We start from the raw sequence: 115,343 nt of genomic DNA on the forward strand, positions 1-115,343 counted from the left end.
CAGCTTCAACCTTATCGCCCACCTTCACCAGAACTTCGGTGACTTCAACTTCATCGGCGCCGATATCAGGCACTTCAACGTCTTTCACCGCGCTGGCCGCAGCCGCAGCAGGGGCCGCCGCCGCAGGTTTTTCTTCTTGGGCCGGAGCCGCTTGCGCGGCGCCTTCGGCTTCAAAGACCATGATCAGCGAACCGGTTTCCACTTTATCGCCAACGGCGATTTTGATCTCTTTAACCACACCGGCCTGCGGGGAAGGCACTTCCATTGAGGCTTTATCGCCTTCAACGGTAATCAGCGACTGTTCGGCTTCAACCTTATCGCCCACCTTCACCAGGATCTCGGTGACTTCAACTTCATCCGCACCGATATCCGGTACCTTAATTTCAATTGCCATTGTCCTGTACCTCTTATGCCAGACGCGGGTTAACTTTCTCAGGATTGATGTCGAATTTCTTAATGGCTTCAGCCACTACGGAAGCTTCAACTTCGCCGCGTTTGGCCAGTTCACCGAGCGCAGCCACAACCACATAGGAAGCATCGACTTCGAAGTGGTGACGCAGATTTTCGCGGCTGTCGGAGCGACCGAAACCATCGGTGCCCAGTACGCGATAATCGCTGGCCGGCACATAAGTGCGAACCTGTTCTGCGAACAGTTTCATATAGTCGGTAGATGCCACCGCCGGTGCGTCGTTCATCACCTGAGCGATGTAAGGCACGCGCGGCGCTTCGGTTGGGTGCAGCATGTTCCAACGTTCGCAATCCTGGCCGTCACGCGCCAGTTCAGTGAAGGAGGTCACGCTGTAAACATCGGAACCCACGCCGTATTCTTCAGCCAGGATCTTGGCCGCTTCACGCACGTGACGCAGGATGGAGCCGGAGCCCAACAGCTGTACCTTGCCTTTGCTGCCCGCCAGGGTATCGAGCTTATAGATACCTTTACGGATGCCTTCTTCCGCACCCTGCGGCATGGCCGGCATGTGGTAGTTTTCGTTCAGCGTGGTGATGTAGTAGTAAACGTTCTCTTGTTTCTCACCGTACATGCGCTCCAGGCCATCGTGCATGATGACAGCCACTTCGTAGGCATAGGCCGGATCGTAAGAGATGCAGTTCGGGATGGTCAGCGACTGAATGTGGCTGTGGCCATCTTCGTGCTGCAGACCTTCGCCGTTCAGCGTGGTGCGCCCGGAGGTGCCGCCGATCAGGAAGCCGCGCGCCTGTTGGTCGCCCGCCGCCCAGCACAGATCGCCGATACGCTGGAACCCGAACATCGAATAGTAGATGTAGAACGGGATCATCGGCAGATCGTTGGTGCTGTAAGAGGTCGCCGCCGCCAGCCAGGAAGAAGCCGCACCCAGTTCGTTGATGCCTTCCTGCAAGATCTGGCCTTTCTCGTCTTCTTTATAGTAAGCAACCTGCTCACGGTCCTGCGGGGTGTACTGCTGGCCGTTCGGGCTGTAGATACCAATCTGACGGAACAGACCTTCCATACCGAAGGTACGCGCTTCATCAGCGATGATCGGCACCAGACGATCCTTGATCGACTTGCTCTTGAGCATTACGTTCAGGGCGCGCACGAAAGCGATGGTAGTGGAAATTTCTTTGTTCTGCTCTTCCAGCAGCGCAGAGAAGTCTTCCAGCGCCGGGATTTCCAGCTTCTCGCTGAAGTGGGTCAGGCGGCTTGGCAGGTAGCCTTGCAGCGCCTGGCGGCGTTCATGCAGGTATTTGTACTCGTCAGAGTCTTTATCAAAGGTGATGTACGGCAGTTTTTCGATGTCTGCATCGGCAACCGGCACGTTGAAACGATCGCGGAAGTGGCGCACCCCTTCCATGTTCATTTTCTTCACCTGGTGAGCGATGTTTTTCCCTTCCGCGGTTTCACCCATGCCATAGCCTTTGATGGTATGAGCCAGGATGACGGTCGGTTTGCCCTTGGTGTCTTGCGCTTTTTTCAGTGCCGCGAACACTTTCTTCGGATCGTGACCACCGCGGTTCAACGCCCAGATTTCGTCGTCGGTCATGTCTTTGACCAGCGCAGCGGTTTCCGGGTATTTGCCGAAGAAGTGCTCACGCACGTAGGCGCCGTCTTTGGATTTAAAGGTCTGGTAGTCGCCGTCCAGGGTTTCGTTCATCAGCTGCACCAGCTTGCCGCTGGTATCTTTACGCAGCAGCTCGTCCCAACGCGCGCCCCAGATCACTTTGATCACCTGCCAACCAGCACCGCCGAAGATGCCTTCCAGCTCGTTGATGATCTTGCCGTTGCCGGTAACCGGGCCGTCCAGGCGCTGCAGGTTACAGTTGATCACGAACACCAGGTTATCCAGTTTTTCACGGGTGGCGATGGTGATCGCACCTTTGGATTCCGGCTCGTCCATTTCGCCATCACCCAGGAAGGCATAAACCGTCTGGCCGGCGGTATCTTTCAGGCCGCGGTGCTCCAGGTATTTCAGGAACTTGGCCTGATAGATGGCGCTGATTGGGCCCAGGCCCATGGAAACGGTTGGGAACTGCCAGAATTCCGGCATCAGTTTTGGATGCGGATAGGAAGACAGGCCATTGCCGTGAACTTCCTGACGGAAGTTGTTCATTTGTTCTTCGGTCAGGCGGCCTTCAAGGAAGGCTCGCGCATAAACGCCCGGAGAGATATGGCCCTGGAAATACACCAGATCGCCGCCGTCTTTCTCGTTGCGTGCGCGGAAGAAATGGTTAAAGCAGACTTCATAGAAAGTCGCGGAAGACTGGAAGGATGCCATGTGGCCACCCAGCTCCAGGTCTTTCTTGGATGCATGCAGAACGGTCATGATAGCGTTCCAGCGGATAGCTGAACGAATACGGCGCTCCAGATCCAGGTTGCCTGGGTATTCAGGTTCATCTTCCACTGCGATGGTGTTGACGTAGTTGTTCGCTGCAGCACCGGCTGCAACGCTAACGCCGCCTTTGCGCGCTTCTCCCAATACCTGATCAATCAGAAACTGAGCTCGCTCAACACCCTCTTCACGGATGACCGATTCGATCGCCTGCAGCCAGTCGCGGGTTTCGATCGGATCCACGTCATTGTTTAAACGTTCTGACATGGTGGTATTCCTTATCTGTCTAATGGTTTGTATGGAGCCTGTCTTCCTGTACTCCAAAGCCGAAATACACGAAGACAGGCTCGTCAGTTTAGTTGCCGCAAAAGTACTTAATCAGACGGTAGGCCAGCGCCAGTGCTCACGCACCGCGCTGGCCTACGGCCCCAGCACCCCGAGCTCCCATTCCCCCCAGGCTGGTGTGCCCTGAAGGGAACAACGCTCAATCCCTGCGTTGCTGGAGACGCCGCAGCGATCTCTCACGCCGGGTGTGTTCCCGGCTGAGATCCAGCAAGATTTCCTCGATAAACGCCAGATGGCGGTGCGAGGCTTCGCGCGCCTTCTCCGGCTCGCGTGCCACAATCGCCTCAAAAATACCGGCGCGGTGGCTGCTCACTGTTGCCAGCATTTCCCGGCGCGAGTAGAGCAATTCAAAATTTTGGCGGACATTCTGCTCCAGCATCGGCCCCATACAGCGCAGCAGATGCAGCAAAACGACGTTATGGGCCGCCTCGGTGACGGCAATCTGATACTGCATAACCGCATCGGCTTCAGCGGCCAGATCGCCGCTGTCCTGCGCCTGCTGAATCACCTGGTGGCAATCACGGATGCGCGCTAAATCTTCATCCGTGCCCCGCAGCGCCGCATAGTAGGCCGCGATGCCTTCCAGCGCATGGCGGGTTTCCAGCAGATCGAATTGTGATTCAGGGTGATTGGCCAGCAGTTCAGCCAGAGGATCGCTAACGCTTTGCCACAGATTTGCCTGCACAAAGGTGCCGCCGCCCTGGCGGCGCAACAGCAGGCCTTTGGCTTCCAGACGTTGGATAGCCTCTCTCAGAGAAGGACGGGAAACATCAAATTGCTTCGCCAGTTCACGCTCGGGCGGCAGTTTTTCGCCTGGGCGCAGTGTCCCTTCAAGGATCAGATATTCGAGCTGCTGCTCAATAACGTCTGACAGCTTGGGCTGACGGATTTTGGTGTAGGCCATGGGTGATTTCTTCTCTGCGAAATGGCGCGGAGTCAATTGGTAATACCAATTTAAAAAACGTGACCGTAAAGTAACAAAGTATTCACCTCGTGTCCATATTGGGCTTGATCGAAATCATGATTTGCCGCACATTTTAACACCTCACCTCATGGCCGGCTGCAATACGATAACGCGGTGCTAGTCATACTCTTTACCCACCCATCACCCGATTTAACCTTTGCGAAACCTCCGTCCGGCAGGCCAAGCTACGATAGCGCCATGACGATTTTATGAACGGCGGACGCAGTGCCACCATCGTGCCGGGCAGCCAGCGGCCAGGTATCAATAACCCGGAAATAGCGCAAGGTTTTGCAAAAAAACGCGGGCGTTGCTTGTTTCATGCACCACACAGCCAATAAAGACACATAACCCGCACTTTATTGGCAAAAGTGCTGCAATATTAATCACTCCGATGATAAAGCAGGTGCAAACCGCCGCGCTTAACATTATTCTGAGCTGAACGGTAGCGGTGCCGTGGAATAAATAGCAATAACACCGTAAAAAATAAGATACACACACCGTAATCACCGCTTTACAAGCGGGGGGTTATTCTGCAACGACAGAGGGTAAATGGATGGATGGGAAAACGCAGGGCGATCAGTTGAAACGTGGCCTGAAAAACCGCCATATTCAGTTGATTGCCTTAGGTGGCGCAATTGGTACCGGGCTTTTCCTCGGTATCGCACAAACAATAAAGATGGCCGGCCCTTCAGTGATCCTGGGCTATGCGATCGGTGGCTTTATCGCCTTCCTGATCATGCGCCAACTGGGCGAAATGGTGGTGGAAGAACCGGTCGCCGGCTCCTTCAGCCACTTTGCCTATAAATACTGGGGCAATTTCGCCGGCTTTGCCTCCGGCTGGAACTACTGGGTGCTGTATGTCCTGGTGGCGATGGCGGAACTGACCGCCGTGGGGATTTACGTCCAGTACTGGTGGCCGGGGATCCCGACCTGGGTATCCGCCGCCGTGTTCTTCCTGCTGATCAATGCCATCAACCTGGCGAACGTCAAAGTTTACGGCGAGATGGAGTTCTGGTTCGCGATCATCAAAGTGGTGGCAATTATCGGCATGATCGTATTCGGCGCCTATCTGCTGTTCAGCGGTATGGGCGGCCCGGAGGCGACGGTCACCAATCTGTGGGCGCAGGGCGGGTTCTTCCCTAACGGCATTCTGGGGCTGGTTATGGCGATGGCGGTGATCATGTTCTCGTTCGGCGGGCTGGAGCTTGTCGGCATCACCGCGGCGGAAGCCGACAACCCGGAGAAAAGCATCCCGCAGGCCACCAACCAGGTCATTTACCGTATCCTGATTTTCTATATCGGTTCCCTGACCATCCTGCTGTCGCTGTATCCGTGGGGGAAAGTGGTTGAAGGCGGTAGCCCGTTCGTGTTGATCTTCCATGCGCTGAACAGCGATGTGGTGGCAACGGTGCTGAATATCGTCGTACTCACCGCCGCGCTGTCGGTTTACAACAGTTGCGTATACTGCAACAGCCGCATGCTGTACGGCTTGGCCAAACAGGGCAACGGCCCGAAAAGCCTGCTGACCGTGGACGGCCGCGGCGTGCCGGTGGTGGCGATTGGCCTCTCCGCTCTGGCAACCGCATTCTGCGTGCTGATCAACTATCTGATCCCAGGCCGCGCGTTTGAACTGCTGATGGCACTGGTGGTTTCCGCGTTGGTGATCAACTGGGCAATGATCAGCCTGGCTCACCTGAAGTTCCGTGCCGCCAAGCGCCGCGAAGGCATTGAGCCGAAGTTCAAAGCCTTCTGGTACCCACTGAGCAACTACCTGTGCCTGCTGTTCCTGGCCGGGATATTGGTGATCATGTACCTGACGCCGGGCATCCGCATTTCCGTATTGCTGATCCCGGTTTGGATCGCAGTTCTGGCGCTGGGCTACATCATTAAGCAACGTAGCCAGAAAGCGGCCGCTGCCGCCAATCGCTAACCGAAACCACATGCCTCTCAGGCAAAACGCCGCCCGGTAATCCACCGGGCGGCGTTTTTTATATCCCTCAGCCTGGGACGACGGTGGCTATTTCACGCAGTGCGTGCACTGCGCCGCCTGTATTTTCTGGAAGAAATCATTGCCCTTGTCATCCACCAGGATAAAGGCCGGGAAATCCTCAACCTCGATTTTCCAGATCGCCTCCATCCCTAACTCAGGGTAGGCCACACATTCCAGGCTCTTGATGCTCTGCTGCGCCAGCACCGCCGCCGGGCCGCCGATGCTGCCCAGGTAGAAGCCACCGTGTTTGTGGCAGGCGTCGGTCACCTGCTGGCTGCGGTTGCCTTTCGCCAGCATGATCATGCTGCCGCCGTTGGCCTGCAACAGGTCAACGTAGGAATCCATGCGCCCCGCCGTGGTTGGCCCCAGGGAACCGGAAGCATAACCCTCCGGCGTTTTGGCCGGGCCGGCGTAGTAGATCGGGTGATCTTTCACATACTGCGGTAAGCCCTCACCCCGTTCCAGGCCCTCTTTGAGTTTAGCGTGCGCAATGTCGCGCCCCACGATGATGGTGCCGCTCAGTGACAAACGAGTGGAAACCGGGTATTGCGAAAGCTGCTTGAGGATTTCGCTCATCGGGCGGTTCAGATCCACCTTGATGGCATCCCCTTCGCCCGCCTGGCGCAGCTCGGCCGGAATGAATTTCCCCGGATTGTGCTCCAGTTTTTCCAGCCAGATGCCGTCGCGGTTAATCTTGCCTTTGATGTTACGGTCAGCCGAACAGGAAACGCCCATGCCGAGCGGGCAAGAAGCGCCGTGGCGCGGCAGGCGGATCACGCGGATATCATGGGCAAAATATTTGCCGCCGAACTGCGCGCCCAGCCCCAGGTTCTGCGCCTCTTCCAGCAGTTCCTGCTCCAGTTGCACGTCGCGGAACGCCTGGCCGTGTTCATTACCTTCGGTGGGCAATTGATCATAATAATGGGTGGAAGCCAGCTTGACGGTTTTCAGCGTCGCTTCTGCCGAGGTGCCGCCGATAACAAACGCCACATGGTACGGCGGGCAGGCCGCGGTACCCAGCGTGCGCATTTTATCCACCAGATAGTTTTTCAGTTTGCCCGGCGAAAGCAGCGCTTTGGTTTCCTGGTACAGGTAGGTTTTGTTGGCGGAACCGCCGCCTTTGGCGATGCAGAGGAATTTATATTCATCGCCGTCCACACTGTAGAGATCGATCTGTGCCGGCAGGTTAGTGCCGGTATTGACCTCTTGATACATATCCAGCGCCGCGTTTTGCGAGTAGCGCAGGTTATCTTCAATAAAGGTGTTGTATACCCCGCGCGACAGCGCTTCTTCATCGCCGCCGCCGGTCCATACCCGTTGCCCCTTTTTCCCGACGATAATCGCGGTGCCGGTGTCCTGGCAGGTGGGCAAGATGCCCTTGGCGGCGATTTCAGAGTTGCGCAGGAATTGCAGCGCCACGTATTTGTCGTTTTCGCTGGCCTCGGGATCATCGAGAATGGCGGCGACCTGCTGCTGGTGCGCCGGGCGTAGCATAAAAGAAGCATCATGAAACGCGTGCTGGGCCAGCAGAGTGAGTGCTTTAGGATCGACCTTCAAAATCTCCTGCCCTTCAAACTGGGTGACGGAGACATAATCACGGCTTAACAGATAATATTCCGTGTGGTCTTTCGCTAGCGGAAAGGGCTCTTGATAGTGGAACGGTTTATTCGACATTGATCTCTCACTTGCAACATCAGTTGCGCAAAAATTCATACGTCAGCGCACGGCATCGGCGCGCTGTATCAAAACCAACCTTTACCTTACGTATTTTTGTTCACGCTATTATTGCGCCAAATCGCAAATACCCATTCAATTTATAATGATAATGGTTGCGTTGGCGCCGCCGTGCGGTAAAAGCCGTGAAGCCGTATCCAAAGACACGATTCATTATCTATTAATTAACACACTCATTACAATCCATTACCTTCAATCCGGGTATAAAACGGTTGGCATATTGCCAGCCGCTGCGCCCCCGTCTATGCTAGCGGCAATGAACAAAGTAAGAATCCCCATTGCGCTGCAGCAGGCGGTAATGCGTTGCCTGCGGGAAAAACTCCAGTTGGCGCGTACGCATTTTGCGATCGATTTCCCCGAGCCAAAGCTGGTTTACCAGCAACGCGGCACCAGTGCGGGAACGGCCTGGCTGCAAGCCTGGGAGATCCGCCTCAACCCAGTGCTGCTGCTCGAAAACCAACAGCCATTTATTGACGAAGTGGTGCCGCATGAGCTTGCACACCTGCTGGTGTTCCGCCAGTTCGGCCGTGTGCCGCCGCACGGGCGTGAATGGAAATGGATGATGGAAACGGTGCTGTCAGTGCCGGCCAGCCGCACGCACCGCTTTGAAATCAGCTCGGTGCAGAGCAAAACCTTCCCTTACCGCTGCGCTTGCCAGATGCACCAGCTCACCCTACGCCGCCATAACCGCGTCATGCGCGGCGAGAGTGAATACCGCTGCCGCCGCTGCGGCGAAAAGTTAAAATTTACCGCTACAGAAACGCCTAAATGAAACGCTTTATGCGTTAAAACTAGGAATTCCCACCCTTTGCTACGCCATGCAACTTCCGTTACCCTGCCTGCTTTTCCAATTTCGAGTTGTTTTGGAATATGCTTCGCAAAATTTTGTTCGCAACACTACTGACGATCGGCACCGTACAGGCGCACGGCATCAATAACTTTAGCCAGGCCAAAGCGGCGGCGGCGGCCATCAACCGCGATGCGCCCGGCAGCTTTTACTGCGGTTGCCAAATACACTGGCAGGGTAAAAAAGGCGTGCCGGATCTCGCCAGCTGTGGCTACCAGGTGCGTAAAAATGCGCAGCGCGCCAACCGGATCGAATGGGAACACGTGGTGCCCGCCTGGCAGTTCGGCCACCAGTTGCAATGTTGGCAAAACGGCGGGCGCAAAAACTGCAATAAAGATCCGCTCTACCGCCAAATAGAAACCGATCTGCACAACCTGCAGCCGGCCATTGGCGAGGTGAATGGCGATCGCAATAACTTTATGTACAGCCAGTGGCGCGGCGGTGAAGGCCAATACGGCCAGTGCCCGATGAAAGTGGATTTCAAAAACAAACAGGCCGAACCGCCGGCACGGGCCCGCGGCGCCATCGCCCGCACCTATTTTTATATGCGCGATCGATACCACCTGCGGCTATCGCGCCAGCAAACCCAGCTGTTTGAGGTTTGGAACCGCCAATACCCCGTCAGCCAGTGGGAATGCACCCGTGACGCACGTATCGCTAAAGTACAGGGCCAGCACAACCCCTATATTCAACGGGCTTGCCAGCGGTAAAAAGGCTAACCTACTATAGTGGCTATCTATTTCTTTTCGCCGCGCCGCCGGATGCGGCGCGCTTTCATCAGGATCAAACAACCATTATGCGTATACCCCGCATTTATCACCCGCAACCGCTGGCCGCCAATACCGACATCGCGCTGAGCGACGATGCCGCCAACCACGTAGGGCGCGTACTGCGCATGGGCGTTGGCCAGGCGCTGCAACTGTTCGATGGCAGCAATCGCGTGTTCGATGCCGCCATCAGCCATGTGGATAAAAAAAGTGTGCGGGTGCAGGTGGGCGCGGGCCAGCCAGAAGACCGCGAGTCGCCGCTGAACCTGCATCTTGGCCAGGTGATCTCGCGCGGTGAAAAGATGGAGTTCACCATTCAGAAATCGATCGAACTCGGCGTCAATGTCATTACCCCACTGTTTTCCGAACGTTGCGGCGTAAAACTGGACGGCGAGCGGCTGGCGAAAAAGACGCAACAGTGGCAAAAAATCGCCATTGCCGCCTGCGAACAGTGCGGCCGCAACCGCATTCCGGAAATCCGCGCGGCGATGCAACTGGAAGCCTGGTGCGCCGAGCAGGACGGTAGCCTGAAACTGAATTTGCACCCACGCGCCAACCACAGTATCAACACGCTGCCCTTGCCGGTGGATCATGTCCGCCTGCTGATTGGGCCGGAGGGCGGTTTATCCGCTGACGAAATTGCGATGACCACAGGTTACGGATTTACTGATATCCTGCTGGGGCCACGTATTCTGCGTACAGAAACCACAGCGCTCACCGCAATTACCGCTCTGCAGGTGCGTTTCGGCGATCTGGGTTAAAGGAGAAGAGAAAGAATGATCAAGCTCGGCATCGTGATGGATCCGATTTCATCCATCAACATTAAAAAAGACACCAGCTTCGCCATGCTGCTTGAAGCACAGCGCCGCGGCTGGGAGCTGCACTACATTGAGATGAACGATCTTTACCTGCATCAGGGTGAAGGCCGCGCGCGCACCCGCCTGTTGAGCGTCAAAGAAGACAAGGCCGATTGGTACAGTTTCGGCGCCGAGCAGGATCTGGCACTGCACGAGCTGGATGTGATTTTGCAGCGCAAAGACCCGCCGTTTGATACCGAATATATCTATGCCACCTATATTCTGGAGCGTGCGGAAGCCAAAGGCACGCTGGTGGTCAACAAGCCGCAAAGCCTGCGTGACTGCAACGAGAAACTGTTCACCGCCTGGTTCCCAGAGCTGACGCCGGACACACTGGTCAGCCGCAGCGCACAGCATATCCGCCAATTCCACCAGCAGCACGGCGATATCATTCTCAAACCGCTGGACGGCATGGGCGGCGCATCGATTTTCCGCGTGAAACAAGACGATCCTAATCTGTCGGTGATTATCGAAACCCTGACCGAGCACGGCAGCCGCTTCTGCATGGCGCAGAACTTCCTGCCGGCCATCAAAGACGGCGACAAACGCATCCTGATGGTGGACGGCGAGCCCGTGCCGTATTGCCTGGCGCGTATCCCTGCGCAGGGCGAAACCCGCGGCAACCTGGCGGCCGGCGGCCGCGGCGAAGCGCGCCCGCTGAGCGAAAGCGATTGGGCGATCGCCCGCGCCGTTGCGCCGACGCTGAAAGAAAAGGGCCTGATCTTCGTTGGCCTGGACGTGATCGGCGATCGCCTGACCGAAATCAACGTCACCAGCCCAACCTGTGTGCGCGAGATTGAGGCCGCGTTCCCGGTTTCGATTACCGGCATGCTCATGGACGCCATCGAAAAACGTTTGGCCGCCAGGTAAAACCAACGCCAGCACGGGCGCCAACCCCGCCCGTGCTGTGCATACTGTAGGCCGCATGACTTACGGCTGCTCACTTTCAACCGGATGAGCCTTATATAACACGATGAATTTACAACACCATTTCCTGATTGCCATGCCAACCATGCAGGATCCCCGTTTCAAGCATTCGGTGATCTACCTGTGCGAGCACAACGACGATGGCGCCATGGGGTTGGTGATCAATAAACCGGTGGAGCAATTTACGGTGGAAAGCGTGTTGCATAAGTTGAAGATCGCCCCTTCCCCGCGCGATCCGGGCATAAGCCTGGACAAACCGGTGTTTGCCGGCGGGCCGCTGGCGGACGATCGCGGTTTTATTCTGCACACCCCCCGTGAAGGCTTTGCCTCTAGCATCATGATCTCTGCCGATACCATGATCACCACCTCAAAAGACGTGCTGGAAACCCTCGGCACGGCGGAGCAACCGGCCGACGTGCTGGTGGCGCTGGGCTATGCCGGTTGGGAAAAAGGCCAACTGGAACAGGAAGTGCTGGAAAATGCCTGGCTGACCATCGAAGCCGATGCCGATATCCTGTTCCACACGCCGATCGCCAGCCGCTGGCGTGAAGCGGCAAACCGCCTGGGAATAGATATCCGCAGCATCGCCAACCATGCGGGGCACGCCTGATGAGCAACCGTACTCTTATCGCCTTTGATTTCGGCACCAAAAGCATCGGCGCGGCCATCGGCCAGGAAATCACCGGCACCGCGCGAGCACTGGCAGCATTCAAAGCGCAGGACGGCACCCCGGACTGGCAGAAGATCGAGCGCCTGCTGAAAGAGTGGCAGCCGGATTTGGTGATCGTCGGCCTGCCGTTAAACATGGACGGCACCGAACAGCCGCTGACCGCGCGCGCCCGTAAGTTTGCCAACCGCCTGCATGGCCGCTTCGGCTGCGAAGTTACGCTGCATGACGAACGCCTGAGCACCGTTGAAGCACGCGCGCACCTGTTCGATCGCGGCGGCTTCCGCGCGCTGGACAAAGGCAGCGTGGATTCGGCCTCTGCGGTGGTCATTCTGGAAAGCTGGTTTGAGCAGCATCTGGGCTAGCCTCTGCCCCCAGCAGGCCGGCCTGGATCCGCTGCCGCAGGCCCTGTTCAAAGGTTTGCATGCCCGCCTGCGCACCCGTTTGCAGCAGGCTGGCGAGCTGATGCGTTTTGCCTTCGCGGATCATACTGCTGACCGCCGCCGTGGCGGTCAGGATTTCAAATACCGCCACCCGGCCAGCGCGGTGTTGGCATAATAACCGCTGGGCGATCACCGCCTGCAGGCTGTTCGCCAGTTGGGCGCGCACGTAGGGTTTCTCATCCGCCGGGAATACGTCCACCAGCCGCTCCACCGCCTGTGCCGCACCGCGGGTATGCAACGTAGCCAACACCAGATGGCCGGTTTCCGCGGCGGTCAATGCCAGCCGAATGGTGGCGGTATCCCGCAGTTCCCCCAGCAAAATCACATCCGGATCTTCACGCAGGGCGGCGCGCAGTGCGCCGTCAAAATCCGGCGTATCCCGCCCCAGCTCACGCTGCTGAATCAGCGCGCGGCGGCTGTGGTGAATAAACTCGATGGGATCTTCCAGCGTCAGGATGTGGCGCGGCTGGTGTTGGTTGATGTGATCGATCATCGCCGCCAGCGTCGTCGATTTGCCGCTGCCGGTGGCGCCCGTCACCAGGATCAAACCGTCTTCCCGCTGCGCCAGCGCGGCCATTATCGGCGGCGCCCGCAGTTGTTCCAGCGTGGGGCAACGCTCGGCAATACGCCGTAGGGCGATGGACACCCCCAGATGCTGCAAAAAAACGTTGGCCCGCAACCGGCTGCCGCCGGGCAACGCCACGGCTTTGTCGAGCTGGCCTTCCTGCCGCAGGCGCCGTTGTTCGGTGGGCGTTAACAGTTGTGAACACAACGCCGCCATGGCCGTGGCGGTTAATCGCAGCGCGCCGGGCAGCGGCTGTAGCCGGCCGTCAATACGCAACATCGGCAGATGGCCGGTACAAAGGTGCAGATCAGAGGCATTATGCTTTACACTAAGGGCCACAAATTCATTGATGTCCATCTCAATCTCCTGGGTCAATAATGAGCACTATTCAACAGAATCTGCAGGATGTCAGGAGCCGTATTGCGGCCGCTGCACAAAGCTGCGCGCGCAATCCAGCAGAAGTGATATTGCTTGCGGTAAGCAAAACTAAACCTGTGGCGGCGATCGCAGAAGCGATTTCCGCCGGCCAGCGCGCCTTTGGCGAGAACTATGTGCAGGAAGGCGTGGATAAAATTCAGCACTTTAGTCAGTTGCCGCAGGGCGCGGAGCTGGAGTGGCACTTTATCGGCCCGCTGCAATCCAATAAAAGCCGACTGGTGGCGGAGAACTTCGCCTGGTGCCACACCATCGATCGTCTGCGCATCGCCCAACGCCTGAGCGCACAGCGCCCGGCGGGCATGGCGCCGCTAAACGTGCTGATTCAAATAAATATCAGCGATGAATCAAGCAAATCTGGCATTGTATTGGCTGAGCTGCCGGCACTGGCGCAGGCCGTCACCGCCCTGCCCCATCTTCGGCTGCGCGGCCTAATGGCGATCCCGGCGGTAGAAACGGACTATCAGCGCCAGTTGGCGGTTTTCCAGCAGATGAACGATGCGTTCCTGCAGTTGAAACAGCACTACCCGCAGGTGGATACGCTGTCTATGGGCATGACGGATGATATGGCGGCGGCCATTGCCGCAGGCAGTACCCTGGTGCGTATTGGCACCGCAATTTTTGGCGCCCGTGATTACTCACAGGCCTGACAGAAAAGACGAGGGATTTGATGCAGCATCGCAAGATTACCTTTATCGGCGCAGGCAATATGGCCCGTGCGATTATCGCCGGCCTGGTTGCCGGCGGCTACCCGGCTAACGCCATCAGCGTCTGCGCCCCATCGGCGAAAAATCGGGATGCGTTGGCGGCGGAATACGGCATCAACAGCAGCGGCGACAACGCCGCCTGCGCGCGCGAAGCGCAGGTGATCGTGCTGGCGGTGAAGCCGCAGATGATGGCCGATGTCTGCAAGCCACTGCAGGAACAGGTGGATTTCAGCGGCAAGCTGGTGCTTTCCATCGCGGCCGGGGTGCAGGTCAGCCGCTTTTACCAGTTGCTGGGCGATAAGCTGAGCATCGTGCGTATCATGCCCAACACCCCGTCGTTGGTGGGCAAAGGCATGAGCGGCCTGTACGCGCCGCCGCAGGTCAGCCAGGCCGATCGGGATTACACCAGCGCGCTGATGAGCGCGGTGGGGAAAGTGAGCTGGGTGGATGAAGAACAGGGCATCAATGGCGTGATAGCCGCTGCCGGCAGCGCCCCGGCCTACTTCTTCCTGTTTATGGAAGCCATGCAACAAGAAGCCGAACGCATGGGCTTTAGCAGCCAGGCGGCACGTGAGCTGGTGCAGCAGGCCGCCGCCGGCGCCGCCGCGCTGGTTGAGGCCAACCCGGATACGCCGCTTTCCACGCTGCGTGAACAGGTGACGTCGAAAGGTGGCACCACCGCCGAAGCGCTGCGGGTGTTCAATGAACAGCAACTGCCGGCAACCGTCGCCAAAGCGATGCAGGCTGCGGTCAACCGAGCGCAGGAAATGGAAAAGCTGTTTTAACCGATAAAACCACCAACACAGCCTATCCCGCCGAGCACAAGCAAAATAGCCTACCGGGATAGGCGCTAAGGAGAAAGGCCACTACATGCTGACACTGACTTTTCTGGTCAAAACCGTTATCGATCTTTACGTGATGGTGCTCCTGCTGCGGATCTGGATGCAGTGGGCGCGCACCGACTTCTACAACCCGTTTTCACAGTTCGTGGTTAAGATCACCCAGCCTTTGGTGGGCCCGCTGCGCCGCATCATCCCGCCGCTGGGGCCGATCGACAGCGCGTCGCTGCTGCTGGCGTTCTTGTTGATGACCATCAAGTATCCGCTGTTGCTGCTAATACAGGGCGGCGCCATTGCGCTCAGCCCGTATAACCTGCTGTTTGGCCTGATCTCGCTGGTGAAGTCGGCCGGTTACCTGATCTTCTGGGTGATGATCATCCGCGCGCTGATGAGCTGGATAAGCCAGGGGCGCAACCCGCTTGATTATGTGATGTATCAACTTACCGAGCCGTTGATGGCGCCGATCCGCCGCGTGCTCCCGGCGATGGGCGGCATTGATTTTTCCGCCATGGTGGTGATCCTGATCCTCTATCTGATCAACTACCTGGGGATGGATCTGTTCGGCGAAATCTGGTTCCTGCTGTGAGTGCGGTAACCCCTCTACTGGACGGGCTGGCGCTCAGGCTATATATTCAGCCGAAAGCCAGCCGCGACCAGATTGTTGGCCTGCATGGCGACGAATTAAAAGTCGCCATCACGGCTCCGCCGGTGGACGGCCAGGCCAATGCCCATCTGATCAAGTTCATCGCCAAGCAGTTCAAAGTGGCGAAAAGCAACGTCATCATCGAGAAAGGCGATCTGGGGCGGCACAAACAGCTGCGCATCATGAACCCGCAACAGATCCCCGCCGTGGTCGCTGCACTCATCGAATAATTTTCAAGGTAGTCTCATCATGCAAAAAGTGGTTCTTGCCACCGGCAATCCCGGTAAGGTACGCGAGCTTGCCAGCCTGCTGGCCGATTTCGGCCTGGATGTGGTCGCCCAGACCGATCTGGGGGTGGAATCCGCCGAGGAAACCGGCCTGACGTTTATTGAAAACGCGATCCTGAAGGCGCGCCATGCCGCTCAGGTTACCGGCCTGCCGGCCATTGCCGACGATTCCGGCCTGGCTGTGGATGCCCTGGGCGGCGCGCCGGGCATCTATTCCGCACGCTACGCCGGCGAGGACGCCAGCGATCAACAAAACCTGGAAAAACTGCTGGCGGCGCTGAAAGACGTGCCGCCGGGCAGCCGCGGCGCGCAGTTCCACTGCGTGCTGGTTTATCTGCGCCACGCGCAAGATCCAACGCCGCTGGTGTTCCACGGCAGCTGGGCCGGTGAGATTACCGCCGAACCGGCCGGCCAGGGCGGCTTTGGCTACGATCCTATTTTCTACGTGCCGGAACTGGGGCGCACCGCCGCCGAGCTGACCCGCGAAGAGAAAAGCGCCGTGTCGCACCGTGGCAAGGCGTTAACCCTGATGCTGGAAGCCCTGCGTAATGCCAAGTAATGCCCTGCGCCTGCCGCCGCTCAGCCTGTATATCCATATTCCCTGGTGCGTGCAAAAATGCCCGTACTGCGATTTCAACTCGCACGCCCTGAAAGGCGAGGTGCCGCACCGGGAATATGTCGATCATCTGCTGGCGGATCTGAGCGCCGATCTGCCGCTAACCAGCGGCCGCGGCGTCAGCACCATTTTTATCGGCGGCGGCACGCCAAGCCTGCTGTCGGCCGATGCGATGCAGGCATTGCTGGATGGCGTGCGTGCGCGCATCCCGGTGGCGGCCGATGCCGAGATCACCATGGAGGCCAACCCCGGCACCGTCGAAGCCGATCGCTTCAGCGGCTACCAACAGGCCGGGGTGAACCGCATTTCGATTGGGGTGCAGAGCTTCAGCGCAGAGAAATTAACGCGCCTGGGGCGCATTCACGGCCCGGAAGAGGCCCGGCGCGCAGCCCGGTTAGCCACTGGGCTGGGGCTGCGCAGCTTTAACCTTGATCTGATGCACGGCCTGCCGGACCAATCGCTGGAAGAAGCGCTGGACGATCTGCGCCAGGCCATTGCCCTCAACCCGCCGCACTTGTCCTGGTATCAGTTGACCATCGAACCCAACACGCTGTTCAGCTCGCGCCCGCCGGTGCTGCCGGATGACGACGCGCTGTGGGATATCTTCCAGCAGGGGCATGCGCTGCTGAGCGCCGCCGGCTATCAGCAATATGAAACCTCGGCCTATGCCAAGCCGGGCTATCAGTGCCAGCACAACCTCAACTATTGGCGCTTTGGCGACTACCTGGGGATTGGCTGCGGCGCCCACGGCAAACTGACCTTCAGCGATGGGCGCATTCTGCGCACTATCAAGACCAAGCATCCACGCGGCTTTATGCGCGGGGACTATATGGCCCGGCAGTATGACGTTTGCGCCGAGGAACGGCCGTTTGAATTCTTCATGAATCGTTTTCGGCTGCTGGAAGCGGCGCCGCGCGCCGATTTTTGCCATTACACCGGGTTAGCGGAAAGCGTGATCCGCCCGCAGTTGGATGAAGCGCTGGCCAAGGGCTATCTGATTGAAACGCCAGAGCACTGGCAAATTACCGAGAAAGGCAAACTGTTCCTCAATTCACTGTTGGAACTGTTTTTGGCGGATGAATAACGTCGGCAGGGGGTGCCCCCTGCCCGTTAACCACAATGCAGTTATTTCAAGACGTTGAGTAAATCTTTACGCTGGTTTTCCAGGGCGATGACGCGGTTGCACACATCGCGGCCAAAATTCTGAAAATCCTGTTCCTGATTGTTCCACTCGTTTTGAATGGCCTGCTGCAGCCCGCCCAGGTTGCCCATAATGGCCTGCAGCGGGTTGCCGTTGCTATTGGCCACCTGCTTCACCCCCATCTCATTCAGGCTGTCTTGCAACACGCCGCCCATGCTTTGCTGCACGATATTGCGGCCGTCCTGTTCCACCTGATCGATCGCCTTGTGATGAAAGGCCAGGCCATCGCTACGGTGTTCGATAATGCGCCCCATCTGCTGTTTAAGCTGATCGTTAAGGGTGCTCAGGCGATTGCGCACGTTGCTGCCGCTACCCAACTGTTCGACAATCACGCGATCCAGCGCCACGCGCGCCTTTTCCAGATGCTGGGCGGCGCCGCGATCGATCCACGGCAGATCTTTGCGCAGTGCGCTTTGGTAGCTGAACGCCTTTTGGCGCTGGGTGTCGTCCAGGCTGAGCGTTTTGCCATTGCGGATCACATCACCGTCCGGTGAGATTTGCAGATCGCCGCCGGCGCCGACCACCTGGACGTTATGCGGACTGATAATCACATCATCCTGGGGCTTTACGCTGCACTGATAAGCGGCATGCGCCTGCCCGACCACCAGCAGCAATAAGGCTAACCCGGTTTTCTTTAACATATCGTCTTCTGACTCCCTTCCGAGGTGGCACTAAAAAATTGAACGGTTGATTCGTTCAGACAACAACTCCAGCGCTGCAGTTCCCGCCAGCGAGTTACCGGAAGGATCCAGCTCCGGCGACCATACCGCAATCGCCATCTCCTCCGGCACGATGGCGATAATGCCGCCGCCCACGCCAGACTTGCCCGGCATCCCGACGCGGTAGGCGAATTCGCCGGCGCCGTCGTACATGCCGCTGGTCATCATCAGGGCGTTAATCTGGCGCGATTGCAGCGGGCTAATCACCGCCTTGCCCTGCAAATCGCGGCCGTGGTTAGCCAGATAGATAAAGCAGCGCGCCAGTTCGACGCAGTTCATGCGCAGTGCGCAGTAATGAAAATAGGTGCGTAAAACGGTGAGCACATCGTTTTCAAAGTTGCCGAACGACTTCATCAGATAGGCAATCGCGGCATTGCGATCGGAATGTTCAAACTCCGAACGCGCCACGCGCGCGTCGTAGGCCAGATCGTCTTCACAGGCGAGCTGACGCACCACCTCCAGCATCCGCTGTTTCGGCGCGCTGAGCCGGGTTTGCAGCATGTCGCAGACCACCAGCGCCCCCGGGTTGATAAACGGGTTACGCGGCTTGCCCTGCTCCATCTCCAGTTGCAACAGCGAATTGAACGGCAGGCCGGAAGGCTCTTTCCCCACCCGCTGCCAGATCTCGCTTTCCTGGTAGCGCGTCAGCGCCAGCGTCAGGCTAAGCACCTTGGAAATCGACTGAATTGAAAAGCGCTCGCCGGCGTCGCCGGCTTGAAACATGTCGCCGTTAACGGTACACACGGCGATGCCCAGCCGATCGGCCGGGACTTCGGCCAGCGCCGGGATATAGCCCGCCACCTTGCCTTTGCCAATCAACGGGCGAACCTGTTGCAGGATCTCATCCAGCAACGCGTTGTTTAATGCTGTAACCACCCCGCCACTCCACACATCGCAAACAGGCACCTGGCCATCCTATCAAAAACAGGCTGGGCGCCCAGTCTGCCGCACCGGCGCTATATCGGGGCGCTTTGCGCCCCGCGCCAGGCAATATCAATCCCACCAAATATCGAACAAATCGCTGACTTTAACCTCAACCAGGCCACGCGCTTCCAGCCAGTTTTTCACCAGTTCGCGATGCTGCTCGGTGCAATGGCCGATTTGCTGCAGGCAGATCAGCCCTTCCCAGCGCAGGTAACCGCTGCCGTCAAAGGCCAGGCTATTGGGTTCGATCACGTCGTCAATAAACGCGTCCAGCGTACTGTCGATATCCTCAACGCTGGTGCCGGGCGCAAAGCTCCAGGCAACAGAGAAACCCAGCTCCTGAAACTCATCAATGTGTAACTTCTTGCGTAAACGACGACTGCGGTTCTTAGCCATTATGCTCTCCTCTCAAACATCAAATCCCAAACGCCATGCCCCAGACGTTGGCCACGTAATTCAAATTTGGTTAACGGCCGTGAATCCGGCCGCGGTACGTAATCATTATCGGCCGAAAGGTTACGGTACGCCGCGACGCCGCGCATAACCTCCAGCATATGTTCTGCGTAGGGCTGCCAATCGGTCGCCATATGGAATACGCCGCCGACTTTCAGCTTGCGCAGCACCAATTCCACAAACGGCGTCTGCACGATACGGCGCTTGTTGTGGCGCGCTTTATGCCAGGGATCCGGGAAAAACAGCTGCACCATATCCAGCGAGCCGTCCGGGATCATGTTTTCCAGCACTTCCACCGCGTCATGGCACATCACGCGCAGGTTGCCGAGGCCCGCTTCATGGGCGTCGGCCAGGCAGGCGCCCACGCCAGGGGAATGGACTTCAATCCCCAGGAAATTCTGCTGCGGGTTATTGCTCGCCATCGTGACCAGCGAAGCCCCCATGCCAAAGCCGATTTCCAGCACCACCGGCGCTTCGCGCCCGAACAGCGCCGCCAGATCGACCGGTTCAGTCTGATATTCCACGCCCATCACCGGCCAATAGTTATCCAGCGCGTGCTGCTGGCCTTTGGTTAACCGCCCCTGGCGGCGGACAAAACTGCGGATACGGCGCATTGGGCGGCCGTTCTCATCAAATTCCGGGGATATGACGTCATTAATCATCGTGTTTTCTGTCTGTTTGGCTGCCAATGAAGGAAACGCGCATTATGCAAAGATACAAAAACAATACAACCTACTTATTGGTTAACGGCATGGTTGCGCCGATAAAGTTGCCGCTTGCGGCAGCCGGACTGCCAGCGTAGGAAAGTTCCGGTTTACAGCCCACTGACTCTATGCTGCAATCGCGCTTTAATTTAATTTGTCTGCCGAACACGAAACCCACTTATGATGCAAGCACAGCAGTTCTCGCACCTGGTGCTTGAATGGTATCAACGCTGCGGCCGTAAAACGCTGCCGTGGCAACTGGATAAAACGCCTTATCAGGTGTGGCTCTCTGAGGTGATGCTGCAACAAACCCAGGTGGCCACCGTTATTCCCTATTTCCAGCGTTTTATGGCCCACTTCCCCAACGTGCGCGCCTTGGCTGAAGCGCCGCTGGACGAAGTGCTGCACCTGTGGACCGGGCTTGGCTACTACGCGCGGGCCAGAAATTTGCATAAGGCAGCGCAAACTATTGTGGCACAGCACGGCGGCGAATTCCCGACCACCTTTGAAGAAATTGCCGCGCTGCCCGGCATCGGCCGCTCAACGGCCGGCGCCATCCTGTCTTTATCGCTTGGGCAGCATTATCCGATCCTCGACGGCAACGTAAAACGCGTGCTGGCGCGCTGCTACGCGGTGGAAGGCTGGCCAGGAAAAAAAGAGGTGGAAAACCGCCTATGGCAAATCAGCACCGACGTCACCCCGGCGCAGGGCGTTGGCCAGTTCAACCAGGCGATGATGGATCTGGGCGCGATGGTGTGCACCCGCTCCCGCCCCAAATGCGAACTGTGCCCGCTCAATACCGGCTGTATGGCCTACGCTAATCATAGCTGGGCAAAATACCCAGGCAAGAAACCCAAGCAGACGCTGCCGGAAAAAACCGCCTACTTTTTACTGTTGCAGCACGGCGATCGTGTATGGCTGGAACAGCGCCCCGCCGTTGGCCTGTGGGGCGGCCTGTTTTGCTTCCCGCAGTTCACCGCCGAGGCCGATTTGGAACTCTGGCTGCAACAACGTGGTCTGAAAGGCAGCCGTTTGGTACAGCTCAACGCATTTCGCCATACCTTCAGCCATTTCCACCTGGATATTGTGCCTATGTGGCAGCCGCTCGATAAGCCTGGCTGCGGCATGGATGAGGGAAACGGTCTCTGGTATAACTTAGCGCAGCCGCCATCGGTTGGGCTCGCCGCGCCGGTAGAGCGCCTGCTATTGCAGTTGGCAAAGCACCCGATCCAACACAGTTTATTTGGTAACAGCGCCATTGATGAGGAATTAGCATGAGCAGAACCATCTTTTGTACTTACCTGCAGCGGGAAGCCGAAGGCCAGGACTTTCAACTCTATCCGGGTGAAATCGGCAAACGCATTTTTAACGAAATCTCGAAAGAAGCCTGGGCAGAATGGATGAAAAAACAAACCATGCTGATTAACGAGAAAAAGCTGAGCATGATGAACCCGGAGGATCGCAAGCTTCTGGAAGGCGAGATGACCAAATTCCTGTTTGAAGGGCACGACGTCCACATCGAAGGCTACACGCCACCGAGCGAATAGGTGTTTCGGGGCCTGGCGCTGGCCCCTGAATATATTTATATAATTCATCATGATACGGCTTAAGATGAAGAAAATTTTAGCTTTGCTAGTGATAGCACCCTTACTGATTTCCTGTTCCGGTAAAAAAAGCGATGAGTACAACGAAGCCTGGGTGAAAGACACCAACGCCTTCGACATCCTGATGGGCCAATTTGCCCATAACATTGAGAATATTTGGGGGCTGAACGAGGTACTGATCGCCGGGCCAAAAGATTACGTAAAATATACCGACCAGTACCTGACGCGTAGCCACATCAACTTTGATGCCGGTACCATTACGTTCGAGACCATCTCGCCAACCGATCCGGCCGCCAGCCTGCGCAAGGCGATTATCACCACCCTGCTGATGGGCGACGATCCGGGCTCGGTGGATCTCTATTCCGACGCCAATGATATCCAGATCAGTAAAGAGCCGTTCCTGTACGGCCAGGTGCTGGATAACAATGGCGAGCCGATCCGCTGGGAATGGCGCGCTGCGCACTTTGCCGATTATCTGGTGCAAACCAAGCTGCAAAAACGCAACTCCGGCTTGCACGTGATTTACTCCGTAACCATCCAACTGGTGCCAAACCACCTGGATAAACGTGCGCACAAATACCTGCCGATGGTGCGCAAGGCATCGGAAAAATACGGTGTGGAAGAATCGCTGATCCTGGCCATCATGCAGACGGAATCCAGCTTCAACCCCTATGCGGTGAGCGGATCAGACGCGCTTGGCCTGATGCAGGTGGTGCAACACACCGCCGGCAAGGATGTGTTTAAACTGCGCGGGAAATGGGGCACGCCAAGCCGTAGCTACCTGTTCGATCCGGAAAACAACATCGATACCGGCACCGCCTATCTGGCGCTGCTGCAGGGCACCTATCTGGGCGGCATTCAGAACCCGACGTCGCGCCGCTACGCGGTGATCACCGCCTATAACGGCGGCGCCGGCAGCGTGTTGCGGGTGTTCTCCAGCGATCGTTCGCGTGCCGTTGATATTATCAATAGCATGCAGCCTGGCGACGTGTACCAGACGCTGACCACCAAGCACCCGGCGGCTGAATCGCGCCGTTATCTGGTGAAGGTTAACACCGCGCAGAAAAGCTACCGCCGCAGGTAGCGCCAACGGGGGCAATCACTGTGATGGGCCCCCGAATACAATAAGGGCCGGTTTATCGCCGGCCCTTATTGTTACTGCTTGATCATATAGCCGAAAATCCGCTTCCAGCCGTAGTCTTTTTTCTCGATATAAACGCCCTGCAGTTCCGGCGAGAACCCCGGCAACCGGTTAATCCCCTCTTCCAGCGCCAGGAAATAGCGCTGCACCGCACCGCCCCAGACTTCCCCCGGCACCACGCACAGTACGCCCGGCGGGTAAGGCAGCGCCCCTTCGGCGGCGATACGCCCCGCCGCCTGGCCGATCGGCACCAGTTCCACGTTGTCGCGAATAAACTCCACGTTGGCATCCTGCGGGTTCATCATCACCGGTGGGAAATGGGCCTGGCGGAACATTTCTTTCTGCAGTTGCTTCACATCATAGCTCACGTACAGATCGTGCATTTCCTGGCACAGCTGGCGAATGGTGTAGCCACGGTAACGCTGCTCGTTCTTGCGATAGACCGTCGGCAATACCTCGCTCAACGGCGCATCCTCCGCAACATAGCGCTCAAACTGCACCAGCATATCCACCAGCAGTTCCATCTTAGCCGGGTTCTCCGCTGGCGTGAGCAGGAACAGGATCGAGTTGAGATCGCATTTCTCCGGCACGATGCCGTTTTCGCGCAGGAAGTTGGCCAAAATGGTGGCCGGGATACCAAACTCGGTGTATTGGCCGGTTGCGGCATCAATCCCCGGCGTGGTCAGCAGCAGTTTGCACGGATCGACCAGGTACTGATCCTGCGCATAGCCGGCAAAACCGTGCCAATGTTCGCCCGGCACAAAGCTGAAGAAGCGCGCATCGTTAGCGATAGTGCTGGTTTCATAATCCTGCCAGGGCTTGCCGGCCACCTGCTGTGGGATAAACGGCTTCAGCATTTCGCAGCGCGCCAACAGTTGCTTGCGCGCCTCGATCCCCAGATACACGCAGTCCATCCACATCCGGCGGCCAGCGGCGCCGGCATGCATTTTGGCGTTAACGTCCAGCGCGGCAAACAGCGGATAAAACGGGCTGGTTGAGGCATGCAGCATAAAAGCGTTGTTTAGGTGCTTATGGTTGCAATGCCGTTTTTGCCCCTTGATGTGATCGTCTTTTTTATGGATCTGCGACGTTTGCGAGAACCCCGCCTGCTGCTTATGCACAGATTGCGTGACAAAGATGCCGGGATCGTGCTCATCCAGTTCCAGCAGCAGCGGCGAGCACTCTTTCAGCATCGGGATAAAGCCTTCGTAACCCACCCAGGCAGAATCAAACAGAATGTAATCGCACAGATGGCCGATGGTGTCGATCACCTGCCGGGCGTTGTAGATGGTGCCGTCATAGGTGCCAAGTTGGATGATAGCCAGGCGGAACGGCCGCGCCAGGTTGGCCTTCTCGGGCGCCACTTCGCGGATCTGTTCACGCAGATAGCCTTCGTTGAAGCAGTGCGAATCAATGCCGCCGATAAAGCCAAACGGGTTGCGGGCGGTTTCCAGATACACCGGCGTGGCGCCGGCCTGGATCAGCGCGCCGTGGTGGTTGGATTTATGGTTGTTGCGATCGAACAGCACCAGATCGCCACGCGTCAGCAGCGCATTGGTCACCACTTTATTCGCCGCCGAGGTGCCGTTGAGCACAAAATAGGTCTTATCGGCGTTGAACACGCGCGCCGCGTGCTTTTGCGCATCCTTGGCCGATCCTTCATGGATCAGCAAATCGCCAAGTTTGACATCCGCGTTGCACATGTCGGAGCGGAACAGGGTTTCGCCATAAAACTCGAAGAACTTGCGCCCCGCCGGGTGCTTGCGGAAAAACTCGCCGCCCTGGTGGCCGGGGCAGGCAAAGGTGGCGTTTTTCATTTCCACATAGGTTTTCAGGGTGCTGAAGAACGGCGGCAGCAATGCCTGCTCATAGGTATCCGCGGCCGCTTCCAACTGCGCCATATAAAACGCTTTGGTGGCAGGCGTTAGCGCAAACACGCCGGTAATCAACGGCAGGAAATCCGGGGACAGGTGTTCGTCCCCTTCAACAGCAACAAACGTTGGGATATCAAACCCGGTGGCCTTCAGTTCAGCCAGAATACCGGCATTCACATCAGCCACAGACACCACCGCCGCGGCAACGTCGGTGTAGTCGGTCTGTTCGATGCGCACAACCTGACGCAGGGTTTCAATGCTGGCGACCAGATTGGCGCTTGTTGCTATTTTCAATTCTTTCATAAAGCGAACTCTCAAACTGTTAAGGATGAGGTGTGCCACAGGCACATACGTTAAAGGATAACAAAGGCTACCCCGGCCATGTGATGCTCGCATTGCAGCTTATCTGCAAGCGCGGCCAGCCTGATGCGTTGAGCGCAGGCAGTTATCGGGGACTGGGTTCAGCCACAACCGATAGACATCAGTAAAATCAGCGCCACAGCGCTATTTTTAATAATGCCTAACAGCGAGCATAGCGGCGCCCTCACCGCATGGGGGGCGAAGGTAATCGGGTATACAGCGTGCGGGAGAAATCACGGCGGAGCGAGGGCATCATCAGATGTCTGGTGCGCGAAAGCGCCTGAACAATCCAACCAGTCATGCCTGCAGTCCTCTAACGTTGATGAGCGATATCACCGTGATGTAAATGCTAAAATTTGCGCAATGATTACACGTTTCTTTATGGGGTTCAAGTAACAATTGTTCGATTTCCCCTCAACAAGAAGTTAACTTAATCAACTGTTATTTAAGTGATTAATCACCCGGCAAAAGAATAGATGGAGGTGGCCGTGAGCATAATGTAACGGCCTGCTACCGCTACCGCCCGAGCCCACAGCGGTGACGTAGCCATTACCCACACAAACCTGAATAAAAATAGAGCAACCGCACCACTTTGCGACAGAAAGCCGTTGACGCCAGCGAGCCTTTACGGTTTAATGCGCCCCGTTGCCCGGATAGCTCAGTCGGTAGAGCAGGGGATTGAAAATCCCCGTGTCCTTGGTTCGATTCCGAGTCCGGGCACCAAATTCATATCAACGGACCTCCATGGAGGTCCGTTTTTGCATTCTAAGCCCGCCAAAACCAACACCTCTACAATCCCTTAACTCCACCCAACTCAATCAACTTCAACCCGCATCAAGTCCCTTGCGAGGGTACAACTGAGGGTATAGTCTGATTCGCTAAAATTTATACCCCTTTTACTATCAGGAGATACCGCCAATGGCGCTCACTGACGCTAAAATCCGTGCAGCTAAACCGGATGAAAAACCTTATAAACTTGCCGACAGCGGCAACATGTTTTTGCTCGTTCACCCTAACGGCTCGCGCTACTGGCGGCTCCGCTACCGGTTTCTGGGCAAAGAGAAAACACTTGCTCTGGGCGTCTATCCTGAAGTCTCGTTATCAGAAGCAAGGGAAAAACGTGATGCCGCGAGAAAACAAATAGCTGAAGGGATTGACCCGTGCGAACAGAAACGCATCAAAAAGTCAGTACCCGATGTAGCTCAGACATTTGAAGGCATCGCAAGGCAGTGGCATAAGAGCAACAAAAAATGGTCAGCCTCACATAGTGAGAAAATACTGAAAAGCCTCGAAACTCATGTGTTTCCCTTTATTGGCTCACGTGACATTACCACCCTCAGGACTCCCGATTTACTTGTTCCAGTAAAGGCTGCCGAAGCCAAAGAGATCTATGAGATTGCAGCGCGCCTTCAGCAGCGTATCACTGCAATCATGCGCTATGCTGCCCAGTCAGGCATTATCACCTATAACCCTGCCGTGGATATGGCTGGCGCGTTAACCACGGTGAAACGCCAGCACCGCCCTGCCCTCGCCTTAAATCGCATTTCAGAGCTTCTTGAACGACTGGATGCATACAGAGGACAACCTCTCACCCGGCTGGCAACTAAACTCACCCTGCTTATCTTCATCCGTTCCAGTGAACTACGCTTTGCCAGGTGGTCTGAGATCGACTTTGAGAAAGCCATGTGGGCCATTCCTCCTGAGCGGAAACCTATTGAAGGGGTCAAGTATTCCCATCGTGGCTCAAAAATGCGAACAGAGCATCTTGTGCCGTTCTCTACTCAGGCGCTGAATATACTACAACAGATCCACACTATCAGCGGAGAACATGAACTGATTTTCACCGGCGATCACAATCCATGGAAACCCATGAGTGAGAACACGGTGAATAACGCACTGCGGCTGATGGGCTACGATACAAAGGTCGATGTCTGTGGTCACGGCTTCCGGGCAATGGCCTGCAGTTCGTTGATTGAGTCAGGGTTATGGTCAAGGGACGCTGTTGAACGCCAAATGAGCCATCAGGAGCGAAATGGCGTACGTGCGGCTTATATCCATAAAGCGGAGTTTCTGGATGAGCGAAGGCTGATGCTGCAATGGTGGGCTGATTTTCTGGATGCAAATGAGGAGAAACCAGTAAGCCCCTTTGACTTTGCGAAACTTCACTCAGGATAGTGGTTCGAATTAAAAGCAGTCTTGTAGAAGGAGGGGGAACGATGCATTGGTGTGCTGACTTCTCCTATGGGCAAGAAGATACTTATAAAACTACAATGGTATAAAAGCTCAGCCCATAAAAGGGCTGAGCCTCAGCGTATCCCTTCTTTTTTTGTAAACAGACAAAACCCAGTGTAGTGCGCCTGCATAAACACTAGTTCCCTTTCCGACCAGGGTCTGTTTTTCCCTGTTCCAAGGTCAAATTTGACCACTGCCGCCCTCACCGCACTGACGCTTCTGCCCAGTCTGGTGGCAATTTCTTTTGTTGGCAGATTGCCGTAATGCTTTACCAGAAAGGACTTATCTTCACGGCTCCAGCTACTGCGACTAGTGAGCCCAGCAAGGGACGCCTGCCGGAAGATAGCCTTGCGTGAACGCCCGGGCAAGAGTGATATGACATACTCTATGCCTTCTGCATAGTGGGTCTGGAGCAATGCCAGCTCCTCTTCCGACCAGGTCGGTGCCACGCCACGGGACAGACCGTAAAGCTGAACAATCCGGGCCACCCCATTGGCAGACCGGCCTATCCGCTCCCCGATTTCACGGGCAGACAGTTGGCCATAGTGTTGTTCCACAAACGTAATTTCGGCGACCGTCCACTGTGTCCAGTGATTACGGTGACGCTGCGTTTTATCCACCATGTCAGACCTCCCTGGTATTAGTCACGCTGTTTTTCCTGCGCCAACGTAGAGATTTGAGCCCGGAGGTGCTGCTCAGCCTGCTGAATCTGCTGCTGACGCTGCAGCGAGTCTTCAGGGAGCAGCTTCAACTGCCGAAACTGTTCTTCCACCGGCACGGTCTGGCGGAAGCTTGTCAGCATGCCAAAGACCTGCGATTTAAGCTCACTGACGGTAATGTATTTTCCTCTCTGACCATCAAGCGCATTAAGCTGCGTCGTCAGTTCCTGCAGTTTACTCATCCCTTCGTGCCATCCGTTAAGGGAATCCGCTGAAATCCCGTTCAGCGCCAGCTGCTGCTGCCACTGTGTCTCCAGTTGCTTCGCATCCGGCCGCTCTGGCCAGAGGGCATTCGCCTGAGAAACCAGCCCCTGACCATACTGAATACGCCAGTCCGGTGGCAGTGCTGCCAGCGTGTTCAGGCGGGCTGATGTCTGGCTAATCCAACGAGCAGCCAGTTTATCGTTCTTTGTATTGACGTTGAGCGACGCAATCTCCGTGGATGTCAGCGGGTGTGGGAGAGGCTGCAGGGCAGTATTGATTGTCAGAGCCTCTGCCGACGGATGAGTAAAATAATGCCAGCCAGTGAAGGCCACCGCACTGACCACAAAAGCTGCGGCCATTCCGCTGGCAAATGCTCTTCCCCATTTAGGTGGCGGTGAAGCATCCTGTTGCACCTCAACCTGAACAGCAGGCTCCTGCCTGATGACATAAACCAGCTGTGGCGAACGTTCCCCAACGTGTTGCTCTGCTGACTCACTCCCTGATTCAACAGGCACACTGAGCGCTATACCTGCTGATGCCAGTTCCGGAGAGGATGCATTTTCAAGACGCATAATAGCGCTGCGCACCTGCTGTAATAGCGGTGTTATCTGACTTACAGACTGCAGTTCCTGACGAACAAGGGAATCGTTGAACGCTCCCAGAGTATTTTCCAGATTAAGCAGCGACGAACGATCGGCAGACCCCAGTGAGAATGTACGGAATACTTTCTGCAATCGCTGGAACATTCCCGCAAGGATCTCCACGCGCGCATGCGGACTCTGTGGCCAGAACTGCGCCCACTGATGGCCCAGAATAGCACCAAGAATGCTTAGCCCTTCGTTCATACCTGCACACTTCGCCAGGTGGCTGCGGGCTAGGGTATACCAGGCCCCCGTCTGGAGCTCGATGCCGTTTTTCTCAAACAGCGACAGCGCCAGCTTTTCAACCTCACTCCAGTGGATATCAGGCCTGGCCGGATGGGTTTGTTTACTCATTTCATCGCGCAGGGCGCTGAAATCCGGGAACGATCGGGGATCTCCTCCCGTACGGATAGGATGTGGTTCTGTGCTTCGCATTATGTCGTTATCCCTGAGCATGCGGGCATATGGAGAAGTGATGAGCCTGGTGCAGGCAAAAGCCTATTACCTGTCAGGGTAACAGAGCGTCAACCATCACAAAGAAGGCGTCCTCATCGAATACTGCTCGCCGGCCTGCTGGCGTGCAGGCGGATGTATACGTCCACTCAGCACTTTCGGCCGAGCGCATGAATAGCCTGCCTAAAGCAGAAGACTGTCCTCCGACAACCAGAGTGGCTTCCACACAGCCTGTCACGCCCTGCCCGTACAGAAACACCGGGGTGAATTTCACCATCCGGTTTTCATAATGAAGCGCAAAGCAGGGGATCGGGAACGCAGCGTTGCTGATGAGGATTTCTGTCAACGTGCATTGAACGTCAGCGAGGCGGATCCCCGTTCCTGCCAGCCAGGTTTCAATCTTTTCCCTGAATTCACCCAGGCGCTGGCGAAATTCGGCCAGATCGGCCAGCCCCTTTGTCGCATAGCTGCTTGCCTGTGGCCGGGCATCCTGGAGTTTTTGCAGAAATCGTTCTTTTGCTGACATAAATGTATTCTGATCTCGGTTCGGAGAAGGTGGCGGGCTAAATGTGATTCTGACGGCCTAGATAGTTTTGCTGTTTCATATGACGCACCAACACTCTGCCTTCCGGCATGAATTCTGTGCCATAGCGTACCAGCCCGATGCCCTTTAGCTCGGCATCGATGGCGTAGCGCAGCTCACCCGGTATTTCCTGATCAAGCAGTACAACATCAATGGATTTCAGGCGAGGCTCATATTTCAGCAGGGCCGCAGACAGCGTTGACATCAGCTTATGCGCAATGCCGGGAAGTCCTTGTAGAATGGTAGTCATATCCGGCAGACCGTAGTCTGGCAGATGTGCCAGACTACCGGCGCGGCAGTTAAGGATCCGTTGCATATTATCCAGCACCGACAGGATGACCTGATTTTCTTCACTGATATGCTGAAGGTCGAGATCACCGACAAAGTTGCCGTAAAGCATCTCGCATAATGAGGGCGAATTGCGCGGCATGATCAGTTTCTCGCATCCGGAGTTATGGCAAACACGCTACCACCATCATCTCTTTCGAGCAGCGACCAGCTGGCATGGTGCCTCTGGCCATGCTTATCTTCAAATTCCGGCATAATCTCTCCGGCGCGGGTTTGGGTGTACTGCGTCGTTCCGTTAACAATGGTGGCCCATCGACCATCAAACGGGGATTTTTCACCACTCCAGCAGGTAATCCTGACCGGCTCCCAGGACTTACCTTCATCTTCTTTATCCAGCGCAGCACTGGCTTCATCGAAACGCTTGTACCATTTCGAACTGGACTCATCATCGAACTGGAAATTCTCGTGTTCGGAGTAGAAATGCAGAGAGCGCTTTCCATCAAAGCGAACAGGCTTAATTATCTGGTTTACTTTCACCAGTAATGGCGGTAATTCTTCTGTTTGTATCTCCCCCAGACCCGGCGGTAGTGCTCCAGCCTTGAGAATAAGGCCACCATTATAAGGCAGCAATTCAATCTCTGGTGTGTGCTTCAGCCGATGAGTCAGTTTCTCTTCACCACCGAGTTTATCCACCCATGAATTGCCCAGGATCGTGTACCAGCAAACACTTTTCAGATTGTTGACGACAAACCTGCCGTCAAGCGTACCGATAGAATCCACCATCACGCCCGGAAAACGCTGCGCCAGTTTGTATTCGTAAGGGAACATGCGTTCGAACGCATAGGGCAGAATAAATGAAAGACCAGCATTACCACTTTCAACATTGAAAGTATCACACAGCCACATCAACCATGCCTGATAACGCTCTTTTCCATCTGGCTCTTTTAGCAGAGATAGCGGGAATACCAGTTTAATTACGGAACGGTCATGGTCATTATGGAATATCCGTTTACCCATGATGAAGACTTCATAATCCGGGGACAAGTATGATTCAGTACCACTGCTGAGTATCCAGTCAAAAACTTCCTCAGGAGAAGCCCCAAAAATCTCCTGTCGTTGCTTGGCATAATTTTTTTCCGTTATTGTCGTCCATTTTTTACCCACCAGAGTTTTTTTCAAGTGTGGTTTAAATTCTGCATAATAGCGTTCAACACACCCGACCATTTTTTCTCGGACTTCAGGTGTATGACCATCCTTAAAAAACACAGTGATTATCAGGCCGAGGTTCACCGCCTGACTGCCGTCCTTGTACTTCACCGACGCTTCCGGCATCCACTTCTCGATATAATTCAGGTCTAAGCCATTCAGTTCCATTCTCATTCCTTATTGGGTTGCCAGCGTGCCGACCACTCCGACACCCAGTACTGCAGCCAGCGCTTCCCATGCGGTGATTGCCAGACGAATACTCAACAAAAACGCGGCCAGCAGCGCTTCCGGGACACCTAACGTCACTACCAGGGCACCTACACCTACGGTGACAAGCACCACACCAACGGTGACGGCCACATCCGTCAGTACCTGTACCCAGTTGACCTGCTTCAGCATATCCAGCGTCATATCGGTTGCTTTCTGGATTTTAAACCACGCAGCCCGAAGCTGTTCATCCGTCCATGAAGCCGCAGCACGTCCCGTCTGACTGACCCAGCGCCATGCCTGATGCCCCTGAGAGTATACCCATTCCCCGCTGTCATTCAGCCAGCCCGCAGTCTGACTGAGCTTTTGCTGCATATCTTCTGACAGCGCATGCCAGCCGGCCGCTATATTGTTGATTGCCCCTTCGCTGAGGTCAGCTACGGCTTTCCCGGCATACGTCCAGGGTTCAACTTTTGCAGGCACCGGGATTGCAGGTGGGCGTGGAGTGAAAATAGGCGGATACAGGAACAGCGGCCAGTATTTCGCCCCGCTGGTCTTCCAGGCCTTCATCGTCACATTGACGACCTGATCGCTCCACTGCTGATCTTCTGTGCGACAGTCGTGAATCTCCAGAATAGTCATCTTGCTACGAGCGCCACCGACGATTTTCATATAGTCTCTGTATTGTTCCTGTTCCAACTTGTCCCCGGGAAACTTCACCTCCACCAGGCGCTCCAGATTATCAGTGTGCATCTGCCCTTCCGTGTCCCGCCCGGCAAGCCCCGGCCAGCGATCATTCATGTTTCTCACGATAATGATATCCGGACGGCGGTAGTTACCCTTCCCCGGCACCGGGAAAGGATTGGTGGTGTGCCGCCTGCCAGCACCTTCTTCCAGTAACGAACTGCTGAGAAACGGACGTGGCGGAGTGGTGCGCATACGTCGCATTCTTCTCGTCGCTCTCAACGCGGGTCGTCAGGGTCCCGGCAATCAGCGGGCGTGGTACAGGCTCAGGTCTTATACGGCTTCATGAGGTCTGAATCTGACGCTCCAGTGCCAGGAATACGGGGAATGATTCAGATGAAAAAGACGCATCTGAATATCGTTAAATAACGGGTTCATAATCAAAATCACAAAAAATATATTTTTCATCCGGACCTCCCACACAGGGGCTGCCCGGATAAAAAAATCAGACATGATAATAAGATGAATTGTCCACAAACTGCTGTTGCTTAAGATGTCGCAGCAACACCCTGCCCTCCGGCATAAATGTTGTTCCGTAACGAACCAGTCCGGCCTCTTTAAGTTCTGCATCAATGACATAATGCAACTCACCAGGCTGAGTCTGTTCCTGCATGGTCACATTGACACGCTTAATACGTGGCTCATACTTCAGCAGAACATCTGAAAGCACGCTCATCAGTTGATGTGCCGTCCCCGGCATTCCCTGCAGAACGGTTGTCATATCCGGCAGACCATAATCCGGAAGATGTTTAAGGCTTCCGGCCCGGGTATTCAGAATACGCTGCATGTTATCGAGCACCGACACGATGACCCGATTTTCTTCACTGACCTGATGGAGGTCGAGGCCACCGGTAAAATTTCCGTATAAGGTTTCGTAAAGGGAAGGGCAATGATGAGACATCACAACTTCTTCTCATAATCATTTAATCGTGGAAATAGTTCAATCAACACACTGGAAAGAAGATTGCCGGAGTAAAAAGTCAGTTCGACATTTTAACTTTTCCTTTTTGACGCTGCCTTCTCAAATAATTAATATGTTGTCTGTTTTTTTGATTCCGTAAAAAGCATTATTATAAAAAATACCAACAACCCCATATCGATAAACAAAGATATAAAATTCATTTTCACCAGATTATCAAGAAAATCTGAGACCTGAGAAAAGATAATCAACAACAGGCTAACAACCACAGGATATCGATACCCCATATCACGAAGTCGCTGTACATTTAGCAGCATAAAAACAAATCCTGTAACGATAACAACAAATGAATAAATAAGACCATAGCCAAAAGATATTGAAAACCCAAAACTGGTCAAACTGCTTACGGGCTGATTTATCTTAACACCAGGAAAAGCGCTAACATAAACAGATGTAATAACATTCATAACTACAAATAAAAAAACAGAGAGCAAAACACAATTAAAAAAATAACTCAACCTTGCTCGGCGATGATATTTCATCGCATATTTAATTTTACCAAACATTATCTGATAACATCCCTTTCATTAATAAACCGGGATTGCAAATAAGTTTACTCAACTATTACTTATATCCGGTACTTCCTGTTTTTCATTGAACATAATCACTACCGTGGCTCCATCCACCGCACGGAAAAATACCCGTCACTGATGCCCTCAGCACGCTGTACATCATGCACAAACCACGCATAAAGTACCGACGAATCCACACACCATCTGATCGGCGGCGATTTTCCATCGTGTCCGGCAGCACCGCATTCCAGAAAATATTCAGCACGCGCACGGGCGGGCATAAGGATATTGTCCAGATAAAGCTGAGGGGGATAATGATACTCCTGAGTCAGCAAAAGATGGGCCGCATTCGCAACATCAGACAACCAGCCCCAGTGTTTTTTCAGCAGACGGATATCTTCAGCCACCTCATCCGATGTATGTCTGGCCTGCGGAGTAATGCCCGCAAACCCCATCAACGCACCGGGAGACAACCGAATGCCCGACTGAATACTCTCCAGCCTCCGCAGCTCGCTCTTGTATTCGTAAAACTGCCGCCCCAGCCACTCAAAATAACCATCAAGATGCCGGTTCATCGCACCATAACTCAGCGCGGTGGCATTAACCGCGCTCTGGTACGATTTCACCCACTGCTCAGCCGACTGACTTTCCACGCTGTCACGCATGTCAAAATATGATGCAACTGTCGCAGATACTTCTCTCAATGACTTCAAATCATGGAACGGTACGGTGGCCTTCATGGCCTCAGTGTACATTTTCCGCAGCGACACCCGGCACAGCTCCGCGCTCGGCTTTTGTACATCCGGTTTCAGCCCGCCACCGATATCCTCACTGCACCCCGGCATCAGCAATTCCTGATGTTCAAAACCGTCCCGCCCGGTGCGGTACACGCACCGCCAGCGCCGCCGCTCATGGGTCGCCACCAGATGCAGCGATTTTTTGACGGCCGCCGGTAACGGTGAATGATGGTCGAGAAACTTGCGTCCGAACAGCGAAATGATCTGCCCCGCCATTTCAGCGCGTTTTTCCGGCACCCATTCCAGGACACTGCCCGCATAGTCCAGCCCGTTATCACTGCTCATCGGCGTATCCCGCGAGCAGTCAAACAGCCCGGCAAATACGATATCCACCGGGACACCGCGAAAGGCGGGTTTATCCCCCGTATTCCTGTCGCATATTTCACCCAACAACATATCGATAAATTCCCGCGCCAGCGTGCCTCCCATGTCAAACCCAAACACCGACACGGAAATCAGTCGGACAGGTACATCACCACCTTTTACCGCCTCATCAAAGGACCGTTCAAAGCGCGTTTTCGCGCTGTTAAGACGGGTATCTGCGCCGGTCACCATGCTGTAGGCCCCCACCTCACTGTCGCGTAACCAGGGCGTGGCTTCGATACCCGCCCGGATCACCCCTTTCAGGGTGGCATCCCTCAGCATCTTTAGCTGGCCCCTGGGCGTCAGCAGTTTCTTTTTCATCTCATCGCGGACGTCCTGATTGCTGGCGCCGCCCAGTTTCGCTTTGACGATATCTTTCAGTGCATCGACAGGCTGAGATTTCTCGCTCTCCAGTACCGATTTGCCGGTCCCGTCCATCACCTGCTGAAGTGCTTCCCCCTCTCTTTCGAGAAAGGGCGTGCCCAGCCCGGATATGTAGTGCTTTTGATATGATTCTGTAGAGGTGTTTTTTTCAGGCATTGGATATGCCCGGTACAGCCGGGCAATATTGCTCAGCCGGTTTTCTGGCGCGTCCTGCTCGATATTGCGCCCCACGCCGTCAAAGAAGAACCCGATATGCAGTATCCGCGAGCAGTTCCCCAGCCGGTAATCGCAGGCCTGCTGTGCCCGGTGTGCGGCCGCGATAATCGCGTCCAAATCCATTTCCATGGTCACTTATCCTCTGTGTGCAGTTGTGGCGGAGTGTACTTCGGGCTACGCGGGTCGTAGGGCGAGAATGCGTTATCGCTCCACCCCAGCAGCACCCGGTCACCCGGTAAAAAATGGACGTGCAAATCGTTCTCACCCCGCTTGCGTTCTGGCAGCGGCATCACCAGCCGCCGCTGTTCCAGCCGCATTCCTGCATCGTACTGTGGCCCGGTGACATCCAGCGTCCAGATCACCTCGGCAGTCTTCCCGCTGATACTGCCGCAGCAGGTTGTTGCTCCATTTTCACCCGCATACTTATTACCGGGGTCAAAAGCCCCGGCATTCCCTCCCGCCATGCCGTTCACGCTGAACCCCAGAATGGGCCGGTCAATTTTGCTGTGAATAATCAGCGTCACGCCGCCCATCGGCGGGGCCCAGAACATCACCCACACTATCCACCCGAGCAGAAACACCACCGGCAGAGACAGCACGCCCCAGAGCCACACTTTTCGTCGGCCGTAAAACTGTTTTACTGCAGCATCAATATGTTCAAGTTTTTCTGAAAATCCCATATTCAGTCTCTGTGATATTATTTGTGCATTTATACATGTGAATGATGACTCAATACCTCAGCCAGCGATTTCACACCAGCCACAACATCAGGTAATACAGCCCTCAGTGCATCCGACTCCAGTATCTTTTTGCCCCCATTCAGGTAAAAAAGTGCATACAACACGCGTTCTTTAGTCTTCTCTAACCCCACACGCTCGGCTTTATTCAGCGCATTCATCACCATTAACCGCTGCGCACAGGGTGGAAACATTTTGCTGGTTGTCATCTTCTGCCATTCGTTCAGTACACTGGTGATTTCAGGAGGATCTGCTATCTGCTGCCAGTGGGTGTTGTTCAGCCGAATTATATGGTTTGTGGGGTATTCAACTTCTGACGGTGTAATACTGAGTCGCTGCCATTGCCTTTCTCCGGGAAACCACCACTGCCTGATGCCATCGAACAAAAAAGCATGCCAGTCGCAGTCAGCACACCGGGCCAGCACTTCCATGACATGACTGGCATAAAAGCGTGTCAACGCAGTAGTGCCGTCTGGCCGCACAATTGTACAGCCACGGGATAACTGCACTGCCAGCATTGATGGATAACGCGTTGAAACAATGACTGCGGCACATCCCGGCAAAGACGTCAGATAATCAGGTAACTGCTCTGCATTATCAATTTCCAGCAACCAGGGACCGTAGTTCTGAAATTCTGTCAACTGAGGATGGATATACAGAGAATGCAGCCTGTGAGCATGCTGCTCTTTAAATGCCAGAAAATCGGCCTCCGGCTGCGCTCCGGCTTCAAACAGCAGGCTGATGTTTTCGTCTGAACTGCAGGATAACGCTGTAATGAGTTCTGTACTGTCCATTTTTATGCTCCCTGCACTATCGCATCATTCGCCTGAATAGCTTTAAGCAGACAAGGAATACAAATTTTATTTTCGATTGGCGGGTACAAGACTGGCATTTCTATCCTCTGCGAAGCACCACCTTCCGTGTCCAGTCGTCTGGCCTTGCGGGTATAGGTACCTGCAGTCTCGTACTTGATTTGCCCCTGCTCGATGAGGATGGAGCTCCCGCCGCCCACCAGACGTATTCGCTTCTTCCCGGCCAGCAGCATCTCTCTGGCAGAGATAAGGGTCAGTTTCTGCTCGGCGCTCAGGTGCATCACGCCGTGCTGCGCCTGAAACTGTACCGGCCCCTGAGCCGAAATCAGGCTCAGCTTGCCGTGTTGAGCAAACATTCCCACGCTATCGCCCGCCAGTCCGGTGATATGCCCCTGGGTCCCGATACTGATATCACCACCGGCATTCAGGGCAATATTGTCAGTGGCCACCAGCTGCAGATGCTCTGCGCTGGTAAAAGCCATCCCCTCGGGTGCTGAAAAGTGGATCATCTCATTGAGGGTTTTCAGCCGTGCGGCGAACATTGCCTGCTGGCTGGCGATATCAGCTTCGAGGGCTTTCGCCTGTCGGGTAGCTGTGGCCAGTCCCTCGATTTGCGTCCGGACGGCCTCAATTTCCTTTAGTGCCACGTCCATATCCAGCACATCGCCTTCGCCGTGCACTTTGCCATCGGCGGTGACCAGCAGCCCTTTTGCCACACGTATAACTCCGAACTCATCGGTGCGCAGCTCAAAGCCGGTTCCCCGGGGTTCGTTCCCTGCGTCAACGATATGTCCCTGATTCAGCGCCGTAGCCCCGAACGGGGTACTGAGCGCAATATGCTCGCTTTGGCGCAGGTCTTCCATTCGCAGTTCGTTCTGGCCTGCAGTGCGCAGGATGTTCTGGCTGCGGTTGTCCCGGGTGACCACGTCCGGATGTTCAGAGTCATGAAACGCATGGGCGATATACGGCCGGTCCGGGTCGCCGCCGTCAAAGGCAATCCCCACTTCAGTGCCATCAGTCAGCGGCGTGTGCCAGCCGTACGTTTCACCAGCATACGGCTTCGCCTGGCGTATCCACAGGTAGTTATAGCCCTGTTCGACGTCTTCCCGGCTGAAGTCCAGCTTCACCCGGTAACGCCCCGTTTCATCGAGGTGCGCATACGGCGCATTTTTCTCATCGCTCTCGACGCGGGCCGTCAGCGTGCCGGCAATAAGCGGGCGCGGTGCAGGTCCGGGTCTGAAGCAAAACTGCTCGCTGTAGGGCATGCCCCATACCGAAACGTGCAGGCGGGTGTCACGGGCGGCGCGGAAAGTGGTGAGCGTGATAACCATGCCTTCTTTCAGCTCCGACACATCACTGTCGCCAGTCTCCAGCACCATACCCGGCGTCAGGTGGCTGGCGTTGCTGAAGAGATGCAGGCGGATGGCCCTGTTCAGTTCACGTTCGTGATGGATACGAGCATAAAATGCGCCGCTTTCGGTTTCCGGCTCAGAGGTGGTGTCATCGCCCGCTTCACGATAAGGGGCAAGATAGCGGTAATGTTCGCCGATAGTGGCCGCCTCGTTTCTGACGCTGACCTTCGCATCCATCGGCGTACCGGCCGTGCGGTAGTTGTAGTCCCGGGTGGCCACACTGCCTGTCACCGTGTGGTGCCACACTCTGGCATCCCACACTGCTTCGGCTGCGCCGTCATGCAGCGCTGAAGGCTCACGGTACGGCAGGCATACATCAAACTGATACTGCAGCTGGCTGTCGGCGAAGGTCACCGTATCCAGCCCGGTGGTAGTGTTGACCCCGGTGCGGAACCAGATGCCGTCTTCGGCCAGTATTCGCTGAATAAACTGCAGGTCGGTCTCACGCCACTGGGTTATCAGTTCGCGGACCGGGTAAGTCCGTTCCAGCCGGAATTCAAAATCCGCTCCTTCCAGCCCGTGGCTGCGCAGGACCTGCTCCACCAGTTCCGGTACCGAAACATTCTGCCAGACCGCGCAGCGGCGGGTATGGGCAAGCAGCGCCAGGCGCGAGGAAAGCGTCACAGCGAAATGCGTCTGATCCACGGTCTCTTTGAGGACCTCAAAACCGGTGATAATGCCCTGCACAACCCGGCCTGAAAGCATGCTGAGGGTGGCGTACTTCAGCATCGCATCCTCGCGGGTAATACCTTTCTGAGGTGTGGTGAACTCAATGCGCCATTTGAACGGCGTATTCAGCGCTTCCCGCCCGTGGAAGTTCAGCACATCCGGCTTCAGGATACTGTCGCTTATCTCGAGGCGGTAGCGGGTCTGCCCGTCAAACAGCGCCAGCCAGTTATCGAGGGTGGTGTCCATGGGTTTACTCCTTCACCGGAACCAGGGTCAGCCCGGTGCTGTTGAGCTGGATGGTGCGCGGCTTGTCAGGGTCGAGGTCGTCGCGGCTCAGTACCAGCTTCCAGGTGTTGTTTTTGATATCCGGCCGATTAAACAGCCCCACCACCGCCACAAATTTCGCCTCTTCGCTCATCGGCATATTGAGCGTCATGCTGCCTTTTGGCATCAACAGCAGCGACTTGCTGGCGACGATGTCTTCTTTCAGGGTGTTATCCGCATCACGCAGCAGCTTCTGATAGTTAGCCGCGTCCACCTTCTGGTGGTCCTTCAGCTGGTAGACCTGTACCATGGTGGCAAGCGGGGTCTGGCTTTCATCGGCATTGGCTGCGGCACGTGGCTCGAAGTCCAGGTGCAGCACCTTTATTTTTTTGTAGAAAATGGCTCTGGTTGCGCTGACGGTGCCGTCCGACACGGCCTGAGTCAGGCCACATGCGGTCAACAGGGAACAGAGCAGCATCAGTGCGGCGCTGCGCGACAGGGAAGCGAAAGTCATTCGTGGAGTCCTTTTCAGCGTTCAGAAACAGGGGCGTGTTGAATGTGTCTGGTGTTGGGTATTGCTTTCAGGAATATCAGTCGAAGCGATAGCCGCCGGGCTCGGCCGGCCGCAGGGTCTCACAGGTCAGGCCTTCACAGGTGCCCAGACTTACGGTGAGGTGCGTACGGGTCGTGGGACGGTCGCGCCTGAGACCCAGTACGCCGGTGCGGCCCAGCTGAACCCGGTTTGCCTTACCCAGGCGTGGTTCAGGCAGACAGCTTACCGGTACCGTGAGGCGAAGGCGTACATCGGAGCGATAACCCATGTACACCCGCAGCAGCACCATCATGTCAGTGTGCATCTGACCGCCGGGCAACCAGCCCTGCGCCTCCTGCGGATTGTCAGTCGCCAGCATCAAGAGGATACGGCTGCAGGCTTCTTTGCCGGTCTTGCCGAGTGTGGCCCGCTGTGAGAGGGACACTCGGTTAGCTTTGCCGAGTCCGCTACGGCTCTCAACGGGAACTTTTACCGGGTCCGGGCTGATAACCGTGGCCCGGGTCTCCGGGGCCAGCAGGCTCACCAGCTGGCGGATGCCTTCGGCGTTGCGGGTTGGCAGCCGCATGGTGCCAAGCAGCGCCAGGAAGCGGGAAACCGGCGTGGCAATCTGCTCCGCCGTACCCGGGATGCCAAGACCGACCAGCCCCAGCAGGCACAGAGATGTGTCATCCACGCCGCCGGCTTCGAAGGTAGCCGGGTAAGCGTATTTGCGCCAGATACGGTAGTACTGGGTGTGAATACGGTGGCTGAAGATATCGAGAAACGCGGTGGTGGCTTCATACCCCTCCCGGCGCTGCGCAATATCATCGAGGTACGCCGTCGGTAGCGGGGAGTCCACCCCGTACATTCCGAGGAAAGTGGTCCGCACCGTCGGCGACAGGTCCGGGTGGTCCTCATCGGTTTCAACCGCCTTCAGTTCACTGACCGGGAAGCCCATTCCCGGCCACGGACGAAAGCGCACCGGGTCGGCGGACAGTTTCTCGGTACTGCCCAGTTTCGGCGCGTCCGGGTTCTCTTGCTCCAGCAACTGACAGAAGCGGTAGAAATTAACCCGCCAGATGTCGTCGCGAAGCGCTTCTGTCAGCCCGGAATGTGCTGGCTGTGATTCTCTTTCCATCGCAGTCGTTTCCCTGTCGGTTGCAGGACCAGCGTGAGCTGATTGAAGAGGTGGACATCGGCATAAAGGGCAAAGAAGCGATGCAGCATCTCGCCAAACAGCGTGACGTCGCCCTCCCCGGCAAAGTTATCGGCATTAAGGGTGATTTCAATGTCCACCCCGCGCAGCATAAAGCCCTTTTCAAAGCGACGGATAAGCGTGTGCTTCACGGCAACAATCGCCTCCAGGCGTCGGCGGTTCATCTCATCGTCGGTCCAGTCATACAGCGCCAGCGTGCCGCGTAACACTTCCGGGTTATCCATCATGCTTAAGAAACTTGAACCCAGATGGCTCATCACCCGCCAGTGGAAGCGGTCATTTGCCGGTGGGTAAAGCGGCAAAGTTGGCACCGTCAGGTTCATGACCCGAACCGGCACTTTGCCCGCTTTCACCACCCTGTCCAGCAGCGTACTCTGGAGTGAGCGGCGCGGCAGCTGACCGTTGGTACCTGTGATGCGGATGGAGAGCGACTCCGGGGCCTGTGACAGTTGTTCCAGTTCGAATGACTTACCGCCAAGGATAAGCCAGGTGTCATACAGCCCCGAGGGACCGCGCTTCACGCGGGTGTGGAAGTAACGCTCCGGCGCATCGTGGCGCATCATGCCCCCGCGATGGCGGAAACTGGTGAACGGCACGTACGGATGTTTGCCGTTTTTCACTGCGCCGTGGATGGAGTCCACGCTGTAGATTTCGGTATGCCCGTCCTGCATGCGCATCGGCCGCAGCAGGTATTCGTTCTGCAGCGGGTCAGGCGTCAGCGGGTCCGCTTCCAGTGAGAACAGGTTAATGACCGGCGCACAGTGCAGGCGGAAATTATCGGTCTCAAACGGCATGTCTGACGACCAGCCGCCGTCGAGCACGATATCGGTCTCAAACCAGGTGGTTTTCTGACTCAGCCCTGCCAGCTCGAGGCCTCTGAGCTCCACGAACATAAACTTCTCGCGGAAGCTGAAATACTCCAGCAGCAGCTGGTAGCCACTGAACGCTGAGTCCCCTTTAGGCCACAGCCGGTCGGTATCATCAAAGCCCATGGGTTTACACCAGCCGTCAAAACGAACCCGCTCGGTACGGGTCTCACTGTGGCGGACATACATCGCCTGCACCCGGCGCGTCAGCGCCAGATGCAGAGCCGAGGCCACCGGGCTGTCCGCATCGAGGTAAATGGCCACCTTATCAATCCCGGCTTTCGACCAGTCCACCTTGTCCGGGCATTCAAAGCGCAGGCGGATGGCGGCGCGGCCATCCGGTTCGGTCTGCAGGCGGGCCTCAGCCAGGTGCAGGGGCTGCAGGGGCACTTCGCGGGTGGTGCGGTACTGGCAGACCGTATTATCGGGACCGACCGGACGCGACAGGACGGAAAAGCCGTTTTCAAGCACTTCCATTTTGCGAAGCTGGCGCCAGTCCGGCGTGAATGCCACTACCGACAGCGACGGAATGGTGCGCATGTAATGGGGCCACAGCAGGCTCACCAGCCCTTCTGTCAGTTCCGGCAGGTCATCATCGAGCTTTTCACGCAAACGGCCCATCAGGAAGGCAAAGCCCTCAAACAGGCGTTCCACATACGGATCACGGGCCCCGGTTTTATCCAGATTGAGCATCGCTGCCCGATCGGGGTGGGCGCGGGCAAATTCTTTACCGGCTTCGCGCAGGTAACGCATCTCGGCTTCGTAATAGCGAAGGGTTAAATCATCCATGGGAGAAAGTACTCAATTCAGTAAATTTCAGGAAACGGCCATTCTTTCTTCTACAGCCTTACGACGATCCCACACGGGAGGTTGAGTGTTCATTTCGTCAACGTTGACACGAAGTAACGGAACACCGGCCATTTCAAACATATGTTCGAGCCGTTTATCACGTGCAATACGCTCATCAAGTTCATGGCTTTTATCATCCAGCTCAATGACGCAGACAATTTTGTTATTTTTTCTGGAGACCAGAACATAATCCACGGACATTGCATTAAACTGGGTAAAGAAACGCGCTCTTTCTTCAGCACTGAACGCCTCCTGCTCCGGTAACTTCAAAAAGCGCCCGGGACTCACCTGGCAAAATATCCGACAATATTGACCAAACCACGCTTCGAGCTTTTCCAGATATTGTCTTTCGGTCGGGGTTGTCATGTATTTTTTGTTTTCAAGAATGACACCTTCTTCCACCATTCCCCAGAACAGGTCCTCCTTCTCTTCCCAGCGAGAGTTTCTGTATTTAACGGCTGGATGTGGCGACGACGCGGGGGGACAAGTTGTTGGCTGAGCTTCGCTTCGGACGGTACGGTTCTTCGATGTGGACTGCCGAAAGGATTTTCGCTGACTTTTTCTGTGCTGCACTCCAACCCAGACGCCAGCACCAAAGCTGGCAGCGACCCAGAACAAAACATCCATCATGTTTACCTCTTTTCTAACCGCACAGCACCATCGCCCGGGCGGGGTCAATGGAAATCAAGCCAGCCAGCAGTTCATCCATTTCCGGGGTGAGCCGGGCTTTGTCGCTCTCGCTGCGACCAGCTTTCAGACGCAACAGCCGAAGACGGCGGGCCAGCACGTCAAACAACAGCCCGGGCTCCCAGTCACTGAGGGTCAGCTGCGGAGCACTGGCGGTGAGTTCACCGAGCAGGTGCAGGGCAAGCTCGTTGCGGCCGTACTGCTCTGCCACCCGTGCCATGAGTAAACGAATTAACCAACGGCTACGGGGTGAGGCCATGTCCGGACGATTCTGAAGCCAGGTCAGCGCTGCCTCCGGGCCATCGCGGTCGCCTTTTTCCATCGCTTCCGCTTCCAGCGCAAAAATGTCATCCGTCTGGCCTCCGTTTGCCACCGCAGGCGCATCGGCAAACCCGGGCATGTCATCGTTGACCTTTTCGGCTATCCAGTTCAGTGTCACCTCATCGGCCAGCGGCGTGCCATCGTTCCAGGCAAGCGTCTCCAGGCCTGGCAGGCGTTTCAGTAACAGCCTCAGGTCGCTGAGTATGTACTCCGCCCAGTGCTCCCACGGCCCACCAGCCCGGCTCAGCCCCTGCCACAGATACCACTGCAAATCGAGCCAGAAGCGGTTACCGCCCTCAGAGAACATGACATCCACCTGCTCAACCAGTTCAGTCCAGCTCTGCTGCAGGTACAGACGTTTAAGCTGGGCGCGGTAGTCAGCCTTTGGCGGCAGCAGGCGCGTCCGCCCGGCTGCATCAAGAGCCGGAAGTTGCGTCACCAGGTCCCAGCGGGCGGCCTTCATCATCCTGTGAGCGGCAAGCCAGCCCTGCGGCTGCTCAACCACCCAGCCGGACAGCACCCGGAGCTGACGGACCAGTTCCACTTCCGATTTGACAGCCACGGTTTCCGGTACAGCAGTGCCTGACGTCGGTGTACTGTGGGTGCTTTCACCTGAGCCGTCCGGTCCTGATGAAGCCACCGGTGTATCCAGTCCGCCGCTACCAGCCAGGCGAGTTTCCAGCCTGCGCAGCAAACCGGCAAAGTCAGGGCGTTCCGAATCCGGCAGCTGTTCCAGGGCCGTTTCCAGCAAACACAGCGCGGCAGCTGTTCTGGCTGTCTCCTCACGCGTCACGTCCGGCCAGCGCGAGAATGTATCGAGCACTTTCTCACTGTTCAGCCAGTCGAGTGCGGCCAGTCTTGCGGTGCTGCGCTGTGGGTGGCAGTGCTGCCCCGCCTGCTCCAGCATGGCTGCCAGCAGTATGATGCCATCCGTCAGCCCGGTATCGCCATCACGCTGCAGACGGGCAAAGACATACCAGGTGACCACTCGGATATCACGGGCCTGGTGGGTCAGAATACTTTCCGCCAGGCGGCAAAGCGTATCGGTATCGGTACCGGAGAGTTTGTTGATTTCCTCGCGCATCAGCTGGAAATCATCCTCATAGGTCGGGTCATCCCCGGCCCCATTACCCGTCGGGAGTGGTGTCAGCCACGGCGACCACAGAGAGAGGCTTTCCCGGCTCTTAGCGAGCAGTGCGGTACGCTGGACCGCGTCCGGAAGACACAGGGTCAGGAGCGTTTCTGCAGTCGCCATTTATTCGTCTCCGGCAAGGGTGAGTAAGCCATCAGTCGCGCCCACGGAAAAAATAGTCTGCGGCAGACTGAAGCCCTGCAGTTTGAGCAGTGCCAGTGGCCCGTCACCGAGCTCACTACGCATGATGAATTTCAGCGGATTGCCGTCCGGAGTGATCCACACCAGTTGTGTCCGGCTGCTGTCGAGCGGGGTGATAAGCGCCTTATCCAGCAAACGGATAAAGCCCCAGTTTCCCTGATTACTGGCATACAGGCGCATTTCTGTATTGACTGAGCGCCAGCTCAGATCCACACCGGGGTAATACGTATTGCCCGGCCAGGTGAAGCTCTGCCAGCTTTCCATCTGGTTGAAGTAATCCAGTTTCTGACCATCGAGCGTCAGCTGGGTGCGGGCCACATCGCGTGACGGTCGGGCCATCAGTTCGAAATGAACCCCGGCATCGCCCTGAGCAAAGACGATATCCGAGATATCGGCAAGCTTGTTGATGGCGGCAAGAAACGCCGGACTGATGCTCATTCCCTGACTGGCAGCCGGATCCACCACCCAGTGGTTGCCTTCCTGATGCAGCATGCCCCCGAGGTTGGTTTTGATAAATGCCGCGATACGCCCGGAGTCGCTGCGCAGGAACTGGGCCAGCAGTGGCAGTGAAGCATCGCTGCCGGTGGCCTTAAATGGATAGCGTCCGGCAAAGGCGGTGTTCCACTGCGAAACAATGGTGCTCTGCCAGCGGGCATTGAGGCTGCCTGCCGCCGGAGCCAGCACCTGACGCCAGGCCAGATCGAGCGGCTGCACAAACAATGCTTGACCGAAACCGTTCCACTCCTGCCCGAGACTTGCCGCTACCAGAGAGCCGTAGTCACGGGTGTCGGTCAGATCGATGGCTTTTCCCTGGAAAACAGTCTGGGCCAGCATCTGCGCCATCGCCTGCGGATCAGGGGCGCTGGTCACCTGCTGCAGCTTGAGACGCACCTGGGTTACACGGGCAAGCCAGGACTGGAAGCTGAGGTTACCGTTTGAGCCGGTACCGTCCTTGCCGGCCATCAGCCCCGTGAGCGGACCAAAGACGCCATCCAGCGCCCCTTTCGGCCCCTGCGCCTGTTCAATAAACTGTTTTGCACTCTTCTGACGCCCCACCAGTTTTTTCGCCGAGTCCACCAGGGTGTCAGCCAGAGCCTCTCCTTTTGTCCCGGTCTGTCCCTGCCAGGCAAGCGTATTCATCAGCGCCACCAGAGGGGACTGACGCACATCTGCCAGCAGGTTCAGCTGCGCAATGGCCTCCGAAAGCGATGACGCTTCGTGCCACTGAATGCTGTTGGCCATGTTGAGCCAGGCGTTGCCAAAATCGGTGAAGTAACGCCCGGTCAGGCGCTGTTTCAGCGCTTCCGGTGACACATCTCTGCCCGGCTGATGGGTTTTGTCGGTCAGCACCCAGTCGATTTCATCGCGGCGTGTCTTCACTACCTCATCAATCGCATCTTCAACCTGCTCTTCCCACGCCTGACGGGTGAACATCCCCGGCACCACTTCTTCAGAAGAAAACAGGGTTGACGCGTCCGTGTCGCCGGTCATATCCGCCAGGGTTAAATCCGGCCAGTTTCGGGCAATGCGCCCGAGCATCTCCTGGTACAGACCGGATTCGGCGTTACGCTGACCAATTTGTTTGAGCAAAATCTGGCGCACCGTACCCACCAGTTCGCGGTCAGGGGTAATTTTCCATTCCGGGTGTGCCGGCAGATTCTGCGCCCAGAAGCCGAGCAGCTTCGGCGCCTGGGTCTGCCACACGCTGTCCGGCACGCCGCTGCGGTGCGGCCAGGCCTTCAGCATATTGCCTGCCAGCCACTCCGCATCCGCTTTGTCTGGACGGGCCAGCATCAGGTAGCCTTTAAGCAGCCCGTAGGTTTTCTGAGTGGCAGACGTGCGCGCTGTGCTTGCCGGTGGCAACTGCACAAAAGCGTTGAGCTGACGGTGAAGTTCGTCAGCCAGTGCATCACGCATCAGCGCCTGGTTGTTACGGGCATACAATGGCCAGAGCAGCTTCAGCGTGTCGCTGTCCTGGTTCAGGCCAAAGCGGGTGTACCACGGCGCGCCGTGCACTTCGCGGTTCTGCAGGCGGGCGATGGTCTGCTGCAGAGCTAACTGGTTACGCAGGCGATCCGACAGAGGCTGTTTAGTGTCAGCAGCAATCCGGGCCGTATCCTGGGCCAGCCAGATTTGGGTGCGGTTGACGGACAGGGACAGTAGCGTACCCGCCCCCCAGAGCAGTACCAGACCGAGCAGTACCAGGCGCAACACCTTTTGCCAGTGGAAACCGATTTTACGGGCATGCACCTGCAGGCTGTCGTTTTCGAGCGCCTGCCAGACCGGTGGTGAAAGGTGCGCATGCGGCACCGTTTCGGTCCCTGGCAATGCCGGACTGAACATCACCCCACGCAGACGATATGGGGCTGGCCCGGACATCAGCGTGGTCAGCAACGGGATCAGGGAGCGTCGCAACGAGCCGCGCAGGGCTTTCGACAGGCTCAACAGCCAGTGGTGCTGAGAGTTCTCCAGCAGCGCCGACACGCCTGGGGTTTGCAGGTCTGACGAGAGTGAGGTCAATGTCGAACGGACCTCTTCCGTTGTCGCACCAGGACCAAACAGCGCGCCGGCTGGAGGTACACCCACTCCGTCCTGGTCCCAGGAGCCTTCCCGGACAAGCCACAGCCAGACCGGCAGCTGCCAGCCCAGCTGAGTATCGGTTTTCTGACGTACACGCACCAGCGTGTCCTGCTTCGCTGTATCGGGCAGTGCAGCCGTGTTCATCACCTGCACCACGCCATCCAGCGGACGCCGTGGTCGCACTGCTTTGAGCACGGACAGGAACTCATCATCCGGCACGCTTTCCGCCAGACCGCCGTAAATAAGCACAATACCGTCACTTTCCTGCCAGTGATCGCCCTTAAGACCCGGCACCACCTTTTCGATATTACTGTCGGTACCCTGTACCAGCAACAGGCGAACTTTGGCTTTCCAGCGACGACGGTAGCGCAGGCGCAGATGATCGACCAGCGCCTCAGCCACAAACCGGGAGGTGTCCGCGTCGGTATGCTTTGCTTCAGGCTGGGATGCAGCAGCCTGCTGTCCGGAGGCGACCACATCCAGCTTTCCCTGTTTCTCACCGTTCTTAGCGAATACGGTTTCAAGCACCCAGCCGATAATCAATACTGCCAGCATCAGCAGCAGGCTGATTATCACTATGCCGGTCGTACTGAATGGCCCTATATTGAAGGTGTCCTTAACCCACTCCGGCCATAACAAGAGTGCGCCGCCAATGAGGCAGACAGACAGTGCGCCCAGAAGCAGCGCAAGCAGAAAAGTGGATGCGATTTTCATAACGGAGGAGAGCAATCCCTTGAGAGTTATTCCGGGGTGACAATACAGAGTTGTCGGTTGTCTTCTGAAAGTTCGGTAACAATTAGCTGGGCTTCGCTGTCTCTCAAACACTGACGGGCTGCCAGCTGTAACGCCTGCCAGGGAGCGGCAACGCCCGCAAACCCGACAACCGTATCAATATGGGTAATTTTATCGGCTTTAAGCCCCGGGGCATGTGCCTCCCGGGCCTTGCTGAAGATATCGCCGGAGGCCATCTGGCCGCCGCTGGTCCAGGCCTGCTTCAGTGCAGTTTTTTCCAGTCCTGACCACATCATGACGCGCTCAAATGCCCGATCGAGATTGCCATCGCGACAGATCTGCGGCCGGTGAACCCTGACCGACACATCCGGGATGTCCTTCAGGCGGCAGTTGGTCAGCAGTAACATGGAAATGGCCTCGCCACTGTCCTCTGGCGGATGTTCGTAAAGCTGAGCGCTGACCCCCAGTAACGCAGCAGCACGGTCATAATGGCAGTCCAGCCAGTAGTCCAGGATTTCCAGCCCCGTCAGGTCGCGAATGCGCACCAGCGGATGGGACACGCTTTTTTGCAGGAGCGATGGCAGTGTCGAAAACTGTTCACCGGTATCCACCGCCAGATAGCAGGTCAGCGTCGGCGGGAGCAACGACACCAGATTCTGGACGTGGGCGATTACCTCCTGAAAATAATGCGCCTCCCGGTCAGCCATCTCTCCGGTGGCGGCCAGCGCCCGGTGACGAACCGGATTGCCACCATTAACGGGCTCACAGGGCATCATCAGGGGCTTTTTGGCTAACACGGCCTCGTGTGTCATCGGGCTGGCAGACCCCAGCCCGTTAATCAGGACTTCGCCGATAAGCCAGGCAAATCGCTGCCCGCGCGCTACGTCTGCCCGGTACCGGGCAGCAGTCGTGGCATTCTTCTCATCACAACGCCCACGGAGCAGCACGTAGCCAAAATAGCGCCCGACAATCAAAAGGCCCCACAACACGACAGGTAGTCCTGTTGACAGCCCCCAGAACGCAGCACCGGAGCGCTCGCCCTTCCAGAACAGAAATGTAGCTGCAGCTCCCGCCAGCAGCATCACAATGCCCAGGAGCAGCCAGCGTTTAAAGCGCGGACGGGGCGGCAGTTTCTCCTGCGCGGGAATACGCTTGAGTTCAACTGGCACGCTTACCCCACCAGAGCATTGGGCAGTGAGCTGATAAGCGTGCAACCGCAACCACACTTGTGCCCGTGGAAAGCCACAGGAACACCTCGATCGCGATAATTTGGGTTACCTTCGACGATAGTGGTATCGCCATGTTCCGGGCAGGAAACACAATCACCTTTACGGGCCACACCGATATCGCCAAAGAACATGGTCGTTGAGCAGGATAATACTGCTCCACCGTGAGTAGTTTTGTCGCCGAGACGGATTATTCCTTTCATAACACTCCCTTATCTAAAAATAAATAATCGTGGGGTAATACAATTACAACATTAAGGTAACTTACCCTCTACTTAGCGGATTTGGGTAATAATCATCATGATTCAAATAAATTTGCAATTGTCTCACTCGTGTATTTGTTTGTATTATCATGCATGATAACCAAGTGGCATCCGAATGCGGATCACTTAAGTTCGGAGTGTCTTCATTGGACAGAATAAGAGCACATTCTTTGTCGCGAAATTTTATCCACGCGCGTTGCGAGTCTTTAAGTATATTGAGTTGTTCCACATCCACCTTTTCTTCAACCCCAGTCCTTGGAACTTGCTCAATGTAACGACTAACATCGCCATAAACTTTATTCAATCTTGCATCTGATAGTTTATACTCTTGTTTCAGACAAGAGTGTGCCACACTAAAATCCGCATTGTATTCACTCCATTCACGCCAACACTTGGAAACATTAGAGATATCGTGATCATCAATAACACTAGCCGCATAAGTACTCATATTATAAAAAACAGAAACGAGTAAAATAAGTCTAAACAAAGAAGCCTCCCAAAGTAAGTTTTGTAGTAACAACGTTGATATTTAAAATTATTTAGCGCATGAATATATTTCGAACCAAACTGAGCTCACGCTATTTATATAATTAATCGTATCCTGACACTCAATCAATTAAACAGCCTTGTTACTGACACCCAAGAGAGCTACCTTTATTACACTGAAGCTTACCAGTTAAATCAGAAAGTTTATCCACACCATCCCCTTTACATTTATAAGTATATTCTTTATTGTTTTTTAAATTAGTGACGGTAATTCCCTTAGTGCTATCTCCATCTTCATAATTACTAAAGATAGTATATTTGAAATTATTTTTAGTAAACACCACGTTCATATAATCAGTTTGAAACCTCGAGTAATGATTATATGAAAAATCACTGTAAGATGGAGATGGAGATGAAAATAAAAACACATTTCCGCTGGCATTTTTCATCTCATATACCAACTGAACGGTATCAGACTGCAAGGATAGTTCGCCCTTCGATGTTGAACATGAAAAATAAGTCTCAGCACCCAATGCGAACGAAGACAAGGATAGCAATCCACTTATTAACAAGATACTATTTATTTTTTTCATAATTATCCCTCATTCTTAAATCGTACCCTCTCTGCTTCGGTCCATTATATCTCAAAGCAAAAGCCAGCCAATCATTATTTCTGATTGCCTTCAAAAGCACAGAGTCAGAATTAATAAAATTAACGAAAGCTGCCAATTGATTTTTTTCTGACTTTGAAACCGATCTCACAAACTCCTCTGGTGACGAATAGCCTGCCGCCTTATAATTTGACGCAAGAATTTGAAACTTGCCCCAAGAGGTTGCCATTAGCGCTGAGCGCTTATCAAGGACATACGCTCTCAAAAGCTTTGGATATTGTGCTGAGTTTTTACCATACCCTCCTGCATTTTTATTGGAGATGTCTGCTTGAGAGTCATATTTTCCGCCTGTATATTTATGGAAGTGATGCCTTTCAAATAAAATTGCAGGTACATAATCATCATGTTGCTCAAATTTAAAATAGCTACCAGAACTACCTGTCTCAGTATTAGCTACCGCTTTTATTGCAGCAACTTCGCATCTCAATTTATTTGCCGCTAATTCGTAATCTGATTCATCAATAACCTCGCCATTATAAAAATTAACGAAATCCAACGGCACCAACTCACCATTAACTGGAGTTTTTGGAAGACTAAGGGCATTGATTGAACTTAAAAACACCACTGGATGCATATGCCAGACAGACTTACCACTGCTGAATCCGTCCACCTTGCTCATCCATTCCATGTCGTCAAACCACTTTCTGACATAGCTGATACACAGCGGATCTAGCTGCTTTAAAAATGTTCTCCACCGGTGATGGCTGCTGCCGCCAAACCACTCACTGTCGTGCTTCACCACCATTCGCGCCGCAATATCCCTGACATCCAGCTCCGCGTAATTAACCGCGTGACGCAATTCTTCGCCTGACAGGTCACCACTGTTATCGCTGTCCATTTTTCTCAGCAAGGCTTTGTAGTAGTCAGAGACCTGTTTTTCCCGGATACCGCGTTCAGGGCGTACCCACTCCGCAATTCTGGTGAACCCGTCTTTGATCCACCCCTCACGCAGGGATTTCGTCATATCGGATGTGGACGGTTCTTCAAATGCTTTAAAGCCAAGTTTATCCAGGTCGTACTGGCCGATATCCGCATCGACATCGTCTTCGCTTACCCAGGCCCCGTCCCCGATATCAAACCAGCGCTGACCGCTGCTGTCGGTGAACGGATGGCATTTGTCCTGCGGCATGATTTTGTGAATATCTTTCTTCACCTTACCTTCAGTTTTGGTGAAGGTATCCCCGGAACGGGCATAGACAGAACTCTCCGGGTGGATATGAACGTATTTCGGGCCGCTCTTCACCTGGGCCTTATTGCTCAGAAAATCGATCATCCGGCTGTCGGTACTGAGCACTTCAATATGTACAAAAGCACTTTTCTCCACACCGTGTTTGTCACAAGGGGCAATGTCTTCCGCCAGGTAACCCACGGCATCACCTGCCGCCACTTCGAGTTTCGTTGCCGGTTTGACGACAGTATCAAATGCCCCCTGTGCAACTGCCTGCTGCATCCAGGCTGGCAGGTGCGCCATCTGCTCACCGGCAGGTGTCACATATTGCGTGTCAAGAGACATCCAGAACGCATTGCCGGTCATTTCGGATTTGCTGTTCAGCGCCCGGGCAAGCCCAAACGTCTGCGTCTGACCCTCCAGGTCGAAGGTGGTCTCCCGCAACACAATGACGCTGTCACCCGTTTTTAGTTTATTCTTCTTCGCAACCGGAGCCTTATCTCCGTCTTTTTCTTTGCCGGTATATTCACGCTGACTCAGCCCGTCCCCCTTATCAGTAACCTGATACAGCTTGTGCTCCGGAAAGGCAGACAGCGGAGCAAGCCCGATATACAGCGAGTAAAAATCGAGGCTGTTGTCCTTTTTTTCGGGATCGGGGGTACAGGTAGATTTGACCAGCACAAACGTACTGGAATACTGCAGCGGGTTATTGATGTATTTACCGGTCAGATAGTCCTGATTAATGCGCCAGGCCACCACTTCGCCGCCCGCCATAAACTGAAGCGGCACCGCCGTGTCGGCCGTCTCCTTTGTCAGGACTGAGCCCGGGGCGCTCTTACGGGTAATGTGGATCCCGCCGTGCCACATGTTATTCGTTCCGGCCAGCCAGGAGCCGTGTGGCTCCTGACAGAGCGGCTGCATCATTTCATCCACGGTAGCGTACTGCTCGCCATTCGCTTTTCGGGCAGGAAAACAGATTTTCATTCCGGTTATCCTTAACGTGAAGGGATATTACGTGTTTTGGGCGGCGTCACGCTGGCGTTTGTCTGGCTAAACCTGGGCGGCGTAATATCCATGCTGCCACCCGCCATCGGTGAGCGGTAATGCGCGGATTTGACCAGGTAATCCCCCGGGGTTTCTTCCAGAATGCCGCCGTTGTCCAGCGTGATACTGGAGCCGCCGCCGTTAAGTCGCAGTTTAGGCGCACTGATGAGCAGTTCATCCTTGTTACTGCTGATGGTAAACAGCAGCTCAGATGTCATCTCCATCGAACTCGCTTCAGCGCGGATCTCAACATCACCCTGATTAGCAATCATCTTCGCCCCGGACTGATGAGCAAACAGCCCGACAGACTCACTGGCAGCCAGCGTGATGTTCTTCATTGCTCCCATATCCAGATGCTGACCTGCACTCAGGATGGTGTTCTGCTTACTGGTCATCTGAAGATGCTCACCCGACGTGAACGCCACGCCCTGCGGTGCGCTGCCCAGCAGTGCCGCAGACTGGAGGTCTTTGAGACGGTGTTCCAGCAGGCTGTTCTGGCTTTCGAGGTCACAGGTGAGTGCCTGAGCCTGCTGCGCGAGAAGATTGAGCCGCTTCATTCCTGCAACTGACTGGTTCAGGCGCTCAATGGCCGGCGCCATGTCCAGTACTTTGCCCTGCGCCGCCGGCTGCGAATCGGCGGTCAGGAACATCCCCCGCCCGGCGCGCAGCGCCCCGTACTCATCGGTACGCAATTCAAATCCGGTGCCGCGGAGCTCACGCTCACTGTCCACGACGTGGCCGCCGTTGAGTTGCGTCTTACCAAACGGCGTCGCGAGCTTGAAATGCTCTTCCTGACGCTTGTCTTCCAGGCGGAATTTATTGTCTCCGGCCGTACGCCAGATGTTGCGTGTGTGGTTGTCGCGGGTGACGTGGTCAGGGTGTTCGGAATCGTGCTGCGCGTGGGCAATGTACGGACGGTCAGGGTCACCACCGTCGAACATCACCGAAACTTCAGTGCCATCAAGCAGCGGGGAGTGGAAGCCGAAGGTATCCCCGGCGTACGGTTTCGCCATACGCAGCCAGAGGTAGGCATAGCCCTGTTCCGTGCTGTTGCGGTCAAAATCGAGCCGGACGCGGTAACGCCCCTGATTGTCGAGGTACGCATAGGTGTCATGCTTCTCATCGCTTTCCACCCGGGCAGGCAGGGAGCCGGCCATCACCGGGCGGTTCAGCAGTGCCGGGCGGTAGCAGACCGTTTCACTGTACGGAATACCCGTGAAGCGCAACTGGAAGCCCTTATCGCGTGCACCAGAGGTGTGAACCCCGGTGATGACGATGCCGTCTTTCAGCGAATCGGGCAAACCACTGCCCTGTGGCTCCAGGACTTCGCCCGGGGCCAGAACCGGGCTACTGGCACGTCCCGTGACAGTCTGCTGAGCATTCAGGTAGCGTTCATGACGCAGACGGGCATACCAGGCACCGCCTTCAGGGGTTTCCGTATCGCCTTCGTTCAGGAACGGCTCAGCATAGTGATACACCTCACCGATGGTGGCCCCACTCTCCTGACGAACCGTCACCGAACTGTCCTGTGGGGTCAGTGCATCACGGTAGTTATAGTCGCGGCTAGCCACACTACCGGTGACCACGCGGTCTGTCGGCCGAATATCCCAGACGCTCTCCTGGCCGTTATCACTCGTGCGTGACGGCGGGATAACAGGCAGCTTCACGCCAAACTGATACTGCATCTGGCTGTCCTGGAAAATTACCACATCCTGTTCAATGCGGCCGTCCATTTCAAAGCGCCAGAAAATGCCGACTTCAGCCAGCAGGCGCTGAACAAAGGCCAGATCTGTCTCACGCCACTGGGTGATGAGCTCCCGGGCCGGATAGGTCTGAGACAGACGAAATTCAAAATCCGCTCCTTCCAGCCCATGGGAACGCAGGATTTGCTCCACCACTTCCGGTACGGACTGATTGAGATATACCGCGCATCGCTCGGTATGCTGCATCAGGGCAATACGCGGCACGAGTCGCAGGGCGTAGGTGATTTCATCCCCTGAGCCAGAGATCCGACGGAATGTATCCACCACGCCGTATACCGTGCGCACCGGCGCAGCCGGCGTGCCATCAAACAATGGCGTCTGAAAGGTGAAGGATGCCGGTTTCAGCATCATCTCATTGCTGGCAATGCTCGCCGCACAGGTGAAGGTGACATCGTAGTGCCACGGCTGGCTCAGCGTTTCACTGGCGCGAAAACGCAGCACGTCCAGAAAGTGTGAACAGTCATGGATATCCACACGATAACGGGACAGCCCCAGCACTTCGTCTGTTTTCTTCTTTGCTAGACTGCTCGGGTTCTCCATCATCAAGCCTCTCCTGTAGTGTCCGTGGCATCAAATTCAAGCACTATCCCCTCTTCGTCATTCCAGCAGAGCGTCAGGGAGTCCGGTTTCTGTTTCGCGGCCATGTGGGTCAGCAGTTGCTGGCTCAGCACCGGCAGGATTTGCTGGTTGAGCAGGCTGTCGACATTGCGCGCACCGGTGTCCGGCAACAGGCAGGCGGCGGTCAGCGCGTCATACAGGCTGCCATCAATATGCGTGGTCAGGCCGTAGTGACAGTTCAGGCGCTTGCTGACCTGTGACAGCTTCATCTCCACGATGGTGCGCATCGCCGCTTCGGCCAGCGGACGGTAAATCACGGTCTGGAAGCGGGCGAGCAGCGCCGGCTGGAAGTGGTCGCGCAATATCGGGCGCAGCAGTTCGTGCAGATCGCCTTCGGTGGATTCTGGTTGTTCGTCCAGCAACTGCATCAGGTGATCGCTGCCGAGGTTGGAGGTCATCAGGATGACGGTGTTGCGGAAGTCGATTTCACGCCCTTCGCCGTCGCGCATAAAGCCCCGGTCGAACACCTGGTAGAACAGGTTCATCACGTCGCGGTGCGCCTTTTCCACTTCATCAAGCAGCACCACGCTATACGGGCGCTTACGTACCGCTTCGGTGAGAATGCCGCCCTGACCGTAACCCACGTAACCCGGAGGCGAGCCTTTCAGCTGCGACACCGTGTGCGGCTCCTGGTATTCGGACAGGTTGATGGTGATGAGGGATTTCTCACCGCCGTACAGCACGTCCGCCAGCGCCAGTGCGGTTTCGGTCTTACCGGTGCCACTCGGACCAACCAGCAGGAACACGCCCTGCGGACCATTCTCGGACGTGAGACCCGTTTTTGCCGCACGCAGGCGCCGGGCGATGGCGGTCAGCGCCACGTCCTGCCCGACCACGCGCTTGCCGATTTCGTTTTCGAGTGTCAGCAGTTCGGTCTGTTCATCTTTCATCAGGGAGGAGAGCGGAACGCCCGTCCAGTCGGCAATCACGTTGGCAACCATACGGATATCCACATCCGGCCGGATAAGTGCACCGTCCTGCTGAAGAAAATCCAGCTGTTGCTGCAGGGTGTGAATATCTGCCTGACGACTGATGTCCTGACGGCAGGCTATCAGCTCCCCGACCAGCTGGCGCTCTACCTCAAGAAGGGCTTCCTGCGTTTTCAGCTCCGATTCAAGCTCCGTACGCAACGTGTCAATGACTGCCAGCCGGTCACCGTGTGACGATGCTCCTGCGGCAATGTCCTCCAGCAAGTCCTGTGTTTCCATCCCAAGTGCTATCAGACGGGATTTCAGGCGTACAATGGCTTCCGGCACGGTATCAAGACTCATGCGCACGCGCGCGGCGGCGGTATCCAGCAAATCAACAGCCTTGTCCGGCAGCTGGCGGCCGGTCAGGTAGCGACGGGACAGCGTAACCGCGGCACGGACCGCATCGTCGGTGATATGCACGTTATGGTGTTCGGCGTAACGGGATTTGAGACCGCGCAGCATCAGGCACGCCGTCTCATCGTCCGGCTCGTCCACCTTCACCATCTGGAAGCGACGCTCCAGGGCAGCATCGCGCTCAAAATATTGTTTATATTCAGACCAGGTGGTGGCGGCGATAGTACGAAGTTCGCCTCGCGCCAGCGCAGGTTTCAACAGGTTGGCCGCATCGGCTCCGCCCGCCTGGTTACCCGCGCCAATGATGGTGTGGGCTTCATCAATAAATAGCAGGACCGGGGATGGTGATTGCTGCACCGCATCGATGACGTTTTTCAGCCGCTGTTCGAACTCGCCTTTCACGCCCGCACCGGCCTGCAACAGGCCGAGGTCGAGAGTGCGCAGAATAACCGGTTTCAGGCTTTCCGGAACGTTGCCTTCAGCGATACGTAAAGCCAGACCTTCCACCAGCGCCGTTTTGCCGACGCCTGGTTCACCCACCAGAATCGGGTTGTTCTTGCGACGGCGCGAGAGAATGTCCACCATCTGGCGGATTTCAGTATCACGACCAAAAACCGGGTCAATCCTGCCCTCTTTCGCTTTGGCGGTGACGTCGAGCGTAAATTTATCCAGCGCATTTTGCAGCGCGGGGGTCAGTTCCCCCTCTTTCAGTTCTGCCCCCACCAGACGGCCAACAAACTCCACCTCACCACCGTGGCTCTTCGCCAGCTCTGCTTCCTTCTGCACGTCCGGACGTTCGTCCGACTGTGCGTCGAGCAGCGGACGCAGACGCTCCAGCTGGCTCTGGCCCAGCGTCAGCAGCGGCCACAGCCCGTCACAGCGAACCAGTTTCTGTTTCTCAACCAGCGCCATCAGCAGATGGATGCTGCGAATTTGTTCCTCGCCGTTAAGAGAAGCAATCAGCCAGGCTTCCTGTAGAAGAGACTGAATGGTATCAGACAGCTGCGGACGGTGTCGTACCGAACGCGGCTGTTTATCGAGCCAGCCCAGCAAATCCTGCCAGATGGCGTCCATGTCCCACTCGTAGCGGCGGGCCAGCACCGTCAGGTCACCTTCACCCTGCTCCAGCAGTTTCAGCAGCCAGTGCTCAGGCAAAATTTCTGCATGGGCGCGGGTCTGACACAGGGAGGCTGCCCCTTCCATCGCGCGGGCGCAGTAAGGGTTGAGACGTCGAAGGAGGATTGCCGGGTTTTCCATGTTTGCTTGCTCACTGTTGAGGACCGTTCAGGCACGCTACCGCCCCTGGCCGCTACCGAGGCCCATAAGGTCTGTTTCCGGGATATGATGTTTTTGCTGAACGCCCGCAGGAGCAGACGCTCAGCAAAAGCAAAAAAAGCGGACAGAGAAACTCTGCCCGCTCGTGACTTACGCGGTGGCGCGTTCGTTCCAGGAATCGGAATGAATGATGTTGCCGTCTTTGTAGGTCCAGGTGATTTTTTCGTAGCGCAGCTCAATCTGCTCCAGATGGTTGTGCTTCTCAAAAGAAGGATCCTTGATGTCGTGCATCACCGGATTCACCTTCACCACCTTCACGTTCTCAAGCTTCGTGTTGAAGTACTCCACTTCCTGACCCGCATCGTTGATTTTGTACCACTTGAATTCCGCAGATTTGAGGGTCTGACCGGTGGTCACCGCCTTGTACAGATACGGGCTGGAGGAGTCGATTTCCTTGGTGAACTTGAACGGGGTGTGGATACGGGTACCGGTCAGCTTGCCGGTGTTGTTGTCGGTCGGGATGTACAGATCATGCTGCTGTGCAACCACTTCGATGCTGCCGTCACGATCCTGAACGTCCACAGACCCTTTGATGTCCGCGCCGCCGTCGTCTTTCAGCCAAAGATAAACAGGAATTGCCATGGAATTAGTCTCCATTGTGTTGTGATGCGCCATCATCCTGCGATGACGCCTGGGTGTGGCCCGGTATCTGACAGGCGTTCGCCTGCGGTACCAGACTGATTTCGACACGGCGGTTGAGCGCACGGCCCTCCGGGGTGTCATTGGTTGCGATCGGACGGCTTGCGCCATAGCCCTGCACCGCAAAACAGCTTTCCGGCACGTCACCGGTGTCACGCATCCAGTCACGTACCGCCTCGGCACGTTTCTGTGACAGCGTCTGGTTCAGCTGTGCGTTACCTGTATTGTCTGTATGACCCGCGACCACAATCAGCCAGCCCGGTTTGGCCTTAATGCCGACCAGAGAATTGACCAGCATTTTGGTCGAGCCGGTTTTCAGCACCGCTTTGCCGGAGTCAAACAGCGACATACTGTCGAGACGGACAATTTTCGGTACCGGCTTTAGCTTCGGTTTTGGCGATGGCGGCGGAGGAACATACGTATCAATGGCCTGCTGCACGGCCAGCCACAGACGGTTGCCCGGATACAGCCCGAGCCCGAAGCGATATGGCTCTCCCTGACGCTGCCAGCGCTCCAGCAACAATGCATCCTGCTGCAGGGCATGCAGGGCCTGCGCTTTCGGGGAATAGTGGTTCATCGGGATAGCCTGCCAGCGCTGAAGGTCGGTGCTGACTTTGCGGATAAGCGCCTGGTTATGCCGCACGGACAGGGCAATAGCACTGAGGGCGCATAGCAGCATTACCATCACCACCCGACGCCCGGTTTTACCGCCCTGCAATGGGGTGGTGTAAGGGGCCAGCAGCGGGAGGACCGCATCAGCAAAATGCCAGCGGGGTTCACAGGCAGTGACGCGACCGGCAGGCGCAATGCGGGTCTGGCGGAACAATAACTGTGGCCACAGCGCGGCTGTCGAGGTGGATACCGCGCCAAGACGCAGGGTGACAGCAAAAGGGCGTACGGCCGGACACAGCCTGTCCGCTTTGCCCAGTTCATCCAGCATCAAGGTGTGAAGCAGCGATGTCGCCTGGGTCAGGTAGGGCTGAATAAAGGCCGTTTGTGGGGACTGCTGCCATTCACTGAGGGTGACGGCAGGTTCATCTTCCGGACACACCAGGGCCGTATTTCCCCGTACCACTATCCAGGGCGTGTCCGGACCGCTGAATTCGGTGTTCAGGACCACCGGCACGCTATAGCCGGTCAGGTCCCGTAACGGCTTCATCTGCAGACGCAGCGCTTTCAGGGAGGCGCGTAACAACGCCTCATCCTCATGCTGGTCCGGCAGACAGCGGTACATCACGGTGAGCTGGCCTGCCATCGTCGGCGTGAGGGCCAGCAGACGCTCTGCAAAAGGCGTGAGTCCGGTCAGTTCGGCAACCCGGAGATACCAGCCCTGCGTCGTGCCCCGGCACGGGCCTCCCGCAAACATGGCATCATCCACATCACCGCAGACCAGCACCACCGGTCCGGTATGGCTGTCGGGCGGGAAAATTCCGGCCTCATCAGCCAGCTGTACCGGTCGCTGTTGACGGTAACGGCGACGGGCAAGCATGCCCGCAACCAGCAAGGCTACCAGAGTCAGGAAGGCTTTCCCGGCAACCGGCCAGGTCAGGAATCCCCATACCAGCCACAGCACGGCGGCAAGGCAGAGCACTACCGGCAGGGCCGCCCGGACCAGGGTTTTTCCACGCATCAGGGCTGCTCCGGCAGTTGCTGGCGCAGCAGATCCTGCAACCACAAATGACCGCCCAGCCACACCGCACCGGTCAGGATCACCGCCAGCACAATCCAGAACCAGACGGACCGCAGCAGATTGTAACGACGGCGACCGGTCTTCTGAACCACCAGTGATGCCCCGCTTTCCAGCGGTGGCACTCGCTCATTCAGGGCAGCGATCACTTCATCGCGCTGTGACTGTCCCACCCCGGAGAGGCTGTATTGCCCCTGAAACCCCAGCGCCAGCACCCGCTGGTAGCAGGTCAGCACCGCAGGCTCCGGCGCGGGCTGGCGCAGCACTTCCGCGATACGATCATACAAGGCTCCTCCCGCTCTCAGGGAGCCGAAGTAAACCGCCTGCAGTGGCGCAGAACGCCAGGCGCGTTGCCCGGCATCAAGGGTCATATTCAGCGCATCGGGGGCACTGTCGCCGGATACTGCCGCTTGCGCATTTTCCACTTGCTGAGCCACGGGTTTACGATTCATGACGGTTTCGTCCAGCAGGGCGCACTGGGCATAAGTGATGTGATCAATACTTTCAGCACCCAGCCCGGCGCGCTCCAGCGCCTCGCGCACGCTTTCCACCTGCGCTTTGCAGGCCGCATACAGCGCAGGGCCATCTGTCACCTGCCCACCGTGACGCAATTGCGCCACGGTTAGCCAGGTCTCCGCCATCAGGGCATCAATGTCGATAACCTTATTCATGAGCGCAGCACCGCAAACAGTTCAAGCTCCAGCTCGCCTAGCAGGGATGGAACGTAGAATACGCACACCCCCTGATCCAGCATTTCGCGGGCCGCATCACTCTCCATGTCCAGTACAAAGTACTGGTTCTCCAGACGCACCGGCAGTGCAGCAGGGACACGGCTCAGGGCAATGAGGCCAATTCCCTCGACGGCCACGCCGGATACTTCACCGACATTCGCCGGGGCACCGGCAATACACATCTCTGCGAACCGTTCAGCAATCTGCCATGCTGGCTGACTGGCTCGTACGGAAAGGTAAAAATCCGCTTCATCGCGCAGACGAATATCATGCAGTACCGCTTTCCAGGTTTCCGGATCCAGACGATCCATCCTGACCGCGACCACTCGTGATGGCAGGCTGGCCTCCAGCAGCTCACTGATGAGGTCAAACAGCGGCGGGAAGGTTTTTTCCGGCGCGCGGTGGTCATATCCCGGAATGGCATCCAGATCGTGCTCAAGCGAGAAGGTCAGCATACTGCCGGCAAGACGCGCCAGCTCGGCCCAGACCTGCTCAGGATGTCTGTCAGGGAAGCGCTCATACTCAGAGAGCACCCGTGCATGCGAGTTCAGGGCATTCAGCAACCAGAACAGCGAAACGTCAGCGACCGCAAAATCGGCCATTCTGTCGTTGCTTTCACGACGCATGGACATCAGACGCTGACGGCGGGAGCGCAGCTGGCGATTCAGCAGCGCAAGACGTTCACACAGATTACGACTTGCCGAGAAGAGCGCCATCGGCGGGATAAAGTCAGGATCCTGACGCCAGCCCCCCTGCCCGTCCTGTAACAGACGGGCAATGGCGCAGGTATCCCAGGCGCCGTTGTCTTCATGTCCGAAACGGAATGCCAGATTAAACCGGGCCACCGCCATCGACTCTTCTTCCTGACCGAAGCGGTCGGCGATTGTCTCCCACGCTTCCCGATAGCGCAGCGGACGCTCTGCAGGTAGCGTGTCTGTCTGCACATTCACGATCCCGGCCTGCATCACCGGTAACGCCACATACACTGTCACCGGGGCATTGCCGGCAGAAGCCGGTGCCTCGATTTCACGTGGCTCCGGAGGCAGGTCACTGAATCGGGTATCAACCAGTGTGTCATCCGGGAGCCAGAGACGAAGTGACTGCGCCTGCACGCGGCCGGAGGCCAGCATCGCGTCATCAAGCTCAACCCGACCAACGCCCCAGGGGAAAGCATTTCCGCGGGCGGCAATACCGGCCCGGGAAAATGCATCCCATTCAGACTGCTGCTGGAACTGCTGAGGGGCCAGAAGCGCCCCTTCATTCCATAACGGACGATGAATTTTCATCCCTGATTTCCCCTCGCCTTAGGATTTGGCTTTCGGCATCTGGGAAACCAGCGACAGGTTGACGTCCATCCCTTCCACCTGGAAGTGTGGCACGGCGTACAGCTTCACGCGGAAGAAGCCCGGATTATCCTCGATATCTTCCACCACAACTTTCGCATCACGCAGCGGATGAGAGGCCTGCAGTTCGTCGCCTGGGTCGGTCATTTCGGTCACCAGACTGCGTACCCAGGTATTGAGTTCTAACTCCAGCAGACGACGGTCTTTGGTGGTGCCGATGTTTTCACGCTGGATCAGCTTCAGGTAGTGGGCGATACGCGACAGCAGGAAAATGTATGGTAGACGGGCATTGATACGGCTGTTGGCCGTGGCATCTGCAGTGTCGTACAGGGCCGGCATCTGCGTGGAGTTAGCGCTGAAGAAGCAGGAATAATCTCTGTTTTTATAGTAACTTAATGGAATAAAGCCCAGGTTCGCAAACTCAAACTCACGGGTTTCCGGGATCATCACTTCTGACGGGATCTTCACCTGATTGCCGGTACCCAGATCGTACAGATGAATTGGCAGGTCCTGCACGGCTCCGCCGGCCTGCGGGCCACGAATTTGTACACACCAGCCGTTGTTGATGAAGCTACGAACCATGTTGGATGCAAAGGCGAAGGATGCGTTGGTCCACAGGTATTTATCGTGATCCGGGCCTTTCACTTCTTCCACGTAGTTGAAGCTGCGTACCGGCACGGTGTCCGGACCATAAGGCAGGCGACCCAGCACGCGCGGCATCACCAGACCGATATAGCGGGAATCGTCCGTCTCGCGGAAGGATTTCCACTTGATGTATTCAGCGCGATCGAAATAGTTACCGATATCCTTGATGGCCGCCACTTCCTCCATCGAATCCTTGAGGAAGAATTTCGGGCCGGCAGAACCGATAAACGGCATATGGGCTGCAGCAGACACTTTAGAGATGTTGCGCAGCAGCGCGACATCCTGCGCGGAGGCATCAAACTCGTAGGCGGAAATCAGCGCAGCAATCGGCTCTCCACCCGGAGTGTCGTACTCATCAATATATGTATGTTTATACAGTCCGCTCTGGATGATTTCCGGGCTGTCTTCGAAGTCCTGACGCAGGTCTTCTTTGGACATATCCAGCAGCTCAACCTTCACGTTCTGGCGAAAATCGGTTTTGTCGACCAGGGATTTCACGCCGCGCCACAGGCTCTCCACCGCCTGGAATTCTTCGCTGTGCATTACCGCGTCCAGCTGACGGCTAATCTGGTAGTCCAGCTCCGCGATATGGTGGTCAATCAGGTTTTTGTCGAGTTTTTCAACTTTTGAGCCCGATTTTGTCAGACACTCCAGGAACACCTGCATCCCCGCAGTTAAACGTTCATCCGCAGTTGCATCCGACATCGCCTGCGCGTCCTGCCAGATATCCAGCGCACTCAGCTCGGACACCGGGTTCAGGTTGATTTTTTCAAACAGGGACGCATAAACCCCACCTGCCGCAGGACGTTCCAGCACCACGCTTTCGCCACCAGCCGCATTCTCATTTTTTACAGACATCAGCATCTTCCTTTTTAATCCGTTAAATCATCGTGACCGTTATGGCTGCTTAGGCGCCAGGGCTGAAAGTTCGGCTCTGAGCTCTGCGCTTAACGCCGGGTCGAGCAGAATTTTTTCCAGCTCCTTTCGGAAAGCCTGATTGTCCAGCAGGTTCGCTTTTAAATCGCGAAGCAGGTTGCGCATGGAAAGCATTGCCTTCAGCTGTGGGATTTGCCTGGAAACCTGCTCCGGGGTGAAATCCTTCATGCTCCGGAAGGTCAGGCTGATGTTGTCTTCGCTGCCGTCATCAGCCAGCGTGTTTTTAACGGTCAGATTGACGTTTGGGGAATATTCGGACAACACTGAGTCGAAATTATTTTTATTCAAATCAACTTTTTTGCGCTCAGACAGTGGTGCAGACTCCTGGCCATTACTGAAGTCGCCCGCCACCAGCAATTTCAGGGGGAGCTCCGTTTTCTTGCTCGCCCCCCCCGTATGCAGATCTAATTTCAGATTAATACGCGCTTTAGGGATTTCGGACTGAAAGGAAGAATTAGACATGGCTGTCCCTGTTCTATGGAGTAATAGAAACGGTCAATGCCAGTGAGAAATAAATAAGAAAAAATTACCCTGCCAGAACAACTTTCCGGTTCGCGTCATCCGACGTAAATAAAAATCCCGGAACTAAAAAGCGGGCGCATTCCATCCACCAGCATGCCGACACTGTATTTTTGAGCATTTGTCTGAAATGAAAAATTTCGGATAAGACCCAATGGCGGGATTGTAGGAACGTTCCCTTCCCGATCGGAAACGAAAAAATGTAACAAGATTTTACATTTTCAGCTTTTAACAATTACAGATCATCTTTCTGATTTATAAGAACTTTCCTACGTATCCCCTTTAGGCCTTGTGGGGTAATGGTGTGCAGCAAATGATCAATTTAGCTTAGGGAGAGAGTTTGTACAAAATACCACCAATCATGTGAAATATCTGATTTTGTACTTTTATCAAAAATGAGAAGCAGGACCTGGCTGAGCAAGCGAAAAATTGACGACATTTTCAGGTTTTCATCATTTCTTATTATTCACTTAAACGGGGCTTATTTGTTTTCGTCAGAAGGAAATGTCACGACAGCCCTTTACACATGCCCCAATACCAGGAGGTAAGCACGACCTGGACACCTGCCATTCAGGGAATGGGTAGTGATCAGACTAAATAATGCGTTGAGAATGTTTGTCCTATTGCTCAGGTTGTAATGAGATCCGGTTCGATGCCATCATGACTGACGGGAGGGCATGGGCCTGAAAAACCTCTGTACATGCTGACAGATTGCCCGTCACCAGAAATTCCAACGGTGCAACCAGTTTGCCCTCATCCGAAAATCCACCGGTCAGTGCCGACTTCCTTACCAGCAGTGCATTCGTATCGCTGTATTCCTGGACCAGAAGCGCTTCATTGTCCCAGTCACCGTCACTCACCGCTGCATTGACCCAGCCCTGCGATTTAAGCTGTTCTATAGCGTACGTCAGACGGACGCCGGGAAATCATCGGGATGGGCATCGGTGAGTCAGAAGCGAAAGCGTTCTGGCTGGCCTTCCTGCTGAGCCTGAAAGAGCGAGGGCTGGAGGGCGTGAAGCTGGTTATCTCCGACTCACACAGAGGCCTGAAGGCAGCGATACAGCAGGTGTTCGTGCAGACGGAGGAACAAAACGCTCATGCCACCTGGCGTGAGGTTGGAGCCCAGTTGGAAAAGAGCTTCCCAGCAGTCACAGAGATGATGGACGAGGCGGAAGCAGACGTGCTGGCCTAATTCGGGTTCCCGAAAGCGCACCGGGTGAAAATCCACTCAACGAACACGCTGGAGCGTCTGAATAAAGAGGTGAAACGGCGTGCCGACGTGGTGGGTATCTTCCCCAACGAAGAGAGCATAATCCGGCTTCTGGGTGCGGTGCTGACGGAGCAGAACGAGGAATGGCTGTTGCAGAACCGCTACCTGCCGCAGCACAGCATGGCGGAGATAGAGCAGACCGCTGAAAACGATGTGATCGAGGCGCTACCACTCAGCGCTTAACTGATATATTACCGGACCGGAAGGCCACAACTGAATTTACACCACCTTGACGGACTCGACCGATGGGTATATATACATTAAAGAATTTAATGATTCGAACATCCACTAACAAAAGGATTTTATTATGAGTGACAATGTAAAATTGGTCGTAGGAAAAAATGAAGATTACATGACAAATGCAGGAGTTCTTCCTGATGGACAAAATGTTTTCTATATCAGCATCCTGAATGAAGATGCAACACCTTTAGATGAGGTTCATACCCTAAATATTAGTTCGAAAACAGAAGGTGTAACGATCGAATTAACTGAAGACAATTTGGGCACTGAACGTTTAATCGGAACTGAAAGACAAGAACTCTCGCATGAGTTTCAGCAAAGCGAAAAATTCACTCCGATATATATAGTGAAAATCACCACTGATATTCAGACAGAAGTACAGGTGTCTTTCAGAGTTGATAACGGTCCTGAGCAGGAGTTTAACTATCAAAGCTATGATATCGACCATATTTACAGTGTAGAAGACTTCGTTATCGTTGTGGATAGCTCTGGCAGTGGCGTTATCTATATCTTTGTTAACCCTGACGTTCCTGAATATCGTCGTGGCGCTATTCAGTTTTCATTAAATAACGTGGCAAATACATCATCTAAAGTTATCAATGTCAGTGCTTCTTTTGATGACGATAGAATATACTTCACCGATATTGACGGTAACAAAATTTCTTCAACTATTGATTTTCAGGCAACATCGGATAAAGTGGAGCTTTTCTACTTTCAGGCTGATGATTTTATTAATTCTGTTGTCACATTTAATGCTGACGGACATAACTCCGTTTACTTAACCGTGCGTTATATGGATATTAAATACGCGCCGGAACAAGGGGAGAAAACGGAGAAAAATAAAATTGATAAGTTCCTGAAGGTAATGCCGAAAAGTAAATGATAGACATAGTCAAGGAAGTAGATTTGCGGAAACATTTCTCGTCATTATTTCGCACATCGGCCAGTCGGGAAATGTTTGAACCCGAGGCACTGCAACATCGCCTGTTGTTATGTCTATTAGCATTTTCCCCTCCAGAGTGATGACGTACGGTGAAACCAAAGGATCTTCTTGAGATCCTTTTTTTACGCCTTTACCTCGGGCACTCCACTCGTTTTGTCAAATGTCGTGGTCGAGTCCGTCAAGGTGGTGTAAATTCAGATTGATCTTGCCCAGCGACGGTGGACACTGCCTTAAGCGAGGTTTCTTTCCTCAAATTGCACAGGGCTTAGCCCGCCGTTGGCACTATGCCGTCGGTGCCGATTGTAGTCTATCTCAATATACTCGAATACCGCCGATTTCATCTCCTCCCGCGTGTTGAACCTCTCACCGTGGATTAGCTCCACTTTCAGGCTGTGGAAGAAGCTTTCCGCACAGGCGTTATCAAAATAACAGCCCTTCGCGCTCATACTGCATATCAGTCCATTGTCTTTGATAACACCCTGATAATCATGGGAACAATACTGGCTCCCTCTGTCAGAATGAACTATCACGCCGCGCGGCATCTTTCGCCGCCACAGCGCCATTTTCAGCGTATTGCACGCCAGCTCTGCCGTCATTCGTTCCGACATCGACCAACCCACCACCCGACGCGAATACAGGTCGATAACCACCGCCAGGTACAGCCAGCCTTCCTCTGTCCACAGGTAGGTGATATCCCCAACGTACTTCTGGTCCGGCCCCTCAGCACTGAAGTCCTGTTGCAACAGGTTCGGCGCCACCGGCAGGTTATGCCGGCTGTTTGTCGTGGCTTTGAACTTGCGCGCCGCTCTGGCCCGTAATCCCTGACGTCGCAGACTGGCCGCCACCGTTTTACGGTTCCAGCCATGGCCGGCCTCACTCAACTCCTGCGTCAGTCGGGGCGCGCCATAGCGCTGTTTTGCCTGTATAAAAGCTTGTGCCACCCGCTCATCACACTGCTGACGACGCATCTGCCGCAGCGAGGGGGATTGTCGGCGCTTCAACCACGCGTACCAGCCACTGCGCGAGACGCACAGTACCCGGGCCAGGCTTTTCACTGAGAACGCCGCCTGATGTTGGTGTATAAAACCGTACTTCACTTCAGGCGTCTGGCGAAGTAGGTGGCCGTCTTTTGGAAGATGGCCAGTTCCTCATCCCGCTCGGCCAGTTGGCGCTTGAGGCGGGCGATTTCTGTTGCCTGTTGCTGCTCACGCTCAGAGGTGGAGCCCTGCTCACGTTGTTTACTGCGCCAGACGTAGAGTTGAGAGTCGTGCAGGCCGAGCTCCCGGGCAGCTTTGGCCACACCGATGCGCTCAGCCAGCGCCAGCGCCTGCTGGCGAAATTCCGGGGTATATTGATTACGGGATGTCTTCTTCACAGATTTTGCTTGCGTCATGGTTCACCTTGTTAACGATTTTACTCGCTTAACAGCGTGTCCACTATTCGTGGGTAGGATCAACACTACAGTTACCAAGTATAGCCAATGTGGTATATCTGCTGTTGCATCTAAATATATATGTACTAAAAATTTCAGGTTAGCTAGATCTGTTCTATACTGATACCTATAGGTTTTTCCCTGAAGTAGAGTATAATTTTCACCAATATTCTGACCGATTTTAATTAGGTGAATGGATACATGATGGCTCTTTTAGTATTAGTATGTATTATGGAGGGAACAGTGGCATCAATGAGTAAAGAAAACTGTCTTTTTCTTTACTTCGAATTTCCGCTTTGAGCCCAAATGAAACGGCTGAAAATTTTAATAACCATACCCAGTGAATAAAATAATATTATAAGGTAACCCCAACGGGAATGTTAACAATCTGTAGGTAAAATGATGTTAATCAGGTATGCCTGGGTCATCAATTGATGATCAGAATGTGAATTTGTAGAGGGATGGACTTCAGATGGCAAGATACGAAAAATACGTGAAGATCAGACCAGCGGAGCCAAAGCGGAACGATCAGAGTTTAACGCTGTACTTCAATTTACCCCGCCAGAAGATACTCTAGTGATCTGACATTTAGACAGCCTAGGTCGTTCACTGAAAGACTTAATTGAAATGATCAAGGCTTTGGAGTCGGCCAGTGTTGCCTTAAAGCACCCTCTGGAATCCATTGATACAACTTCCAACTCCGTCCAGAATGCTAATATTTCATTTTTTGGGTGTACTTGGGAACTTGAACGTACCTGACGTAGGAAAAGACTCGGGGCGGCTGCACGCTCCAGAGGACCTAAAGGAGGCGGCCAGGGTTTCTGACTAAGGATAAACAGGTCTGGCTATTCAGATTTATGATGAAAGGAAACATATAGCTACATGACTGTTTGAATTAATGGGGATATCAATATCAACGTTATATAAATAAATCGATTCGGGAAAATTAATTTAACAATATTTTAAAAATCATACTGTTCGTTATTATTCAATGATATATTAGGAGGAAATATGTGTACAGGACTATCATTAATGTGTAAGGATTCAACATTCCTTACGGGTCGAGCAATGATGTTTGGTGCTGACAGCAAATTTGAAGGTGTTTTTAATCCCATCGGAAAAAAATTCACCTCCTTAACATTTAGTGGGTTATGCTGGGATTCCAAGTATGCTTCAATTGGTATTTTTTTATCCGGCACATTAGATTTCATTATTGATGGAATGAATGAACGAGGGCTAGTTTGTGGCGGATTTTATTTTTCTGATTTTAGCCAGTATGCAGAGACTATTACTCCGGGTAAGTCTGTCGGTCCTTTAGAAATTTGTCAGCTACTGCTTTCCTCATGTGCAGACATCGATGATGTTGTTAACTTTATAACAAATAATGAAATCGATGTACATAATATACCTTTTTTAAACATTCCACTACACTGGCCTGTATTTGATGCTGCTGGTAATGCAGTTGTCATCGAATCCGTAGGTGGAAAACTGATAATTAAGGACAATCCAGTAGGAACATGTACTAATTCACCCAACTTTGAATGGCACTTGGAAAATTTGAGCAACTATACTCATCTACAGGCCACAAACTGGCCAGAGAAAATTTTCAATGATAAATTTACTGCAAAAGTGTCTTGGCCAGGTAATGGGTTGAGTGGTATGCCGGGGGATTTTAGTTCACCCTCCAGGTTTGTCAGAGCTGCATATTTAAGTAATCTTGTGTCAAAACCAGAAAGCTATGAAGATGGTGTTAATACAATATTCCATTTATTGTCAACTTCGGATGTGGTTGGGGGGGTAGAAATAGGAGGGGAAGATAATAAATCTCTAGAAATAACAAATTTTTCATCCTGCTGTGACACAAACAATCTTAATTACTACTACTGCACATATGGAGATCGCACCTTAAGACGGGTTTCTTTAAGCAGCCTACTTGAATATAAGGAAACATTAAGATTCCCTTTACCTGAAAGTCAGACCGTGATCGATGTCACGCCGACAGCAGGTTAATAAAAGCAGTATGATTCATCAATTATATATCATCTCTTTCTTCTGAAGGAGATGATATTACAGCAGAATAGTTTTAATATGTATTAGCTCAGACCTGATCTGACAGTTACCGGTTATTTATACAGGTGTCTGTCAGATTACATCTGGCTCAAATTCTTCTCAGCCCAGATGCATTTTCCATCAAGCAATGTTTCCATCGGTGTACGCCCACAGCACATTTTCCCCTGATGGGTCCGAACATTATTGTAATACTCCAGCCATTTATCAAGATCTTCCTGTAATGTTTCGAGGTCGTCGTAGAGCTTTTTACGGAACGTCACCTGATAAAACTCCTGTAATATCGTCTTATGGCCCCCCCCTCTGTCAGGATAGATGTCACCCCCATCAAAAACTCTAATGGGGCGTGAGCAGGTCACAAGGGAACCGCCCCCTCTGGCTCTAACAGAACCGTACGTGAATCTCTCGATTCATACGGCTCTTCTTATCCAAATGAGCTGGGATGAAAAATCTGTTCCAGTCTCGCTTCTACTATCAATTTGACCGTCTTTTGCGCTACTTGATCGCCTACGGTAGGGGCCTGGACTCGCCGGCTACTTTTGGGATCAATATCACCTCTGTTCAGGTGGCCAAATTCAGTGTGCCACTTCAGAGTCTTGCTCCGCCTTTTCCCATGGCGCTCACCACACACGCTCTTTACGTATGCAGTCCAGAGTGGTTTGGGATCACCACCTGATCGGCGAGCCCGAGGGCCTACCCTCATCACAAATACAGCATGGTAAAATTTCATCCAGAAGATCTACCTTCAGGACACACTGCCAACTATCTTGACTCTTACCGACAACAGAACGCTGGCTGCCAGAATATAACAGCGAGCGTCTCCCCATTAATCACTGAAAAAACTGACACCGGAAGAGTACCAGTTAGTGGACAAAAAATGGAAGTCTCAAAATATATGTGGAACCAAAGCCGTTATACTCACACTATTGGAAGTACCTATCTAATATGCTATTTACAGAATCACTATTAGATACCAAGAAAGATGAAAACATCTTACTTAAGAATTCGTTAAAGTTTTTCATTTCATCACTGCTCAGAGAAGGGTATATTAATCCAGAGTTGAAATCATTCATAAAGTCGTCAAGGGTACTATAATCATGGCTAAACCCTTTCCCACCATAAAATGCATTCCCGAACTGAATTATTTTCTTTCCTCTCATTGCACATTCAATACCAGCCTGAGAGCATAATGTCATAATGAAATCTGACTTTTCACATAATTCATCGATATCCCAACTTTCTATAAGTTTGAATCGACTTATCTGATCAGCTGGTTTTGTAAATATGTAACTCTTGATTTCATTGTATGTAATGTTGGTTTTGTTTTTAAATTTTTCCCATGGATGAGTTTTTATTATTAAATAATTATCGTCATTCATTAGCAACAAATCAATTGCATTTTTGTAAAATTCAATTGTATTTAAATAATTTTTAAATGTACAGATTATTGAAAAATCATTAACTACCTGTGCGACAATAGTAATGACTCTACTGGCATTTTTTTTATCAATTGATATATTTTTACTTTGACATTCTGTTTTGTTTTTATTCTTTTTTTTTATTATTTTTTGATATGCATTTTCGATATTTAATCGATTATAATTAAAATTTAATGAACGGTACACATTAGCGAATTTAACATTGCTGTTATTAGGTATTGGTTCATATTTCTTTTCAAGATAAAATTCATTCCCTGTAAAAAAACTCTCCATAAGCAATGGGGAAAATTGTGAACGCTTAGATATTTCAATTAACATCATATTATATATTTGCGCACCGGAAAAAACACCAACGTATTTATATTTTGATATTTCCCGCCATCGTAAAATCCAATATTCAGCCCAAAATATAGATATACAAACACACATTATTAATGTATCCCTATCAACCGATATCATCGCGTTAAATATATCCTCTCTAGATGTCTTATTTCTAAGGGTAGCTCGAAAGTTATCAACAGTTAAGAAAAAAGAAAGAGCCTCGTATAAATATACATCAATTAGATTTATTCCGAAATAACTAATGTGCAGTATTTCATCGTCTGACATCACATTATATTTAGAATACATACCCATGAACATTGAACAAGATTTCAGCTCTTTATAGCATCCAAAACCAAATTTAAAACACACGCTATCGTCATCACTTGAATAAGGAACTTCATTTTCATCAAGATAATTAAATATTTTACCAAAGGATTTTCTGTTTATGTTTTTTCTGTCAGAAAAATAAATACCCATTTTAGACATTTAGAATCCTCTTATATATTTCAGAGTAACCATTAACCACATTACTCCAAGTCATTACATTATATCTACTAAGAAAAGCTTGCTTAAATAACTTATTTAAATTACACATCTTACAACTATCAATTATTAACTGTGCGTAGTCATCATACGTACCGGATAAAAAAACACCATTATTACCGTCTGATATATAATCTAACGCCATCCCTACGGGAGTAGTAATTATTGGTGTCCCTGTCACAATTGCTTCAGGTACACTTGCTGGCCCCCCTTCATAAAAACTAGTAATTAAAAGGATATCAATTTTATCATATATAACGCTAAACTTTGAGTAAGAGTGGTTTTCTACAAATTCACTAGTGAACCCAAGGTCAGCCAGCTGCTTACTTAATATCTCCCTACCTTCCCCGACTAAAAAGAATGAAAAATCAGATATGGGTAACCTCTTAGCTATTTCAAGAATTGACACATCTCCTTTTACTCCACGAAAGTAATACTTGGATAATATACCGAGGCAAACTTTTTTTCCTTCAGAATGTTTTTTTGGCGCTATGATTTCTTTAAAAACATCAGGGTTGTATCCATGAGGAATAACTACTGTATTATTCAACCCTTTCTCTCGCAATATATTCTCTTGTGTTCTATTCAAACAAATTACAAAACCAGCCTCTGTATATCGAGGAAAAAAAAGGCTAAGATTAAAACATGGTTCAAACTCCCTAAGATCGTGATGAACTATAGCTATAGAATTATTTCTTAGCATTTCCTCCAAGTGAGGCCTATGGTATACATATACATCTGAATTACTTTTTGGAGTAATTGAGACTATTATATCTATAGATGATTCACTATGTTTTTTATGATATCCAAGTATATCATCGAATATTATACTTTTCGTATTACTAGAGAGAACATGATTAACAGTTATTTTTTTCATCGCATGAACATTATGTATTTCACTAAACACACCAACATAGAGCCATTCAACTTATTGTTTTCAGCTGAAATAGCGACTATAAATTACATTCCCTTACAGAGCCTTAAGTTTTCTACAACACCATTTCGTAAAAAAACATTATCAATAACGCAGCGATTCTATAGAAAAAGCATGGATGCCATAACACTGTAAAAAAGATGAGAGCTGAAAAGTCTTGGTCATTGATTTTTTATTTAAAAAACTCGCCCCCAAACGAATATCGCTTTGGGTGATGGTCAAGTTAAAATGATTGAGCTTGATATTGACACTGCGCATACGGCACTTCAATATCGTCGCTGGTTCTGAAAAATAGACAATCCGGTATATCACCAGTGGCTATTTTCAACGGTGCATAGCTAGAGGTAACTGTATATCCCATGGTCTAGGCTTACCGTGAAAACACAGAATACTTGTACCTGTAGGAATAGTACCACAACCCTCAGAACTTGTAGGATGCCAGCCCGGCATACCCGGTCCAGCAACATGGAGTTTATATGACTTGACGGAGCTATCAAATCGAGCGACCTCACGGCCACAGATTTTTTCCAGTACATCTTGATCCCCCCAACATTCACTTATCCACTTAAGCGGAGCATCAATCCACGCAGACCAAATATACGCCTTAAAATTGTGGGGGATAAACATCATTCCACTGGCTGGTTTATCCGGATGGTAAAAATCAGATAACATCCGGAAATGGTCATCATATAGGTAAATCTCAGGGTTTATCACTATCTGCGTATCTAGGTCGAAATACAAGATATCATCATGGATAAGATCGGGGTTGAACAACTCCATTTTTGAAAACCATCCAGGCCAATTGAAACGTAAGGGAAAAGTATCTACACCTGGTACTGTCACATCAGAAAGGCATATAGATGGAAGATTATGGAACTGAGCATGTAAACGCTGAACATGCTCAGGCTGAAATTCTCCACCAGATTTTAACACCGTTACGATAACTGTCATTTTTCCTCTCATTTATAAAAGGTCAGCATAGAGATTAATAGGTAAAGCTCATCGCCAAACCGTTTTTACTTGGTACCGATTGGCAAAATTCATTTTAGGAACGAGCTCGTTCTAACTAAAAAAACATCACTAATCTAATATGGACATGAGCAAAACAATAGAGCAAGTTGGAAGTGGTTACTAGCTCACCAATTCAACCCTCATTCTATCATAAGCATAAGCTCTAACAATTACAACGGTTCCTGCCCCATATGAAATTCTATATAATGCTCCATACGTGGAAGTATATAAAGTACAATTTGAAGGATGTACTTTCATAAAACTCAACATCGGAAAATTAACAGTCCACTATTTTGGTAGTCATCAATAAAAGACAGACCAGATATATTATCGAGATAGCCACTCTCATACATCATGAGATAAAGTGGGGATATTATCAAAGATGACAAGAATTTATACTGATAACGTAGCCAAAGTTAAATTTCGTTCATTATTTTTTAATAAAGATCAAAAAAAATAATGTATGTAGCATTAATTACCCATAACCAACCATATTTACCGAATCCTTTGTTCATCTATTACTCACCAATTTACAGTCACTGCCAGAAATGGGATAGTTACATTTAAAAAACTGCCACACAACTATTGATGGAATATGCTTTATATTATTGGTCCAGGAAGGTGACTCCCCGAACCAGAATTTACAGTAACTTGCTATAATAAAAAATTCTTAAAGTTATAAGCACTCCCTCATTAAGGAACACACTAGCAAATTAAAAAACAACATTATATATTAATACTTGCCGGTATCTTTGACGGGAAAAGCGTTTCATACGGGATAAGCCTAGTCTTATTACGTTCAGAAATAGTTTTTTCAATTTCAGATAACTTACTCCTAAAACTTTTTATCACATTCATAAGTCTAGTATCATTGGTATCAAATACACTCTTCCCCTCTCTGTCGACATATTCGCCAAGATATCCATTATAAAGATTACCCAATAGAGTGTAAATATCAATTTTTTTCATTGCCCGAGACAAAACAGGTAACATCTCCAACCACTCATTTTTCGTGGAATTAGCCCTATCAGTTGGTTTATGATAATTGAGGGTCCCTACCATTGCGGGGGCATACATCATCCATCCTGGCTGTGTAAAATTAACCGCTGCATGTTGTGCTGAACTGGTGAAAATCACCATTGTTAATACTTCAGAAAGCTCTTCCCTAGTGCTTATTTTCTTCAGTCCCTTAACTTTACCATTTGCGAGCAAGTCATCCATCCACGCCATAAGTGCGCTATCTGCAGCAACTTGAGCGCTGGTGACATAAAAATATTTTACATAGCTGGAAACAAAATCAGAGATAGCATTCCATATAAGAAGAGCATCATCCCGGTACGGGTATTCAGGTAATGCCGTCGTATCGTTAACCCCCTTTGAAGCTAGCCGTGCTGGTAGAAAATTATCATAGAAATTAAAATTAAGTCGTATATCAATAGTAGCAGTGGCAATATCCCCAAGTGGGGCAGCTATTAATGTATCAACAAACTGCCGTTCTCCTAATAGTTGGATCGTCGCATTATGATTGATACGGTTCGTACCTTCAAAATGTGAAATCAGAAGATCATATACCGGATGCCCTTTAGTAAGTTTTCTGATAGTCGCAACAGCAAATGCCTCACACAGAAGATGAGTTAGGCCAAGATGGCTAGACAACTGATGTTCCGTTTTATCTGCGGCATGGATAACCATTTTAGCACGCTCCCAACCCCAACGATGTTCCTCATCCGTCAACGCTAAAAACATAGGGTTACTATCATCCGGGTCCTGCCCACATTGTATAGCGACAGATTTTAGGCGATTATCTGTTTTCGATACCGCGAATAATGCCATCGCTGCATAGGAATACCCCACAACGGGTGAGCTATCAGTATCCGTCGCAGGTTTTGAATATCCCTTTTCAGCCACTGGCATAGAACTATAATCCAGCATGTAAATACGCTTTTCAGACAACGCATCTGACAACGAATCAGCCTCTCCCATGACCTGCTGATATTGTTCGTTTGTCAAAGGAAAGTTAGAAGGAAGTGTGGATACACCGAATAAAGAAACAGGGTTATTACCCGCAAGACGCCAGTAAGCAAAAAGATCATCATCATGCATATATTCAGCAGTAAACGGCCTAGATATCGTTCTGTACTGTGCATCATATTCACGTAAATCAGAATCATCATCACCAATAGAATCAACGCTAGCATGTCCATAATTCGGCCATGTTTTTAGTTGTTGGTGCATCTCGATGATTTTCCCCTTAACTCGTAAACCATCCTGGTTGTTAAATAGCAGGTCAAACTCTTCAGACTCTAACTTAACAAGTTTTTCAATAAATAACTTTTGCTTTAAAGTTGGATTATTCAACTTTGACAGATAATACTGCGAATGATTTTGTGCCACCAGAAGATAAAGCTTCAACAGCTCTACCGTATATGAGTCTCGCGGGTGTAATTCATTAGGGACATCACTACCAGCGGGAACATCCAACATGGGCACACCGATCATCGGCGAAAGACTTTCTGTCCATTCGTAGCTCATTATAATGCCTCCAGACTAAGTAAAAACCTACATATGTTATAAATAGACGTTTATTTCCCCCTGAGGATATATTAACCACAGTGTATCATGTGATTATTTTTAAATTATTTTTATCTTATTGAAAACTTCAAGTTTACTAAAACACTCTCAAGCCGATAGCTACACAGGAGGATCACCATTTTCTTTTACTAATCAAAAACCATAAAAGCCGCCAAAAAAATCTTGGCAGCTTTCATTACGTTATACCTTACCTGTTTCTATACAAAAATAATGCTTAACAGTTATATTATCAAAATCCACTTTCTCTGTTCCTGAACTCAGATCATAAGCAATTCCAGTAATAGCACCATATTCTGACGTCCAGTAAACATCATCAACTTTCCACCCCTGGGATTCATATGACCCCATATTCCCCCATTCCTTATAAATTGTAGCATAATCATCCGGTGCCAACAGCGCATTCTTGTAAGTCAGAATAATGGCTGTAAGTGATTTTTTAGTCGTATGAGGTTCAACGAACGTTTTAATATCTATTACAATCTCATCACTCTCATTTGTATAAGTATCTGTTGCCTTAATAATCGTCGACTGCTGTGGCATAGCAAGAATAGTGACTCCCGCAGTTCGCTCAGTTTCGTCCCCTTCGACCACGATTTCCTGCGTCGCACCACTGGTTGTCCACACAATGGGACCACTCCCACCTTTGGTATGGATGGTAAAAGAAGCCCCCTTCCAGGCAACCGTCGGTTCTCCAGTAGTAAACGTTTTATTGGCATTGGTTACAGAGGTAATGCCGAATACATCCCCTGTTGGCAGGAATGTTATAGTCACCTGCGAATTATCACTCTGGGAAGCCAAAACAAAAGCGGTGACAACGACACTTTCATCTACTGTATCTGTTATGGAAACGGTAACTTTTCCACTGCCATCCGTCACTGTTTTATAAATCATGCTGTTATTTGCCTTTATGACGGCAGTTTTCGTATCCTCTAGCTCAATAACCACCGGCAAAGCCTTAGCAGGATCATACGTTGCGGTATCAGTAAATGTAAATTCAACTTCAATGGTTGACACACCATCTGCAGACACATTATCGTTCAATGCTTTTGCACTTATAATATACTTATTGTCATTATTTTTCAGGTTCATAACAGACCTCATGTACAGTCAAGTTTAATTGAAATTAATATCTAAAACGACGGGGCGCACATCCGTAAACAGTAATTCAGCAATGGTTCCGGTCACAATATTAAAGGCACTAGCAGTTTCATCATAATAAGAAACCCAGAATTCGTATCCTTTATCCTTCCACTCTTCATATTTACTCATGTCTCCCCATTGACGATATGATGAAAGGAAGGTCTCTGCGGAGGGAAGTTGATCTATGAGTTTACTTGACATTACAACATCATAGCTCATATCTACATTAAGAAAGACGAAAAAGTCAGCAAGAGAGAATGAATAGGTGATAATTTCTCCGGTGACATTATCTTTACATTGCAATTTTTTTTCGCCAAGAAATACAGCTATAATCCTTACTGTCAGAACATTATCGTTTTGCTGAAGAGATAGTGCAGACGTTGAAGAGTCCTTTTCGCTCCAGGTTACGTCACCGCTACCGCCGGATGTTTTAATGAAAAACTCAGCACCGACCCATGCAGCAGAGGGTTGTCCATCTTTGAGTGTTATATTAGCATTATAAACACTATCAACTACGAGCTGATCCGTTCTGGTTTTGAAATGAACATTCACATAATCAGTGATTTTCTTATTATCTAAGATAAACACTGTCACAATATCAGTCAATGTTTCCTCCGATGAGTTGGTAACATTGACATCAACTACCCCATTACTATCTGTATTAGCTTTCAGAATAAGGCTATTGTTTTCTTTAAAGACGGAACTGCTTCCACTTTCCAACTGAAAAACAATTGAAACGCCAGAAACAGGCGAGCCATTTTTATCTGAAACAGTACATGAAACATTAATATCACCGGTACCATCAGAAAGTGCATAGTCTCCATCAACCGATAGTTTTAAACTTGCCGGCTCTCCGGAATTTATTAACAACTTAGCGTTCATAATAAACCTTCTCTTTTTTTAACAAGTTAAATTATTCCATATCAGAATTACTACCACAGGATTTTATAGCATCATGTAATGACATTTGAATTCCTATATCTAACTCTGTGTATGAAGAGCAATTTATAATATTTGTTCTTTTTATCATTCTTGACAGGCGATGAAATTGTTTTTTCCATCCACAGATACTATTCTCTGTCGGATTCTGTAAACCAGACTGATGAGGTCCATGCCAGTGAAACCCGTGCTTCAGAGAACAATCATAACCCAACAAGAAAACAGTATTAGCGCCTAGCGAAACTGCGAGTTCAATGGCTCTTAAACCTGAATTGAATGACCCTACACCATCAAAATAATGTAATGAAAACTCTTTTGCCGCCTTTAAATCACATGTCCAGAGTTCGGCCTGTGATGTCATGGCTCTCGAATGATACATCGACCACCACTGATAATCACCGGCGAAAATGATATCTGCATTTCCATAACGCTCCCAGGAATTATTCACTACAATTATTTTCCCATCAAACTCTGCCAGCAAGCCTAGATCCTCATTATTCAATGAGGGACCGCCAGCAATACAAAAATAACGTCCTAAATTCACCCCCCCCCCTTCAATTAATCAGGGATAGCCCCAGCTAAAATACTGTCCAGGATCATCATTTTCAACATCTCCTCCCAGGCGAGAAAAAATATACATCCCTTACCTCTTTTGTTTTTTAACAAAAATTATACATTCATTTTTATTGATTAGCCGTAAAGTAATTAACAAATTAAATTACTACTTAATTGATTCATGTATTATTGATAATAGAACAGCATATGAATTATTCAAGTTAAATATCGCCAATCAGAAACAAATTTATCTAACCCTAGAAAAAACAAACAAAAATCCCAGAAAAAAATCTAACTTTCAAATTATTCAGGAATAATTTCACTATACTCCCTCCCTATGACAGCGCTAGTGATTGTAATCACACCCAGAACAATTAAACATTGCAGTTTGAATTATTTCACTGTTATCAAAATATGTTACTTTTACAACTGCACTAAGGGCAGTAGCAGCTTCATACAGTAAGCCAGGGAGCATCAACTTGAACTTGCTTCGAGAAAGCGCGCCGCCTGCACGGTCAGCCTAAATACCAGGTATTGAAAAATCCCCCACAAGTATTTTCAGTTTTTGCAGACTTGAACATTATTCAGTATGGGCCGTGTTATCATCAGGCGTCTTTCGGTACAAATGCGAAAAACTCAGTGCGCACTTTGTTACTCTGCGCCGGCCAAACAGTATTTTATGCAGCTCGCCTGATCATTTCGTCCCGCTCATCACCAGAGACCGGCGTATAGCGGAATACAGGATTCCTCTGACCGGCAGTAAATGCCGGAGCGCTCCAGTATTTCCGGACGCCCCCCCCTTCCAGCATAAAGGTTTTCAGGTACACATATGGGTTTATTCCCCCCCAGATTGGCCGGCGGCCTTATAGATGGCCGTCTGCAGCGTCGCCTGATCAGCCCCCCCCAGGATAATCGTCACATTATCTACTGTGGCTCCATTCATCGGCATCACTATCATCCCAGGCGTCCCACTCAGCCCCAGATTCTGAGCCAGCGTATCTGTATGTGACAGTACCTCCAGCATCTCATAATTTTTCCCCCTCAGCTTTCCGGCCTTCGCAGCAACCTTCTCGATATCCTCATTCGTCAACTTACCTTCGTCATGTCCAGTCGCGTAGAGGGCATTATGGTAAGCTAAATACGCATCCGCGCCCTTCTGCTGCCACAACCGGAGGCCGATATTGGCCGCGGTCAAGGATGTAGGCCAGCGCTGAGCAAAGATTGGCCACTCTTTAAAAACATAACGCACTTGCGGATTTGCCTTGATAAGCGCCTCAATTACTGGTGCCTGATGGGCACATACGGAACACTGATAATCGAAGAACTCAATAAAAGCCACCTTCGCATTTGCTGGGCCATATGACGGTGTGGATTTGTCATCCAGCAGCGCATCTTGATGGCGTAGCACAGCCTGCGTTATGGCCATAAGCAGTTGCTTCTGCTGCTGTACCTGTAGTTTCTGGCTGACCTCCACCAAGATTTCAGGATGAGCTAACAGGTATTCTTTTGCTACTTCACCAATACGCGCCTCCTGCTTTGAGGTAAAACCCTTCTCCGGGAACGGTAACTCTACTGGATGAACCTCTGCAGCAACGGCACCAGAAGGTACAATCGCTGCTGATTGCTTATCTGCCATCGCTGTTGCTGTTGCTGTTATTGATGATCCCGTGACCAGCACAACTGAAAGCGCAAGGTTATTTAGTTTCATTATGTTATTTTTCCTCTGGTTTTTAAGTCTGAATCTTTTCTTTACGCGTGATATAGCATACAGCTGCTAACAACTGGTCACTGGACTAGTTGCTTTCACTTCAGCACCAGCATCCCTTCGAGTGCTACTGAGCACAAGCCACAGGCACGATTGACAAACAGAGCCATGACGAACCGTTTTGTTCTGGAATACAGGCTACCCCACTCGCCGATTTTCTTCTCTTTCACCAGCTAACGTTCCGTACGCTGCAACTACTCTGCCACGTTGCCTCGTATTTACTGTCGGTCCAACCGGCACCCCCTTTTCACGCTGTCGCTCACGAGAGGAGGCATACAGCAACTTCCGGAGCTCATGCCTCAGGATGAAGTAATCCCCGAACATCTTCCCGCAGGCCCCGTTCCTTTTTCTATTCCTCCGGAATATTCATACTGAACGGCTCAGTAAATCTAACCTTGGCATCACAACATTATCCGCAGATAATCTAAGGCAGCACCCCGCTTTTCGCAGCATCTTCTCCAAATTTCGCAGACTCAGAGAATATGCCCGATACCAGTGAATGCACTGTTCAGTAATATCGACGGGATAATGTGTTCAGTAATATCGACGGGATAATGTCAGCTTTTTAGACCAGGGCATCTTTAACCAAATCATAAAAAACACTTAACCCCATTCAACACTTAATACGAGCAAATCAAGGATGCACGAAAGTTAAAAGGCTAACTAATTGAAGAAATTAGCGGAAACATTTTCAAACAACATCAATCGTTAATATACTATAAGCCAATGCGTTTAATGAAATTAAATTTCATGAGTAGCTCCATTGTGCTTGAAATTCCGTATTTTTTCATAATAGCTCTTTTGTGAGAACTAATCGTTTTTTCACTCACACCAAGAACATCTGAGATTATATGGGGCGAGTATCCTTTCAAATAAAAATACAGTAATCGCGATTGACAAAAAGTTAACCTTTTATGAGTATTCACATCCTCACCCTGAAATCCGAGCTTTCCTAACTTCGTCTTCAATGTATTATACATAATATCAAGACTAGAATTTACCGATAAGAAGTTAAAGCGCCCATTATCAACTCCATCGATGATTTTCCATAGGGAGTCATGGCAGATAAAAAAAATGATATTATTTCTCTTGAAAAAAAACTTTTCCTTATCTAAAAACGCATAAGCTTTCATAAGCTCTCTTTGAGTAACAATAAAAAAACCAACTTTATCATTAGCGTAAATAATAGGAGCTTCATTTTCCATAAAGGAAACGAAACCATTTAAAGCAAATACATCATCCGATATAACTTCGATAGTTCCGTTTTTAATGTTGATGGTTGTAAGCATGTAATTCCTATAGTTTAACAAAATTATCATATTCAATGCAAAAAAACAGCCATCTAATATAACTTCTATATAGTTATATTACAGTACCCCAAGATGAGCCAAGCCTATGACCAGAACAAGAGCAGAGATCAACCGAACTTTCTGACCATAAAAATCCACTACAGCGATTAGCCCTGCCAGCGAAATAGCCACACACCATTCACTTGATACCTGATAATAAGCATTTTCTAGAAAATCTTTTATCCCAAGGGAAAAGTTTATTAGCTTCAATTGAATAGGTACAGGCCTCCTCATTTCTGAGTAAATAATGCAAGACATCAATCTGATTGGCGTAGCTATCTGGTTCCGTATGAGTCGCCAACCATTGAGCATTATCGCGCAGAAAACCAACCAGAAGCCCTTTATCACCTCGGACACTGTACTCCAGCATCCCTTCGGTCAGAAGGTCATACTCATAACGCGAATGTAGCAACCAAGAGACATTCAGATGCTTTATCACACCGATGTCTGGTAGCGTTTGGTCTTCATAGTGGCTTAATATAAAGCTGGCCCGCAAACTTCCAAACAGGGTAAATAATCCCCATATACAACCTGCCACGACAGCTATCCGCGCACCGTTAAACGCTACGTCACGCTTAGCGGAAGTCCCCCTTTGAGTTCGAAGGGAACAAACCTGCACATCCAGATTCCTCATAATTAGCAGCAATGTCAGAACATGTGCCACGGAGTAATACAAGGGAAACTCCACTTGTGTATGCAAGGCAATAGGTACGAGTGCCACCCCCGTCATCAACCGTGAATATGTCCTATTCAGGATGAGCAGGCGGATACCTGCCCATGCCAATATTACAATTCCCGCTAGTGCAATCACGCCCCCCTCCACCCAGGTATAAAACACCTCATTATGAGGATGTCCCATCAGTTCCAGTGACAGGTTAGGCGAAGAGCGCGAAGCCATGTAATGCTGGAACTGCATACGAAAACTCCCCAGTCCCCACCCTTGCCAAGGATGCAGACGTATCATTTCCCAGGTCGTTTTCAGCGTCAACCAGCGCTGGTAATTTGAACCAGAATGTGCAGCTGCCCGCATCACTGAACAGTCCAGCAGATAAATACCCGCCCCCACTCCTGCCAGAGGTACGAAAATTAGCATCAAAACCTGTCGCCATTGAATTCCCGACAAGCGTTGCATCCGGGTAAGTGTCAACACGACCGCAACAAGATACACAATCATTCCACCAAGCCAGCCTATGCGTGATTTCATCAAGATCAGGGTACCGGGGATAAAAAATAGCCCCACCAGGAGGTACCCCCCCTTAAGCCACGATTCATAACGGCCATGTGGCTTCAGTGGTATCACAGTCCTGGTAGCAAACAGCGCGATAAAAAACGCAAAACCAGTGGCCAGAAAGCTGGCAGTCACATTTACTTGCTGGAAAGTCCCCAGCGCCATCCGCCCATGTACTGCGATAAACCGTTGCGCAGTCTCACTGAGCAATGAAGGGAAGAACAAACCAGCCCAGACATTTCCCGCCTCCCACAACGCTGCCAACGTGAGACTCCAGAGAAGGGTATTTTTCTGGCGTTCAGAGAAGTCGCACTGCAGTAATGCAATATAAAAGGCAACTCCACCCCATAAACCAACCAGTCGGGGCATGGCCAGCCATCGCCAGTCATACTCCGGACTCCAGAGTACAGGAAGCGTAAGTAGTACTACACCCATAACAAGCAACCAGCTTGTTGTCGTCATATGGAACTGACGACAAGGCATCAACCCAGCAACCAGCGCAATCACGACAGTAGCGACACACCAAGCCAGCATATTTTGTGGCAGGTAAACACCGTCATTGCTACCGACATTGAAAAACGAGATATGCATCAGGATACAAAGCCACAGGCACAGCAGTCCCGTCACCATTCTCCTAATTATTTTATTCAGCTCAGCTTCTGTTAAACGTGGGTATATCACCTTATCATCCCTGTAAAGTTCGGCCTAATGGCAGAACATCAGTCATAAGCTAGGGTAAATACAGAGTCAGCATCCGCAACACCTGCAGTCCCCCCGTCATCTGCAGTAGCAACATAATTGGCATAAAAATTCAGTATCACGTTCCCGTTTTTATCCACCACTGCATGGGAAGCATTATCCCCCAGAGGAATACGGATTTGCTGACTGTCCATTATCTGAATAGCCACGCCATGAGCTGCATTTTCACCATCGTCATTCAGCGCCAACAGGCTATTATCCTTTTTATCCTTTTCCCCAGTAAAGGCCAAGGAGACACCACTGGCTGTACAATTAGTCAGGTGGATGCTGAATGCTACTGGTCGTGTCGAATTTCCCGCTCTCTTTAACTGCTTTGTTGCCCACTCACCAAGGTTTACCGATTTGCCAATATCACCAGGATCAACAGTACATCCCACAGCCACCACCGTACCTGTCATGCGAATGTTTATCTCTCCAAGAACATCAGCCATAGCTGCAGACATGTTCATATAAGCCAGCATGCATACCATAAACAAGGAATAAAGGATATGGCATACTCTTGGCTTACTACCTTCTTTCTCAGTCACTGCCATCTCCTCATATAATCAGTCAAAATCCACGCGAATATAACCTTCTGCCGTAAATGTACCTTCTGCTGGCTTATTACCAGTTATGCTGATGGGCCAAACCGAAAGAGGAAAAGAGTAAGCGGAATTATCATCCAATTGAAATTTATGAGTATCTGTTGGGTCGTTTGGTTTAAACTGTGTACGATCATTCCCTTCAGCAATAATAAAACCGATATCCTCATTATCCGATACAATAGCATCTCCACTAGATTTCTCCGCTTCCAGGCGCAGGCTCATTAATGCACCTGCGTCAATATTCTTACATTTCATGAAGACATATTGGGTCTGCACATTAACACCATCTGGTTTATTGCCAGCGCCAGCTTGAGAGAAAGAAGATGCACTAATATTACCAAAATCAAATGTGATTACTTTATTTGGGGAAAACTCACATGACTGCTGGACAACGACGCTCCCAGACAAATAATACTGAATTTCAGGAGTTCTTGTCGCCTCCCCCTGAGTAGAGTTAGTCCCTTTCGTGTAGACAAGCACATGATTAAAATCAACACGCCCGACAAAAGGTTTACGTATTCTGGCTGTAATTTCTGAAGCACTCCCACCTGATATCCCTGAATCTTCACATACATTAGTCAAAGATTTATGTTGTTTATCATGATAAGGGATATCCACTTTTATCGAATCAATAGTTTGAGACATCGCAATGTCCAAATACTCATTTACCTTTGCATAGACCTTACCGTCAACCGACTCTGTCGGAATTTCATACTGAGCCCAATCCCATACACTATATGATGGGTTTTCCTGGGCAGTACATTCACACACAGTGGCCTTATGCTGGACATCCGCAGAAACATCGCTAAACACAACAGTATGTCCAGCAACATTGTCCTCAGGTTTACTAACAATAGAACTCACATCAATATTACCAACAACAGTCGAACCATCTGTAGCGAGGCAAGCCCCCGCTTGAGCATTAATAGTTATTGCATAAACAAAAAAAGGTATAACAAATCTAGATACCCTGTTCATATCTGAGCCCCACTCAATTATTACACCGAGAACAATTGCTATATTGATAAAATATTTAGCCTAGGCAGTACCCCTCCAGCCATCAAATTACTGGGCATCATTACAGTGCAGAGCCTTCTGAACCACCGGCAACTGTTCGCTACCAGTTGGCAGTGTATACATCACATTGCATTTATCCGCTGCACGGTTACCCCACACCATTTCCAGCTCCCCGTTCATCGGCACGCCCGTGAGATAAACATCTCCCGTTTCACCGACTATCCCTGTCGCACCAGACGCCTTCTCCGTCACGATGGTACCAAATGGTACCGGGCGATGATTGTGTGTCAGCGTGAATAGCGCCCGCAGGCCCACGTGAGTCTTATACTCTGCCCGCACCAGCGCTCCCTCCGTCGGCACCACATTCCGAACGTTCTCTTCCAGGTCGGTGTGCATATCTAAACTTTTCACATCTAACGCGATACGGTTACGGCGGTAAACCGTCGCATAAGGCATCACCGCATACCCCCGCCAGTCTGTACTGAGTCCTGTTGAGTTCTCTACATTTACACCCTTGGCTCCCGGCGCCTTGATAAGCACATTTGTGTCACCCAAAGGTTGGCTAAATGTTATGCCATCGGCGTGGGCCACTATCCCACCGGCAAGGTCCCAGTTGTAGGCATGGTCATTGCGGCTGTAACTGTATCCCGCACTCGCTTTCGCCACATTACCCTGCCAGCCGACATTAAGGGTGCCACTATTTCCCGTGCTACTGTTATGTCCCTGCATGACGCTATAGCTCAGGTTATTTCCTGCCAGAAGCGTTCCACTGACACCGGTCTGTATCTGGGTGAGGCCATCCTGATTCCTGCTCGCTTGACTGGTGGCATACATGCTGTTCAGCCCCCTGTGCTCCGGCATGTTGTGGCCCAGCCAGCGGCCAAACGGAACAGAGACATTAAAGCTTATCAACCGGTTGGCCGTTGGCATTCCCGTACTCCGGCTTACCGACCACGACAGGTTATAGTTAATCCCCCTCCACCCACTAGAGAACCCAACCTGGTACCACATGTCGCTCCCTGTCGTGTTCCAGTAGTCTTGATGGTTGGCTGACACGTTCAGGGAGCCTATATCATCCAATTGCTGGGAAATGCTTGCCTGGAAGCGCCCTTTTTTACTGTTGCGCAGATTATGGTAGCTAACCGGCACATAGTGCATTCCATGCCCATCCTCCTCATCCTTCCATTCGTATTGGTAGCCATTCATCGCATCCCATGCCACCTCATCCAACGTGTAAAATCCCTTCGTGGAATAACGGTAGCCAAGTAACTGGAAGGTCGTGCCGTACTGATTCAGCGATTTGGCGTAAAGAAAACGAATGGACTGCCCGTTATAGGTATTCCCGTCGACCAGCTCACTGCGTGCCGCAGTGACGTCCGCCGATACCGCGCCCCAGGTGCCCATATTCCGCCCAAGGCCCATCGCAGCAGACATATAGTGCCGGGCCTGCTGAGTGCCACCGTACAGAGTGATCCCATTACCCAATCCCCATGCCAACGTACCCTGCACAAACGCTGGCGCACCTTTACCCGACAGTCCACTGCGATAACGTCCGGCGACCAAATCATATTTCAATCGCCCCTCACGCTGTAGCAACGGCACGGTAGAATACGGTACCGTGTATCGCTGGATATTCCCGGAATCACTTTCCACCGTGACGTCAAGGTCGCCACTTGATGATGTCGGGTTTAGGTCATTGATCGCAAATGCCCCAGCCTGCACGGTATTCTGGTAAATAACATATCCATTTTGACGTACTGTCACCTTTGAACGACCGGACGCAATCCCCCGAACTGTGGGGGCATAACCCTGCTGGCTATCAGGGTACATCGGGTCAGAGGTATAAAGCCTCACACCACGAAACCCCAGACTGTCAAAAACATCGCTGGAACTGCTGCTGTCACCCATTACCATTTCACTTTTCAGTGGAATAACGCTCCGCTCAGCATAGGTCGAAATATTCTGCCACTGCTGGCGGCGGTACCCACTAGACGTATCATAGTAACTCCAGGCACCATTGTTTCTTAGGCGCCAAGCCCCCAAATTCAAGCCACTGGTCAGATTCAGGTAGTAGCTATTACTCTCCTTTCCGTTACTGCCAGTCAGCGTATAATTGACCAGCCCGGCATTGATACCCTGATCCCATTCCTCCGGCGGGATATAGCCACGGACTCCGTTCATAATGGAGGCCTGTGGAAAAGTCAGCATCAGGCGCTGTGAAGGAAAGTCATAGTAAGAACTGGCACCGGGGAAAAGACGGATAAAATCCACACACTCATTTTCATCCGGTACATCTTTCAGCTCAGGGACAGAGTAGGTATTTATCCCGAGGCGTTTCAGCCATTTCAGGCTCACACAGGGTAACAAGCCCGTATCATCAAGCGCAGGAGTATCCTCCTTTTCAGTTTGTGCCTGCATGCTTCTTTTTGCACCATTCTTTGCTGGTTCGAAGCGCACATTGCTGGTTGTCACAAACTCATCATTCAACCAGATATCTACCCGATACATGCCTGGCATTTGTCCCGCCCCATTTTCAAAGCGGGATAAATCGGCAACCTCATTACCATCCTTTGCCAGGAACGCCGGGTTAAACCAGTCGCCAGCCCAGACGTTACCGGTCACTGCCACAGAGACACAAAGAGCAACAATCGTATAGTGAGAGTGAGATCTCCCTACTGTCCGTTTTGAATGATTCATTAACTATCCGTTTTAAACGGCCTCATTGGCATAAATCGGGACACAAACTGATTACTGCATAATGCCAGTTTGCTGCGATGATACAGCCCCGTAATCATTGACAGTTTGGTAACGGATCTGACCTGCGCTCCCTGCTGGTAGGGGCAGGCTCAGTTGAGCAAAGGGCGAAACCATGCCGTTTTCCACCTTCTTATTACCAACATAAAGGTTAACCAGCGACTGGTAGTACGGAGTCGGGTTAAATACCGTCAACTGTTTTTCGTTTAAGCGAAATCGCAGGTGTTTTGCCGACTCCATTTCACTCATTGTTAATCCCGCAGGGCGCATAAACAGTTTCATCCGAGACAAAACTGCTAGTTGGAGCACGTTCTGGCCTTTCAGGGACTCTTTGTTAACAGCCGGAATGGCTTTCACATTCATCCAAAAGGCCACTTCTCGATCGGCAGGAAGCGGCTTGCCGGTATAAACGATCCGCAAGGTATTTTCACTTTTTGGCGCCGCAGCGAATAATGGAGGGGTGACAATAAAATCCCGGAGCCGATTATCATGGTCATCGCTGACCCATGCCTGGATAAGATAACGCTGATGTCCGTCACTGTTGGTAATTGATAACGATGCCTGGCTGTCAGCTTCCGGGTAGATCACCCGAGTTGCTCCCGGTGCAATCCCCCCTGCATAGGAGAATGAAAACAGTGAGGAAGTCAGAAACGCTAATGAAATAAATAACTTTTTCTTTGAAAACATGGGATGCCTTTTCTGGACAATATCAGGGATATGAAATATCAAACCGGACATCACTGCTCAGTGGCCCCGGATAAACATAGCGAGACGTTGCCCGGTAACGAGCTATATAACGCAAAGCCACTTCACTACCGTCGATGTGATAAAATACAGCCGGGAGCTGCCCGGGAATAACCTGATGGCCTTCTGGATCAGATATCATCAGCCCCAGGCCACTGAAACCATGAGCCCCGGAAACTCCGACGGGACTGCCGTCTGCCGATGTTACTAAAAATAAGTCAGGAGCTTTGGGTGCAGATATCCCGGAAAATGTTAGACCCACGTGGTCTGCTACCTCTGGAGCACAATCAGTCAACCGGATGGTGAAAGGGACACTCAGCACGGATAATGCGCCAGTTCGGCCGAATGAATGCGTGGTATACTGCCCCATATCGACATGCATATCCTGACTATCAGCCACCACGGCACAGCCTCCTTCGGCCAGCCTTCCGTTCATATGCACAATTCCCCCGATAACCACTTCCCGAACGTCACGGGCAAATACACTTGACGCTATACAGGAAAAAATAAGGAAAACAGATACCAGAACAGTGCATAGAAATTTCATTCACAACGGATCCCGTCATCAGAATCTTGGTCAGCAAGATCTACTGACCAAGATTTTCAATATGCTATGCAGGCTTAGTTATACTGCATGATGAAAGTGGCATCAGCATTCGCTTCACCTGCGGTTGCGGCGGCAGTAGATACGTACTGAGCAGCAAAGTTCAGGATGTTTTCACCATCATTCAGCGTTTGTTCTGTGGAGAAGGAGCTACCATCTGGTTTTACAACCTGGGATTTTCCATCGAGGATCTGAATACCGACACCGGTAGCGGTAGCCGACTGGTCACCAGAAAGCCCCGAATCGACAGCCAAAAGGCTTTCGTTATCAGCATCTTGGCGACCAGAGAATGCAACCGCAGCGGTGGTATATGTTGTAACATCACAGTCTTCCAGTTTGATCTGGAACGGTTTTTCTGTGCCTTTGATACCAGAGGCATTAAAATGATGGGTAGTGTACTCGCCAAGTTCGACAGTCTGACCATCCGAGTCGGTGCTAACTGAGCAAGGAGCAGAAGTAAGCTTACCTTTAAAGTGAATGGTACCGCCAGTCTCAGTAATCGTTGAAGCATCACCAGCGTGCGCAACACCTACACATAAAGCCATAGCTGCACCAGCAGCAACGATAATTTTATTCAGTTTCATTAAAAAGTCCTTAATTTAAGAAAGAGACAACACTTAATTATTACCTTCATATGCCCTTGCCTACTACAGCTACAGGCATGCCTCTCCCGGAGAAAAAATCACTTCCAGGAAATTTTCCGGATAATAAAACCCGGGAATATATATAATGTCACGCCCCCGTGACCAATAAAATTCAAGACCGCCTTTTTATAAATTAAATATAATCACTCCAGTTATCACTCAACTGGATAGCAGCGCAAAAAACCCCAGTAAAAAATAGCAATTCTCGCACTAAATCAGCACGCAAAACGTATATCTATTCCAGATACCAAGGCGTGCTCACTATCACGGGAAAACCATATCCAAAAAAAGAATAGTTAACTTTATCCCGCTGAGGACATATGCAAAAAAGGTTATAATTCTGTACTAGAGCATTTTTCAATCCCTGTAAAAATAGTCATCCTGACAATGTTTACTGAGTATATACGCCCAAAGAATGATCGGCAATAGCGATCAATAAACAACAATTGATAGCTATGACAGATCAAAATAAATAAGTTTGATCGTTACCATCGATCAATCCCCATTACAATGATTACATGTAACTAACTAATATATCTATATTTAGATGAAATGCAGTGATAACGGACGTGTGGTTTTCAGACAAAAAAACAAAGAAAAAAAGAACAAGGAAAAAAATAAAAAAATATGGACTGTTTAATGTTTATTTATAAAATAAACAAATATGCAACACCCAGCCCTACAACAAACCAACAAACCAACAAACTAACAAACTAACAAACTAACAAAACGCATACACGAGCAGAAATACATCAAATGGTCTTGATCCTAACACCTCAACTCGGTTGGCCAAATTCAGTGACCTGCTCCCCGTTGATTAATACACCGTGATGTTAGTAATGTCTTCATCAACAACGTGAGGGCATTCCTATGAAGAAACGTTTTTCCGACGAACAGATCATCAGTATTCTCTGCGAGGCCGATGCCGGGGTTTCTGCCCGGGAACTCTGCCGCAAGCACGCTACTTCAGACGCCACCTTCTACACCTGGCGCAAGAAGTTTGGCGGCATGGAAGTCCCAGAGGTGAAGCGGCTTAAGTCGCTTGAAGAGGATAACGCCCGACTCAAGAAGCTGCTTGCCGAAGCTATGCTGGATAAGGAGGCGCTTCAGGTGGCTCTTGGGCGAAAGTACTGACGACAGACCAGAAGCGGGAAGCTGTCGTGTTGATGTGTGATGCGACCGGTCTGTCTCAACGTCGTGCCTGCCGGCTAACAGGTTTGTCCCTGTCGACCTGCCGCTATGACGCTCCGCGTCCATCTGCTGATGCACATTTATCAGGGTGTATCACTGAACTGGAGCTTGAACGCAGACGTTTTGGTTACCGGCGCATCTGGCAGCTACTGCGCCGGGAGGGTCTTCACGTCAATCACAAGCGGGTATACCGTATTTACCACATCAACGGAATGAGCGTAAAACGCAGACGACGCCGTAAAGCGCTGGCGACCGAACGGTTTCCGCTTCTGCGCCCGGATGCGCCGAACCTGACCTGGTCGATGGATTTCGTTATGGACGCACTGGCCACCGAGCGCAGGATCAAGTGCCTGATCTGCGTGGATGATTTCACGAAGGAGTGCCTGACAATGACCGCCGCATTCGGGATTTCAGGCGTACAGGTCACGCTTATTCTGGACAATATCGCGCTGTTTCGTGGCTATCCGGCGACGATAAGAACCGATCAGGGACCGGAATTCACCTGCCATGCACTGGATCAATGGGCCTTTGAGCATGGCGTGGAACTACGGCTTATCCAGCCGGGCAAACCGACTCAGAACGGATTTATTGAGAGTTTTAACGGACGATTTAGAGATGAGTGCCTGAACGAGTGCGGGTTCAGCGATATTGTTCACGCCAGGGAAACGATTAATGACTGGCTGCAGGATTATAACGAGTGCTGTCCACATTCATCGCTGGATTACCTGACTCCAGCTGAATTTGCAGCGGACTGGCGAAATGGGAAGTATGAAGAAAAACCAACTGACATTACTAGCTGAGGGTTGTATCTAATCCTGGGGGCAGCTCATAAGTATTGCAATCTTTTCTGTAGTAAAAAGAGTAGGTCTTATCGCCCCCGCGTCGCACATCTCTCTGTTTTTACCCAACGCATCATCATGGAAATACTGGTATCGATGGTCTTCGCCGCTTCAGTGACGATGTGGTTGTGCTTAATAACCAATAGAGAAAATTCCATATTTGAAATCCGCACAGAAATTTTTGCTATTCATTGCGTCATTTCAACCGTTATGAAGTGAACACGGCACCTCGACTAAAATGGTCAGATTCGGTGTACCACCACAGATGATTATTACATCTTATTTATTGTTTTATATGACATTATCCTGTAAAAAAACCAGCAAGGATCAACCTTTCAAGGCCATATGCCAGCACCAGTCGGAACTAATGCACCCTAAAGGCCATTTTATCATACATACCGACTTAGAATATAAATCCAAAAAAAAACTTAAAAACAGCTTATATAGCTAAATGACTATTTTTTTATAGATGAAGAAATCGCATATATTTATTTAGAAACATGAATGTCATTATTAAAACCCAAAAACGCCCTCTTGTAAAAAAAACACCTCATTGATATATTGATAAATAACCACAAAGGAGATGCGGTTTGACTCATTAAAGGATAAAGGTATAAAAGCCCCCATTACTTTCTTCTTAAGAATATTCCACAATATTCTTCGGATAATTCCACGAACTACCAATAAAGTGTAATAAAAAGTGAAAGTTGAGATAAATTTTATCAAGGATTTCATTAGAAAGCGTACGCGTCTGCTTTCGACGGTTGCTTTTTTCTCATCAGTAATAAATATACTGATGCTTTCTCCTTCAATTTATATGCTACAGGTTTATGATAGGGCGTTGCCATCTGGGAATACCACCACGCTTCTGATGCTGACACTATTGATAATATGTATGTTCGCTATGATGGCGCTAATGGATTATGTACGTAGCATGGTGATTATCAGATTAGGCAATCAGTTTGATAATGCTATTTCTCCGATACTTTATACTGCTGCGAGTGAAAGTAATCTGAATTCACATAGCCCTAACGCAGGTCAGGCGATTAGCGATCTGACTACCCTACGTCAGTTTGTTACCGGTCCGGCGCTGTTCGCCGTATTTGATTCTATTTGGTTTCCCCTATACACAGGCGTCATTTTTCTTTTCAACCCCTGGCTCGGTTTCTTTTCCCTGACGGGTGCTTTTGTATTGTTCGCGCTGGCCATTGCCAACGAGAAAATGACCCGCCAGTTGTTGAACGAAGCCAGCAGCCTCGCACTACTTTCGAACCATCAGGCGAACAGTACCCTGCAGCATGCAGAGGTAATACGGGCGCTGGGGATGATAGAAAACGTCAAGGCGCGCTGGTCGCGTACCCACCAACAGTTTCTGCAACGTCAGAGTGCCGCCAGCGAGCGTGCCGCGCTTATGTTTACCACAACAAAATCAGTCCGTATGGCGCTTCAGTCACTCATGTTAGGGCTCGGATGCTGGCTGGCGATCCGTGGTGATATCTCGCCAGGAATGATGATTGCAGGCTCGATATTGCTGGGAAGATCGCTCGCGCCTGTTGAGCAATTGATTAGCGTAGCGCGTGGTTATAGAGCGGCGTGCATGGCGTGGGAACGCGTAAACCACCTGCTGACCTATTATCCTGCTGCAGAAGATGGCATCAGTTTACCCGCACCACAAGGCCTGTTGACCGTCGAGAATCTTGCGGTTTTTCCCCCTGGAAAACCTCAGCAGCAGATATTGCAAAAGATCTCCCTGCGGGTGAGTCCTGGTGATGTACTTGGAATTATGGGTGCCAGCGCATCGGGAAAATCCAGTCTGGCAAGGGTGCTATGCGGCATCTGGCCTGCCGGAGAAGGAGAAGTGAGGCTGGATGGCGCCGAGATCTTTCACTGGCAGAAACAATCTTCTAGGCCCGTAATCGGCTATCTGCCGCAGGATACGGCGCTTTTTACAGGCACGATAGCTGAAAATATCGCCCGTTTTGGCAAAGTCGATGTGAAGCAGCTGATTGCCGCAGCCGAGATGGCCGGCGTTCACGACATGATCCTACATATGCCTGAAGGGTATAACACTCTGATTGGCGAACATGGCTCAACGCTTTCAGGCGGGCAAAAGCAACGAATTGGACTGGCACGTGCGCTGTATGGCGATCCGGCTTTACTGGTGCTTGATGAGCCTAACGCCAGCCTTGACGATTCAGGCGAAAAAGCCTTGCAGCAGACGATCAGGCAGCTCAGACGACAGAAAAAAAGCGTGGTGATTATTTCACACCGTCCAGGGATTTTGCCTTTAACGACGCATCTTCTGCTTCTTGACGGCGGAAAAACACGGTGTTACGGGCCCACGGCGCAGGTATTACAACAAATTTCACGCCTGTCCAGCGCTGTAAAAAGTCCGATACCCGCAGTGCAAACCTGTACTGGAGGAGCCGCCCGTGCTGAATAACGATGTCCAATCGGTTCCAGCCGTAAACGTGCGGCCATATATCCGCCTGGGCTGGATGGTTTTGCTGGGTGGCCTGGGAACCTTCCTGCTGTGGGCTACCTTTGCCCCACTGGAGAAGGGAGTGGTAACCGCCGGTACGGTGATGGTTGATGGATACCGCAAAGTAATCCAGTCACCAACCAGCGGTGTGGTTGCAAAAATAGCCGTAAAGGAAGGACAGCTGATTCATAAAGGCGACACGCTCGTGCTTCTCAGCCAGCGAACTCCGCTGGCGCAGCTTGCGGCCGCCCGACAGCATTATTTGACCGCGCTTATCGCTGAGCGTCGCCTCCAGGCAGAACTGGCGGGTTCAAGTCTAATCACGATGCCTACGCACGATGGCGACGATGCCATGAGAGACGCGATTCAGCCCATTTTATTCAGGCAGAATCAGTTGCTGTTGGCAAGACAAGAGTCGCTGAAGAATGCACAGGAAAACGATGCCCAGACGATTATCGGGCTAACGCGCCAACGCGAATCTCTCGCCGCTGCCTATCAACAAAAAGAAGAAGGCCTGGCACTCCTTAAGCAACAGTTAAAGGATTTGAAGCCGCTGACGTCGGAAGGTTATTACCCGAGAAATCGTTATCTCGATATTCAACTGCAGTCCGCTTCGATGGCGAGCGAGATCGGTGAAACGCGCAGCCGCATAGTGGAACTGGGGAATCAGATAGGACAGTTGCAGCGAGCTATACAGCAGCGGCTGGCGGAAAATCGTAAAGATATCGAGACCCAGCTCGATCAGGTCCGCCTGCAAATCAGCGAAAGCAAGAAACAGCTCACTCTATCGGACGTTGATTTATCGCTGACCCGGATCGCCGCCCCGCAGGACGGGATCGTGATGAATCTCGCGATCGCCAATGAAGGCGCTGTTGTTAACCCAGGCGAACAGTTGATGGAGCTGGTTCCACAGACGACAGCATTGATTGTCGACTCGCATCTTGATGTTGCCATGATCGACAAAGTGCATGAAGGCATGCCCGTCACGCTGATGTTCACCGCGTTCAACCATCAACGCACCCCCAAAGTACCGGCCTTCGTTACGCTGGTATCAGCCGATCGTCAGACCGATCCGACAACCCAACAGCCCTACTACAAGATTCAGATCGCAGTCTCCCCACAGGGTATGAAAATGCTTAAGGAGGAAGACATTAAGCCCGGCATGCCGGTAGATGTGTTTATCAAAGCCGGCGAACGTTCGCTGCTCAATTACCTGATAAAACCCATCTTGGATCGTGGATCCCGATCATTCATCGAGGAATAACCATGCTATCAGGAAAATTAAAAGTCGCTTTTTACGTCTTCGTTCTGCTTACGCCGCTGCCTGCAGCCGCTCTGACGTTAGCACACGCCTGGTTTAAGGCGCTGGATAACGATCCGCTTTATCTGGCTGCCGTCAAAGAACAGCTGGCAGGCGAAGAATATATACCCATTGCACGTGCCGGGTTATTGCCGAAAATCAGCGTGAGCTATCAGCGCGCCCCGCGTAACTGGCAAAGACAGCAGTACCAGCAAACAAATCTTTCAGGACAGCATTCGGAGGTTATTCAACATCAGCAGTACGACAGCTATTCAGGCACGCTTACGCTGGTTCAACCTCTTTTTGATTACGAAGCCTATGCACGCTATCGCATTGGTATTGTGCAAAAAATGCAATCCGATGAACGCTATCGAAGCAGTTTGATGGACCTGCAAAACCGCCTGGTGAACGCCTGGCTCGATCTGACTGAAGCCCAGCAAAAACTGAAGTTAGCCACCCTGCATCGGCACGCTCTGGAAACGCAGCGGGATCTTACCCAACGACAGTTTGAGTCTGGAGAGAGAGCAATAACGGACGTCACAGAAACCCACTCTGCCCTGAGCATCGCCATGGCAGATGAGGTTGAAGCCCGTGATAATCTCGATACGGCAAACGTTACGTTATCCACCATCATAGGCGTAGATCTATCGAATATCGATACATTACCGATGCTTGCCGATAAACCTCTACAGCTGCCGTTGGCATCGACGCGTTATCAGTACTGGGAAAGGAAAGCCATCGCATTTAATCCCGATATTCTTGCGGCCAGATATAACGTTGAAGAAAAACGCTATGAAATTGAAAGCAGTCGCGCTGGCGCTTTTCCTCGGATACAGCTTTATGCGATGCATTCAGAAAATGATTCGAGCAATGACAACACCATCCATCAAAAATACCGCACGGACAGTATTGGGCTGCGTGTCAGTATGGACATTTTCGCCGGCGGTGGTGTATCAGCCTCAACGCGGCAGGCGACGGCTCGGTATGAACAGGTGCTATATCTAAACGATGCCCAGCGTCTAAAGACACTAAGCGAAATAAAAAAATCATTGAATAAATGCCTACACGCACCGGCACGAATTCAGGCTTTTACCTCGGCGGTAGAGGCGGCTAGCCGACAAGTTGAAGCGACTAAAAAAAGTATTCTGGCAGGACAACGTATGAACATCGATTTATTAAACGCAGAACAAACCTTATATAAAACCAGAGTTGAGCTCTCCGCAGAAAAACATGCAATCATAAAAGCATGGTTCGGATTGCTCGCACAAACGGGTGAAATAAGCAGCGATAAAATCATGCTGCTGGACACCTATTTTATACAGTAACTCAATAAAAAAGAGTCTTATTATGCCCATATTTGATTATCAAGACGAAAAAAACACATTGCTAATTAAAAATGCGTTGACCATCGAAAGTATAAACTTTGGTGCTACGTCGGACGCAAGTTATACCTATAGCGAGGAGAACGGTTGGAAAGTTCTGGATGGTTCAACACTTAATTATAATGGTTGTACCAATCCTTACGGCGCATTCTACGGTGAGACATTATTATTATCTAGCGCAGAGTGTAATGTGCTCGGTAAATATGATGCACAGGGTAATCTGATAAATATTGGCATCAGCTTCTGGGGAACTGGTACCTACGCGGGTGCTTCAACACTAGATAATACCATCAATACCGCGTTAGATGCCGCCAGTGATATTTTCTCGGCGCTAATTGACGGCTATGCCGATAACTATGTTCTGAATGCTTACAAAAACTTGATGAGTGCAGTTGCCGCTTTTGCCGTAGCAAACAATCTGACGGGAAATGACATCATTATTACCGGGCATAGTCTCGGTGGTCTGGCGGTAAACAGCATGGCTACGCTTTCCTCGCAAGGTGAGTGGAATGGTTTTTTCGAGGATTCAAACTATATCGCTTTTGCCTCTCCGACACAGAACCAGACCAATGATAATGTCCTGAACATTGGTTATGAGAACGATCCAGTGTTTCGCGTTCTGAATGGTCATAGCCTGAGCATCGACAGTTTTTTTAACCATGACACACCTCTGGAAACCTGTACCAATAATATTGTCTCTTTTAATGATTATTACGCTGGCCTGACAAAAGATTGTGGTTTCTTCTCCATTGCCAACATGGCATCGTGGGCCGCACATTCGGGCAACGGCTATACCGATGGTATATTAAGAATCATGAATTCCGAGGTATATGATTTTACCCATCAAAACTCAACCATTATTGTTTCCAACCTGACGGAAGCTAACAGAGCGACGACTTGGGTTTCGGATCTTAATAAGTCAATATCGCATACAGGCTCCACATTTATTATCGGTACAGAAAGCAATGATCTACTAAAAGGTGGTCAGGGAAATGATTATCTATGCGGCGGCGGTGGGGATGACAGTTTTAAAGACCACAGCGGATATAATATTATTTATGGTGGTACAGGAACCAACACATATGTGACAGAGTGTAATATTTCCGATTTCACGTTCAGTCATGATGTCGACGGTAAATTGTATTTTAAATATTCTACTGGCGATATTACTCGGGCAGAAGACATACAGTATGTTAACGCCGATTATACGCTTTTTAGTATTCTTGGCGTTAGCTTTAATAAAAATGACACCTGGGCAGTCACAGATTATGGCTTAGAAAGTTCAAATAGATCGGTTAGCTACGCGGAAAGCTATTACGCGGATACTGAGAACAATTTCACTATCTCGTCTGCCAGCAACAATAGCTGGCTATATGCGGGAGCAAATGATAGCGATATTAGTATTACGGGTGTGAATAACAATATTGTCTCGGGTTACAGTAATGACGTTATCCATCTTAACGGTAGCGACAATACACTCCTTTTCTATGGCGATTTTGGTAACGATACTATCTATAACCTTTCTACCAGCGACAGCCTGGTCTTTATGGCTAACCAGTATATTGCTGATAATGATAGTTATATCAATCATCTATCATTTGTGGATGATAACGCCTTGCTGAGCTATGGTGAAAGTAGCGTTACGCTGGTTGGGGTGAGCGCTGACATGCTTTCCGGCATGCATATCGCCGTCGCTTAATTTATTTCCTCCCACAGTTGACGTTGTGGGGGGATATCAGCCCTATTTTCAAATTGTTCCGGGCTGAGACCGCCACAGGCACTGTAACGACACCAGCGATTGTAATCACCGTCAATATAGCTAAATACGCCTCCCGGCTGGCAAAGTGCTCACCATATCGTTCTCACGCTCAGATGATATCTGCTGTTGATGTTTTTACTGCGCCAGGCCTACAGTTGCGACTCAGACGGGCTGCAGCGGCAAGTGTGATCGTTGGGTCCCCCCAAGCGAGATCATTTTGGGTTTGCCGGCAAAACGATAACGGAACCACCAACTCTTGCTTCCATTAGGTTCTGCAAGCAATGACAACCTTGCCCCTCTCCAGGCGTATAGGGTTTAGCTTCAGCTTAACGCGGCGAATCTGCGTATCGTTTAAAGACATGTGTATAGAAACCCAAGACCGAACAGGAACATATACACAATCCTAAACACATTCAGTACCGGACTCTTCTGGGAGGTTATGGACTAAAACGAACTAAAACAGGAAGAAAATCGTTATAAAGCAGAGGACTTATGGATGAATACGGACGCTTGAGGAAGTTGAAATGGTGGCGTCTGGACATGAATTTGTGTAATTGCCTGATTTTGATATGTTCAATCCAACAGCGTTATCCGAGCAGCCATCAAGAAGCGCAAAGTGTTCCCGACAGACGACTCAGTGCGAAAAGTCATTTATCTGGCGCTCAAGGGGGCTTCAAAAAAATGGAGTATGCCGATCCAGAACTGGCGGCTGGCGATGAACCGTTTTATTATCGAGTTCGGTGAGCGCTTGAACGTTCACCTTTAATGCGCTGGCAGTTACACAGAATTACAGACAGGCTCTGTCACCAGCCTGCACTATGCACAGAAAGGGTAGTCCCACAGCTTTTTTGCGATAACATCCAGCTATGCAGGCCATTACATTCGCCGCCGTTCCTGTCACTTATTATCTAAATTCGTGAACCACACATTTTATGAGTCATGACGCTAATGCCAGAAATCACTGAATCCATTTTCGTCAATTCAGATCTGCTTAATGAACATTTTGACCCCGACGCCATTGATACGCCTATCGTGTCGATTTACGCCTCTTTCTCGCATGAGAAAGAACACTCGTTACGCTCGAGAATGCATTCCCATGCTAAAGGCCAACTGGTCTATGTCAAATCGGGCGCCGCTAACGTCATGTTGGACGATCGCATTTGTTCTGTGCTGCCGCGGCAGTTGCTCTGGATCCCCGGCGGCGTTCCCCACAATGTGATCCTCCGCGACAATGTCGATTTTCGCGCCGTTTACCTCGATCAAAAACGCTTCGCGTCGCTGTCAAAAAACGTCGAAGTCTTTACCATCTCCCCACTGCTGGGAGAAGTTATCGAGACCATGTGCCGCTCCCCTTTCCACACCGACTGGATGGCGGGAACCGAGTTCCATCTGCAATCCCTGCTCATCGAAAAAATCCAGGCCGCCGCCCATTATCTCTCTTTACCTGCCTTACCGTACGATTCCCGAGTGCATAATTACCTGAAATGTTACCATCTGAAAGGCGAGATGGTGCCCCGATTGAATGAGCTGGCGTCCCATTGCGGCGCATCCGAGCGCACCATTCATCGGTTGTTCGTTCAGGGAACCGGCATGTGTTATCAGCAGTGGCGCCAGCAGGTTCGTTTGAAGTTGGCCCTGAACCTGCTGACCACCGATAAGTCGATCACCGAGATTGCTCACTATCTCGATTTCTCCACCACCAGTGCCTTCATCTCTTTTTTCAAACACCACCGGGACATCACGCCGAAAAAATACCGCGACCAATTGCATAAGCCTGGCGTGCGCTGATCGTTGTCAGCCGAGCATGCGGATCAGCCAAAACGTCGCCATACCGAGCACCAGCATCAAGGTGGCGTTGCGCATTTTCCACATCACCAGCGTCGCCACGATAGCCGCGCACAGTTTCGGTGCGCCTTCGGCCGTCAACACCGAGGGCGAAGCTATCAGGGCAGGCACGATCAGAGACACGATGGCCGTAGCCGGGATCAGCTTCAGCCATTCGGCCACCCGCTCGGAAAACGGTAAGCGGTCATTGAGCCACAGAAAGGAGTAGCGCAATAAAAACGTACCCAGAGTACTGATGACCAATACCCATAAAATCGTCGTCTCGCTCATGACAACTCTCCGTTGCGTTGAGACCATCGGGTCTTATGATAGAAGCCGCCGGCCAATACGCCCACGGTCATCGAAAATAAGAACCCCAGGTTATAGGGCCACCCGCAGGTAAAGGCTGAAACCACCCCGGCGACCGTGGCCGCTACCACAATCGGACCGTTTTTCAGCATAGGTACCAGCAGGGAGATAAAGCACAGGGTAATGGCGAACTCCAAATGCCAATCGGCAGGAATCAGCGGGCCGGCAAGGATCCCCACTGCCGTCCCCAATTGCCACACCAGCCACATCGGCAGCGCCGTGCCAAAGTAATACAGCGTTTTTTCTTTCGCCCTCAGTGGTTGGGTCTGGCAGTGCAAAAACGTCAGTGCGTAAGTTTGATCGATCAACATTTGTGCTGCCGCGAGCTTGGTCAGTGGAGTGAAATAGAGCTTCAGCTGAGACAGCCCGGCGCTGTAGATGGCATAGCGAAAATTGATCGCAATGTGCGTAGCGATCACCACGAAAGGCGCGGCGCCTGCCGTCATCAGCGTTGCCGCGGCAATTTGCGAAGCTCCTGACATCAGCAATAAAGACGACAGCTGGGCAACCCAAGGTGTCATTCCCGCCTGAATGGCGCTGACACCGGTAAGCACGGCGAAAGGCAGTAAGCCAAGCAACAGGGGCATGGCATCTTTATTGCCCTGAACAAAGAGAGACATCGGCTTCATGGTATGGTTCTCGAGAATAAGCCTTTCCCCGATGACGGGGGAAGTTATATGAATTACGGGAGAAATCAGACGGTCTGCGCATTGGCGATAGCGTCCTGCAATCGCAACAGCTGGTTGTATTTGGCCATCGCCTCGGTACGCGCCAGGGAGCCGAATTTCACCTTAGTACCATTCAGCGCTACCGCCAAATCGGCGATGCTGGTGTCTTCGGTTTCACCGGAACGCCGTGAGAACACAATGCCGTATCCGGCCTCTTTGGCCGAGGCCACCAGGCGCACGGTTTCACTCAACGTGCCGACCTGATTCGGTTTCACCAAAATGGAGTTGGCCATCTTCATGGCGATACCCTGTTCAAAACGTGCCAAATTGGTCGTGAACAGATCGTCACCCACCAGCTCTATTTTGCCGCCCAGCCGCTGTGTCAGCGCGATCCAGCCCTCGAAGTCGTCCTCTCCCAACGGATCTTCTATCAGCATGATCGGGTAGCGTTCGCAGAGCGATGCCAGGTAGTCAATAAAGGCTGCGGTCGTGAGCATTCTGCCTTCTGCCGCAAGGTGATACCGACCGTCGTTAAAGAACATCTCGGCCGCAATATCCATGCTCAACCCAACATCTACACCCGCTTCATAGCCCGCTTTGTCAATGGCTTCCATTAGCAGCGCCAACCCTTGTTCATTGGAGCTCAGCGGCGGCAGATACCCTCCCGTACCGGAAACACCAATGCTGATCCCGCGTGCCGTCAGTATGGACTTCAAAGCCATGTGCACGTTCTTGCCGACTTGCAACGCCGCTTCGAGATGGGGTGCCTTTAGTGCGATCACTTGGTAATCCTGAAAATCGCAGTTGCCGTCACCATGCATGCCGCCGGATAACATGGAAAAAATGGGCTGCGGCATAGACTTTTCTCGGCCACGGCTGACATAGTCACACAGCGACAGGTTGCTGTGCACTGCCGCCGCGTTCGCCACTGCCAGCGACACGCCCAGGATCGCATTGGCCCCCAATCGGCTTTTGTTGGCGGTACCATCCAGCGAGATCAACATGCAGTCAATCTCTTCTTGCTCATAAGGGGACATGCCGCATAACTGCGGTTTAATCAGGGTATGCACGATGTCTATCGCCCGCAGGACACCTTGGCCGTTAAAGCGCCGGGGATCGTTGTCACGTACTTCGATCGCCTCATATTTGCCTTTGGAGCAGCCCGTAGGGATGATGCTGCGGCCGCGTTTGCCGCTGTCCAGCACGACTTCGACCTCCAGCGTAATGTCTGCCCGAGAGTCAAACACTTCACGAGCGCGTATATCTATAATGTTCGGCATGCTTAGTGATTCCTTGAGGTTGATGGCGTGGCCTGGAAGTCTTCAATGGTGCGCGCGAGTTGCCCACCGGGTACCGTCAGCGGCGTAAGCACCGCATCGCAGTAGAGTCCCCAACTCGCCAAAATGGCGGAGTGCCCGCCTCGCCCCCCAGCGACAACCAGATCGATATCATGGGCGTTGCGCGTCGCCGGCATGGGATCGTGGTCGGCAAATTGTGCCGGCCTCACGGGAACCAGGCCCCTGCCCTGCACGGCGTCAAGCGGATTATGGATATGTGCATGCAAATATTCCCGCAGTGCGCACTTACTCCAGCCTGCGTTATGCAGTATTTGGGCGTGATCGGGCGTCAGGACGATCAAAATTCGCCCTGGGATGTACGCATTCATGCGCCCCAGGTGGGTGGCGCTATCGACAATCACGCCAAGCAGGCTGTCCGCCGTTTGGCTCAGAAAATCGACCACGTCGGTCGGCGGTTCCGCCTTCATCAGATACACACTGGTGGTCTCTGCCCCGAATCGCTCTTCGTTCAACGTCGGCCACGGACTGTGGCTCTGGCTTTCGGCAAAACAGTAAGTAAATTCAACCGGCGAGCCGAGGCAGCCCAGATCCGCCTTGCCCGGGTAGGCACGGCACACGTTGAGGATCGTCAGGTTAACGGCCCGGCCAATGGTGGCGTTGGCGCGAAATCCTGGCCCCATGCAGCCCTGACCAGAACTGATCCCCAGTTCATCGGCGATCGGGCCGCTGACCAAAACCAGGTTGCCGCCGTTGTATGAGGTGGTAATCGATTGCTGGAAGTTGAACGCGGGATCGGCCATGGCGCGGATCGTCGCCATCACAATGGGCAAAAATGCGGGTTTGCAGCCGGCCAGGATGCTATTGATGACCACATCCCGCACTCGAATGTCTTTCCCCGAGGGGCCAGCCTCCGGGATCAGTACGGTATTCAACGGCTCAGGGCAGTATGCCTGCATAGCGGCAAAACGCGCCGGCGTCGGCGGGATCACCGGCAAACCATCACCGATAGACTGGCGTTCATATTCTGCCATCAGCGTGTCCAGGTCGTGGTAAGGCATCATTTCTGTCCCGGAAGGGCTTCGGTCAAGATCCATTTTCGGATGAAGCGCAGCGGCGGCCTGCGTATTGCCGGTGCAAGTGAGCGCTTCCAACACGTAAGCGCGCTGGGCATCAACCTGCCGGCGGATATCGCTGGCGGTGCTCGCCTGATAGATGTCGAGGCGGCAAATACACAGTTGCCCCGCCCGGTAATGCGCCACGTGCTCGGCCAGATTGTCCCCGGGCGGCGAGGCGATCAATAACGTGGAGATCCCCCTTTTTTCCAGCTCAATGGCGAGGATGGTGGTCATCACTGAGGTTCCCATGTCAGCCAACGCCACCACTGCGGCCTGAACCTCTTTTCGCGCCAATTTGTCAGCCAGTTCGCGGATCTGTTCCGTCATGGTGCCACGCACGGACTGACGAACATGTTCGATGCGATGAATGCCGTGTTCATTCAATACCGTCTCAAGACGGGTGAATATTTCGCGGTAATGACAGAAATCCAATTTGGTATTGTCAAAAAACAGGACTTTGCCATCCCTTAATGCCTGCAGGCTGGGGCGAGGCGCCAACTGTAATTCGTAAAAGCGGTTCTTTCCACGTGGATCAAAAATACAATCAGCCAACTCATTGCTCATCATTAACATGGTTCCATGATGTTTTCGGGATAAAAATAGTAGCAATGAACCTAAATCATAGAATATAAGAAATACGTCAGTTAATTGCCAAAGTCCGCCAAGCTGGTGCAGGACGGGAAAGGCTGTACGCCGTTCGCCCCTCTTTCGCCTTTTCATCGACAAGCATTTGCTTTAATCTTGCGTGAAGTATTTCCGCCGGTGGCACGTTTGGGGGCAGATTGCCATGCATCGACTCTACACCTACATCTGTGCTATCCATGCGCTGCCGTCACCGGTAAAAACGGTCAATAAAACGGAAACCCTCGAGCGATTCCCTGAAGGGGAATACATGATAGAAGAACGCGAAATCCTTTACGTGTTTAATAATGATGTTCAGATTTTATATAGAATGGAATCCGATACATTCCAGTCGGATGATGTTTGTCGTGAGTGCTGGGTCAGTTATGATGTGGTGCACGATGGCGGATACGCCATTTCACCGCTGAAAAAGCAGTTTTATAATCGCTGCTAGGAAAAGTTCTGGCTGAAAATGCAGGCTGAATTCGATTGAGAATATAAAAACACCAGCCTCTTGTTCAACCGGTGCTTTATTTATCTATTATCTAATATACATTAATGGCAATATCCTCACCGTTAATCGCCACCAGTTGACCGTTTTTGAACAGCGCCAATACGTCCCCATCGAAGCTGTCAAAAATGGGGATGTTTATTGCCATCGCCGACTCAAAAAGAATCGGATCTGCTCGATTGCAAATAATCGCCGCTGGCGCGTTACCCCGTTGAAATGCCTCGTAAATTAAAAACGGTGCCATAGTTCCCCCTTTGCCGCCTGGGCACACCAGCGCTTTTCCCGCCAGTGACTCGCCATAGCGCGGGTGATGCGGGATAAGCAGCGCCCCGGTTTGAGGATCGAAGTCGCCGATAAACGAAAATGCCTGTTCCACGAGAAACGCCTCTGCGGTCACGTACCCTGGATTCAGCGATCTGGCCTGTAGTTTCATGTAGTCACCTGCGGTGTGCGAGCGGTTGAATTGAGCAATGACCGAATGCAGCATTCGATGTCCGCGACGCCCACGGAGAGGCGTTTCTGGTTTAATTGAGAGATATAGTGAGCAGCCTTCATCGAAGACGTCATTAAGGAATTAACTCGCGCCGGTATGGGAGAGTCGGGAATGGTAGACATACAGGCGCTGACCATGACGCCTCCTGCTCGTTCAATGGTCGCCACGTAGCCCATTTCCTTGGCAAGCTGGTATTGCTGATGCGCCAGTCCAATCCATAAATGCTTATGATTCGGAATATGTTGCCCCACCAGCAAACCGGCGAGTAAACGAATCTCCTGAATGCTTAGGTGGGGGCACCCCAGCACCACCATATCGGTCGGAGCAACGTCCCGCTTCGCCGTCACGCCGGCCTGTGGCGACAGCAAAGGAACGCCCGCCCCGCTATTCGGCGTATACAGCGCCAGCGAGCGGCGCAGGATCTCGCGGTCGACCGAGATTTTTTTCACCGGATGGCGCCCGCCAAGCGCGTCTTTCAACGTGTCGGCTTCCGGCGTGACCCCGAGAACATGGCAAACCCCCACCGCACCCGTGACCGTCAGCGGGATCATGATCTGCTTCAGATAGTCCATGCCGAGCTCACGGTCGATGCCGTCGATCACGATATTGTGCGACTTGGCCTGCGCCCCCAGGTAATAACCTATCGCGCTAAGCTCCGTTTTTGAGAGCCGATTCACATCAAGTCCGTCAAACGTGACCAATACTTCCGCCAGCCGATTGCTGTCTAGGAACAATCCATAATAAGGCGAACGCCCCGTGATAGCCGCCGCCAGCGTGAGTAGCGCCCCATCTCGATTACAGCGCGCTCCGATCGTCGAATTCACCAACACCTGCCCCCCGGAACCGATCCAGGAGACGTAGTCCCCTTTTTTCGGCAGGCTGCCCACCATCGCCGGGTAGCAGGTGTAGGTTTGGTTAAATCCTTTCTCCGCGAACAAAGTCTTACGGCGTTCAACGTCGGGGAGTTTCGCCTGCGCATACTGCGTATCGATGCCCATCAACGGCCAGGCGCTGGGGCAAAGTGCGGACATATGAGGATGCAAGGTTGTCATGACGGGCAGCATTTCAACCCCCTCAGTCAGCGTTTCCAGCAGCCCCAAGGGAATATTGGGAATAACGTGCGCACTGGCAATGTTAACCAGCTTGGGCGCGCCAAAGGCTCTCGAGAAGTTGACGAGTACCTGCATGCACTTTTGCACGCCAGGCCCGGCCGTGCCGGCAAGGTATGCCTGATCCTTTTCAGTTAATTGCATAAGTCACTGGTTCCTTTGAAGGCGTATCGGAAAGGTTCCTTCAATGTTTAGCGTGACGAAAAATTAACACTACGGATAGAATGGAAATATCAATAATCAGCACATTAATAGCAACAAGCGGTCAATTTGCGCCGCGGCGTCGCCGCGAGCGCATGACTGTCCACACCGGCGGCCACGTTGAGCATCCATTTCAGGTATACCTTGTGACTGGCTGACTCGCCCTGCGGGCTTGCCCAACCCTCGCCCGTTCAGAAACAAGTTCTGAACAGGCTCACGGTTTGATCGCGGTTTGTGATACTCCCATTGATAAGTATCAACGGAGGTATTTGACGGGCTCCCCGCCGTAAGCGGCTTAGGATTTACAAATTCCCCATGGGCTAACACTGCTTCACCACCCGGCCTGTATTAGATGCAATACTGCCGTTACTCATCCAGACACAAACCTGAAAGACAGATTTAGTTGAACACTTCAGTAAACAACACCAGCAAAGGCACGACTTCCGGGCACTAAAGTGAACTTACCGCCGAAAATGCCCGGCTTAAAGGGCAATTGGCGGAATGGCATCAAGATCTGACCATCCACCGCCTCCCCACCCGCTTGTGTCACTGCGTGCTATGCTATATCTGTTTTGGGCACAGATAAAAAGATGCGCAAGAGTTGTTTTAATTCCCGGCTAAAAGATAAACAGCAGACCTCCGATACCACAAGTCGTATCACATGCTCTTTTTTTGAACTAATAATCTTTCGGCGAGCACTCGCCTGGGATGACTAAACAGCGAAGGACAAGATCTGTCACCATAGCGGGAGGCGGAAATGAAGATGATCACGCTTGGTATCGGGGAGGCCTTGATAGCGGCACTGGAGCAGGCATTTTTTGCGTGCGTGCTGATCGACGATAACGACCGTATCCGTTTTTTCAACCAGGGTGCTGAGAAATTGTGGGGCTTTTCGCGCGAGGAGGTGCTGGGGCAGTCAGTAGAACGGCTGGTACCGCCGGAGATACGTGCCGATCATGGCGACAACATTCGCCAGAACCGCGAGGGCGTGGCGCCAACCGTTGTTGGCAAAAGCCAGCGTCTGCAACTTCGACGCAAAGATGGTCAGCCACTGTGGGCCAGTTTTACCCTGCTAAGGCTCAATATTGGTTTGCGTCCGCACTATCTGGCACTCGCAAGAGACATCACCGAAGAGGTCGATCAAGCTCAACAACTACTGCTGCAATTCAAGGTCTTCCATTCGGCACATCAGCCTATGGCGATACTGAATGCAGACAGATGCATAACCCAGGTCAATCGTGCCTTTGCTAAGCTGTTCGGCTACGAGGTTGGAGAGATGATTGGGAACGAGCCGGCCAACCTGTTCTCCGCCGAGGAACTGACGCCAGAGGAATTTGCAAACCATCAGGCTTTTCCATGGGGACAAGAACCTATCCTGCATGAGGCAAAAGCACGCACTAAAAACGGGCGCTCTCTTTGGATCCGCATTTTCAGTTCCCCCATCGACGACACCGATGGCCCATTCCGGGGTTACTCACTCGACGTAGTGCACGACATTACGGAATCAAGGCGCCTGCGCGATCTGGAACGCGACGTCCTGCAATCAATGGCCAGCGATTTGTCATTTTCCGAGCAGGGGAAGTTTCTTTGCCGGAGATTGCGCGAGATTGTACCGGACATCCTCGTCTCGATTATACGCGTCGATGATGAGCGCAGATTGAGACTGTGGGCGGCGGATGGTTTGCCCACTGGCTATCTCCACGAGATAGAAGGGCTAATACTTGGCCCGAATGTTGGTAGTTGTGGTTCTGCTGTCTCGCGGGGGCTACCAACGATTTGCTGCGATATTGAACACGATCCACACTGGAAAGACTACGCCGATCGGGCTCTGCAGCATGGCTTGAGAGCCTGCTGGTCGTTCCCGATCAAGCTGCGCAACAACGTGGTGGCGGGTGCTCTGGCTTTCTACTCCAGGACGCCCAACGAACCAAGCGCCTATCATTTCCGTATCGTCGAATCGTGCACCCACTTGTGCATGTTAGCGATCGAACGCGAAGTAGATCGGATGCGTATGGATCGCCTGACCCACTTCGATCGTTTGACTGGACTACCGAACCTGGAGCGCCTCAGACGGTGTATCGACGAATTACTGGTAAAGAGTTCGACGACCAGCCTCGCCGTGCTCTCGCTGGGGCTGGATGGTTTCCGGGATCTCAATGAAGGCCTGGGGTATGCAGTGGGCGATCGGGTGCTGCTGAAAATCGCAACACGGCTTCAGGTGCATCTGGACAGTCTGGCTTTTGTCAGCCGCACCGAGGCTGACATTTTTGTGGTTGTTGTGCCCAATCAGGATGTCGATTCCACGATACAACTGATCAAACTGCTGCAGGAAAAACTGGGCGAACCGTTTGACGCCGCGGGCTATCCGGTACATATCACCGCCAGCGTGGGGATTTCCCTCTATCCGCAGGACAGCCGTGACCGAACTGCCCTGCTGGAGGATGCTCATAAAGCGATGCATGAAGCCAGGGCGTTAGGCAGGGGCAATCACTACTTTTTCAGCCCAGAGCTGAATGTTCTTGCCCGCGACCGCTTCCTGTTGGGGACGGCCTTGCACAGGGCAATCGCCGAAGGCAGATTGTATTTGGTCTATCAGCCACAGGTACGCCTCTGCGACCAACAACTTTATGGCGTCGAAGCGCTCGCGCGCTGGTCCGATCCGGAACTGGGCACGATACCGCCGGAGCGCTTCATCAAGCTGGCCGAAGAGATCGGTGAAATCGAAGCGCTGGGACGCTGGGTGTTACGACAGGCATGCAGTCAGATGGCTGTCTGGCAAGCGCAAAACGCCCCCATTCCGGTGGTTTCCGTTAACCTGTCGCCACTGAGCTTCCGTGCCCCAGGGCTGGCAGACTATGTGGCAGCGCTGTTGCAGGAATACTCGTTGGAGGGAAAAAGCCTGACGGTGGAGATTACCGAAAGCGCATCGATGGCGCTGACCGACGACATGCTGCAAATCGTCCGCGCATTGCGTGCGTTGGGCGTCGGATTGGCCGTAGATGATTTCGGAACGGGCTACTCGAGCCTGTCCAACCTCGTCCATCTGCCCGTCACCGAAGTTAAGATTGACCGCAGCTTCATCAGTCAACTCCGGGAGGATGAACGCCTCAAGTCTATTGTGGTTGCCGTGATCGGCATGGGAAATAGTCTTCGCCTGAACGTTATTGCGGAAGGGGTGGAAACCGCCGAGCAGTGCGACCTGCTGCGGCACCATCAATGCCCGGTCATTCAAGGCTACTTTTTTTCCCGCCCTTTAGCCCCTCCGGAGCTACATCAATGGCTCAAACACCGTTCGGATGAGGTAGTAAGGGATGGCTGCCAACACTCACTTGAAGGCGATGGAGGCATGGTGGCGCCGGAGAAAACATCATGAATATGCTGTTCTTCGGGGGTTGTTTGACAGCACGGCAACCGGTTCATCGATAAAATATTTCGCGGATTTTTTATTAATTAATTGATATTTATATATTTTTAATCTATGGCGCGTTCCATAAAACACCTAAAAATATGTTTAATTACATACATTACAATGCACATCAAAGAGCACATCAATTTTATACTTATAAAATATACAGAACCAATAGAAGTCTACTATCGAGCAACAGATGCGTTGTGAAAGCGTAGCAGTGTTTGCGCTGCCAAGATCTGTAAGACCAAGCATCTGGAATAGCCTCACCTGAGCACCAACAGTGATGACAAAAAGGCAGACTTTTAAGTCTAACTAATTTATTTTTAAGGATTTTTATTCGATGGTGCGATAATAGGAACAAAACAAAACCAATTAATAGATTGAATTTAAAGGATTTTATATCAATTCGGAAAACCAACCTATACATATAGCTATACACAATGGATCTAGCGCCCTCTCATACGGCTTAAGTGTTCAATCACAGTTATCATGCACACCCCCATTAGAAAAAAGATTTACCGAAAAACTGTTCACCCTGTTCACCCTTGCCATTTATTCCTTTTAAATCATTATATTAAAGGGTGACTAGTTACCCCGCCGACTGTTCACAACTCGTCACCCCAGGGTGAACACCGGTCAGTCTCTATCCAATATAGACGCGCGGACGCAGACACCGGGCATTGGGTAGCAACCCGGCCTGACGATCACCACGCCAAATCCCCCCATCAAAAAAGATTTACCGAAAAACTGTTCACCCTGTTCACTCTTACAATTTATTCCTTTTAAATCATTATATTAAATGGTGACTAGTTACCCCACTGACTGTTCACAACTCGTCACTCCAGGGTGAACACCGGTCACGTTGGCACCGACGGCTCACGCAAGTGGACACGCGCACGCGCAAAATAAGGCGGATAGAGCGGGAAGGCAGACACAAAAAAACCGGCCGGAGCCGGTGGGGTGAGGACATATTATAGGCGGTGCATGTGGGTGCGGCCGTTGAGGTTCCCTGGTGCTGGGCGGCGGCGCGGTGTTCCATCCGACTATAGGCTGCCCCGTGTTATTGCGTCCAATGGGTTCTGTAGATCAATAACGCCCCATTGATCGGCGGCACCGATCGTGCCGCTCGCGTGTATCAGTCCGTATCGCACTTCGGCAGCCAGTCGGCGTCGCTCTCGTCACGCAACACCAGGTTGGTTTGCATCCCCTGTTTGGTCTTGCGCTTCAACAGCGCGATTTCATACTCACGCAGCGTGTTCGGCACCGCCAGGCCAAACGCCGTCAGGCTCATCGGGTGTTGGTGCCCACGCGCCTCCATAAACGACAGGTAGGCGTGGTACAGGTAGCGACGTGGGTTGGCCGGGCGAATATTGGCGTTTCCCATGTGCAGACCGGCCGGCGTACTGAGCGCTGCGAGATAGCCGCAAAAATCGACCAGCGGATCGGCATGCCGCTTGACCGTCAGCGCCTCCGCCGAGTTCTGCTGCGCCTGGAGCAATGCGCGCGCCGCGTTCGGGTCGGCAAAGCGCTGCATCAGGTGGCGCACGATCACCGCCAGTTCACCGCGAATTTTTGTCAGCAGTTGCGGATCGCGCTCGTTGGCCGGTATCGCATCCGGGAAGGTGATGATCACCCGGCGACGGGACACGCCGCCGCTGCGGTCGCTAAAGCGCATCGGGTTGTTGTTGACCGCCAAAATGACCGCCAAAATGACCGCCGGAATGTGCGTGGAATACGCATCCCGGTATTTCGGGTCGATAGCCACCGCATCGCCGCCGGTAATGGCCTTGATGCCCGCGCCGTCGCCGCTCCATTTCTCCTGATCGGGCAGGATAATCAGCGAGAAACCGACCACGGAAGCGCGCTCGCGCGCCGACTCCAGGGTGTCGATGGTGGCCGAGGTGGTATTGTCCTGCCCGGCCAGCAGGCTGGCGATGGCGGCCATCACGCTCTTGCCGCTGCCGCCGGGGCCGGTCACTTCCAGGAACAGTTGCCAGTCGTAGCGGTTGGCCAACACCATGAATAACGCCGCGAGGATACGCTCCTGCTTTTCGGCCTGCTGTCCGGCGGCCCGCGTCAGCCAGCGCCAGAAGTGCGGCGCATGCTCGGCCAGGTTCTCCCCGGCCTTGGGCGCGGTATAGTCCACGCTGTTGACGGTGCGCAGCCAGTTCTCCTGGCGGTGGCCGCAAAACCGCCCGGTGACGGTATCAAACACCCCGTTACGAAAGCCGATAAGGCGGCGGGCCGGTTCGCCCATCTGCGGCACCATCAGCTTGAGGGTGTCCAGAATGCCGTTGATGCCCGCCGCCGAGAACGGCGCGCGCACCTGCTGGAACAACGCGGCGATTTCCCGGCACAGTTGGCGGTGCGGCAACACCTGCCACGCCCCGTGCTCGTAGCGGCAAATCTCTTCGCCAAGCGGCGGCACGGCCAGCGTATTGCCGTAGTGTGCGGCCAACAGTTCGGCCTTTTCGCTGGCGCTCATGGCTTTCAGGTCGGCATCGCTGAGCGCATCAAACGGGCTGGCGGCGGCCGGTTGGC

The 115,343-nt window shown here is 52.1% G+C and carries 94 protein-coding genes, 1 tRNA gene and 6 pseudogenes (2 of these 101 cut by a window edge); 31 read left to right on the top strand and 70 right to left on the bottom strand.

All coding sequences use genetic code 11. The annotated features are described in order from the left end of the window. From aceF to pdhR, 3 genes are all read right to left on the bottom strand, one after another. Positions 1–394, bottom strand: partial view of a pyruvate dehydrogenase complex dihydrolipoyllysine-residue acetyltransferase gene (gene aceF, locus ABFX35_RS11745; RefSeq protein ID WP_346081173.1) — the start only. The gene continues 1,490 nt to the left of window position 1, outside the view; 394 of the gene's 1,884 nt are visible here — the first part of the coding sequence; it begins with the start codon at positions 392–394; its stop codon lies beyond the left edge, outside the window. Positions 395–407: 13 nt separating this feature from the next. Beyond that, positions 408–3,071 (bottom strand): pyruvate dehydrogenase (acetyl-transferring), homodimeric type, encoded by a 2,664-nt coding sequence (gene aceE / locus ABFX35_RS11750; protein WP_279022788.1) that lies wholly within the window; start codon positions 3,069–3,071, stop codon positions 408–410. Between the two features lie 217 nt (positions 3,072–3,288). Then, entirely contained in the window at positions 3,289–4,053 is a 765-nt protein-coding gene (gene pdhR, locus ABFX35_RS11755; protein WP_095847283.1) for a pyruvate dehydrogenase complex transcriptional repressor PdhR, read from the bottom strand. A 613-nt stretch (positions 4,054–4,666) separates the two neighbouring features. Here pdhR and ABFX35_RS11760 point away from each other — a divergent pair. After that, entirely contained in the window at positions 4,667–6,043 is a 1,377-nt protein-coding gene (locus ABFX35_RS11760) for an amino acid permease (RefSeq protein ID WP_095847282.1), read from the top strand. Positions 6,044–6,130: 87 nt separating this feature from the next. On the opposite strand, the gene fumA is transcribed toward ABFX35_RS11760, so the two are convergent. Continuing rightward, positions 6,131–7,777, bottom strand: a complete 1,647-nt coding sequence (gene fumA / locus ABFX35_RS11765) for a class I fumarate hydratase FumA (protein WP_279022786.1) — start codon at positions 7,775–7,777, stop codon at positions 6,131–6,133. A 316-nt stretch (positions 7,778–8,093) separates the two neighbouring features. Between fumA and ABFX35_RS11770 the strand changes: the two genes are divergently transcribed. The 6 genes from ABFX35_RS11770 (at position 8,094) to ruvX (ending at position 12,267) form a co-directional block, all read left to right on the top strand. Beyond that, on the top strand, positions 8,094–8,609 hold the full coding sequence (locus ABFX35_RS11770) for a SprT family zinc-dependent metalloprotease (RefSeq protein WP_346081177.1): 516 nt from the start codon (positions 8,094–8,096) through the stop codon (positions 8,607–8,609). Between the two features lie 98 nt (positions 8,610–8,707). Then, a complete protein-coding gene (gene endA / locus ABFX35_RS11775) occupies positions 8,708–9,394 on the top strand; it encodes a deoxyribonuclease I (RefSeq protein WP_279022784.1) in 687 nt (228 codons plus the stop codon). 86 nt (positions 9,395–9,480) lie between these two features. After that, on the top strand, positions 9,481–10,212 hold the full coding sequence (gene rsmE / locus ABFX35_RS11780; protein WP_346081179.1) for a 16S rRNA (uracil(1498)-N(3))-methyltransferase: 732 nt from the start codon (positions 9,481–9,483) through the stop codon (positions 10,210–10,212). 15 nt (positions 10,213–10,227) lie between these two features. Beyond that, positions 10,228–11,178, top strand: a complete 951-nt coding sequence (gene gshB / locus ABFX35_RS11785; protein WP_121554449.1) for a glutathione synthase — start codon at positions 10,228–10,230, stop codon at positions 11,176–11,178. Between the two features lie 103 nt (positions 11,179–11,281). Next, positions 11,282–11,845 (top strand): YqgE/AlgH family protein, encoded by a 564-nt coding sequence (locus ABFX35_RS11790; protein WP_346081181.1) that lies wholly within the window; start codon positions 11,282–11,284, stop codon positions 11,843–11,845. Continuing rightward, positions 11,845–12,267, top strand: a complete 423-nt coding sequence (gene ruvX / locus ABFX35_RS11795) for a Holliday junction resolvase RuvX (protein WP_095847275.1) — start codon at positions 11,845–11,847, stop codon at positions 12,265–12,267. Before ABFX35_RS11790 ends, ruvX begins: the two co-directional genes overlap by 1 nt. Here the strand turns inward: ruvX and ABFX35_RS11800 are convergent. Further along, complete coding sequence (locus tag ABFX35_RS11800; RefSeq protein ID WP_346081184.1) at positions 12,230–13,267, bottom strand: type IV pilus twitching motility protein PilT; 1,038 nt, start codon at positions 13,265–13,267, stop codon at positions 12,230–12,232. The two genes, ruvX and ABFX35_RS11800, sit on opposite strands and share 38 nt — an antisense overlap. Positions 13,268–13,287: 20 nt before the next feature. Here ABFX35_RS11800 and ABFX35_RS11805 point away from each other — a divergent pair, with 20 nt between their 5' ends. The 6 genes from ABFX35_RS11805 to hemW all read left to right on the top strand — a co-directional run bounded on the left by ABFX35_RS11805 (position 13,288) and on the right by hemW (position 17,521). Further along, positions 13,288–13,995, top strand: coding sequence for a YggS family pyridoxal phosphate-dependent enzyme (locus ABFX35_RS11805; RefSeq protein ID WP_346081186.1), 708 nt, complete (start codon positions 13,288–13,290; stop codon positions 13,993–13,995). A 20-nt stretch (positions 13,996–14,015) separates the two neighbouring features. Continuing rightward, entirely contained in the window at positions 14,016–14,837 is an 822-nt protein-coding gene (gene proC / locus ABFX35_RS11810) for a pyrroline-5-carboxylate reductase (protein ID WP_095847272.1), read from the top strand. An 85-nt stretch (positions 14,838–14,922) separates the two neighbouring features. Next, positions 14,923–15,477, top strand: a complete 555-nt coding sequence (locus ABFX35_RS11815) for a YggT family protein (protein ID WP_095847271.1) — start codon at positions 14,923–14,925, stop codon at positions 15,475–15,477. After that, positions 15,474–15,764 (top strand): DUF167 family protein YggU, encoded by a 291-nt coding sequence (yggU, locus tag ABFX35_RS11820; protein ID WP_095847270.1) that lies wholly within the window; start codon positions 15,474–15,476, stop codon positions 15,762–15,764. Before ABFX35_RS11815 ends, yggU begins: the two co-directional genes overlap by 4 nt. A gap of 19 nt (positions 15,765–15,783) precedes the next feature. Next, positions 15,784–16,380 carry an XTP/dITP diphosphatase gene (locus ABFX35_RS11825; protein ID WP_121554457.1) on the top strand — a complete coding sequence of 199 codons (597 nt, stop codon included), beginning with the start codon at positions 15,784–15,786 and terminating at the stop codon, positions 16,378–16,380. Beyond that, complete coding sequence (gene hemW, locus ABFX35_RS11830) at positions 16,370–17,521, top strand: radical SAM family heme chaperone HemW (RefSeq protein ID WP_346081190.1); 1,152 nt, start codon at positions 16,370–16,372, stop codon at positions 17,519–17,521. Before ABFX35_RS11825 ends, hemW begins: the two co-directional genes overlap by 11 nt. A 41-nt stretch (positions 17,522–17,562) precedes the next feature. Here hemW and ABFX35_RS11835 read toward each other — a convergent pair whose 3' ends face one another. The 4 genes from ABFX35_RS11835 to trmB form a co-directional block, all read right to left on the bottom strand. Continuing rightward, complete coding sequence (locus ABFX35_RS11835; RefSeq protein WP_346081192.1) at positions 17,563–18,279, bottom strand: YggN family protein; 717 nt, start codon at positions 18,277–18,279, stop codon at positions 17,563–17,565. Between the two features lie 30 nt (positions 18,280–18,309). Continuing rightward, positions 18,310–19,233, bottom strand: a complete 924-nt coding sequence (gene glsB, locus ABFX35_RS11840; RefSeq protein WP_346081195.1) for a glutaminase B — start codon at positions 19,231–19,233, stop codon at positions 18,310–18,312. 117 nt (positions 19,234–19,350) lie between these two features. Further along, complete coding sequence (locus tag ABFX35_RS11845; RefSeq protein WP_095847265.1) at positions 19,351–19,677, bottom strand: YggL family protein; 327 nt, start codon at positions 19,675–19,677, stop codon at positions 19,351–19,353. Further along, on the bottom strand, positions 19,677–20,396 hold the full coding sequence (gene trmB, locus ABFX35_RS11850) for a tRNA (guanosine(46)-N7)-methyltransferase TrmB (RefSeq protein ID WP_121554461.1): 720 nt from the start codon (positions 20,394–20,396) through the stop codon (positions 19,677–19,679). Before trmB ends, ABFX35_RS11845 begins: the two co-directional genes overlap by 1 nt. 222 nt (positions 20,397–20,618) lie before the next feature. Between trmB and mutY the strand changes: the two genes are divergently transcribed. From mutY to mltC, 3 genes are all read left to right on the top strand, one after another. Continuing rightward, the gene (gene mutY / locus ABFX35_RS11855; protein WP_279022775.1) at positions 20,619–21,716 is read left to right on the top strand and encodes an A/G-specific adenine glycosylase; all 1,098 of its coding nucleotides are present in this window, start codon (positions 20,619–20,621) and stop codon (positions 21,714–21,716) included. Further along, positions 21,713–21,985, top strand: a complete 273-nt coding sequence (locus ABFX35_RS11860; RefSeq protein WP_095847263.1) for an oxidative damage protection protein — start codon at positions 21,713–21,715, stop codon at positions 21,983–21,985. Before mutY ends, ABFX35_RS11860 begins: the two co-directional genes overlap by 4 nt. 64 nt (positions 21,986–22,049) lie before the next feature. Then, on the top strand, positions 22,050–23,126 hold the full coding sequence (gene mltC, locus ABFX35_RS11865) for a membrane-bound lytic murein transglycosylase MltC (RefSeq protein ID WP_279022774.1): 1,077 nt from the start codon (positions 22,050–22,052) through the stop codon (positions 23,124–23,126). Between the two features lie 71 nt (positions 23,127–23,197). On the opposite strand, the gene speF is transcribed toward mltC, so the two are convergent. Together speF and speFL are read right to left on the bottom strand one after the other, a co-directional pair. Further along, positions 23,198–25,360 carry an ornithine decarboxylase SpeF gene (speF, locus tag ABFX35_RS11870; RefSeq protein ID WP_346081199.1) on the bottom strand — a complete coding sequence of 721 codons (2,163 nt, stop codon included), beginning with the start codon at positions 25,358–25,360 and terminating at the stop codon, positions 23,198–23,200. A 241-nt stretch (positions 25,361–25,601) separates the two neighbouring features. Next, on the bottom strand, positions 25,602–25,718 hold the full coding sequence (gene speFL / locus ABFX35_RS24195) for a leader peptide SpeFL (protein ID WP_428832188.1): 117 nt from the start codon (positions 25,716–25,718) through the stop codon (positions 25,602–25,604). 346 nt (positions 25,719–26,064) lie between these two features. On the opposite strand from speFL, the gene ABFX35_RS11875 reads away from it, so the two are divergent. Further along, positions 26,065–26,140: transfer RNA gene (locus ABFX35_RS11875), tRNA-Phe, on the top strand. A 195-nt stretch (positions 26,141–26,335) separates the two neighbouring features. Further along, the gene (locus tag ABFX35_RS11880) at positions 26,336–27,592 is read left to right on the top strand and encodes a tyrosine-type recombinase/integrase (RefSeq protein WP_346081201.1); all 1,257 of its coding nucleotides are present in this window, start codon (positions 26,336–26,338) and stop codon (positions 27,590–27,592) included. Between the two features lie 131 nt (positions 27,593–27,723). On the opposite strand, the gene ABFX35_RS11885 is transcribed toward ABFX35_RS11880, so the two are convergent. The 32 genes and pseudogenes from ABFX35_RS11885 to ABFX35_RS12040 form a co-directional block, all read right to left on the bottom strand. Further along, positions 27,724–28,272 carry a hypothetical protein gene (locus ABFX35_RS11885; RefSeq protein WP_346081203.1) on the bottom strand — a complete coding sequence of 183 codons (549 nt, stop codon included), beginning with the start codon at positions 28,270–28,272 and terminating at the stop codon, positions 27,724–27,726. Between the two features lie 17 nt (positions 28,273–28,289). Continuing rightward, entirely contained in the window at positions 28,290–29,648 is a 1,359-nt protein-coding gene (locus tag ABFX35_RS11890) for a VasL domain-containing protein (RefSeq protein WP_346081205.1), read from the bottom strand. A 73-nt stretch (positions 29,649–29,721) separates the two neighbouring features. After that, a complete protein-coding gene (locus ABFX35_RS11895; RefSeq protein WP_346081207.1) occupies positions 29,722–30,192 on the bottom strand; it encodes a hypothetical protein in 471 nt (156 codons plus the stop codon). Between the two features lie 37 nt (positions 30,193–30,229). Further along, on the bottom strand, positions 30,230–30,679 hold the full coding sequence (gene tssE, locus ABFX35_RS11900; protein WP_346081209.1) for a type VI secretion system baseplate subunit TssE: 450 nt from the start codon (positions 30,677–30,679) through the stop codon (positions 30,230–30,232). Positions 30,680–30,681: 2 nt separating this feature from the next. Continuing rightward, a complete protein-coding gene (locus ABFX35_RS11905) occupies positions 30,682–31,911 on the bottom strand; it encodes a DUF3396 domain-containing protein (RefSeq protein ID WP_346081211.1) in 1,230 nt (409 codons plus the stop codon). 9 nt (positions 31,912–31,920) lie between these two features. Then, positions 31,921–32,889: pseudogene (locus tag ABFX35_RS11910) on the bottom strand (VRR-NUC domain-containing protein); the annotation flags it as partial. Positions 32,890–33,139: 250 nt separating this feature from the next. Beyond that, positions 33,140–33,595, bottom strand: coding sequence for a type VI secretion system baseplate subunit TssE (gene tssE / locus ABFX35_RS11915; protein ID WP_346081213.1), 456 nt, complete (start codon positions 33,593–33,595; stop codon positions 33,140–33,142). Between the two features lie 128 nt (positions 33,596–33,723). Beyond that, entirely contained in the window at positions 33,724–34,179 is a 456-nt protein-coding gene (locus ABFX35_RS11920) for a hypothetical protein (protein WP_346081215.1), read from the bottom strand. 101 nt (positions 34,180–34,280) lie between these two features. After that, complete coding sequence (locus tag ABFX35_RS11925; RefSeq protein ID WP_346081217.1) at positions 34,281–36,074, bottom strand: DUF2235 domain-containing protein; 1,794 nt, start codon at positions 36,072–36,074, stop codon at positions 34,281–34,283. A 2-nt stretch (positions 36,075–36,076) separates the two neighbouring features. Beyond that, positions 36,077–36,625, bottom strand: coding sequence for a DUF3304 domain-containing protein (locus ABFX35_RS11930; protein WP_346081219.1), 549 nt, complete (start codon positions 36,623–36,625; stop codon positions 36,077–36,079). Positions 36,626–36,654: 29 nt separating this feature from the next. Continuing rightward, on the bottom strand, positions 36,655–37,476 hold the full coding sequence (locus ABFX35_RS11935; RefSeq protein ID WP_346081221.1) for a DUF4123 domain-containing protein: 822 nt from the start codon (positions 37,474–37,476) through the stop codon (positions 36,655–36,657). A 2-nt stretch (positions 37,477–37,478) separates the two neighbouring features. Continuing rightward, entirely contained in the window at positions 37,479–39,821 is a 2,343-nt protein-coding gene (locus ABFX35_RS11940; protein ID WP_346081223.1) for a type VI secretion system Vgr family protein, read from the bottom strand. A gap of 4 nt (positions 39,822–39,825) precedes the next feature. Beyond that, complete coding sequence (gene tssJ, locus ABFX35_RS11945) at positions 39,826–40,353, bottom strand: type VI secretion system lipoprotein TssJ (protein ID WP_346081225.1); 528 nt, start codon at positions 40,351–40,353, stop codon at positions 39,826–39,828. A 76-nt stretch (positions 40,354–40,429) separates the two neighbouring features. Further along, positions 40,430–41,509 carry a type VI secretion system baseplate subunit TssG gene (gene tssG / locus ABFX35_RS11950; RefSeq protein ID WP_346081227.1) on the bottom strand — a complete coding sequence of 360 codons (1,080 nt, stop codon included), beginning with the start codon at positions 41,507–41,509 and terminating at the stop codon, positions 40,430–40,432. Next, positions 41,473–43,242 (bottom strand): type VI secretion system baseplate subunit TssF, encoded by a 1,770-nt coding sequence (gene tssF / locus ABFX35_RS11955; RefSeq protein ID WP_346081229.1) that lies wholly within the window; start codon positions 43,240–43,242, stop codon positions 41,473–41,475. Before tssF ends, tssG begins: the two co-directional genes overlap by 37 nt. A gap of 27 nt (positions 43,243–43,269) precedes the next feature. Next, a complete protein-coding gene (locus ABFX35_RS11960) occupies positions 43,270–43,932 on the bottom strand; it encodes a DUF2726 domain-containing protein (protein ID WP_346081230.1) in 663 nt (220 codons plus the stop codon). 13 nt (positions 43,933–43,945) lie between these two features. Continuing rightward, positions 43,946–45,565, bottom strand: a complete 1,620-nt coding sequence (gene tssA, locus ABFX35_RS11965) for a type VI secretion system protein TssA (RefSeq protein ID WP_346081232.1) — start codon at positions 45,563–45,565, stop codon at positions 43,946–43,948. Further along, positions 45,566–48,937, bottom strand: coding sequence for an ImcF-related family protein (locus tag ABFX35_RS11970; RefSeq protein ID WP_346081234.1), 3,372 nt, complete (start codon positions 48,935–48,937; stop codon positions 45,566–45,568). 26 nt (positions 48,938–48,963) lie between these two features. Then, on the bottom strand, positions 48,964–50,124 hold the full coding sequence (locus tag ABFX35_RS11975; protein ID WP_346081236.1) for a hypothetical protein: 1,161 nt from the start codon (positions 50,122–50,124) through the stop codon (positions 48,964–48,966). 2 nt (positions 50,125–50,126) lie between these two features. After that, positions 50,127–50,384 carry a PAAR domain-containing protein gene (locus ABFX35_RS11980; protein ID WP_346081238.1) on the bottom strand — a complete coding sequence of 86 codons (258 nt, stop codon included), beginning with the start codon at positions 50,382–50,384 and terminating at the stop codon, positions 50,127–50,129. Between the two features lie 61 nt (positions 50,385–50,445). Then, complete coding sequence (locus tag ABFX35_RS11985; RefSeq protein WP_428832189.1) at positions 50,446–50,931, bottom strand: lysozyme inhibitor LprI family protein; 486 nt, start codon at positions 50,929–50,931, stop codon at positions 50,446–50,448. A 142-nt stretch (positions 50,932–51,073) separates the two neighbouring features. Further along, the gene (locus ABFX35_RS11990) at positions 51,074–51,523 is read right to left on the bottom strand and encodes a hypothetical protein (protein WP_346081240.1); all 450 of its coding nucleotides are present in this window, start codon (positions 51,521–51,523) and stop codon (positions 51,074–51,076) included. Beyond that, positions 51,507–53,753, bottom strand: a complete 2,247-nt coding sequence (locus ABFX35_RS11995) for an N-acetylmuramidase family protein (protein ID WP_346081242.1) — start codon at positions 53,751–53,753, stop codon at positions 51,507–51,509. The genes ABFX35_RS11990 and ABFX35_RS11995 overlap by 17 nt, the downstream gene beginning before the upstream one ends. 11 nt (positions 53,754–53,764) lie before the next feature. Then, positions 53,765–56,119, bottom strand: coding sequence for a type VI secretion system Vgr family protein (locus ABFX35_RS12000; RefSeq protein WP_346081244.1), 2,355 nt, complete (start codon positions 56,117–56,119; stop codon positions 53,765–53,767). Further along, on the bottom strand, positions 56,119–58,776 hold the full coding sequence (tssH, locus tag ABFX35_RS12005) for a type VI secretion system ATPase TssH (RefSeq protein ID WP_346081245.1): 2,658 nt from the start codon (positions 58,774–58,776) through the stop codon (positions 56,119–56,121). Before tssH ends, ABFX35_RS12000 begins: the two co-directional genes overlap by 1 nt. Before the next feature lie 168 nt (positions 58,777–58,944). Next, on the bottom strand, positions 58,945–59,436 hold the full coding sequence (gene hcp, locus ABFX35_RS12010) for a type VI secretion system effector Hcp (RefSeq protein WP_050861762.1): 492 nt from the start codon (positions 59,434–59,436) through the stop codon (positions 58,945–58,947). A gap of 4 nt (positions 59,437–59,440) precedes the next feature. Continuing rightward, entirely contained in the window at positions 59,441–61,123 is a 1,683-nt protein-coding gene (locus tag ABFX35_RS12015; RefSeq protein ID WP_346081247.1) for an OmpA family protein, read from the bottom strand. Then, positions 61,123–61,851, bottom strand: coding sequence for a type VI secretion system protein TssL, short form (gene tssL / locus ABFX35_RS12020; protein WP_346081249.1), 729 nt, complete (start codon positions 61,849–61,851; stop codon positions 61,123–61,125). The genes ABFX35_RS12015 and tssL overlap by 1 nt, the downstream gene beginning before the upstream one ends. Continuing rightward, positions 61,848–63,197: a type VI secretion system baseplate subunit TssK gene (tssK, locus tag ABFX35_RS12025; RefSeq protein ID WP_101700244.1), complete on the bottom strand. Its 1,350-nt coding sequence runs from the start codon at positions 63,195–63,197 to the stop codon at positions 61,848–61,850. The genes tssL and tssK overlap by 4 nt, the downstream gene beginning before the upstream one ends. Positions 63,198–63,215: 18 nt before the next feature. Next, a complete protein-coding gene (gene tssC, locus ABFX35_RS12030; RefSeq protein WP_346081252.1) occupies positions 63,216–64,763 on the bottom strand; it encodes a type VI secretion system contractile sheath large subunit in 1,548 nt (515 codons plus the stop codon). A 33-nt stretch (positions 64,764–64,796) separates the two neighbouring features. After that, positions 64,797–65,297 (bottom strand): type VI secretion system contractile sheath small subunit, encoded by a 501-nt coding sequence (gene tssB, locus ABFX35_RS12035; protein WP_346081254.1) that lies wholly within the window; start codon positions 65,295–65,297, stop codon positions 64,797–64,799. Between the two features lie 677 nt (positions 65,298–65,974). Next, positions 65,975–66,214, bottom strand: a complete 240-nt coding sequence (locus tag ABFX35_RS12040; protein ID WP_346081255.1) for a hypothetical protein — start codon at positions 66,212–66,214, stop codon at positions 65,975–65,977. A gap of 44 nt (positions 66,215–66,258) precedes the next feature. Here ABFX35_RS12040 and ABFX35_RS12045 point away from each other — a divergent pair. Together ABFX35_RS12045 and ABFX35_RS12050 are read left to right on the top strand one after the other, a co-directional pair. Beyond that, a pseudogene (locus ABFX35_RS12045) lies at positions 66,259–66,807 on the top strand (transposase); the annotation flags it as partial. 124 nt (positions 66,808–66,931) lie between these two features. Next, a complete protein-coding gene (locus ABFX35_RS12050; RefSeq protein ID WP_346081257.1) occupies positions 66,932–67,747 on the top strand; it encodes a hypothetical protein in 816 nt (271 codons plus the stop codon). 290 nt (positions 67,748–68,037) lie between these two features. Here ABFX35_RS12050 and ABFX35_RS12055 read toward each other — a convergent pair. Further along, positions 68,038–69,200, bottom strand: a protein-coding gene (locus tag ABFX35_RS12055) for an IS3 family transposase (RefSeq protein ID WP_346081259.1) whose coding sequence is annotated in 2 segments (ribosomal slippage) — positions 68,038–68,933 and positions 68,933–69,200 — 1,164 coding nt in all. Because the reading frame shifts where the segments join, the coding sequence is not laid out codon by codon here. Between the two features lie 1,050 nt (positions 69,201–70,250). Here ABFX35_RS12055 and ABFX35_RS12060 point away from each other — a divergent pair. After that, a complete protein-coding gene (locus ABFX35_RS12060) occupies positions 70,251–71,249 on the top strand; it encodes a linear amide C-N hydrolase (protein ID WP_346081261.1) in 999 nt (332 codons plus the stop codon). Positions 71,250–71,386: 137 nt separating this feature from the next. Here the strand turns inward: ABFX35_RS12060 and ABFX35_RS12065 are convergent. Next, a pseudogene (locus ABFX35_RS12065) lies at positions 71,387–71,599 on the bottom strand (IS481 family transposase); the annotation flags it as partial. A gap of 149 nt (positions 71,600–71,748) precedes the next feature. Here ABFX35_RS12065 and ABFX35_RS12070 point away from each other — a divergent pair. Further along, positions 71,749–71,982 carry a hypothetical protein gene (locus ABFX35_RS12070; protein WP_346081263.1) on the top strand — a complete coding sequence of 78 codons (234 nt, stop codon included), beginning with the start codon at positions 71,749–71,751 and terminating at the stop codon, positions 71,980–71,982. 247 nt (positions 71,983–72,229) lie between these two features. Here ABFX35_RS12070 and ABFX35_RS12075 read toward each other — a convergent pair whose 3' ends face one another. From ABFX35_RS12075 to fimA, 16 genes are all read right to left on the bottom strand, one after another. Further along, positions 72,230–73,555 (bottom strand): capsular polysaccharide export protein, LipB/KpsS family, encoded by a 1,326-nt coding sequence (locus tag ABFX35_RS12075; RefSeq protein WP_346081265.1) that lies wholly within the window; start codon positions 73,553–73,555, stop codon positions 72,230–72,232. Continuing rightward, entirely contained in the window at positions 73,548–74,489 is a 942-nt protein-coding gene (locus ABFX35_RS12080; protein ID WP_346081267.1) for a glycosyltransferase, read from the bottom strand. Before ABFX35_RS12080 ends, ABFX35_RS12075 begins: the two co-directional genes overlap by 8 nt. A 381-nt stretch (positions 74,490–74,870) precedes the next feature. After that, positions 74,871–75,497, bottom strand: a complete 627-nt coding sequence (locus ABFX35_RS12085; RefSeq protein WP_346081269.1) for a hypothetical protein — start codon at positions 75,495–75,497, stop codon at positions 74,871–74,873. A 786-nt stretch (positions 75,498–76,283) separates the two neighbouring features. After that, complete coding sequence (locus ABFX35_RS12090; protein WP_346081271.1) at positions 76,284–78,089, bottom strand: lipoxygenase family protein; 1,806 nt, start codon at positions 78,087–78,089, stop codon at positions 76,284–76,286. A gap of 240 nt (positions 78,090–78,329) precedes the next feature. Further along, complete coding sequence (locus tag ABFX35_RS12095) at positions 78,330–79,238, bottom strand: Ig-like domain-containing protein (protein WP_346081273.1); 909 nt, start codon at positions 79,236–79,238, stop codon at positions 78,330–78,332. Positions 79,239–79,262: 24 nt separating this feature from the next. After that, positions 79,263–80,171 (bottom strand): Ig-like domain-containing protein, encoded by a 909-nt coding sequence (locus ABFX35_RS12100; protein ID WP_346081275.1) that lies wholly within the window; start codon positions 80,169–80,171, stop codon positions 79,263–79,265. A gap of 31 nt (positions 80,172–80,202) precedes the next feature. Beyond that, entirely contained in the window at positions 80,203–80,772 is a 570-nt protein-coding gene (locus tag ABFX35_RS12105) for a hypothetical protein (RefSeq protein ID WP_346081277.1), read from the bottom strand. An 846-nt stretch (positions 80,773–81,618) separates the two neighbouring features. After that, positions 81,619–82,419 carry a DsbA family protein gene (locus ABFX35_RS12110; protein ID WP_428832192.1) on the bottom strand — a complete coding sequence of 267 codons (801 nt, stop codon included), beginning with the start codon at positions 82,417–82,419 and terminating at the stop codon, positions 81,619–81,621. An 845-nt stretch (positions 82,420–83,264) separates the two neighbouring features. Further along, positions 83,265–83,837, bottom strand: coding sequence for a helix-turn-helix transcriptional regulator (locus ABFX35_RS12115; protein ID WP_346081281.1), 573 nt, complete (start codon positions 83,835–83,837; stop codon positions 83,265–83,267). Between the two features lie 199 nt (positions 83,838–84,036). Beyond that, entirely contained in the window at positions 84,037–85,755 is a 1,719-nt protein-coding gene (locus ABFX35_RS12120) for a PglL family O-oligosaccharyltransferase (RefSeq protein WP_346081283.1), read from the bottom strand. An 89-nt stretch (positions 85,756–85,844) separates the two neighbouring features. After that, complete coding sequence (gene sfmF / locus ABFX35_RS12125) at positions 85,845–86,411, bottom strand: fimbria assembly protein (protein ID WP_346081285.1); 567 nt, start codon at positions 86,409–86,411, stop codon at positions 85,845–85,847. Between the two features lie 18 nt (positions 86,412–86,429). Next, positions 86,430–87,446 (bottom strand): fimbrial protein, encoded by a 1,017-nt coding sequence (locus ABFX35_RS12130; RefSeq protein ID WP_346081287.1) that lies wholly within the window; start codon positions 87,444–87,446, stop codon positions 86,430–86,432. Between the two features lie 87 nt (positions 87,447–87,533). Next, on the bottom strand, positions 87,534–90,182 hold the full coding sequence (gene fimD / locus ABFX35_RS12135; RefSeq protein WP_346081289.1) for an outer membrane usher protein FimD: 2,649 nt from the start codon (positions 90,180–90,182) through the stop codon (positions 87,534–87,536). 51 nt (positions 90,183–90,233) lie between these two features. Next, a complete protein-coding gene (locus ABFX35_RS12140; protein WP_428832193.1) occupies positions 90,234–90,926 on the bottom strand; it encodes a fimbria/pilus periplasmic chaperone in 693 nt (230 codons plus the stop codon). Positions 90,927–90,948: 22 nt separating this feature from the next. Next, on the bottom strand, positions 90,949–91,530 hold the full coding sequence (locus ABFX35_RS12145; protein WP_346081292.1) for a fimbrial protein: 582 nt from the start codon (positions 91,528–91,530) through the stop codon (positions 90,949–90,951). 74 nt (positions 91,531–91,604) lie between these two features. Continuing rightward, positions 91,605–92,171, bottom strand: a complete 567-nt coding sequence (gene fimA, locus ABFX35_RS12150) for a type 1 fimbrial major subunit FimA (protein ID WP_346081294.1) — start codon at positions 92,169–92,171, stop codon at positions 91,605–91,607. A gap of 930 nt (positions 92,172–93,101) precedes the next feature. Between fimA and ABFX35_RS12155 the strand changes: the two genes are divergently transcribed. The 5 genes from ABFX35_RS12155 (at position 93,102) to ABFX35_RS12175 (ending at position 101,124) form a co-directional block, all read left to right on the top strand. Continuing rightward, positions 93,102–94,222, top strand: a protein-coding gene (locus tag ABFX35_RS12155; RefSeq protein ID WP_346081296.1) for an IS3 family transposase whose coding sequence is annotated in 2 segments (ribosomal slippage) — positions 93,102–93,360 and positions 93,360–94,222 — 1,122 coding nt in all. Because the reading frame shifts where the segments join, the coding sequence is not laid out codon by codon here. Positions 94,223–94,961: 739 nt separating this feature from the next. After that, positions 94,962–96,704 carry a type I secretion system permease/ATPase gene (locus tag ABFX35_RS12160; protein WP_346081298.1) on the top strand — a complete coding sequence of 581 codons (1,743 nt, stop codon included), beginning with the start codon at positions 94,962–94,964 and terminating at the stop codon, positions 96,702–96,704. After that, positions 96,694–98,007, top strand: a complete 1,314-nt coding sequence (locus ABFX35_RS12165; protein ID WP_346081300.1) for an HlyD family type I secretion periplasmic adaptor subunit — start codon at positions 96,694–96,696, stop codon at positions 98,005–98,007. The genes ABFX35_RS12160 and ABFX35_RS12165 overlap by 11 nt, the downstream gene beginning before the upstream one ends. Before the next feature lie 2 nt (positions 98,008–98,009). Then, positions 98,010–99,368 (top strand): TolC family outer membrane protein, encoded by a 1,359-nt coding sequence (locus ABFX35_RS12170; RefSeq protein ID WP_346081302.1) that lies wholly within the window; start codon positions 98,010–98,012, stop codon positions 99,366–99,368. A 22-nt stretch (positions 99,369–99,390) separates the two neighbouring features. Further along, positions 99,391–101,124, top strand: a complete 1,734-nt coding sequence (locus tag ABFX35_RS12175) for a polyurethane esterase (RefSeq protein ID WP_346081304.1) — start codon at positions 99,391–99,393, stop codon at positions 101,122–101,124. Positions 101,125–101,356: 232 nt separating this feature from the next. Here the strand turns inward: ABFX35_RS12175 and ABFX35_RS24200 are convergent. Then, positions 101,357–101,545: pseudogene (locus ABFX35_RS24200) on the bottom strand (Arm DNA-binding domain-containing protein); the annotation flags it as partial. A gap of 219 nt (positions 101,546–101,764) precedes the next feature. Between ABFX35_RS24200 and ABFX35_RS12185 the strand changes: the two are divergent. Next, positions 101,765–101,950: pseudogene (locus ABFX35_RS12185) on the top strand (IS256 family transposase); the annotation flags it as partial. A gap of 182 nt (positions 101,951–102,132) precedes the next feature. Next, positions 102,133–102,972 carry a helix-turn-helix transcriptional regulator gene (locus ABFX35_RS12190; protein WP_346081308.1) on the top strand — a complete coding sequence of 280 codons (840 nt, stop codon included), beginning with the start codon at positions 102,133–102,135 and terminating at the stop codon, positions 102,970–102,972. Between the two features lie 6 nt (positions 102,973–102,978). Here the strand turns inward: ABFX35_RS12190 and ABFX35_RS12195 are convergent, their stop codons facing one another. From ABFX35_RS12195 to ABFX35_RS12210, 4 genes are all read right to left on the bottom strand, one after another. Then, complete coding sequence (locus ABFX35_RS12195; protein WP_279022767.1) at positions 102,979–103,299, bottom strand: AzlD domain-containing protein; 321 nt, start codon at positions 103,297–103,299, stop codon at positions 102,979–102,981. Then, positions 103,296–103,997, bottom strand: a complete 702-nt coding sequence (locus ABFX35_RS12200) for an AzlC family ABC transporter permease (RefSeq protein WP_279022766.1) — start codon at positions 103,995–103,997, stop codon at positions 103,296–103,298. Before ABFX35_RS12200 ends, ABFX35_RS12195 begins: the two co-directional genes overlap by 4 nt. 74 nt (positions 103,998–104,071) lie before the next feature. Further along, on the bottom strand, positions 104,072–105,325 hold the full coding sequence (eno, locus tag ABFX35_RS12205) for a phosphopyruvate hydratase (protein ID WP_279022765.1): 1,254 nt from the start codon (positions 105,323–105,325) through the stop codon (positions 104,072–104,074). Positions 105,326–105,327: 2 nt separating this feature from the next. Beyond that, entirely contained in the window at positions 105,328–107,025 is a 1,698-nt protein-coding gene (locus ABFX35_RS12210) for a UGSC family (seleno)protein (protein ID WP_346081310.1), read from the bottom strand. Positions 107,026–107,245: 220 nt separating this feature from the next. On the opposite strand from ABFX35_RS12210, the gene ABFX35_RS12215 reads away from it, so the two are divergent. Further along, positions 107,246–107,533, top strand: a complete 288-nt coding sequence (locus ABFX35_RS12215) for a hypothetical protein (protein WP_346081312.1) — start codon at positions 107,246–107,248, stop codon at positions 107,531–107,533. A gap of 91 nt (positions 107,534–107,624) precedes the next feature. Here ABFX35_RS12215 and ABFX35_RS12220 read toward each other — a convergent pair whose 3' ends face one another. Continuing rightward, the gene (locus tag ABFX35_RS12220; RefSeq protein WP_346081314.1) at positions 107,625–108,023 is read right to left on the bottom strand and encodes an aconitase X swivel domain-containing protein; all 399 of its coding nucleotides are present in this window, start codon (positions 108,021–108,023) and stop codon (positions 107,625–107,627) included. Next, the gene (locus ABFX35_RS12225) at positions 108,020–109,336 is read right to left on the bottom strand and encodes an aconitase X (RefSeq protein ID WP_346081316.1); all 1,317 of its coding nucleotides are present in this window, start codon (positions 109,334–109,336) and stop codon (positions 108,020–108,022) included. The genes ABFX35_RS12220 and ABFX35_RS12225 overlap by 4 nt, the downstream gene beginning before the upstream one ends. A gap of 814 nt (positions 109,337–110,150) precedes the next feature. Between ABFX35_RS12225 and dosP the strand changes: the two genes are divergently transcribed. Beyond that, positions 110,151–112,766, top strand: a complete 2,616-nt coding sequence (gene dosP, locus ABFX35_RS12230; protein ID WP_346081318.1) for an oxygen-sensing cyclic-di-GMP phosphodiesterase DosP — start codon at positions 110,151–110,153, stop codon at positions 112,764–112,766. Positions 112,767–112,784: 18 nt separating this feature from the next. Here dosP and ABFX35_RS24205 read toward each other — a convergent pair. Both ABFX35_RS24205 and ABFX35_RS12235 read right to left on the bottom strand, forming a co-directional pair. Then, a pseudogene (locus ABFX35_RS24205) lies at positions 112,785–112,892 on the bottom strand (hypothetical protein); the annotation flags it as partial. Positions 112,893–113,937: 1,045 nt separating this feature from the next. Continuing rightward, positions 113,938–115,343 carry the 3' portion of a primase-helicase zinc-binding domain-containing protein gene (locus tag ABFX35_RS12235; RefSeq protein ID WP_346081320.1) on the bottom strand. The gene runs 937 nt beyond the window's last position, so 1,406 of the gene's 2,343 nt are visible here — the last part of the coding sequence; the start codon falls outside the window, past its right edge — the gene reads right to left on this strand; its stop codon occupies positions 113,938–113,940.

Origin of the sequence: Gibbsiella dentisursi (assembly GCF_039539505.1) — a bacterium.
Lineage (GTDB): Bacteria > Pseudomonadota > Gammaproteobacteria > Enterobacterales > Enterobacteriaceae > Gibbsiella > Gibbsiella quercinecans.

Bases quoted from the DNA above. Each gene is read 5' to 3' on its own strand.
- gshB (WP_121554449.1), top strand. From the start codon at position 10,228: ATGATCAAGCTCGGCATCGTGATGGATCCGATTTCATCCATCAACATT.
- tssC (WP_346081252.1), bottom strand. From the start codon at position 64,763: ATGCTGATGTCTGTAAAAAATGAGAATGCGGCTGGTGGCGAAAGCGTG.
- ABFX35_RS12085 (WP_346081269.1), bottom strand. From the start codon at position 75,497: ATGACAGTTATCGTAACGGTGTTAAAATCTGGTGGAGAATTTCAGCCT.
- ABFX35_RS11890 (WP_346081205.1), bottom strand. From the start codon at position 29,648: ATGCGAAGCACAGAACCACATCCTATCCGTACGGGAGGAGATCCCCGA.
- speF (WP_346081199.1), bottom strand. From the start codon at position 25,360: ATGAAAGAATTGAAAATAGCAACAAGCGCCAATCTGGTCGCCAGCATT.
- ABFX35_RS11980 (WP_346081238.1), bottom strand. From the start codon at position 50,384: ATGAAAGGAATAATCCGTCTCGGCGACAAAACTACTCACGGTGGAGCA.
- ABFX35_RS11885 (WP_346081203.1), bottom strand. From the start codon at position 28,272: ATGGTGGATAAAACGCAGCGTCACCGTAATCACTGGACACAGTGGACG.
- ABFX35_RS11920 (WP_346081215.1), bottom strand. From the start codon at position 34,179: ATGTTTGGTAAAATTAAATATGCGATGAAATATCATCGCCGAGCAAGG.
- ABFX35_RS12000 (WP_346081244.1), bottom strand. From the start codon at position 56,119: ATGATGGAGAACCCGAGCAGTCTAGCAAAGAAGAAAACAGACGAAGTG.
- aceE (WP_279022788.1), bottom strand. From the start codon at position 3,071: ATGTCAGAACGTTTAAACAATGACGTGGATCCGATCGAAACCCGCGAC.
- ABFX35_RS12225 (WP_346081316.1), bottom strand. From the start codon at position 109,336: ATGCAATTAACTGAAAAGGATCAGGCATACCTTGCCGGCACGGCCGGG.
- ABFX35_RS11760 (WP_095847282.1), top strand. From the start codon at position 4,667: ATGGATGGGAAAACGCAGGGCGATCAGTTGAAACGTGGCCTGAAAAAC.
- tssJ (WP_346081225.1), bottom strand. From the start codon at position 40,353: ATGACTTTCGCTTCCCTGTCGCGCAGCGCCGCACTGATGCTGCTCTGT.
- ABFX35_RS12215 (WP_346081312.1), top strand. From the start codon at position 107,246: ATGCATCGACTCTACACCTACATCTGTGCTATCCATGCGCTGCCGTCA.
- tssF (WP_346081229.1), bottom strand. From the start codon at position 43,242: ATGGATGATTTAACCCTTCGCTATTACGAAGCCGAGATGCGTTACCTG.
- tssK (WP_101700244.1), bottom strand. From the start codon at position 63,197: ATGAAAATTCATCGTCCGTTATGGAATGAAGGGGCGCTTCTGGCCCCT.
- tssE (WP_346081209.1), bottom strand. From the start codon at position 30,679: ATGCCGCGCAATTCGCCCTCATTATGCGAGATGCTTTACGGCAACTTT.
- ABFX35_RS12220 (WP_346081314.1), bottom strand. From the start codon at position 108,023: ATGAAACTACAGGCCAGATCGCTGAATCCAGGGTACGTGACCGCAGAG.
- endA (WP_279022784.1), top strand. From the start codon at position 8,708: ATGCTTCGCAAAATTTTGTTCGCAACACTACTGACGATCGGCACCGTA.
- ABFX35_RS12200 (WP_279022766.1), bottom strand. From the start codon at position 103,997: ATGTCTCTCTTTGTTCAGGGCAATAAAGATGCCATGCCCCTGTTGCTT.
- ABFX35_RS11845 (WP_095847265.1), bottom strand. From the start codon at position 19,677: ATGGCTAAGAACCGCAGTCGTCGTTTACGCAAGAAGTTACACATTGAT.
- ABFX35_RS11860 (WP_095847263.1), top strand. From the start codon at position 21,713: ATGAGCAGAACCATCTTTTGTACTTACCTGCAGCGGGAAGCCGAAGGC.
- ABFX35_RS12170 (WP_346081302.1), top strand. From the start codon at position 98,010: ATGCTATCAGGAAAATTAAAAGTCGCTTTTTACGTCTTCGTTCTGCTT.
- tssG (WP_346081227.1), bottom strand. From the start codon at position 41,509: ATGGAAAGAGAATCACAGCCAGCACATTCCGGGCTGACAGAAGCGCTT.
- ABFX35_RS11960 (WP_346081230.1), bottom strand. From the start codon at position 43,932: ATGATGGATGTTTTGTTCTGGGTCGCTGCCAGCTTTGGTGCTGGCGTC.
- ABFX35_RS12050 (WP_346081257.1), top strand. From the start codon at position 66,932: ATGAGTGACAATGTAAAATTGGTCGTAGGAAAAAATGAAGATTACATG.
- eno (WP_279022765.1), bottom strand. From the start codon at position 105,325: ATGCCGAACATTATAGATATACGCGCTCGTGAAGTGTTTGACTCTCGG.
- mutY (WP_279022775.1), top strand. From the start codon at position 20,619: ATGATGCAAGCACAGCAGTTCTCGCACCTGGTGCTTGAATGGTATCAA.
- trmB (WP_121554461.1), bottom strand. From the start codon at position 20,396: ATGATTAATGACGTCATATCCCCGGAATTTGATGAGAACGGCCGCCCA.
- mltC (WP_279022774.1), top strand. From the start codon at position 22,050: ATGAAGAAAATTTTAGCTTTGCTAGTGATAGCACCCTTACTGATTTCC.
- ABFX35_RS12175 (WP_346081304.1), top strand. From the start codon at position 99,391: ATGCCCATATTTGATTATCAAGACGAAAAAAACACATTGCTAATTAAA.
- ABFX35_RS11990 (WP_346081240.1), bottom strand. From the start codon at position 51,523: ATGAAAAAAATAAATAGTATCTTGTTAATAAGTGGATTGCTATCCTTG.
- fimA (WP_346081294.1), bottom strand. From the start codon at position 92,171: ATGAAACTGAATAAAATTATCGTTGCTGCTGGTGCAGCTATGGCTTTA.
- tssL (WP_346081249.1), bottom strand. From the start codon at position 61,851: ATGAATAAGGTTATCGACATTGATGCCCTGATGGCGGAGACCTGGCTA.
- ABFX35_RS12120 (WP_346081283.1), bottom strand. From the start codon at position 85,755: ATGGTGACGGGACTGCTGTGCCTGTGGCTTTGTATCCTGATGCATATC.
- ABFX35_RS12140 (WP_428832193.1), bottom strand. From the start codon at position 90,926: ATGTTTTCAAAGAAAAAGTTATTTATTTCATTAGCGTTTCTGACTTCC.
- ABFX35_RS12080 (WP_346081267.1), bottom strand. From the start codon at position 74,489: ATGAAAAAAATAACTGTTAATCATGTTCTCTCTAGTAATACGAAAAGT.
- ABFX35_RS12095 (WP_346081273.1), bottom strand. From the start codon at position 79,238: ATGAACCTGAAAAATAATGACAATAAGTATATTATAAGTGCAAAAGCA.
- ABFX35_RS11895 (WP_346081207.1), bottom strand. From the start codon at position 30,192: ATGTCAGCAAAAGAACGATTTCTGCAAAAACTCCAGGATGCCCGGCCA.
- ABFX35_RS11790 (WP_346081181.1), top strand. From the start codon at position 11,282: ATGAATTTACAACACCATTTCCTGATTGCCATGCCAACCATGCAGGAT.
- ABFX35_RS11835 (WP_346081192.1), bottom strand. From the start codon at position 18,279: ATGTTAAAGAAAACCGGGTTAGCCTTATTGCTGCTGGTGGTCGGGCAG.
- fumA (WP_279022786.1), bottom strand. From the start codon at position 7,777: ATGTCGAATAAACCGTTCCACTATCAAGAGCCCTTTCCGCTAGCGAAA.
- ABFX35_RS11970 (WP_346081234.1), bottom strand. From the start codon at position 48,937: ATGAAAATCGCATCCACTTTTCTGCTTGCGCTGCTTCTGGGCGCACTG.
- rsmE (WP_346081179.1), top strand. From the start codon at position 9,481: ATGCGTATACCCCGCATTTATCACCCGCAACCGCTGGCCGCCAATACC.
- ABFX35_RS12190 (WP_346081308.1), top strand. From the start codon at position 102,133: ATGCCAGAAATCACTGAATCCATTTTCGTCAATTCAGATCTGCTTAAT.
- hcp (WP_050861762.1), bottom strand. From the start codon at position 59,436: ATGGCAATTCCTGTTTATCTTTGGCTGAAAGACGACGGCGGCGCGGAC.
- ABFX35_RS12145 (WP_346081292.1), bottom strand. From the start codon at position 91,530: ATGAAATTTCTATGCACTGTTCTGGTATCTGTTTTCCTTATTTTTTCC.
- tssH (WP_346081245.1), bottom strand. From the start codon at position 58,776: ATGGAAAACCCGGCAATCCTCCTTCGACGTCTCAACCCTTACTGCGCC.
- ABFX35_RS12110 (WP_428832192.1), bottom strand. From the start codon at position 82,419: ATGGCAGATAAGCAATCAGCAGCGATTGTACCTTCTGGTGCCGTTGCT.
- dosP (WP_346081318.1), top strand. From the start codon at position 110,151: ATGAAGATGATCACGCTTGGTATCGGGGAGGCCTTGATAGCGGCACTG.
- hemW (WP_346081190.1), top strand. From the start codon at position 16,370: ATGCCAAGTAATGCCCTGCGCCTGCCGCCGCTCAGCCTGTATATCCAT.
- ABFX35_RS12130 (WP_346081287.1), bottom strand. From the start codon at position 87,446: ATGAACAGGGTATCTAGATTTGTTATACCTTTTTTTGTTTATGCAATA.
- ABFX35_RS11995 (WP_346081242.1), bottom strand. From the start codon at position 53,753: ATGAAAATCTGTTTTCCTGCCCGAAAAGCGAATGGCGAGCAGTACGCT.
- ABFX35_RS12070 (WP_346081263.1), top strand. From the start codon at position 71,749: ATGAAAAATCTGTTCCAGTCTCGCTTCTACTATCAATTTGACCGTCTT.
- ABFX35_RS11935 (WP_346081221.1), bottom strand. From the start codon at position 37,476: ATGGACAGTACAGAACTCATTACAGCGTTATCCTGCAGTTCAGACGAA.
- ABFX35_RS12075 (WP_346081265.1), bottom strand. From the start codon at position 73,555: ATGTCTAAAATGGGTATTTATTTTTCTGACAGAAAAAACATAAACAGA.
- ABFX35_RS11905 (WP_346081211.1), bottom strand. From the start codon at position 31,911: ATGGAACTGAATGGCTTAGACCTGAATTATATCGAGAAGTGGATGCCG.
- ABFX35_RS11930 (WP_346081219.1), bottom strand. From the start codon at position 36,625: ATGGGATTTTCAGAAAAACTTGAACATATTGATGCTGCAGTAAAACAG.
- ABFX35_RS12015 (WP_346081247.1), bottom strand. From the start codon at position 61,123: ATGCGTGGAAAAACCCTGGTCCGGGCGGCCCTGCCGGTAGTGCTCTGC.
- ABFX35_RS11805 (WP_346081186.1), top strand. From the start codon at position 13,288: ATGAGCACTATTCAACAGAATCTGCAGGATGTCAGGAGCCGTATTGCG.
- ABFX35_RS12060 (WP_346081261.1), top strand. From the start codon at position 70,251: ATGTGTACAGGACTATCATTAATGTGTAAGGATTCAACATTCCTTACG.
- ABFX35_RS11825 (WP_121554457.1), top strand. From the start codon at position 15,784: ATGCAAAAAGTGGTTCTTGCCACCGGCAATCCCGGTAAGGTACGCGAG.
- speFL (WP_428832188.1), bottom strand. From the start codon at position 25,718: ATGACTGGTTGGATTGTTCAGGCGCTTTCGCGCACCAGACATCTGATG.
- ABFX35_RS11925 (WP_346081217.1), bottom strand. From the start codon at position 36,074: ATGGAAATGGATTTGGACGCGATTATCGCGGCCGCACACCGGGCACAG.
- ABFX35_RS12195 (WP_279022767.1), bottom strand. From the start codon at position 103,299: ATGAGCGAGACGACGATTTTATGGGTATTGGTCATCAGTACTCTGGGT.
- ABFX35_RS11770 (WP_346081177.1), top strand. From the start codon at position 8,094: ATGAACAAAGTAAGAATCCCCATTGCGCTGCAGCAGGCGGTAATGCGT.
- ABFX35_RS12115 (WP_346081281.1), bottom strand. From the start codon at position 83,837: ATGCTTACAACCATCAACATTAAAAACGGAACTATCGAAGTTATATCG.
- ABFX35_RS11940 (WP_346081223.1), bottom strand. From the start codon at position 39,821: ATGGACACCACCCTCGATAACTGGCTGGCGCTGTTTGACGGGCAGACC.
- tssE (WP_346081213.1), bottom strand. From the start codon at position 33,595: ATGTCTCATCATTGCCCTTCCCTTTACGAAACCTTATACGGAAATTTT.
- ABFX35_RS12090 (WP_346081271.1), bottom strand. From the start codon at position 78,089: ATGAGCTACGAATGGACAGAAAGTCTTTCGCCGATGATCGGTGTGCCC.
- tssA (WP_346081232.1), bottom strand. From the start codon at position 45,565: ATGGCGACTGCAGAAACGCTCCTGACCCTGTGTCTTCCGGACGCGGTC.
- fimD (WP_346081289.1), bottom strand. From the start codon at position 90,182: ATGAATCATTCAAAACGGACAGTAGGGAGATCTCACTCTCACTATACG.
- ABFX35_RS11880 (WP_346081201.1), top strand. From the start codon at position 26,336: ATGGCGCTCACTGACGCTAAAATCCGTGCAGCTAAACCGGATGAAAAA.
- proC (WP_095847272.1), top strand. From the start codon at position 14,016: ATGCAGCATCGCAAGATTACCTTTATCGGCGCAGGCAATATGGCCCGT.
- ABFX35_RS11815 (WP_095847271.1), top strand. From the start codon at position 14,923: ATGCTGACACTGACTTTTCTGGTCAAAACCGTTATCGATCTTTACGTG.
- ruvX (WP_095847275.1), top strand. From the start codon at position 11,845: ATGAGCAACCGTACTCTTATCGCCTTTGATTTCGGCACCAAAAGCATC.
- tssB (WP_346081254.1), bottom strand. From the start codon at position 65,297: ATGTCTAATTCTTCCTTTCAGTCCGAAATCCCTAAAGCGCGTATTAAT.
- ABFX35_RS12100 (WP_346081275.1), bottom strand. From the start codon at position 80,171: ATGAACGCTAAGTTGTTAATAAATTCCGGAGAGCCGGCAAGTTTAAAA.
- pdhR (WP_095847283.1), bottom strand. From the start codon at position 4,053: ATGGCCTACACCAAAATCCGTCAGCCCAAGCTGTCAGACGTTATTGAG.
- ABFX35_RS11800 (WP_346081184.1), bottom strand. From the start codon at position 13,267: ATGGACATCAATGAATTTGTGGCCCTTAGTGTAAAGCATAATGCCTCT.
- ABFX35_RS12210 (WP_346081310.1), bottom strand. From the start codon at position 107,025: ATGATGAGCAATGAGTTGGCTGATTGTATTTTTGATCCACGTGGAAAG.